Annotated in this window: 95 protein-coding genes and 5 tRNA genes (1 of these 100 only partly in view); 63 read left to right on the forward strand and 37 right to left on the reverse strand. The window is 38.4% G+C overall.

Going from position 1 to position 115,343, the window contains the following annotated elements; genetic code table 11:
- Positions 1-74: 74 nt before the first annotated feature.
- The 3 genes from AC4IFE_RS11585 to AC4IFE_RS11595 are packed head-to-tail and all read right to left on the reverse strand — an operon-like array spanning position 75 to position 1,863.
- Positions 75-362: a putative quinol monooxygenase gene (locus AC4IFE_RS11585; protein WP_490757234.1), complete on the reverse strand. Its 288-nt coding sequence runs from the start codon at positions 360-362 to the stop codon at positions 75-77.
- Positions 363-364: 2 nt separating this feature from the next.
- Complete coding sequence (locus AC4IFE_RS11590; RefSeq protein WP_490757236.1) at positions 365-1,249, reverse strand: NAD-dependent epimerase/dehydratase family protein; 885 nt, start codon at positions 1,247-1,249, stop codon at positions 365-367.
- A complete protein-coding gene (locus AC4IFE_RS11595; protein ID WP_490757238.1) occupies positions 1,246-1,863 on the reverse strand; it encodes an NAD(P)H-dependent oxidoreductase in 618 nt (205 codons plus the stop codon). The genes AC4IFE_RS11590 and AC4IFE_RS11595 overlap by 4 nt, the downstream gene beginning before the upstream one ends.
- A gap of 188 nt (positions 1,864-2,051) precedes the next feature.
- Between AC4IFE_RS11595 and AC4IFE_RS11600 the strand changes: the two genes are divergently transcribed.
- On the forward strand, positions 2,052-2,798 hold the full coding sequence (locus tag AC4IFE_RS11600) for a metallophosphoesterase family protein (protein WP_490757240.1): 747 nt from the start codon (positions 2,052-2,054) through the stop codon (positions 2,796-2,798).
- 129 nt (positions 2,799-2,927) lie between these two features.
- Positions 2,928-3,848, forward strand: coding sequence for a LysR family transcriptional regulator (locus AC4IFE_RS11605; protein ID WP_490757242.1), 921 nt, complete (start codon positions 2,928-2,930; stop codon positions 3,846-3,848).
- On the opposite strand, the gene AC4IFE_RS11610 is transcribed toward AC4IFE_RS11605, so the two are convergent.
- From AC4IFE_RS11610 to AC4IFE_RS11620, 3 genes are read right to left on the reverse strand one after another with little or no spacing between them, the layout of a single operon-like run.
- Positions 3,801-4,268 carry a GNAT family N-acetyltransferase gene (locus tag AC4IFE_RS11610; RefSeq protein ID WP_490757244.1) on the reverse strand — a complete coding sequence of 156 codons (468 nt, stop codon included), beginning with the start codon at positions 4,266-4,268 and terminating at the stop codon, positions 3,801-3,803. The two genes, AC4IFE_RS11605 and AC4IFE_RS11610, sit on opposite strands and share 48 nt — an antisense overlap.
- Positions 4,268-4,552: a GNAT family N-acetyltransferase gene (locus AC4IFE_RS11615; protein ID WP_490757246.1), complete on the reverse strand. Its 285-nt coding sequence runs from the start codon at positions 4,550-4,552 to the stop codon at positions 4,268-4,270. The genes AC4IFE_RS11610 and AC4IFE_RS11615 overlap by 1 nt, the downstream gene beginning before the upstream one ends.
- Positions 4,553-4,561: 9 nt before the next feature.
- On the reverse strand, positions 4,562-4,702 hold the full coding sequence (locus AC4IFE_RS11620) for a hypothetical protein (protein ID WP_490757248.1): 141 nt from the start codon (positions 4,700-4,702) through the stop codon (positions 4,562-4,564).
- Positions 4,703-4,922: 220 nt separating this feature from the next.
- On the opposite strand from AC4IFE_RS11620, the gene AC4IFE_RS11625 reads away from it, so the two are divergent.
- The 4 genes from AC4IFE_RS11625 to AC4IFE_RS11640 all read left to right on the forward strand — a co-directional run bounded on the left by AC4IFE_RS11625 (position 4,923) and on the right by AC4IFE_RS11640 (position 8,523).
- Positions 4,923-5,798: an aldo/keto reductase gene (locus AC4IFE_RS11625; RefSeq protein WP_490757250.1), complete on the forward strand. Its 876-nt coding sequence runs from the start codon at positions 4,923-4,925 to the stop codon at positions 5,796-5,798.
- Between the two features lie 107 nt (positions 5,799-5,905).
- Entirely contained in the window at positions 5,906-6,610 is a 705-nt protein-coding gene (locus tag AC4IFE_RS11630; protein WP_490757252.1) for a DNA alkylation repair protein, read from the forward strand.
- A gap of 115 nt (positions 6,611-6,725) precedes the next feature.
- Complete coding sequence (locus AC4IFE_RS11635; protein WP_490757254.1) at positions 6,726-7,790, forward strand: NAD(P)H-dependent flavin oxidoreductase; 1,065 nt, start codon at positions 6,726-6,728, stop codon at positions 7,788-7,790.
- 124 nt (positions 7,791-7,914) lie between these two features.
- On the forward strand, positions 7,915-8,523 hold the full coding sequence (locus AC4IFE_RS11640; protein WP_490757256.1) for a hypothetical protein: 609 nt from the start codon (positions 7,915-7,917) through the stop codon (positions 8,521-8,523).
- A gap of 52 nt (positions 8,524-8,575) precedes the next feature.
- On the opposite strand, the gene AC4IFE_RS11645 is transcribed toward AC4IFE_RS11640, so the two are convergent.
- Genes AC4IFE_RS11645 through AC4IFE_RS11660 form a run of 4 tightly spaced genes read right to left on the reverse strand, consistent with a single transcriptional unit; the run spans position 8,576 to position 11,838 of the window.
- Complete coding sequence (locus AC4IFE_RS11645; protein WP_490757258.1) at positions 8,576-9,913, reverse strand: UDP-N-acetylmuramate--L-alanine ligase; 1,338 nt, start codon at positions 9,911-9,913, stop codon at positions 8,576-8,578.
- Positions 9,914-9,915: 2 nt separating this feature from the next.
- Entirely contained in the window at positions 9,916-10,362 is a 447-nt protein-coding gene (locus AC4IFE_RS11650) for a hypothetical protein (RefSeq protein ID WP_490757260.1), read from the reverse strand.
- A 12-nt stretch (positions 10,363-10,374) separates the two neighbouring features.
- Positions 10,375-11,181 carry a lysophospholipid acyltransferase family protein gene (locus tag AC4IFE_RS11655; protein ID WP_306844118.1) on the reverse strand — a complete coding sequence of 269 codons (807 nt, stop codon included), beginning with the start codon at positions 11,179-11,181 and terminating at the stop codon, positions 10,375-10,377.
- A gap of 27 nt (positions 11,182-11,208) precedes the next feature.
- Positions 11,209-11,838, reverse strand: a complete 630-nt coding sequence (locus AC4IFE_RS11660; RefSeq protein WP_490757262.1) for an NUDIX hydrolase — start codon at positions 11,836-11,838, stop codon at positions 11,209-11,211.
- A 338-nt stretch (positions 11,839-12,176) separates the two neighbouring features.
- Here AC4IFE_RS11660 and AC4IFE_RS11665 point away from each other — a divergent pair, with 338 nt between their 5' ends.
- From AC4IFE_RS11665 to AC4IFE_RS11690, 6 genes are all read left to right on the forward strand, one after another.
- Positions 12,177-12,995, forward strand: coding sequence for a hypothetical protein (locus tag AC4IFE_RS11665; protein ID WP_490757264.1), 819 nt, complete (start codon positions 12,177-12,179; stop codon positions 12,993-12,995).
- Between the two features lie 159 nt (positions 12,996-13,154).
- Positions 13,155-13,556, forward strand: coding sequence for a hypothetical protein (locus AC4IFE_RS11670; protein WP_490757266.1), 402 nt, complete (start codon positions 13,155-13,157; stop codon positions 13,554-13,556).
- Between the two features lie 10 nt (positions 13,557-13,566).
- Positions 13,567-14,298, forward strand: a complete 732-nt coding sequence (locus tag AC4IFE_RS11675; protein WP_490757268.1) for a CsgE family curli-type amyloid fiber assembly protein — start codon at positions 13,567-13,569, stop codon at positions 14,296-14,298.
- 11 nt (positions 14,299-14,309) lie between these two features.
- Complete coding sequence (locus tag AC4IFE_RS11680; RefSeq protein ID WP_490757270.1) at positions 14,310-14,720, forward strand: curli production assembly/transport component CsgF; 411 nt, start codon at positions 14,310-14,312, stop codon at positions 14,718-14,720.
- A gap of 26 nt (positions 14,721-14,746) precedes the next feature.
- On the forward strand, positions 14,747-16,111 hold the full coding sequence (locus AC4IFE_RS11685; RefSeq protein ID WP_490757272.1) for a CsgG/HfaB family protein: 1,365 nt from the start codon (positions 14,747-14,749) through the stop codon (positions 16,109-16,111).
- A gap of 11 nt (positions 16,112-16,122) precedes the next feature.
- Complete coding sequence (locus AC4IFE_RS11690) at positions 16,123-17,634, forward strand: carboxypeptidase-like regulatory domain-containing protein (protein WP_490757274.1); 1,512 nt, start codon at positions 16,123-16,125, stop codon at positions 17,632-17,634.
- A gap of 272 nt (positions 17,635-17,906) precedes the next feature.
- Here the strand turns inward: AC4IFE_RS11690 and AC4IFE_RS11695 are convergent, their stop codons facing one another.
- The 5 genes from AC4IFE_RS11695 to AC4IFE_RS11715 form a co-directional block, all read right to left on the reverse strand.
- A complete protein-coding gene (locus AC4IFE_RS11695) occupies positions 17,907-18,554 on the reverse strand; it encodes a response regulator transcription factor (protein ID WP_490757276.1) in 648 nt (215 codons plus the stop codon).
- Between the two features lie 228 nt (positions 18,555-18,782).
- A complete protein-coding gene (locus tag AC4IFE_RS11700) occupies positions 18,783-19,253 on the reverse strand; it encodes an OsmC family protein (RefSeq protein WP_490757278.1) in 471 nt (156 codons plus the stop codon).
- 289 nt (positions 19,254-19,542) lie between these two features.
- Entirely contained in the window at positions 19,543-21,102 is a 1,560-nt protein-coding gene (locus AC4IFE_RS11705) for an Rne/Rng family ribonuclease (RefSeq protein ID WP_490757280.1), read from the reverse strand.
- Between the two features lie 364 nt (positions 21,103-21,466).
- A complete protein-coding gene (locus tag AC4IFE_RS11710; protein WP_002984212.1) occupies positions 21,467-21,757 on the reverse strand; it encodes an HU family DNA-binding protein in 291 nt (96 codons plus the stop codon).
- A 138-nt stretch (positions 21,758-21,895) separates the two neighbouring features.
- Positions 21,896-22,483 (reverse strand): response regulator transcription factor, encoded by a 588-nt coding sequence (locus AC4IFE_RS11715; protein ID WP_490757282.1) that lies wholly within the window; start codon positions 22,481-22,483, stop codon positions 21,896-21,898.
- Between the two features lie 264 nt (positions 22,484-22,747).
- Here AC4IFE_RS11715 and tssO point away from each other — a divergent pair, with 264 nt between their 5' ends.
- The 13 genes from tssO to polA all read left to right on the forward strand — a co-directional run bounded on the left by tssO (position 22,748) and on the right by polA (position 41,462).
- Positions 22,748-23,281 (forward strand): type VI secretion system TssO, encoded by a 534-nt coding sequence (tssO, locus tag AC4IFE_RS11720; protein WP_490757284.1) that lies wholly within the window; start codon positions 22,748-22,750, stop codon positions 23,279-23,281.
- 14 nt (positions 23,282-23,295) lie between these two features.
- Positions 23,296-23,823: a type VI secretion system transmembrane protein TssO gene (locus tag AC4IFE_RS11725; RefSeq protein WP_490757286.1), complete on the forward strand. Its 528-nt coding sequence runs from the start codon at positions 23,296-23,298 to the stop codon at positions 23,821-23,823.
- Positions 23,824-23,868: 45 nt separating this feature from the next.
- Entirely contained in the window at positions 23,869-24,777 is a 909-nt protein-coding gene (locus AC4IFE_RS11730) for a PKD domain-containing protein (protein WP_111955796.1), read from the forward strand.
- A gap of 44 nt (positions 24,778-24,821) precedes the next feature.
- A complete protein-coding gene (gene tssR / locus AC4IFE_RS11735) occupies positions 24,822-27,221 on the forward strand; it encodes a type VI secretion system protein TssR domain-containing protein (protein ID WP_490757289.1) in 2,400 nt (799 codons plus the stop codon).
- 822 nt (positions 27,222-28,043) lie between these two features.
- Positions 28,044-30,539: an ATP-dependent Clp protease ATP-binding subunit gene (locus tag AC4IFE_RS11740; protein WP_490757291.1), complete on the forward strand. Its 2,496-nt coding sequence runs from the start codon at positions 28,044-28,046 to the stop codon at positions 30,537-30,539.
- A gap of 72 nt (positions 30,540-30,611) precedes the next feature.
- A complete protein-coding gene (locus tag AC4IFE_RS11745; protein WP_490757293.1) occupies positions 30,612-31,484 on the forward strand; it encodes a lytic transglycosylase domain-containing protein in 873 nt (290 codons plus the stop codon).
- 345 nt (positions 31,485-31,829) lie between these two features.
- Entirely contained in the window at positions 31,830-32,240 is a 411-nt protein-coding gene (gene tssD, locus AC4IFE_RS11750) for a type VI secretion system tube protein TssD (RefSeq protein ID WP_490757295.1), read from the forward strand.
- A gap of 208 nt (positions 32,241-32,448) precedes the next feature.
- Positions 32,449-34,644, forward strand: coding sequence for a type VI secretion system Vgr family protein (locus tag AC4IFE_RS11755; RefSeq protein WP_490757297.1), 2,196 nt, complete (start codon positions 32,449-32,451; stop codon positions 34,642-34,644).
- Between the two features lie 35 nt (positions 34,645-34,679).
- A complete protein-coding gene (locus AC4IFE_RS11760; RefSeq protein WP_490757299.1) occupies positions 34,680-35,531 on the forward strand; it encodes a hypothetical protein in 852 nt (283 codons plus the stop codon).
- Positions 35,532-35,550: 19 nt separating this feature from the next.
- Entirely contained in the window at positions 35,551-36,813 is a 1,263-nt protein-coding gene (locus tag AC4IFE_RS11765; RefSeq protein WP_490757301.1) for a Tle-like phospholipase domain-containing protein, read from the forward strand.
- A 1-nt stretch (position 36,814) separates the two neighbouring features.
- Positions 36,815-37,729 (forward strand): ankyrin repeat domain-containing protein, encoded by a 915-nt coding sequence (locus AC4IFE_RS11770; protein ID WP_490757302.1) that lies wholly within the window; start codon positions 36,815-36,817, stop codon positions 37,727-37,729.
- A 308-nt stretch (positions 37,730-38,037) separates the two neighbouring features.
- Positions 38,038-38,445, forward strand: coding sequence for a type VI secretion system tube protein TssD (gene tssD / locus AC4IFE_RS11775; protein WP_490757304.1), 408 nt, complete (start codon positions 38,038-38,040; stop codon positions 38,443-38,445).
- A 182-nt stretch (positions 38,446-38,627) separates the two neighbouring features.
- Positions 38,628-41,462, forward strand: a complete 2,835-nt coding sequence (polA, locus tag AC4IFE_RS11780; protein WP_490757306.1) for a DNA polymerase I — start codon at positions 38,628-38,630, stop codon at positions 41,460-41,462.
- Positions 41,463-41,946: 484 nt separating this feature from the next.
- Here the strand turns inward: polA and AC4IFE_RS11785 are convergent, their stop codons facing one another.
- Positions 41,947-42,345, reverse strand: a complete 399-nt coding sequence (locus tag AC4IFE_RS11785) for an immunity 22 family protein (protein WP_490757308.1) — start codon at positions 42,343-42,345, stop codon at positions 41,947-41,949.
- A gap of 28 nt (positions 42,346-42,373) precedes the next feature.
- A complete protein-coding gene (locus AC4IFE_RS11790) occupies positions 42,374-42,931 on the reverse strand; it encodes a YdeI/OmpD-associated family protein (protein WP_490757310.1) in 558 nt (185 codons plus the stop codon).
- A gap of 129 nt (positions 42,932-43,060) precedes the next feature.
- On the opposite strand from AC4IFE_RS11790, the gene AC4IFE_RS11795 reads away from it, so the two are divergent.
- Complete coding sequence (locus tag AC4IFE_RS11795; RefSeq protein ID WP_490757312.1) at positions 43,061-43,708, forward strand: MgtC/SapB family protein; 648 nt, start codon at positions 43,061-43,063, stop codon at positions 43,706-43,708.
- Positions 43,709-43,736: 28 nt separating this feature from the next.
- Here the strand turns inward: AC4IFE_RS11795 and AC4IFE_RS11800 are convergent, their stop codons facing one another.
- Positions 43,737-44,225, reverse strand: coding sequence for a copper resistance protein NlpE (locus tag AC4IFE_RS11800; RefSeq protein ID WP_490757314.1), 489 nt, complete (start codon positions 44,223-44,225; stop codon positions 43,737-43,739).
- A gap of 374 nt (positions 44,226-44,599) precedes the next feature.
- Between AC4IFE_RS11800 and AC4IFE_RS11805 the strand changes: the two genes are divergently transcribed.
- From AC4IFE_RS11805 to AC4IFE_RS11815, 3 genes are all read left to right on the forward strand, one after another.
- The gene (locus tag AC4IFE_RS11805; protein ID WP_490757316.1) at positions 44,600-46,738 is read left to right on the forward strand and encodes a S46 family peptidase; all 2,139 of its coding nucleotides are present in this window, start codon (positions 44,600-44,602) and stop codon (positions 46,736-46,738) included.
- A gap of 69 nt (positions 46,739-46,807) precedes the next feature.
- Positions 46,808-47,806 carry a polysaccharide deacetylase family protein gene (locus tag AC4IFE_RS11810; protein WP_490757319.1) on the forward strand — a complete coding sequence of 333 codons (999 nt, stop codon included), beginning with the start codon at positions 46,808-46,810 and terminating at the stop codon, positions 47,804-47,806.
- Positions 47,803-48,885 (forward strand): GNAT family N-acetyltransferase, encoded by a 1,083-nt coding sequence (locus AC4IFE_RS11815; RefSeq protein WP_490757321.1) that lies wholly within the window; start codon positions 47,803-47,805, stop codon positions 48,883-48,885. Before AC4IFE_RS11810 ends, AC4IFE_RS11815 begins: the two co-directional genes overlap by 4 nt.
- Positions 48,886-48,947: 62 nt before the next feature.
- On the opposite strand, the gene AC4IFE_RS11820 is transcribed toward AC4IFE_RS11815, so the two are convergent.
- The gene (locus AC4IFE_RS11820; protein ID WP_490757323.1) at positions 48,948-51,815 is read right to left on the reverse strand and encodes a M16 family metallopeptidase; all 2,868 of its coding nucleotides are present in this window, start codon (positions 51,813-51,815) and stop codon (positions 48,948-48,950) included.
- A gap of 182 nt (positions 51,816-51,997) precedes the next feature.
- On the opposite strand from AC4IFE_RS11820, the gene AC4IFE_RS11825 reads away from it, so the two are divergent.
- The 8 genes from AC4IFE_RS11825 (at position 51,998) to AC4IFE_RS11860 (ending at position 63,592) form a co-directional block, all read left to right on the forward strand.
- Positions 51,998-52,483 carry a GNAT family N-acetyltransferase gene (locus tag AC4IFE_RS11825; protein ID WP_490757325.1) on the forward strand — a complete coding sequence of 162 codons (486 nt, stop codon included), beginning with the start codon at positions 51,998-52,000 and terminating at the stop codon, positions 52,481-52,483.
- A gap of 84 nt (positions 52,484-52,567) precedes the next feature.
- Positions 52,568-53,893, forward strand: coding sequence for a sigma-54-dependent transcriptional regulator (locus AC4IFE_RS11830; protein WP_490757327.1), 1,326 nt, complete (start codon positions 52,568-52,570; stop codon positions 53,891-53,893).
- A gap of 726 nt (positions 53,894-54,619) precedes the next feature.
- Positions 54,620-56,314: a potassium-transporting ATPase subunit KdpA gene (kdpA, locus tag AC4IFE_RS11835; protein ID WP_490757329.1), complete on the forward strand. Its 1,695-nt coding sequence runs from the start codon at positions 54,620-54,622 to the stop codon at positions 56,312-56,314.
- A gap of 320 nt (positions 56,315-56,634) precedes the next feature.
- Positions 56,635-58,674 (forward strand): potassium-transporting ATPase subunit KdpB, encoded by a 2,040-nt coding sequence (gene kdpB, locus AC4IFE_RS11840; RefSeq protein ID WP_490757331.1) that lies wholly within the window; start codon positions 56,635-56,637, stop codon positions 58,672-58,674.
- A 10-nt stretch (positions 58,675-58,684) separates the two neighbouring features.
- Positions 58,685-59,242, forward strand: a complete 558-nt coding sequence (gene kdpC / locus AC4IFE_RS11845; RefSeq protein WP_490757333.1) for a K(+)-transporting ATPase subunit C — start codon at positions 58,685-58,687, stop codon at positions 59,240-59,242.
- Positions 59,243-59,255: 13 nt separating this feature from the next.
- Positions 59,256-60,344: a porin gene (locus AC4IFE_RS11850; protein ID WP_490757335.1), complete on the forward strand. Its 1,089-nt coding sequence runs from the start codon at positions 59,256-59,258 to the stop codon at positions 60,342-60,344.
- A 417-nt stretch (positions 60,345-60,761) separates the two neighbouring features.
- Positions 60,762-61,871 carry a sensor protein KdpD gene (locus AC4IFE_RS11855; protein WP_490757337.1) on the forward strand — a complete coding sequence of 370 codons (1,110 nt, stop codon included), beginning with the start codon at positions 60,762-60,764 and terminating at the stop codon, positions 61,869-61,871.
- 5 nt (positions 61,872-61,876) lie between these two features.
- Positions 61,877-63,592, forward strand: coding sequence for an ATP-binding protein (locus tag AC4IFE_RS11860; RefSeq protein ID WP_490757339.1), 1,716 nt, complete (start codon positions 61,877-61,879; stop codon positions 63,590-63,592).
- A gap of 30 nt (positions 63,593-63,622) precedes the next feature.
- Here the strand turns inward: AC4IFE_RS11860 and AC4IFE_RS11865 are convergent, their stop codons facing one another.
- From AC4IFE_RS11865 to ligA, 4 genes are all read right to left on the reverse strand, one after another.
- Positions 63,623-64,570 carry a terpene synthase family protein gene (locus AC4IFE_RS11865; protein WP_490757341.1) on the reverse strand — a complete coding sequence of 316 codons (948 nt, stop codon included), beginning with the start codon at positions 64,568-64,570 and terminating at the stop codon, positions 63,623-63,625.
- A gap of 189 nt (positions 64,571-64,759) precedes the next feature.
- Positions 64,760-65,710 (reverse strand): T9SS type A sorting domain-containing protein, encoded by a 951-nt coding sequence (locus AC4IFE_RS11870; RefSeq protein ID WP_490757343.1) that lies wholly within the window; start codon positions 65,708-65,710, stop codon positions 64,760-64,762.
- 6 nt (positions 65,711-65,716) lie between these two features.
- Positions 65,717-67,228: a leucine-rich repeat domain-containing protein gene (locus AC4IFE_RS11875; RefSeq protein ID WP_490757345.1), complete on the reverse strand. Its 1,512-nt coding sequence runs from the start codon at positions 67,226-67,228 to the stop codon at positions 65,717-65,719.
- A gap of 525 nt (positions 67,229-67,753) precedes the next feature.
- Entirely contained in the window at positions 67,754-69,760 is a 2,007-nt protein-coding gene (gene ligA, locus AC4IFE_RS11880; RefSeq protein ID WP_490757347.1) for an NAD-dependent DNA ligase LigA, read from the reverse strand.
- Between the two features lie 238 nt (positions 69,761-69,998).
- Between ligA and AC4IFE_RS11885 the strand changes: the two genes are divergently transcribed.
- From AC4IFE_RS11885 to AC4IFE_RS11950, 14 genes are all read left to right on the forward strand, one after another.
- Entirely contained in the window at positions 69,999-73,082 is a 3,084-nt protein-coding gene (locus tag AC4IFE_RS11885) for a TonB-dependent receptor (RefSeq protein ID WP_490757349.1), read from the forward strand.
- Between the two features lie 61 nt (positions 73,083-73,143).
- Positions 73,144-73,890, forward strand: a complete 747-nt coding sequence (locus tag AC4IFE_RS11890) for a glycerophosphodiester phosphodiesterase family protein (protein ID WP_490757351.1) — start codon at positions 73,144-73,146, stop codon at positions 73,888-73,890.
- A 596-nt stretch (positions 73,891-74,486) separates the two neighbouring features.
- The gene (locus tag AC4IFE_RS11895) at positions 74,487-77,459 is read left to right on the forward strand and encodes a SusC/RagA family TonB-linked outer membrane protein (protein ID WP_490757354.1); all 2,973 of its coding nucleotides are present in this window, start codon (positions 74,487-74,489) and stop codon (positions 77,457-77,459) included.
- Positions 77,460-77,470: 11 nt separating this feature from the next.
- On the forward strand, positions 77,471-78,916 hold the full coding sequence (locus AC4IFE_RS11900; RefSeq protein WP_490757356.1) for a SusD/RagB family nutrient-binding outer membrane lipoprotein: 1,446 nt from the start codon (positions 77,471-77,473) through the stop codon (positions 78,914-78,916).
- 96 nt (positions 78,917-79,012) lie between these two features.
- The gene (locus AC4IFE_RS11905; RefSeq protein WP_490757451.1) at positions 79,013-80,578 is read left to right on the forward strand and encodes a calcineurin-like phosphoesterase C-terminal domain-containing protein; all 1,566 of its coding nucleotides are present in this window, start codon (positions 79,013-79,015) and stop codon (positions 80,576-80,578) included.
- A 477-nt stretch (positions 80,579-81,055) separates the two neighbouring features.
- Positions 81,056-81,769, forward strand: coding sequence for a 3-ketoacyl-ACP reductase (locus AC4IFE_RS11910; protein ID WP_490757358.1), 714 nt, complete (start codon positions 81,056-81,058; stop codon positions 81,767-81,769).
- Between the two features lie 254 nt (positions 81,770-82,023).
- Positions 82,024-82,851, forward strand: coding sequence for a 50S ribosomal protein L11 methyltransferase (prmA, locus tag AC4IFE_RS11915; protein WP_490757360.1), 828 nt, complete (start codon positions 82,024-82,026; stop codon positions 82,849-82,851).
- Positions 82,852-82,874: 23 nt separating this feature from the next.
- On the forward strand, positions 82,875-83,717 hold the full coding sequence (locus AC4IFE_RS11920) for an SH3 domain-containing protein (RefSeq protein WP_490757362.1): 843 nt from the start codon (positions 82,875-82,877) through the stop codon (positions 83,715-83,717).
- A 316-nt stretch (positions 83,718-84,033) separates the two neighbouring features.
- Complete coding sequence (locus tag AC4IFE_RS11925) at positions 84,034-85,149, forward strand: fatty acid desaturase family protein (RefSeq protein ID WP_490757364.1); 1,116 nt, start codon at positions 84,034-84,036, stop codon at positions 85,147-85,149.
- A gap of 261 nt (positions 85,150-85,410) precedes the next feature.
- Positions 85,411-86,085 carry a hypothetical protein gene (locus AC4IFE_RS11930; protein WP_490757366.1) on the forward strand — a complete coding sequence of 225 codons (675 nt, stop codon included), beginning with the start codon at positions 85,411-85,413 and terminating at the stop codon, positions 86,083-86,085.
- Between the two features lie 113 nt (positions 86,086-86,198).
- A complete protein-coding gene (locus AC4IFE_RS11935) occupies positions 86,199-86,963 on the forward strand; it encodes a hypothetical protein (RefSeq protein ID WP_490757368.1) in 765 nt (254 codons plus the stop codon).
- 117 nt (positions 86,964-87,080) lie between these two features.
- Complete coding sequence (locus AC4IFE_RS11940) at positions 87,081-87,542, forward strand: hypothetical protein (RefSeq protein WP_490757370.1); 462 nt, start codon at positions 87,081-87,083, stop codon at positions 87,540-87,542.
- 165 nt (positions 87,543-87,707) lie between these two features.
- On the forward strand, positions 87,708-88,295 hold the full coding sequence (locus AC4IFE_RS11945; protein WP_490757372.1) for a Crp/Fnr family transcriptional regulator: 588 nt from the start codon (positions 87,708-87,710) through the stop codon (positions 88,293-88,295).
- Positions 88,296-88,349: 54 nt separating this feature from the next.
- Entirely contained in the window at positions 88,350-89,066 is a 717-nt protein-coding gene (locus tag AC4IFE_RS11950) for an MBL fold metallo-hydrolase (RefSeq protein ID WP_490757374.1), read from the forward strand.
- 222 nt (positions 89,067-89,288) lie between these two features.
- Here AC4IFE_RS11950 and AC4IFE_RS11955 read toward each other — a convergent pair whose 3' ends face one another.
- From AC4IFE_RS11955 to AC4IFE_RS11970, 4 genes are all read right to left on the reverse strand, one after another.
- Positions 89,289-90,026 carry a glucose 1-dehydrogenase gene (locus AC4IFE_RS11955; RefSeq protein WP_490757376.1) on the reverse strand — a complete coding sequence of 246 codons (738 nt, stop codon included), beginning with the start codon at positions 90,024-90,026 and terminating at the stop codon, positions 89,289-89,291.
- Positions 90,027-90,215: 189 nt separating this feature from the next.
- The gene (locus tag AC4IFE_RS11960) at positions 90,216-91,502 is read right to left on the reverse strand and encodes a TolC family protein (RefSeq protein ID WP_490757378.1); all 1,287 of its coding nucleotides are present in this window, start codon (positions 91,500-91,502) and stop codon (positions 90,216-90,218) included.
- A gap of 98 nt (positions 91,503-91,600) precedes the next feature.
- Positions 91,601-94,738, reverse strand: coding sequence for an efflux RND transporter permease subunit (locus tag AC4IFE_RS11965; RefSeq protein ID WP_490757380.1), 3,138 nt, complete (start codon positions 94,736-94,738; stop codon positions 91,601-91,603).
- A gap of 19 nt (positions 94,739-94,757) precedes the next feature.
- Positions 94,758-95,798 carry an efflux RND transporter periplasmic adaptor subunit gene (locus AC4IFE_RS11970; RefSeq protein WP_490757382.1) on the reverse strand — a complete coding sequence of 347 codons (1,041 nt, stop codon included), beginning with the start codon at positions 95,796-95,798 and terminating at the stop codon, positions 94,758-94,760.
- A gap of 754 nt (positions 95,799-96,552) precedes the next feature.
- On the opposite strand from AC4IFE_RS11970, the gene AC4IFE_RS11975 reads away from it, so the two are divergent.
- From AC4IFE_RS11975 to AC4IFE_RS11985, 3 genes are all read left to right on the forward strand, one after another.
- Positions 96,553-96,804 carry a hypothetical protein gene (locus AC4IFE_RS11975; RefSeq protein WP_490757384.1) on the forward strand — a complete coding sequence of 84 codons (252 nt, stop codon included), beginning with the start codon at positions 96,553-96,555 and terminating at the stop codon, positions 96,802-96,804.
- Positions 96,805-96,830: 26 nt separating this feature from the next.
- Positions 96,831-97,385, forward strand: coding sequence for a TetR/AcrR family transcriptional regulator (locus AC4IFE_RS11980; RefSeq protein WP_490757386.1), 555 nt, complete (start codon positions 96,831-96,833; stop codon positions 97,383-97,385).
- An 80-nt stretch (positions 97,386-97,465) separates the two neighbouring features.
- Positions 97,466-98,389 (forward strand): AraC family transcriptional regulator, encoded by a 924-nt coding sequence (locus tag AC4IFE_RS11985; RefSeq protein ID WP_490757388.1) that lies wholly within the window; start codon positions 97,466-97,468, stop codon positions 98,387-98,389.
- A gap of 381 nt (positions 98,390-98,770) precedes the next feature.
- On the opposite strand, the gene AC4IFE_RS11990 is transcribed toward AC4IFE_RS11985, so the two are convergent.
- Both AC4IFE_RS11990 and AC4IFE_RS11995 read right to left on the reverse strand, forming a co-directional pair.
- Positions 98,771-98,844, reverse strand: a tRNA-Arg gene (locus AC4IFE_RS11990).
- A 32-nt stretch (positions 98,845-98,876) separates the two neighbouring features.
- Positions 98,877-98,951, reverse strand: a tRNA-Pro gene (locus AC4IFE_RS11995).
- Positions 98,952-99,521: 570 nt separating this feature from the next.
- On the opposite strand from AC4IFE_RS11995, the gene AC4IFE_RS12000 reads away from it, so the two are divergent.
- From AC4IFE_RS12000 to AC4IFE_RS12020, 5 genes are all read left to right on the forward strand, one after another.
- The gene (locus AC4IFE_RS12000; RefSeq protein WP_490757390.1) at positions 99,522-100,478 is read left to right on the forward strand and encodes a heme-binding domain-containing protein; all 957 of its coding nucleotides are present in this window, start codon (positions 99,522-99,524) and stop codon (positions 100,476-100,478) included.
- A complete protein-coding gene (locus AC4IFE_RS12005) occupies positions 100,475-100,948 on the forward strand; it encodes a hypothetical protein (RefSeq protein ID WP_490757392.1) in 474 nt (157 codons plus the stop codon). Before AC4IFE_RS12000 ends, AC4IFE_RS12005 begins: the two co-directional genes overlap by 4 nt.
- 38 nt (positions 100,949-100,986) lie before the next feature.
- Positions 100,987-101,850, forward strand: coding sequence for a hypothetical protein (locus tag AC4IFE_RS12010; RefSeq protein WP_490757394.1), 864 nt, complete (start codon positions 100,987-100,989; stop codon positions 101,848-101,850).
- A 92-nt stretch (positions 101,851-101,942) separates the two neighbouring features.
- On the forward strand, positions 101,943-102,992 hold the full coding sequence (locus tag AC4IFE_RS12015) for a sensor histidine kinase (protein WP_490757396.1): 1,050 nt from the start codon (positions 101,943-101,945) through the stop codon (positions 102,990-102,992).
- The gene (locus AC4IFE_RS12020; protein ID WP_490757398.1) at positions 102,967-103,731 is read left to right on the forward strand and encodes a LytR/AlgR family response regulator transcription factor; all 765 of its coding nucleotides are present in this window, start codon (positions 102,967-102,969) and stop codon (positions 103,729-103,731) included. The genes AC4IFE_RS12015 and AC4IFE_RS12020 overlap by 26 nt, the downstream gene beginning before the upstream one ends.
- Before the next feature lie 286 nt (positions 103,732-104,017).
- Here AC4IFE_RS12020 and AC4IFE_RS12025 read toward each other — a convergent pair.
- From AC4IFE_RS12025 to AC4IFE_RS12035, 3 genes are all read right to left on the reverse strand, one after another.
- Positions 104,018-104,091 (reverse strand) — tRNA-Arg (locus tag AC4IFE_RS12025).
- 32 nt (positions 104,092-104,123) lie between these two features.
- A tRNA-Pro gene (locus AC4IFE_RS12030) sits at positions 104,124-104,198 on the reverse strand.
- Positions 104,199-104,226: 28 nt separating this feature from the next.
- Positions 104,227-104,311: transfer RNA gene (locus tag AC4IFE_RS12035), tRNA-Ser, on the reverse strand.
- Between the two features lie 135 nt (positions 104,312-104,446).
- On the opposite strand from AC4IFE_RS12035, the gene AC4IFE_RS12040 reads away from it, so the two are divergent.
- From AC4IFE_RS12040 to AC4IFE_RS12055, 4 genes are all read left to right on the forward strand, one after another.
- The gene (locus tag AC4IFE_RS12040; protein WP_490757400.1) at positions 104,447-105,472 is read left to right on the forward strand and encodes an N-acetylmuramoyl-L-alanine amidase; all 1,026 of its coding nucleotides are present in this window, start codon (positions 104,447-104,449) and stop codon (positions 105,470-105,472) included.
- A 69-nt stretch (positions 105,473-105,541) separates the two neighbouring features.
- On the forward strand, positions 105,542-106,942 hold the full coding sequence (gene aspA / locus AC4IFE_RS12045; RefSeq protein WP_490757402.1) for an aspartate ammonia-lyase: 1,401 nt from the start codon (positions 105,542-105,544) through the stop codon (positions 106,940-106,942).
- A gap of 76 nt (positions 106,943-107,018) precedes the next feature.
- Positions 107,019-107,873 (forward strand): glycosyltransferase family 2 protein, encoded by an 855-nt coding sequence (locus tag AC4IFE_RS12050; protein WP_490757404.1) that lies wholly within the window; start codon positions 107,019-107,021, stop codon positions 107,871-107,873.
- A 128-nt stretch (positions 107,874-108,001) separates the two neighbouring features.
- Positions 108,002-109,048, forward strand: a complete 1,047-nt coding sequence (locus tag AC4IFE_RS12055) for a hypothetical protein (RefSeq protein WP_490757406.1) — start codon at positions 108,002-108,004, stop codon at positions 109,046-109,048.
- Here AC4IFE_RS12055 and AC4IFE_RS12060 read toward each other — a convergent pair.
- The 5 genes from AC4IFE_RS12060 to AC4IFE_RS12080 all read right to left on the reverse strand — a co-directional run.
- Positions 109,041-110,519: a lipopolysaccharide biosynthesis protein gene (locus tag AC4IFE_RS12060; protein WP_490757408.1), complete on the reverse strand. Its 1,479-nt coding sequence runs from the start codon at positions 110,517-110,519 to the stop codon at positions 109,041-109,043. The two genes, AC4IFE_RS12055 and AC4IFE_RS12060, sit on opposite strands and share 8 nt — an antisense overlap.
- 9 nt (positions 110,520-110,528) lie before the next feature.
- Positions 110,529-111,323, reverse strand: a complete 795-nt coding sequence (locus AC4IFE_RS12065; protein ID WP_490757410.1) for an FkbM family methyltransferase — start codon at positions 111,321-111,323, stop codon at positions 110,529-110,531.
- Positions 111,324-111,784: 461 nt separating this feature from the next.
- A complete protein-coding gene (locus AC4IFE_RS12070; protein ID WP_490757412.1) occupies positions 111,785-112,612 on the reverse strand; it encodes an N-acetylmuramidase domain-containing protein in 828 nt (275 codons plus the stop codon).
- Positions 112,613-112,791: 179 nt separating this feature from the next.
- Complete coding sequence (locus tag AC4IFE_RS12075) at positions 112,792-114,696, reverse strand: hypothetical protein (protein WP_490757414.1); 1,905 nt, start codon at positions 114,694-114,696, stop codon at positions 112,792-112,794.
- Between the two features lie 230 nt (positions 114,697-114,926).
- Positions 114,927-115,343 carry the final stretch of a hypothetical protein gene (locus AC4IFE_RS12080; protein ID WP_490757416.1) on the reverse strand. Its footprint extends 1,185 nt past the window's final position, so only the last 417 of its 1,602 coding nucleotides appear in the window; its start codon lies beyond the right edge, outside the window — the gene reads right to left on this strand; its stop codon occupies positions 114,927-114,929.

Raw genomic sequence — 115,343 nt, forward strand, 5'->3', positions numbered from 1 at the left:
ATGTTTAGATTTTTGATGTTGTGCCTGAATAAATCCTATTGTAAACAGGGCTAAAAACATAAATGCTAATTTTTTCATAGAATATGTGTAGTATAAATTTGTGGTCTTTCCTGTAATTTTTCGTCAGCGATGGCTCCGAAAGCCTGAATATAAGGCTGCTGGTTATGCTGTGCAAGCCCTTCTTCACTTTTCCAGATCTCGTAGAAGATAAACTGGTTTTTATCTTCAACTCCCTGGTGAAGACTGTAAAGCTCACAGGCTTCTTCTTTTCTGGTTTCTTTTACCATATTCTGAAGAACTTCCAGTACTTCTGCCTGATGCTGATCTTTAGATTTTATAACTGCTGTAAGATAAATTTTCATAATTAAATAAAATTTTCTATGGATTGGTATTGGGGACTCCAGCCAAGCTCTGCTTTTGCTTTGTCAGAATTACATATACTGTTGGATGCAAACCCGAAATATCCGCCTGCAGGACCAAATGTATTGACTGCTTCCTGTACGCTGACAGACTGGGCAGGCTGTAAATGATATTGTCTGCTTATATTTTCTGCCAGATTCTTGATTGTTGAGGATCCGTTTTCTGCATAGTAAAGAGAGCCTGCTTTTGCTTTTTCCAATGCAAGTACATACAGATCTGCTAAATCTTCAATATGAAGGTTGGACCATACATTTTCACCTTTTCCAAAATAAACACCAAATCCTTTTTCCTTAGAGAAGTTGATTAAAGCGGGAAGCTGAATGCTGTCTTTTTTCAGACCCAACCCATCGCCATAAACCATAGTGGGTACAATGACAATGCTTCTTATATTTTTTTTGGCAGACTGAAGTATATAATTATTGATCAGTACTCTGGAAGCCATTTCAAGTCTCGGATTAAGGGGAATATCTTCTGTGTAGACAAAATCACTTTTTTCTCCGTTTTCTTTTCCTCCAAAAATAGCAGAGCCCGAGGTGAAAATAAAAGTTTTGCCGCTTCCCGCCAGTGCATTGATAAAACTGTCTGCAGCATACGCATCATCAGCAGAATCTGCTGTGTGGATAATGGCATCAGCATTGGAAATGGCAACATTCAAAACAGCTTCATCATGTATATTTCCTACAATGGATTCAATGCCTGATTGTTTCAGTTTTTCTGCTGCATCTGCATTGCGAACCAATCCTGTTACCCTGTAGTTCCTTTCTAATAGTTTCCGGGCAACGGTACCACCGATATAACCGGTAATTCCTGTTATCAGTATTTTTTTCATGAGACTAATTGAGATTTAAGTTCTTTTTCGAAAACATGTTCAAGGTGCTCTCTGTAAAGTTTCATATCACGCTCTATATTGGCATTTTTCTCTACATCATGGAAATGAAAACTTTCCATTTTTTCTAAAGAAACAAAGGCATTCATTCTGTGGAATCCAAATAACGGTCCATTATCTACGCTGGTTTCATTGAAGAATTCTCCCGGAAGCGTAAAGGCAGTTTCCGGAGCATTCCAGCTCGTGGTTACCATATATTTTCTTCCGCCCAGCATTCCTCCTGTACCATAATTGATTTCCGGAGTTTCGGCTTTTCTTCCGTCATTCATATAGATTCCTTTGGCATGACCGGCTGTGAAAACTTCGTCGATATATTTTTTGAAACCGTTGGGAAGCTGGAACCACCAGATAGGAGTGTGGTAGATGATAAAATCTGCCCAAACAAATTTCTTTACCTCTTCGTCACTATCAAATCCATCAGAAATCTGTGTGGTTTTTACCTCTACATTTTCAAATTTTTTAAGTACTTCTAGTGTATTTTCTGCAATAGTATTATTATATTTTCCTCCGGAATGCCCGAAATTTTGTCCTCCGTTGATGATCAGTACTTTTTTCATTGTATGATTGTTTAAATTTTATGATGCAAAGTTAGCTTGCTGTGTTGTATAATAAAAATAGCATAAATCATAACTAACTATTAGAATACTGATAGTTTGGATTGGTTCATTTATGTGAAATGTCATATTATCCGTTGATGACATTATCATTGTTCTCTTGTAAATTTGTTCGGCTCAATATAATGGATATGATACAGATTGCGGTTTTTAGTGATGTGCACGGAAATCTTCCTGCATTAAACAGGGTTCTTGAAGATATGGAGGAAAGAGGAATTCAGCAGAAATTCTGTCTAGGAGATCTGGTGGATTTTGCACCCTGGGGAAATGAAGTGATCGAAAAAATAAGAGAACTGAACATTCCATGTCTTATGGGGAACCATGATGAAAGAATAGCTTTTGATATTCCTGTCGTTCCTTTATCCAAGCATTCACCGGAAGAAACCCATGCAAGATCTATAGCGATTAATCATTCTAAGAAATATATCACCCCGGAGAATAAAAAGTTTTTGTCAGAACTTCCGTTTCACTTAAAATTAAATTATAAAATAGGGAAGAAGCATTGGAATGTTCAGCTTGTGCATTCAAGTCTGTCCAGTAATGATACTTATTTGTATGTATCTGAGCATGATGAGGTTTTTATCCGTATGCTGGAAGAATCTCAATCTGATATTGTTGTGATGGGACATACTCATTTGTCATTCAAAAAATATTTTGAAGCGGAAGGATGGGCAGTGAATTGTGGATCTGTAGGCCGTTCGAAGGAAGAAAACCGTCTTGCATCTTATCTCATTCTGACATTGGATGAGGAGCAGATCATTCCCGAGATCGTTCAGATAGCTTATCCGGTTGAAGAAACTGTCCGCGGGATTGAGGAAAGCAGAATTCCGGACTATTATGCTGCTTTTCTGAAAAATGAAAAAATATCAGCATTTTAAATTGAACTTTGCTTTTACAGAAAGGCGTCCTGATTTTAAGCTATTAAAATAGATATAAAAAGAAATTCTTGTGATATCAGTATTATAATTATTTTGTAATTTTGTATCATAATATTTATAACAAAGGTTATGGTCAATTTAGAATGGTACCGCACTTTTAAAGCGATATATAAAACCGGAACGCTTACCGGCGCTGCAGACTCTCTGTTTATTTCGCAGCCGGGTGTGAGCCTGCATTTAAGTTCGCTTGAAGCCTATGTAGGCTATAAGCTATTTGACAGGACCGGCAGAAAAATGATTCCGACCGAAAGAGGAAAAGTTTTATTTAATGCTGTTTCTGAACCGATTTCCAAGCTGGAAGATGTAGAGAAAAACTTTCAGAAATCTACAGAAAAATTAACTCCTACCATCAGCGTGGGAATGTGTTTTGAAACCTTTCAGACTACACTGGAGCAGTATGTTTCTACTTTGCCTTTCAATCTGATCATCAGCTTCGGAGAATATCCTGAAATGCTGGATCAGCTGGATAAAGGGATTCTGGACCTGATTATTACACCCAAAAAAGGAGTCTCACCTAATATCGAACATGAGGCATTTTCTTCTGAACAGATCATTCTTGTAGGCGGAAAAGATATAGATACGGAAAGTTTCCATAAGACTCTTAAAACAAAAGGTATTGAACATGCCGAAGAATGGCTGAAACAGGAAAAATGGTACGGAACGACCGGGGATATGGAGCATCTTTTTCAGTTCTGGATCATGAATTTCGGGCATAAACCTAATTTCCGTCCCAATTATATTGTCCCGAATTTATACTCCATCATCCGTTGTCTGAAAGGGGGAACCGGATTGGCCGTTATCCCTAATTTCCTCTGCAAAAATGAAATAGAGAGCGGGGAAGTCCAGCTGATCTGGGAAGGCGAGAAAAAACTGGAAAACACACTGTATTTCGGCTGCAGAAAGAAAACCAACTATCAGTCTGAAATTGATCATATCAAAGGATTATTCCGAAAGGTCATGGGTAAGAATAACCATGTCGCGCATTTGTAATCCGTTTTCATAAACAGGGAATGGGTAATTGTCTGTAAAGAAATTCTTACGTATTCTCTTTTTTATAAAACCGTTCTTTTCGTAGAATTTGATTTGCTGAAAACCAGTATCTGAAGTTCCTACGATTAAAGTTGTATAGCCATTTTCATGAGCAATTACTTTAGCCTTATCAATAAGAATACTGCCAATTCCCTGACTTCGGCTGCTTTCAATCACGGCCATATTTTTGATTTCCAATTCTGTACTGCTGTTTGGATGCAGCGCCATTACGGCAATGTTCTGCAGTCCGTCTTTTAAAAGGTAGACAGTGCAGTTAAAAATATATTGGTTGATGGCTTCAACGGTTTCGTCAGCCAGCAGCAGTAACTCATACGGAATATCAGTTGCCGGCTCTATCTTATTAAAAACAAAATTTTCCATTACAGACTCATATGGATAAGAGGGTAATCTTTTCCTGAACCATCCTTCTCCGATCTTCCAATTCTTTTGAAGCCCATTTTTTCATAAAACCCGATAGCTTGTGGATTCTGTTCGTTGACATCCACTTTGGTCAGTCCTGTAGTCTGCTTCATAAATTCGTAGAGTTTCTTGCCATATCCTTTTCCCCGCCTATCATGATGAATGAAAAGCATTTCCAGATTACCCTCAACTACAGAAGCAAAACCTGCTGCCTCTCCTTTTTCCAAAATCAAATAGACTTCCATATTCGGGAGTTAGTCTTCTGGAATAGCTTCTTTAAAATAATTAAAATCTTCAACAGAAAGGAAATCATGGGTTACTTTTACAGCAGATTCCCAGATCTCCATAATTCGTGGATAATCTTCAGCTTTAGCCAGCCTGATTTGATGGGACATTGTTGTGAGTTTACTGCAAAAATAGGGAAATTAGGTTAGAATTTAGAGTTTAGAAGTTAGAAGTTAGAAGTTAGAAGTTAGAAGAGGCGGGATGGTTTGAAATATTTTTCAACAGGCTCTAATTAGATTAAAAACAGTAAAAATGGTAAGCAGGATTTCCAAATTTTTATTGCAAATTTGTTAGGCTTTACATTAATATTAAAAATTAAATTAAAGAATTATGCAAAAGAAAACATATGCAGGACAGCCTGTAGTGACTTTAAATAACGGAGTGGATATTCCGGCTTTGGGCTTTGGCGTGTGGCAGATGGAAAATCTGGACGAATGTGAAAAAGCAGTGGTAAAAGCCATCCACACAGGATACAGAATGATTGATACAGCGGCTATTTATCAGAATGAAACAGCAGTGGGGCAGGCTGTGAAGGATAGTGGTGTAGGCAGAGATGAGCTGTTTATCACCTCAAAAGTATGGGTTCAGGATCATGGCTATGAAAAAGCAAAAAAAGCGTTTCAGAGAACACTGGACAGGCTGCAGATGGATTATCTGGACATGTACCTGATTCACTGGCCATATGGAGATTTCCTGGGAACCTGGAAGGCTTTGGAAGAATTGTATGCAGAAGGAAAGATCAAGGCAATCGGGGTATGTAATTTTACTGTAGAGAAATTAGAGGAACTGAAAGCCAATTCAACGGTTCATCCAGTGATCAACCAGATCGAGCTTCATCCGGTTTTCCAGCAAAAGGAGCTTCAGGTATATGACAGGGAAAACAATATCGTAACACAGCCATGGAGTCCTCTTGGAAACGGTAATGCAGATCTTTTAAACAATTCCCGGCTAAAAGCGATTGCTGAGAAATACAATAAAACTGTAGCACAGGTGATCCTGAGATGGCACCTTCAGGAAGGCTTTGTTGTCATTCCGAAATCTGTAACGCCTTCAAGAATTGAAGAAAACTTTAATGTTTTTGATTTCGAAATTACCGAGGAAGAAATGAATATTGTCCGTTCTTTAGATACAGGCAAAAGGCTGTTCTTTGATCCTAAAGATCCTGAGTGGGAAGAAAAGATGCTGAAATCCGTAGCGGATATTTAATATAGTATTACCCCATTTTCTCCCGCAGATCAAACGGAACACAGATTTAATATCAAGTCTGCTGGATCAGTTTGATCTGCGGGATTTTTTTTAATCAGATAACAATCATGAATGCAGCAAAATTTATAGAAAAACTGTCCACTTTCAGAAATGAGAAGGAAATAGACAAGGTTGAAAAATTTTTCAAAGGCAATGATGGCATTACAAAGCATTTTGGGGTCAGGTTCGGGGATGTTTTTAAAACGGCTGAAGAATTTTCTGCTTTGTCGCTGGAAGAAATTAATACGCTTCTGGATGATGATTTCTATGAAGTGAGAATGGGTGCGGTGAGTATCATGAGCCTTCAGGCGGGAAATAAAAAAACACCTGCAGAAAAGAAGAAAGAACTCTTTGATCTGTACTTACAACGTCACGACCGGCTAAATAACTGGGATTTTGTAGACCGCGGAGCAAGAAATATTATCGGAAACTACCTTATGGATAAGCCAAGAGATATTTTGTACCAGCTGGCCGAATCTGAAAATCCATGGGAAAGAAGAACAGCTATTGTCAGTACGCATGCTTTTATCAGGAAAAACGATGTTGAAGATACTTTTAAGATTGCTGAAATCCTTGTTCATGATCCTCATGAGTTGGTAAATAAAGCCGTTGGAAGCTGGATCAGGGAAGCAGGAAAGAAAAATCCCAAAAGACTGTATCATTTTCTTGATCAGTATGCGAGGACAATGCCTGCCGATACCTTTTCTTATGCTATAGAAAAGCTCGATCCTGAAATGAAAAAGCGGTTTAAGGAGCTGCGGAAGGAAAAATAAACGAATCACCTGTAGATGTTTGTGAGCAATATCATGCTTTATAAACTTAGCATATCAACCTTTATAAACTTAGCATATCAACAGATTTTTGTAAATTTTAAATAAAATAATTCCTATGTTCTGGCCGGATACACTCAGTAAAATTTTAGATGTAAAATACCCTGTAATTCAGGCTCCGATGTTTGGAGTAAGCACTCCGCAGATGACTGCAGCAGCTGCAAAAGCCGGATGTATGGGTTCATTGGCATTAGGAGACCTTTCTGCAACTAAATCTATTGAACTCATCAGAGAGACCAAAAAACTCACGGGTCAGCCGTTTGCTGTCAATATTTTTGTCCACGATATTCCTGAGCTAACGGATTCCTTAAGAGAAAAATTTGTTAAGGTCAAAGAGTTTATTACCCGGTTTGCAAAAGAAAATAATATAGAAGTTCAGCTTCCTGATCTTGAAGAGATCAAAGTGAATGGCTACCATGAGCAGATAGATACTGTTATTGAAGAAGGCTGTAAAATTCTGAGTTTTACTTTCGGAAACCTGGATGATAAAAGCATTCAGAAGCTAAAAGAGAACGGTATCACACTTATAGGGACCTGTACTTCCCTGGAAGAAGCATTAATCCTGGAGAAATCCGGAATTGATATCATTTGCGTGCAGGGAATTGAAGCCGGAGGACACAGAGGAACGTTTGATGCCGATAATATTCCTGAGATCGGGGGTATGTCTTTATTTTCTAAGGTTTATGATCATGTTAAAGTTCCGCTGATTTATGCGGGTGGTATTTATAATGGAAAAACATTAAGGGCTGCAAAAGAACTTGGAGCGCAGGGGTTTCAGGTCGGAAGTGTTTTACTGGCATCGCAGGAAAGTGCTTTACAGTTGTTTGAAAAAGAAAGACTGAAAAATGTAACAGAAGAGGATATTGTGGTGACAAAAAGCTTTTCAGGACGCTATGCGAGAGGAATTAAAAATAAATACATCGAAACTCTTGAAAACTCAGCATATATTCTGCCTTATCCCTATCAGAATAAGCTGACGAATGAATTGCGCAGGGTTTCAAAAACACTGAATAATCCTGATTTTGTAGGTATCTGGGCCGGGCAATCAATTCACGATTACAGTGAACTTTCTACAGAGGAGATTCTGAAAAAACTTATCGGAGATAGCGCAATGTCCTTTTAACTTGATCATAATTTTTATATTTTCGTGGATCAGTATCATCTTGTATACCGGAAGTCTGTTATTATAGAAACTTTTAAGGACATCAATTTGATAATTATAAAAATTAAAACCAACGAAAACATACATGAAAGTTTCAGAAGGAATCCAAAGATCACTTCCGTTCGGCTACCTTTTCCTTGTAGTGATGGGAATATTAAAAGAAAGTGTCTTCTACTATCAGATTGGCATTAATATTTTAAAATATTCAACGATAATGGATATTCTGGTAAGCCCGATCGCTACTTTAACATCGCATCCGGTAGTATTGATAGCCGTCATTGCGGTAGTAGTGTTTTCCTATGCTTTTCCGGCCTATTTATCCAAACAGGCTAATAAGAATAAACCATGGGCTATAAAAATGTCTGCTCTCAAGGATCATGAAAATATGAGTAAAGAAAAAATAGAGCAACATTTTACCAATATGTTTATAAGGTTCCTTGCCATGATGTTATTGTCTTTCTTTATAGGAATAGGGTATGGTGAAGGAATGGCATTAACCAAAAAAATAAAGGAAAACAGACTTAAATATAATTATACACTGGACTATAGTGATGGGAGTGCAGAAGAAATCTATCTGATAGGATCAAACAGTATGTATTATTTTTATCTGGCAAAGCGCAGTAAAACGGTCAAAATTACACCAATTGGATCAATAAAAAGCATCGAATTGACTAAGAACAAAAAGATAGAATAAAATCAGTGAGTAAATAAAAAGCTCTGAAGAATTTCTTCAGAGCTTTTGTTTATTATTTTGTCAAGTCCAGGCCACCAAAATTTCCGGAGCTCATCATCAGGAAAACACCATCAGTTTTATCCAGCGTTTCCCAATAGGCATGAAGTTCTTCGGCATTGGTAAATACCCTCAAGGCATCATTTTTGAACTTTTCTTTAATGAATTCCGGGGAAATAGGTTCCATTCTTTTGATCTTTAATGCATCTTCAGAATAGAAAACAATGGCTTCATCCAGACCGTCCATAGCATGATCGTATTGCTCAAGGAATAACGGATTTAAACTGGAATACGTGTGAAGCTCCAGAAAACCGTATTTTTTCTCTTTTTTAAACTGCTCGCAGAAAGCCTTAACTGCAGCTTTTACTTTACTAGGTGCGTGGGCAAAATCTTTGTATAGAATTCCCTGATCTTCTCTTTCTACTTTTTCAAGGCGTTTGGAAGCTCCTTTGAAGCTCATAATGGCTTCGTAGAAATCTTCATCCATAATACCCAGCTGTCGGCAGATATGCCTTGCGCCTTCCATATTCAGGAGATTGTGAGCGCCAAAAACAGAAAGAGGAACATCACCCATTTCCGTTTTTAAATATACTTTTCCATTGCTGATCTCATATTCAGGAGTTTTGTAAGGGATTTTTCTGAAATAATTTTCAGCTGCCTCCACTACCTTTACGACCTCTGCATCTTCTTCATTGTAGACCAGAACACCGCCGGGAGTAATGCTTGCAACGAATTTTCTAAACTGCTCTGTATAATCGTCAAATGTTTTGAATACATTGATGTGATCCCATGCAATACCACTCATTAAAGCAATATTAGGCTGGTACAGAAGAAACTTTGAACGGAGATCAATAGGAGAGGAAAGGTATTCATCACCTTCCAGAACCATAAAATCATTCTCCTGTGTAAGCTTTACCATGCAGTCAAAACCTTCCAGCTGTGCACCCACCATAAAATCCACGTCTTTCCTGTGAAAGTTCAGCACATGAAGAATCATAGAAGTGATCGTTGTTTTACCGTGTGAACCGGCAATAACCACTCTTGTCTTGTTTTTTGACTGTTCGTAAAGGAATTCAGGATATGAATAAATTTTTAAACCCAGCTCTTTTGCTTTTGCGAGCTCAGGATTATCCTGATGCGCATGCATCCCCAGGATAACCGCATCAATATCCGCAGTGATCTTTTCCGGGAACCAGCCCATTTCTTGGGGTAGAATTCCTTTCTTTTCCAGTCTGGATTTTGAAGGCTCAAAAATAGCATCATCCGAACCTGTTACCTGATATCCTTTGTCTTTTAACGCAATAGCAAGATTATGCATGGCGCTTCCGCCGATAGCAATGAAGTGGGTTTTCAACTTTATTTATTGTTTTTTTTTACATTGTTATTAATAACCTCCTGGAAAGCATTCAGAATATTGTTCCAGTTCGTGGTAAAGTTCGGCATCATCATACTGGCGTCAGACTTGCTGCCTTCATTCGGTCCTTTCTTTACATTGATGGAAGTGGTCACATGATCATACAGCTTTTTGTGGTCTTCCTGTATCCTTCTGAAATTGTTCTGGGAAAGGGTCTGGTCCAGTTTCTTTAAATCTTCATCAGAAATTTTAAAGTCCTGTTTGTATTTTTTCCCCGCCTCCTCTAAAGAATAATGTGCATTATTACCTTTGATGAGTAAATTCTCGTACCTGGGAGCATAACCTCCGCTTCTGGAATAGCTTATATCAAAATCTGAATATACTTTCTGACTGTTACACGAAACTAATACCAAGACCGTGAATAAGATCCCTAATATTTTGTTCATCATTTTCAACTTACTTTAATTATTTGAATCCTTTTGTTCTAATTTTTTAGCTTTAAGTTCTTCATCATAATTGTGTAGTACATTGAAATCTTCTGTCTGCTCAATGGCAGTCATGATCTTTAATAAAATTTCCGGCGCTTTTTCATTGTCATAATCTATATCCAGAGGTGCCTTAAACTCCATGGTAGGTTTTACGCCGGTAACCTTTACCCGGAGGCCTTTCTTGTCAAATGCCCTTCTGAAACCGTTGATCTTGATAGGGATCACAATCGGGCGCTGATTTTTGACCAGCTTGGCTGTGCCTCTTCGTCCCTGGGCAAAAGCAGATGTAGTACCCTGAGGGAAAGTAGCTACCCAGCCGTTGTCCAAAGCTTTCATAATATTGTCAACTTCTGTGAGATCTACCATTCTGTTGACTGTTTTACCCTCTGCTCTCCAGGTTCTTTTTACCGTTACAGCGCCCGCAATTTTGAAAATCTTAGGAAGAATCCCTTTATTCATGGTTTCTTCTGCAGCTACATAGTAAAAGTCGATCTTTGGGTTCAGCAGGTAGATAGGGTTTTTAATTGTGTCCAGATAACCGTTGTTCACAGCGCAGAATGCATGATACATTGCTGCGACATCTGCAAAATAGGTCTGATGGTTAGATACAAAAAGCACATTGGAATCGGGAAGATCCACAAGATGTTCTGTACCGGTTATCCTTAATTTATTAAAGCCGTTGAACCTTCTGTAGGACACAACTCCTAAAATAAAAATGATAAACCTTTTTAAAAAATAAGGTGTTCCGAATGCATCGGTGAAAATATTTTTCTTCGCCATCTCTTAATTAAACACGATAGTGCAAAGTTACATTTTTTTCAACAACTGGCTAAACTCGCTCAATATCATTGCTGTAGCGCCCCAGATGATGTATCCGTTGAAATTAATAACCGGCACTTCATGTCCGGAAGCACTTGGCAGCGCCATAATTTCGGGATTATCCGGCAGGCTGAGAAAGGAAGTGATAGGAAATTCTATAGTTTCTACCGCTTCACTTTGCTGAAGAACGAAAAGCGGGTTCTTTTTAGTATACGAAATGTAGGGGTAAACATAAAAATTACTCGGTGGTATATAGATAGGAGACATCTCCCTGATTACCCTTATATAATGTTTGTCTATACCAATCTCTTCCGAAGTTTCACGTACTGCGGTCTCTGCAAAATCCCTGTCCATTTCCTCGCGTTTGCCGCCGGGTAAAGAGATCTGTCCGCTGTGTCTGTCGTGCTCGTTGATGGTTCTTTGGATCAGCGGGAAATACCATTCATTATCCTTTAAATAAAGAACAATGTTAACAGCTGCAAATTTTGGATTTTTTGCCAACACTTCATCATACGTAAATACAGGACGGGAAGGAGGCGAAAATACTCCATGGGCATTTGTTCCCGGGAGCTCTACATTTGTAATTTTCCTCAATAAATCTTTTCCAAAACTTTCCATACCTCAAATTTAGCAATATATACTGAAGAAAAGAATAGGCATTAACATTAATTAACCATTGAAAAAGATTTAAAAATTAAAGCTTAAAAAAATAAACGGCTAACAAAAGGAATTTTTTTATTCTGTGTAATTAGAGTTATTTTGTTTATTTAATTGAAAATCAATGTTTAGTATGCCGTATTTTTACGTAACTGAAACAGGTGATGCAGAAAAAACAGATTATAGTTACATTCAAAACTGTAAACCGTGATTTTGAAAATTTACACCTTAGCAGTGGTTTTTCATTTTGGTTTAGAATATACCTTTGTCATACTATTAACCAATTAATTTTTATCAAAATGAAAAACTTTATTACCGGTGTTTTTACACTAATGACTATGAGTTTCAGCTTCGCACAATCAAACATTGATGTGACTGCCCAGATCGGGAACTTGAATACTGCTACTGTTGATCAGACAGGTCTTTTCAATATCAACTCTCTTACACAGGATGGAAACCGGAATACGGCAGACATAGACCAGGTAGGCGCTCTGAATATAAATACTGCCCAAAGTATCGGAAACAGAAACTCAATTGATGCAGACCAAACTGGTCTCGGCAATACCAATGATGTAAGCCAAATGGGAAACAGAAACTCAGCAGTTACCTGGCAGCTTGGTGCATTTAACTCTACAGAACAAACCCAGATCGGAAGAAGAAATGAAACATCTTCTATACAGCTGGGGCTGGGAAATGCTGTATTACAATATCAGGATGGCAGAAGAAATGATGCTTCAGCAATTCAGTTAGGTATCGGAAATGATGCTTATCAGGTTCAGCTTGGAAGAAGAAATGCTGCCAGCGGTCTTCAGGTAGGAAGCGATAACCTTTTAGTACAGTATCAGGACGGTGATGATAACAGTGCCACACATGATCAGGTAGGTAATAATAATATTGCTGCTTCTGTTCAGATCGGGGATGATAATACGGCTATGGGAGTACAGGTTGGAAACAGCAACCAGCTATACCAAATTCAGTTGGGAGATTCCAATACCGCGATTGATGTTCAGATGGGTAACAACAACTTTAGCTGGGTAGCCCAAAGCGGAGATTCTCACATTCATGTAGGAACTCAGATGGGTAACGGAAATTCAATGGTTATTAATCAATCCAATTAAATATGTATGGTAATCTAAAATAAAAGGAGAGGCTGCGGTTTTCTCCTTTTTTAAGCTTTTCATGATAAACATACCCACAAACCGTGATTTTATATTTCTACCTGCTGGGTATGTTTTTCCGGATACTTTATCCATGTACCTTTATTAAAAATTAATACCATGTTTAAACCGGGGTGGGTTGCCTTTACACTTTTCGCCGTACTATATGTACAGGCACAGCAAGTAGACTGGGACAAACTCAACAGCAATACGGTTCTTGATCTTATGACAAGACAGCAGACAGAGCAGCAGGGACTTTACGGTTCCAGTATTATTCAGGTCGGAGATTATAACAATACGGAACTTTCTCTTAATGCCAGAACAAATATTGCCGTACAGCAGCTGGGAGACTTCAATACACTTTATTTTATCAATTCTTTTACAGATAAGGAAAATAAAACAGCAGTTACTGCACAGGGAAATAACAATATCATTGATATTACCGGAAGCAATACTATTTCAGACGGAATGCAGATCAATGTAAAAGGTGACAACAGAACCATTTTTATGAGAAATTATTAAAACAGAAGTCATGAAATTTTTATACTCCTTAAGACTGTGTACTTTATGTATCTTGCTTTCTACAATGGTTTGCGGGCAGGAAGATAAAAAAGTAAATGCCAGGATCGAAAGCAGTATCCTTGAAAATCAGATCAGGCTTAAAGCAGTTGTTACCAATAATATGGCAGTGTATAAAGAACTGAATTACCTTTTGATTTCCATTAAAAAAGGAAGTGCAGGAAATCTTTCCAACAACCAGCAGAGTGGGAAATTCTCCATCAATCCCAATGAAGTAAAAGTTTTATCCGAGATCAATGTTAATCTTGAAAAGAAAGATGCTCTGAAAGTTTTTCTGTATGTAAAAGATGAGGAAAGCCAGAAACTGATTGCAAAAGACAGTCTGGAACTCAATAATGATCTGTTCAAAAAGAAAACGGCCAGAGTAGAAGAAGACGCTGTCTTTGAACTGAAAGGCCTTACCATCGATGAAACCAAATCGAAGATCGGAAAAGATTTTTATGATCTTTTTTATCTTCAGTACAGCCAGATTCCCGACAAAAGCAGCAGTGCGGTTACCATTTCCGAACTTCCCCTTCGGGGGACCAGCGGCCAGATCAGCATCCAGATCGATGACAGAATTATCTACAGCTTCATGACCAATCCCAGTGATGATTATCTGAAAGAACAACTGGCTGCCAGCTTAAAATATATCAAAGAATTTAATGCAAAGAAAAACCTTATTAAAAATGAATTTATCTACTAAAAACGTCCGCCATGAAAACTTTTATCATTATTTTAATCTTTATTGCGGGTATTTTCTCCGGAAAATCTCAGCAGCTCGTTTATAAGCCAGTCAATCCGGCATTCGGAGGTGATACTTTTAATTATCAGTGGCTTTTAAGTTCAGCAAACGCTCAGAATCAGTTTGATGAAAAAGACGATCACAGCAGTTTCCTTGATAATATTAATTCTCTTGACAGTTTCAGCCAAAGTCTCAACAGGCAGGTGCTGAGTGAGCTGTCCAGGAAATTATTTGAAGATCAGTTCGGGGAAGGCAGTATAAAGCCGGGAAATTATCTTTTCGGATCACTTTATCTGCAGATTACTGCTACAGCCCAGGGACTTTTGATCAATATTTTGGATACCAGTTCAGGCGATCAGTCCGAGATCGTAATTCCAAAATAAAAAAATAACTAAAAACCAAACTTACCATGAGAACTTACACTTACACCAGAATTTTTTTCTGTACGTTCCTGCTGTGCTTAATGCAGGCCTGCAGTTCGTTCCTGGGTCTTCCTTCCGATCCTGAAAGATCCACTATGGGAGAGCTCACGCCCTCTACTGCCGAACTGAGGAACCTTCCTCTTCCCAAAGAAAAAATAGTCATCGGCGTGTACAAATTCAGGGACCAGACCGGTCAGTACAAACCCTCCGAAAACGGGAACAACTGGAGTACGGCTGTTCCACAGGGAACAACCACCATCCTTATCAAAGCACTGGAAGACAGTCGATGGTTTATCCCCATTGAAAGAGAAAATATTGCCAATCTTTTAAACGAGAGGCAGATCATCCGGTCCACAAGACAGGAATACATGAAAGATGCTGATAAAAACAGCCAGTCACTTCCACCTCTTCTCTATGCAGGAATTCTTCTTGAAGGTGGCGTGATTTCTTATGACAGCAATATCATGACCGGTGGCCTGGGTGCAAGATACTTCGGAATAGGAGCCTCTACACAATACCGCCAGGATAGGATTACCATTTATCTGCGTGCTGTTTCTACCCTTAATGGGGAAATCCTCAAAACCGTTTATATTTCCAAAACCATTCTTTCCACCAGCGTAAACGGCAGCTTTTTCAGATATATTGATACAGAGAGGCTGTTGGAAGCAGAAGTTGGCCTTACCCAGAACGAGCCTGTACAGCTTGCAGTAACTGAAGCAATAGAGAAGGCAGTAAGGTCTTTGATTGTTGAAGGTATCAGGGATAAAATATGGGGAAAATCATCTGATGATTTAACCGGTTACCAGGCTCTGATCAATGATTACAATAAAGAACAGGAGGACAATGTAGGCAGAACGGTGGGAAATAAATTTCCGGAAAATTACAGACAGAAAATATCCGTTTTTGCCAATGTGGAAGCTCAGAAAATTAAAGATGATTATGTAAACCCTAAAATGAATGCAGGCGGAAAGCTGGGGATAAAATACTTTATAAGTCCCAATTTCAATATAGAAACCAGCGCCAGCTATTTTACTTTAGAGAATCAAAATATTGTTAAAAGAAATTATATCGTTCCGGAGCTTAATCTTGAATTTCTTCTGTTCCCGAAGTACAGGCTCAGTCCATACGTTTACGGTGGAGCAGGAGCTATGTTTTCAAAATATAAACCTCAATACAAAGGACAGTTTGGCGGCGGGCTGGAATACATGATCGGAAATAATATGGCAATCCGGGCTTCATCACAGTATGATATCGGTTTTAAAGATGACTGGGAGGGAATGGTGAATGGAAAAAGAAAAGACCAGGCACTCCGGTTTGCTCTTGGAATCAATTTTTACCTTGGAAACAAATAAAAACATGAACTATGAAAACTTTAATTAAAATACTCAGCATATTCATCCTTACTTTTTGTCTGTTTTCATGTAATGAAGATCTTATAGAACAGGCTCAGACAGGATCATTGAAAGGAAAAGTTGTAAAACGGGGTACCAATGTACCCATTCCTAATGTGAAAATTTTTACAGCACCTACTACACAGACGGTTTTCAGCGGAACAGACGGCACATTCGAAATTGCCTCGATGCCGATAGGGAATTATTCTGTGAAAGCAGAGCTGTCTGGATATCTTACCAATTTTCAGGGTGTTAACATACAAAGTGAAAGCCAGGTTGTAACCGTGGTTTTTGAAATGGATGATGATGAATCGCTTAATTCTCCTCCTTCTGCGCCGCAGTTGCTAAGTCCGGTAGACAATGCAGTCAATCAACCCTTAAACGTTGAGCTGACGTGGACCGCTACCGATCCTGACACAGCCGATGTTTTAAGATATAGTTTAACAATTAAAAATAACCTCGATACGAATGTGATTCAGGTTAATGATTTGACGGCGAAGCATTATTCGCTTTCAAATTTGAAGTTTGGTGTTAGTTACTTCTGGCAGGTGTCTGTTTCGGACGGCATTCACCCGCCAGTTTTAAGCTCTGTCAGTAAATTTACCACCAACATGGTTCCGGCTAACCGGTATCATTATGTACAGAAGCAGAGCGGAAATTTTGTAATCATGTCAAGTGATGCGCAGGGGAATAAATTTCAGTTTACCAGTTCATCTTACAACAGCTGGAGGCCGAGGAAAAATAATAATGCCGGATTGATCGCATTTCTGAGGACCGAAGGGGGAAGTACCCATATTTATACGGCAAACCCTGACGGATCCAATCTTTTTAAAGTAACCACAGTACCGGCGGCAGGTTTTAATAATTATGAACTCGATTTTGCCTGGAGTACAAACGGCCAGGAAATTCTTTATTCAAATTTTAATAAATTATACAGGATCAATAAGGACGGAAGCGGGCTGACATTGGTTTACACCACTCCTGACGGAAGTATGATCTCTGAATGCGACTGGAGCTATGACGGCAGCAGGATTGCCTTAAAAACGAACGACTACAGCGGTTACAATACAAAAATATACCTGATTGATATGACCGGAAGTGTCTTGAAAACTATTGTTTCAGGAGTATCCGGAGCCTCAGGCGGACTGAATTTCTCTGTGGACGGCCAAATGCTAATATATACCAGAGATATGTCAGGGTACCAGGACGGAAGCGGAAATTACCGCCAGCTGGATTCCCATATCTTTATCTATAGACTGGTAAACGATACTGTTTATGATATTTCTGCAGAAAGCGAAAAACCACTGGGTACCAATGATCTTGACCCGAGGTTTTCTCCGAATAATGCCCAGATCATCTTTATGAATACTTCCAATGATAATATCTCGCAGAAGAATGTAATGGTTATTGATCTCAACAGTTCTATGACCGATCTTTCAAGAACATCTCTTTTCACCGATGGTGAAATGCCGGATTATGAATAGGGAAGGCGTGTGATGAGTATGGGTGTTTGAGAGGTTAGAGTTTAGAGTTTTTGGGGTGGGAAGTCTGAACTGAAATTTTTGAATGCTGAAATATTCAAAAGGAAGGTTGATATCTGGTGACTGAGGCTCCCGAAGCCACCAGTAATAATGTTGGTTTATAATTCACTTTTCACTTGCGAAGCAAAAATTCACCATTGACTTTCTTCACCCCGAAAAAATTCCAAACCTTCAGGTTTGGAATTTTTTCGGGGTGAAGTGAAATTATTTTTTCATCAGTCGATAATGTGGTTTTCTAAGGCATATTTTACAATTCCTACGGAATTTTTGGCATTTAGTTTTAAGAGAATTCTTTTGCGGTGGGTTTCTACAGTATTGATACTTATAAAAAGCTTTTCCGAAATATCTTTGCTGCTGAATCCGTCGCATATCAGTTTAAGGATTTCCATTTCTCTGCGTGTAAGGGGTTCTTTCATGTGCGGGTTGGGTTTTCCTTCCTCGCTGCTCATAAAGTTGATCATTCTTTCCTTGGCATTGTCACAGATGTAGATTTCGTTCAAAAGCAGAACATTGATGGATTTCAGAAATTCGTCGTATGTGCTGTTTTTGTCAAGGTAGCTTTTTATGCCTTTGTTAAAAAGCTTCCGGATGTCTGTCATATCGTAACTATTGCCTATGACAATAATTTTGATTTTTTTGTTTGTGGAGGTAATGTCTTCTACAAGTCTGAAAATCTCTGTAAGCATAAGCATATTGGAGCTTATAACCAGAATTTCCGGAGGATTTTCTTTTAATTGTTCAAATAAAGGTTCAAAAGAATTACAAATGTCAATCGTTTTAAAGATTTTGCTCTGTGAGAGCAGTTTTGATAAACCTTCTGTATACAGTAGCGGCTCATCAAAAATGATTAGTCTCGGTTTCATCATGGTTAGTTTTATTTATATAAAAATATAAAAAAAACTTTACATTTTAAATAAAAATAACAATTAATTGTAATTTTTTATAATAAAAACGATGATAAAATATGAATTTTATTGATTATTTGGCAAATAATTCTCTTATTGTGGAATTTTGAACGCTAATTTTAGAGTTATTGTAGCTGAAACCTAGTATTGGTGGTATTTATGATTAAATTAAAACTATAGTAAGAATTATTTAACTAACACGGTAGGGATATGTTTTACCGGGAAATTGACTGACCTGGCAATAAAACAAAATTCGCCTGCCCTGTGATGAAGTTCTTTTGCTTTTTCTATCATGGATTCTTCCGCCACAATCACTGTAGGATGTAACGTAACTGATGTAAAATGTCCGCTTCCATCCATTGTTTCGGTCATAGTTCCTGTTGCTTCATCCGTATAATGCATCACAATAATACCTTCCTCGGAGCAGAAATGGAGATACCATAACATATGGCAGGAAGAAAGTGAAGAAAGAAAGAGATCTTCGGGATTATGTTTGGTTTTATCTCCACGAAATGCAGGATCAGAAGAACCTTCAATGAGAGCCTTGTCTGCAATTTGAATCGTATGACTTCTTTCGTAATTTCTGTAGCTGCTGGTTCCTGTTCCCTTGTTGCCTGTCCAGGTGATTGTTGCTTTGTAGTGATGTTCTTTGCTCATTTTAGTAGAGAAATAAAAAAGTATCTGCTAAAATTAAGCAAATACTTTTAAAAGAAATTGGTGTTTTTCTTTCAATTCTTCATATCTGTCGTTGATCATGTGGCAGTATGGAGTAAATATTTTAGAATATTATTGCCTCCCGTTTGAAGCGAAAGAAAAATCCTTAGAAAAATAATTTGGCAAAAATAATTTGTACTGCAGGAAGCAGCACTATCATTTTGTTTATGTTTTAAACAGTGTAAAATATAAATAAAAAACCTCCAGTTTTCTGGAGGTTTAGAATTTTGTGTTAATTAGAATATCCAACCAATTCTTCTTTTTTCGAATTGTAAATCTTGTATTCTAAATATTTGAAAGAATCCCGTGGGATAATGGTAACCCATTTTTTATACTTCATAAACCATTTCATCTGGATGCTTTTGATTCCTTTGGTAAGGTAAGCTTCAACGAAAGGGTGTACATGCAGGTAAAGTTTTCCTTTATCCTTCTGTATAATATTCCTTATGGTTTCCTCCATTCTTTCCACGATTACGATCGGAGCTATAATTTCTCCGTCTTTGTTCGGGTTTTCTTCTTTGGTTTCGATCTGTTTTTCCGGACGGTTCCTTTGTCTGGTGATCTGGATCAGACCGAATTTGCTCGGCGGAAGAATTTTGTGACGTGCTTTGTCACGTTTCATTTCTTCTTTCAGATGCTCGTACAGATCCCTTCTGTGTTCAGGATTCTGCATATCGATGAAGTCGATTACAATGATGCCTCCCATATCACGGAGACGAAGCTGTCTGGCAATCTCGGTGGCTGCCATTTTGTTGACTTTCAGGGCGTGCTCTTTGTTTACAGAGGCTCCGGTTGTGATATTATTTCCGGAATTTACATCAATCACGTGAAGTGCTTCTGTATGCTCTATAACAAGGTAGGCACCTTTTGAACTTGGAATATTAACGTGTTTTCCGAAACTCTGCTTGAGCTGTTTCTCAACGTTGTAATATTCGAGAAGAGGAATGTGTGAATTGTAAAACTGGACAATATTCTTTTTTTCAGGAGCTATGACCTCCACGTAGTTGGTCATTTCGTCCGCCATCTGTTCATCGTCGCAGATGATGCTTACGAAATCCTGGTTGAAATTGTCCCGTAAAATAGCTGAAGCTTTGTCTTCTTCGCTTAAAACTCTGGCCGGAACCTTACTTTTCTGAATGTTTTTGAATGTGCTTTCCCATTTCTGGATCAGCTGATTCATGTCATTGTGAAGGTCTGCTACTTTTTTTCCTTCCGCTACGGTTCTTATGATGACACCGAAACCTTCAGGCTTGATGCTGTCAATAAGTGTTCTCAGTCTTTCTTTTTCTTCAGTTGTCCTGATTTTTTTAGAAATGGACACTTTGTTGTCGAAAGGGATCAGGACCAGAAAACGTCCTGTTAAAGAAACCTGGGTAGAGATCCTGGGACCTTTGGTGGAAATAGGTTCTTTAGTAATTTGAAGCAGAACAAGATCATCTTTTGCAATGACTTTGTCTACGGTTCCGTTTTTGTCTATTTCGGGTTGTATCTCGAAATTTTTTAAGCTTGAAGTGCTCTGTTTTTTAGAAATAGTATCTTTTAAAAACTTTCTGTAGGTGAGGTACTGTGGTCCCAGATCCTGATAATGCAGAAAAGCATCCTTATCGTACCCGATATTTACGAATGCGGCATTCAGGTTGGGTGCCAGTTTTTTTACTCTTCCTACAAACAGATCTCCAACTATAAATTCGCTTTTGTCCTCTTGCTCATGAAGTTCACATAGTCTTCCGTCTTCCAGTAGTGCAATCTTTGTAAGATCATCTTCATGCGAAACTATTAGTTCTTTCTTCATTTTGTATAAGATAAAAATTTATTAAGATTATAGGAAACTGGCGTATTTTTTAGCAAATAAATAATTTTAAATATAAGAATTTAGAATGAAACTGCTCTATATTTTTAAAAATATCTGCAATAGCCTTTTTTCCTTGGGAATCTTATAGTTGCAAACAAAAATATAGTCGGTGAACTCTAAATAAATAAAACCACCAACTATATTATTATATTGTAAACCTCGAAAAAAAGAGATTATTTTTTCTTATGTCTGTTTGCTCTTCTTCTTTTCTTTCTTTTGTGAGTTGCAACCTTGTGTCTTTTTCTTTTCTTTCCGCTTGGCATAATTTTAATTTTTTAGTAACTAGTTAATATTCAGTTAATTTTTATTTTACTGCGACTTTTGTTTTTACTTTCTCTACAAAAGATTTTGAAGGTTTGAAAGCAGGAATGTTATGAGCAGGAATCTCAATTGCAGTGTTCTTAGAAATATTTCTTCCTGTTTTAGCAGCTCTTGTTTTAATGATAAAAGATCCAAAACCTCTTAGATAAACGTTATCCCCATTATACATAGAAGTCCTGATCTCCTGCATAAAAGCTTCTACAACTTTCTGTGTTTCATTCTTTTCTGTTCCCAACTTATTTGAGATGGTGTTTACCAATTCTGCCTTTGTCATTTCCTTTTTTAATTTTAAATTTTAGGTGTGCAAATTTAGTTAAAAAAATTGAATACTAGCAAATTAGTGGCAAAATATTTTTGTTCAAAGAGTTGGAGTTTTTATGTTTACCCTATATTAATATTACGTTAAATCTCCCTACATGCTGGAATTGTAGTAGCCATTTTCTACGCAGAAACGGATGAGATGCAGTTTTGTTTTCAATCCCAGCTTTTCCGTAAGTCTGTTAATATAAGTATCAATCGTACGTGTGCTAAGGTTCAGTTTTTCAGCAATTTCCTTATTGCTGTAGCCTTCGTAGCAGAATTTCATAAGCTGTATTTCAGTAGGGCTCAGCTCTTCCTGGCCTTTCTTCTGTCTTTCCATATAGTTCTGTACCGCCAGAGGCTGCTGTTCCCATTCCTTAGAATATTTTTCGTAATCAAAGCTGTCAGAAGCAATGCTTCCTTTGATGAGATCTTTTATAATAGTGCTTTTTTTTTGGCAATAATAGATATTCGGAATTTTTGAAAGAATTTCTGCCATATCCTCCTGATAGGTGCTGGAGTAGGTTACGATAGGCGTTTCCGTGTTGTTTTTCCTGATGTATTTTATAGCCTCTATCCCGCTTAATACCGGCATGAACAGTTCTATGATAAACACATCTTCTTGTCTCCTGTAAATCCTGTTCACAAGTTCATGGCCATTATTACAGTCATTCAGAAGCATATAGAAGGGATTTTCCATAAGCGTTTTAATCATGATCTTCTTAAAGTAGAAGTCACTGTCAGCTATAGAAAACCGGACTGTGTTTGATAATAATTTACTCACTTTTAATATCGATTTGGTATTTTGATATTTAAAATTCAGAGGCCTAATTTATGAAAAACTTATGAAAGGTAAAATTAATCTTAGTTAAATAGGGTTTTCACGAAATTACATTAGGGAAAATACGTATTGTGCATAATTTTTTTTTTTTATATTTTCACAGGCCAAACAAATCACAAACATATGTCTTCTAACAGAGAAAAAAAACTAAACAAATCTGATGTCAGAGCAGGCATTTGGAAGTTTATTCTGTCTTTCGCCGTTTTATCGGTGGTATCTTTTCTGTGTTTATTCTTCTTTTTTAAAAGCTACAGTATACAACGGGAAGGAATCGTACGAGAAGCTGATGCTTATAAGGAACTTATGATGCGCGGTGACGTTCTCAGGGATCATGTAGATAAAATATATGACCAGATGAACCAGCTTAACATCAATAAGGTAGAAAATGATGTTTTCCTCAGAACCAGAATTATGGATGATGTAATGGAAGCGAAAAACATTATGGGCAAAGACAGTGCAGATAATTTTAAGCATTATGCGGTTCTGATGAAACAGATAGGGCCTATGCTGAAATTGAAGAATGATATCATAGGGGTAGAATCCCAGAAAAAGATTGTCCTCAGAGATCTTGAGGAATGTATAGCAAAAGTAGGAAGAGCCAACGGCCAGCTTAAGAAAGATCCTACAAGGAATTTTACAGGAGGAAGAAGAAGATAATAAAAAATAAGTATATGCAGGGATCTATTACATTATCTAAAAAAGAAAGGCATTATCAGTTTTTTTATTTAATACTGATGCTTTTAGCAGCGATGATATTCTTCGGAATCATCTTTTTAAAAGGTTACGATTCCCCATTTTCGGAAGAAGATGTAAGGGGAATACAAAGCCTGGATCAGAAGGCAGCATTCGAAAGCCAGCAAAAGATCTTACAGCCCGAAATGGACAGTACGTATGTTCTCATCAGCAGAATTGCAGACAAATCTCCGGAACCTTTCGCTGAAAACAATATTTTTAATGGAATTAACGGCCTTGCGAGTCATTTTCAAGGCAATAGCAATATCATGGATATCCGTAAAGATGCATATCCGCAGATCGCTAAATTCTACAAAATGTATTTTGAAGACAAAAAAGTTATTTCTACCACTACAGAAGATGTAAAAAGATTCGAAAAAGAAGTGGAAGACTGCAGAATCGGTTTTAAAGATAAGCAAAACCGCCTTTATGAAAGAGAAAATGCACTAAGGGCAAGAACCCAGTAAAAGAAATAAACATTAAAGGAATAAACACATCACAATCACTTAACTATGAATTATTTTCAAAAAAACAAAAAGAACATTATTATTGGTGTTATCGCAACGCTGCTTATTGCGGCACTCATTGCGTTATGGCTGCAGAAAAAGGTAATCCATTCTTCCGATGATATTGTAGGAGTAGTCTATCCTTCCTCACTCTCCGTAGGAGATACCCTTTTATTTGAGGATAAGACCCAGTTTGCAAAAACCAAGAGATGGAATTTTGGGGACGGAACAACTTCCGACAAAAGTACCGGAATACACTTTTACAACAAGCCGGGCTATTATTCGGTAAGCTTGATTATTGATAACAAATATAGCAAGACTTTCCCTGTAATGGTTTCGGCCAGATATCAGAAGCCACAAGACAGTGCGAAGATCAGTACCGTTATTGAAGCTCCTGCACAGGCAATGCAGAACGAAAATGTGCAGTTCCGTGCCGTTTCGGAAGCGACCCAGTTTGCATGGAAGTTTGGCGAAACAGGCAATATAGATGCTAAAGAGAAGATGGCCATTTATTCTTATAAAAAACCGGGAGATTACCGTGTGGCATTATTCACAGAAGAAAGTCAGGAACCTATTTATCACCTGATCAAGATTCTTCCGGCTTACAATTCTTTGCAGGAAGATGAAATACCTGTAGAAGATTCCTATAAAAAGGTTGATGATGACTTCAAATACCATTTGCAGCAGATTGCCAACGGGAACAGTTTTAATATGCATTACAACTACCTGTTGAGAACTTATCTGTGCAACAATGAGAACACGGTCGTAAAAGTAAGTGACAGTAAAGCGAATAATTTCTATATGTACTGTGCAGGACTTCAGTTTGACAAAAACGTTGTGATCCAGAGCGTAAAAGTGAACTTGGACGATAAACAGAACTGTGTAACGAAGGTAGATATAAACCAAAGCAAATAATAAAGTCCGGGATCCGGATACACCAATCATTAAAATAAAATAGGATGAAAAATAAATTTCCTCTAGCAGCATATTATATAGGACTATCAGTATTGTTAGCAAGTTGTCAGGTCAAGCTGCCGTCTAAAAGAACTCCTGAGCCATCCCAGTACGGTCAGGTAGACAATTCGCCGGTAGTGAACGGGTACCCCAAAAAAGCCGTCCCGTGGATCGTTATTTCAGACAGATCCAGAAATACGGCTTATCTTGATAAGAGTGACGAAAAATCTTACAAAGAAGTTAAGTTTCTCGAGCCTTTAATGGTTCTGAAACATAGAGATGGAATGGTAAAAGTAGCGGAATACGTTCCGGATGCCCTGATGAAAAAGGTTTCGTCAAAATCTATCAAAACTTATGGCTGGATCCCGGAATCCGATCTTCTTTTGTGGAACAATTCTTTAAAAAGCGAAAAAACAGGTTTCCCTGTAAGAGTCGCTGTAGTTCCGAATCACAGCGAAGTGATCAAAAGTGCAGAAAGATACTATAAGAACGACTCTATCATGGTGTTCAATTCACCAAGCCTTATAGAAGAAGCCAAGGTCAAAATTCCAAACGGACAGATGGTATATGTTTACAAGCAGGCAGAAAACAATAAACGCTTTCTGGTAGGTAAAAAACCTTCTATTGATATAGACAGCATCAGCACCAGCCTTTACGGATGGGTAAACGCCAACGTGATCTCTGCATGGGGTGAGCGTTCTGCCGTAAAACTGAAAAATGATACACAAGTTACAGAGTCTGCGTTAGGAATACATGAAGGATACCCTGGTGCAGCAGACGCAGAAAGCAGAACCGCAATTCTTCTTACAGATACCAACAAGAGAACACCCCTTGAGAATATTTATCCGGTAAATTTAGCATTGAATGAGGCTCCAACACCGGATTCCAAAACGAAGTACTTCACCAATATTTTAGATTACAGTAAAAATTATGTGTTCAATGTTTTGGGAGAAGAAATTTATTTTGACCGTTACAGGGAAATTACGGAAAGAGATAAAAATATCAACATCGTTTTTGCTCTGGATGTAAGTGCTCCGAATGCTCCTTATGCCCCGATTGTGAAATCTCTTCTTCAGGATCTGCAGCTTAGATTTGAAAAACCATCTTATTTCAATGGCGTAAAATACGGTGTTGTTTTATATAAGAACAATCCGTGTGGAGAAAATGTCATGACTTCCAATTTAAGCACAGATTACAGTAAGATCACAAAGTTCATTGATGAAAAAACCAATGAAATGAACTGTGCAAGCAACAGCGGATATCAGCCGGTAGGGGAAGCGCTTTCTGCTGCGGGAAACCTGCTTTCCAATGTTCCGGATGAAACCAATATTGTCGTAACTGTAGGTACTTCAGCCAATCAGAGTGGAAATATGTACAGCGTGATCAGTTCTCTTACACAGGCACAGGCCAGGGTGATTATGTTCCAGACCAGTGCAAGATCATCCGATACCTACAATGATTTTGTATTAATGTCTGAAAATGTAGTGACCAATACTGCCAAAAATATTGCTGAACTGAAAAAACAGAAGATCATCAACCAAAGTGATGTTCTCACCAAAAATAACTTTAACCTTGTAGAGGGTGATGCCGGATTCTTCTCGCTGGATTATCCAAAGCAGAGTATGTCGCAAGGATTTGTTATTTTCCCTAAAAAAGGGGATGTTGCAACTCCCGGATACCTGAAAAAATCTGTAGACAGTCTTATTGCACAGGTAACTTTAGACAACGAAACAATTGATAAGTCACTGAATGAGTATTTCCATTCCTCAGTGGGAGCCGGAAGGACAGATGTAGATCTGAAATATAAATACCTCTTCCCGGGCCTTACCAATCCGGTCTCTGCAGGAATTGCAGCACAGCTGATCAACTACGGAAATCCGTTCCTTGTAAAAGGATATATCCCGAAAAATCTGAAAGATTACAAGCCGGGCATAGAAAAAGGAATCCTTATTTCTGAAACGGAATATGATAACCTGAAGAACTTCTATACCGAAGTTTACCATAAGACCGAAGCTGAAAGAGCAGATTTTAACCAGTCCAGAGCGATTAAGGAGTATATCAAGCTTCTGAAAAAATATAATCCTACCTTACAATTCCTGGATAAGTCTGAACTGTATGAGAAGCCAATGGCCTATGCAGTAGGATTGAGTACCGGTTTTGATAATTCTGAAGATGAACTGATGTCTAAATACAAGCTGAAAGGCTGGAAAAAGCCTAAAATTGTTTTAAAAGAAACAGTAAGAGCATATTTCAAGAACTATAAGAATCTGGCAGAACATATGCTTTCCCACAGAAACAATCCGGCAGTGAAGATCCAGCAGAACGGACAAACTTTCTACTGGCTGAATGAGTACTTTATGCCGACCACTCAGACCGTTGATGAGCCGGAATACACAAAACATTAATTATTATAATATCATATCAAAAGCAGGAGTATAACTTCTGCTTTTTTTGTGTTTAAAAATCACATCTTATCCTTAAATTTTTAAACAGCAGCTTCCCAAGCTCACATTACAGGACTCAAAACAGAGCTCCAAAACTGTCCTATTTCTCATTTAAGTGTAAAATCTCTCTTTTTTCTCCGGATCCCAACAAATAAAAAACCTTGTTGTGGTGAATTCTGACAGGGATTCTTAAATCCAGAGTCGTAGAATTACTACAAAATGTGAAATTTTTATCGAAATACTTTTAGAATAGAAATAAGCTCTCTATATTTGTTAAACAAACACCACATCACAAAATATTAATAGTGAAAAAATTTACGGTTATGGCAAAAATTCAGGGATCATAATGTTCAATGACAGGAAATACAGGAGTTATTGAAGTCAGAATATAGATGATAACCGGCTTGAAGCCATATAACTAAGATGCACTATTACACATCAACATTCATAAGAAAAGATCGTCCGTTAAAGACGGTCTTTTTGCTTAAAATAAAAAAAAACAGATGCATTTCTTTAACAGTACACAGAAATATGAAAATAAGAACACAGAATGCCACGAAAGTTTTCATTTCAGCATTCAAAAATGACATGGGAATTTCAGAGATGTTTGATTTATTACCCGAAAACTTATTACTTCTCTGATTAAAGAATTAACTATCTTTATCCTACACACATTTTGCATAAAAAAGATATATTTGTAAAAAGGTAATACTTTGACAGATTGCACCAAATAATCTGATAAAACTAAGATAAACACAAACATATTAATATTAGAAAATTATAATGGGAGTACTAGTAACCAACGAAACAGTAAAACAGCTATTTCATATTGCTCAGTCGATAGCGAAAGAAAACTATAATGCCACATACGGCGGTCCGCATATTCTGCAGGCCTTAATGCATAAAGATATCGGCCTTAATGAATTTCTCAAAAGTATTGATAAGGATCCCGGCTACTTCTATGAATGGGCAGACGTCCGCATTGAAGATTATCCAAAAACAGCACATCTTCCCGATGAGGTACGTCAGGATGAAGCTGTAGACACACTTACAGAAGAAGCGGACGATATCCGCTTAAAATTGGGACTGGATGAGATCACCCCTATCTGTATCCTTACCGCTATCGTAAAGCCTCAGGTGGTTTTTTCACTTCAGCAGCTGAAATCGCTTCCCCTGAGAGAACATGAAATTTTCAACTTATATAGAAAAGACATGCCTTTCGCTGTATCTGAGGAGAGTGATTTTTCATCCCTTTTTTCAAACGGCTCAGATTTTACAGATTCATCATTTCCGTCAATCAAAAGCTATTGTGTAGACAGAACCGCACAGGCCAGAAAAGGCGATCTTGAAAATATTATAGGAAGGGATAAAGAACTCAGAATGCTCGTTGAGATTCTTTGCCGGAGAAGCAAGCCGAACGTCATCATCATCGGTGAGCCCGGGGTAGGAAAAACAGCTTTGGTAGAAGGTTTTGCCATAGAAATTACCAAAGGGAATGTTCCTGAAATGCTGAAAAACGCAACTCTTCTCGAACTGGACACCGGAGCATTGTTAGCCGGAACTTCCTATAAGGGCGAGATTGAAGACCGTCTGAAAAAAGTCATCAATGAATGTAAAAAAATTGAAAAGGCAGTTCTTTTCATCGACGAGATACATACCCTTCTTGATCCGAAAGGAAGCATAGGAAATGTAGCTAACCTCCTTAAACCCGAGCTGGCAAGAGGTGAAATTACCGTGATCGGAGCTACAACGCAGGAAGAATACAGAAAAATCATTGAACCGGAACAGGCTTTCAACCGCCGTTTTGAAGTTTTGACAGTCAATGAGCCGGATGAACAGACCTGTGTGAAAATGATCGATGTGCTTCTTGACGGCTACAAAAAACACCATGGTATTGAAGTAGAGAAAACATCTATCCCCGAATGCGTACGCCTGGCAAAAAGATATGCAAAAGGCAAAAAACTGCCCGATGCAGCAATTGATCTGCTAGACCGAACCATGGCTGCCATCAAAATGCTGGATGAGCTTTCAGAAAAAGAATTGGCAGGCTGGAAAGAAACTTACGAGGCCATTTTAAAAGAAGAATTTACCGACAGTAAAGACCAGGCTAATGAACTTATCTGGAACTATAATCTTCTGAGAGACAAAATAAGTCCTATTCTTTGGGGATCATTAAACGAGCAGCCGGTTATCGACAATTCCATGCCTGTTGACCAGATCCACAAGATCATTGATGATACCTATGCAGAGCTTTTACAGCATGCAGCTAAAAAGAGAGAAAAAGTCGACCGTCTGGAACTGGCAGCAGTAATGGCGGCAAAAACAAATATTCCTATCGGGAAGATCCAGGCACAGGAGAAAGAAAAGCTTCTGAATATGGAATCCCTTTTACTGAACAGGGTGGTAGGGCAGGATCATGCCTTAAAAATCCTGTCAGATGCCATTGTTGAAAACCGGAGCGGATTGAACAAGCCGGGACAGCCTATTGGGTCATTCTTCCTTCTGGGGCCTACCGGAACAGGGAAAACCGAGCTGGCGAAATCTATGGCAGAGCTTCTCTTCAATGATGAGAAAGCAATGGTACGTTTTGATATGTCCGAATTTAAAGAAGAACATTCCGCAGCATTACTCTATGGAGCGCCTCCGGGCTATGTAGGGTATGAAGAAGGAGGAATGCTGGTTAATAAAATCAGGCAGCAGCCGTATACTGTTGTTTTATTTGATGAAATTGAAAAAGCCCACCATTCCGTTTTTGATGTATTCCTACAGATTATGGATGAGGGGAAAGTTCACGACAAACTGGGAAAAGAGGGTGATTTTAGTAACGCTCTTATATTGTTTACTTCAAATATCGGAAGTGAAGAAATTGTAAAACAGTTTGAAGAAGGGAAAGTTCCGGAATCATCCACGCTGATGCAGATTATGTCCAATTCAGGGAGGTTCAGACCAGAGTTTTTAGCCAGGATCACAGAGATCATTCCGTTTGCCCCGATCACGGAATCTATTGCAGAACGAATTTTCAATATACAGTTGAAATCACTTCATACTTCACTGACAAGATTGGGAATGACCCTGAAGATCAGCGACGAAGCTGTGAAAAACCTTGCATTGGGAGGATTCAGCAGCAAATACGGAGCAAGACAGATTTCCGGCGTAATCCGTGCACAGCTGGCAAGACCGATTTCTAAAATGATCGTAAGGGAAGAAGTAAAATCCGGGCAGACAATCCATGTAGACTGGAATAATGAAGAAGAAAAGCTGAGCTGGAAAGTAGATTAAAATTATAAAGGAAGTCTGTCCGGGCAAACAATTGTCTGACAGCTTCTTTGCCAATAACCATAAGGAATTAAAATGAAAACTGTATTCAAAAACATTTTTACAGGACTGTTGTTTGCAGGAACTTTTGTAACAGTGAACGGACAGTTTCTTGCGGCTTCCGATACTTCGGAAAGCAGCGTGAAAAGGTACAATAACATTATAAATGCCAATAAGGAAATCGTGGAATTTATCGAATACTCATTGGTACAGAAAGGATTGCCCAGACATTTGAGAAACCTGGCCCTTATTGAATCGCATTTCAACAGAAATATAACCTCGGGAGCCGGAGCAGTGGGCATATGGCAGTTTATGACCTCGCATGCCAATCAGTACGGTCTTACAGAACAAAACCGGACGGATGTGTATAAAAGTACCAAGACAGCCGTAATTTCCCTGGCCAATCTCTACAGAAAGTATGGCGACTGGATTACCGTTGTAGCAGCTTATAACTGTGGAGAAGGAAATATTGCCAAAGCCATGCAGAATGCAGGCTCAACACAATATCACATATTTTCTAAATATCTTCCCGCTGAAACGATTAATCATGTTAAAAAATACCTTAATGCCTGCTATGCAACCGGAGAGCTGGAAAGTGTTTTGAACAATTACAATTCTTCAAGGCTTAATAAAATTTTCTTTACCGATGGCGGAAGCGGTAAAAATAATGCGGCACCACTTCAGGAAACAGAAATTAATGCAGGATTTAATCTGGACGTCATTGCTGATGAGCTGGATGTAGAAATGAATGAAATTCTTGCCTGGAACCCCGGAATCGTTGAGGAACTGCAAAAAAAAGGAGAGAGCCCTCTTTATCTTCCTACTGATCTTATGCCGGACTTTCTTTTGAAAAAAAATAAAATTCTTTCCCGTTCTATAAAAGAAGGAAGCCGTATGCAGCAGCAGTAAACCTGAACAGAATATAATAATTAAACCGTAATTTTCAATACGGTTTTTTTTTGTCAAAAAATTAATTTTTAGTCCTTGTTGAGAACCTGATCATTATTCTTAATGAACTTTTATTTCTCTTTTAAGTGTAAATTTTTTGTTGTAGTTTGTTTTTAAGGTGTTTTTAATCAGTTGATTATGGACTTATTTAAATCTATTGTCGTAGAATTACGACATCAAATCGTAGAATTACTACAAAATTTCAAATTTATATTTAAAAGCTTTTTTATCAAAATAGGACGTTTTATATTTGTTATACAATCAATCACCAAATCACAAAATATTAACGATTAAAATTTACAAATCATGGCAGCAAATTCAAGAGGAATCTTAAAATTCAACGGAGGAGAAGGTCAAAAGCTATTAAAGCTTAACTACAGCGTATCGAGATCTACAGACGTTTCAGGACGTGTAGCATCAGACCCTTCCAATGCACTGATCAAAATTACAGTAGAAGCTACTGAAAAATCGGACATCCTTGAAAGCTTACTGAACGGAAAGTATAAGCCTACTACAGGTGAAGTTACTTTCAACAAATCTCACGAAGAAGGTACACTTACTACTTTGAAGTGGGAAAACGGATATGTGATCCAGCATCAGGTGGACTTCGACGCTGTAGACGAAAACAGTATGCTGATCAGCTTCGTTGTTAGTGCAGAAGTTATCACATTAGGTAACTCCGAGTACCGCGGAATGTGGCCTTCATCAGTTCATTAATCCTGAATAATCATCTTAGTAAAAATAAATTGGTACAGAATAGTGTATTCGGAAGAATATACTATTCTGTTTTTGCCATATTTGGACCAATCATGTCCAAAATGGTCCTTCGGAACCTTATTATGAGCGTTACCTAAGGATTGGAAGCTGCCTCCGTATTGCTGGAAGCTATTCAGAATTTATTATAATTTAAACAAAAACACCTATTATGTTTAAAGATGATCAATCGATAAAAGTGCAGGGTCCTAAAGGAATTATACAGGATACAGCAGCAGAACAGCTTAACAATGCTGAAAATATTGCTGTACAAAAAGCAGATGATAAGCTTCAGAAGGCGGATGAAGCCATTAAGAAGTCTGCAAAAAATGCACAGGACATTTATTCAGGAGCTTCCCTGAGCACCAAAATGTTTATGAACCAGACCATGGTTCCCAATAATCCATCCGTTATAGAAAACAAGGTATGGTCCACACAGCCTACTTCCAAAATACATAACGCACGGGCTATTCCGGAAAGCATTATTGCCGGAATTAACCGTGTTGTCATGCTTGATATTGTAGTAGAAGGGCAGGTAATCAGGCATTTTAAGCATTTTAAACTGGTGCAGAGTGCTTCAAAGCACCACGAATTCAGTCTTATTCTCGCCCATGACACCTTAGGAGTTGCAGAAAATCATAATTTACAGGAAGCACAGAGCTTTTTAGGAAAAAGAATCACAGTAGTATTTAAATATAAAGACATTGAGCAGGGGCCTGAACGTAACTTTGTAGGCGTTATTACAGAAGTGGGATTCAGCCAGGAAAAAGGAAGCCTGGGAAATATTGTCCTTAAAGGATTCAGCCCGACTGTGCTGTTGGATGCTGCACCCCATATTCAGAGTTTCGGGGGTGGGCAGGAAGTGAGCCTTAACAGTATTGCTGATCATGTCATCAAAGAGGGATTAGGACAGAATAAGTTCGATTTCAGGGTAGATGCCCAGCACGGAAACGTTCCTTACAGCTCTCAATATGAAGAAACCCATTATAATTACCTGGCAAGAATCGCAGAAGCCTATGGTGAACAGTTTTATTACGACGGTGAAGTTCTGCATTTTGGGAAGCTTCCGCCACAGGAAAAACCTGTAAAGCTTACCTACGGAAGCAGCGTAAGCGATATTGCGATCAGGATGAAAGCTCAGCATGTAAGCCCAAGTTTTTATGGTTACAACAGCAGTAAAAATGAGAAGCTCGTTACAGGAAGCTCGAAGATCAATCATACTTCAGATATTGCCAAACGTGCTTACGAAATTTCAGAAAAAACCTTTAAAACACCATCATTGAGAGTAGCTCCTATCAAAGCCACATCATTTATGGATATTGATGCTTCCCAGAAAGGGACAGCAGGAAGCAAAGCATCAGAGGTTTTCATTACTTCAGGATCTACAACGGTTCCGTTCTTATATCCCGGATGTACGGCAGATATTGAAATGCGTAAAACAGATACCAACGATACTTCTTATTTTACCAAATTAATGATCGTGGAAGTTACCCATGAAGTTAACGCAAGAGGGTATTATGACGGAAATTTTGAAGCTATTGCGGCTGATACAGGATTTATTCCCCGCCCGGAATTTGAAACCCCGAAGGCAGAACCGCAATTTGCCAAAGTTATTTCCAATACCGATCCTTTAAACCAGGGAAGAGTAAAAGTTCAGTTTGACTGGCAGGGAGGACCGGACACTACCGAATTTGTACGTGTGATGACTCCGGATGCAGGAAGCAGTGACAAGGTAAGCAAGAACAGAGGATTTATGGCAGTTCCGGAAGTTGGAGACCAGGTCATTGTTAACTTTGTGCATCAGCACCCGGACCGTCCGTTTGTTATGGGAGGAATGTTCCATGGCGGAATCGGAGGCGGAGGCGGAACAGGGAATAACATAAAAAGTTTAAGCAGCAGAAGCGGAAATAAATTAGAATTAAATGATGGTGAAGGTTCTGTTTATCTGACCGATCAAGGGGGTGCCAATATGAAATTTGACGGTGCAGGAAATGCACAGACCAATGCCAATAATAATAAAACAGTCAACGTAGGAAACAATAATACGGTCAACGCCGGAAGTACAAGTTCTATTAATGTAGGAGGAAAAGATGGAGGGGCGGCTAATTCGGTTTTAAAAATGGATGCCAGTGGAAACATATCTGTGGAAGGAAAGACAAAAATTGAATTAAAAGTAGGCGAAAACAGTATTACAATTACCAAAGAAGGAATCACTATTTCTGCCAAAGAAGGCATGTTGGACTTGAATTCGTTACAGAATGCTTTATTGGTAACACAGGATAATCTGAGCATTCACAGTAAATCTATAACTTCAATCAATGCAACTGGAGATCTGTTTATTACCGGAAGTAAAGTTGATATTAACTAGTGTTGGGGCAATTTATTCTAAAAATTTAACAAGGCATGACATTGGAATCAAATAATGAAGAAAATGACTTATCAGGGTTTAAATATGCCTGGTATAAAAAAGCAGAATATCATATCAATATTAAATCCTATCTTACATTAGGAACAGGAAAAGCTAACCAGACAGAAATAGAACGGGACTGGACCATAATGCCGGGAGAATATAACCATATTGCCATACAGTCTTCTGCCCAGCGATATATTCAGTCAGACGGGCAGATGCAGCCTTTTTATGAAATTCTTGAGAAAATAAATAAGGCAACAGAGGTAATAGAATTATCTTTAAGTACAGATAAAAGTATTAATGAAGTCACCAACAAGAATGAAATTTTAAATAGGTGGGACGGGATAAAAAAAGACTTACATTTCTTTGAGCTGATAAAAGAAAGTTATAGAACTTTTATTCAGATCTATGATAAAGAGTTCAATAATATAGACCGTAATATTGGGCGTAATTTATTGTACCAGATCATGTTTTATCCTTTACCGGCATTCAGGGGAGGAAGTTTTACCGATGAAATTCCTGTAAGAACCACTTTATCAACGCTTTTTCCCGGAGAAGAGCTGAATTACAGCTCGGTCTACAGAATTTCCGGAAACGAAAAAGGAGGATATACGGTAAAGCTGGAAGGAAAAAGTAAGGAAAACCAATCCCGGTTTGAAAATGTATACAAGGAAAAGTACCAGAAAACCTTGGTAAATGCTTTGGAATACAAGTATGCAATAGAAGGAGAATACATCTATAATCAGGATTCGGTACTATCAGAAGTCATATTTCACGTGAAGGAAGAGCTTAATGAAAAAATGATATATGTCTGCAGATATCATATAAAATTAAATAAAAAGTAACCATTAATTCAAGATCACTATGAGTCAATTATATATCGCACAGGGTACGCCGCTTATTTGCAGTAAAGGCAGAAGGCTTATAGGCATTGGAGTCAGTTCCCAGTCTTCGGTAAACTTGAAAAAAGGGGCTAAGCTGATGGCAACGGAAGAAGACCGTTTTAAAGACAATTTTATTTGTCCTGAAATGATGATGGCCGGAGCTTTAGCCGGAGTCGCTGTAGCAGCAGCTTTTTCCGGTGGACTTTTGGTTTTAGCCGCCGCAGCCTGGGCAGGAAGCGCCCTTATTGATGACTGCCTGAATATCTGCTCATTTTTATGCAAAGGAAGCGATTGGAAAAATACCCATCCAAAAGTTAGAATTGAAAATAAAAAACCTTTACTGCAAAACTCCAGCTTACATTGTTTCATAGGAGGAGAAGTTACTTTTCATCTGCCCATTGCTCAGCTTCAGGAAGCAAGTACAGCCAGCCAAATGGCACAGAATTCTTATGAAGATGGCTACAAGGATGAGAAGGGAAACGATGTATCAATAGATGGATATACCCGCATTAATACAGATGATCAGGGTAAACTAGATGAATTGTTTGGACCCGGAGTATTGAAGAAAGAAGATTTTAATACAAATAATGATAATGGCTTTTATGCGTCCTTATATCACAACAAAGAAACAGGAGATTTTTTTGTAGCGTTTAGAGGTTCCGAGCCGAAAGGGATGCAATTCTATCATGACTGGTTTATTGAAGACGGAGGGCAGGCCTTTGGCTTCGCTACGCCCCAAATAGAAAAGACCAGAAGCCTTGCTGAGAAAATGGATTACGCAACCAATGGAAATGTGAAATTTACAGGACATTCTTTAGGAGGAGGGAACAGCGCAATGGCTTCCTATTATACAGGACTTCCGGGATATACCTTCAATACAAGAGGCGTCCATCAGAATACCTTAAATTATCTTGATGAAAAAGGAGCTGTAAAGTCAACTTCAAATATTATTAATTATAGCACAAGTAATGACATTCTTAATGGATTGCAAAACAATAGAGAAGGGCTGCTTTCTACTCTGGCATTTTCAGGAATCCCGGGACTTAATTTACTTGCAGGGGCTGGAGGACTTACCGGAGGGGTTCCCCGTGCTTTAAATGAACAGCATGAAATTTACGGATATATTGAAGACAATGAGGGCCTTGGTATAAAGACCATCGGAAGCGGCCACAGTGCTTATAACGATGCATTTCAGGCTATGATGAGCACCATCAATACAGACGTTGTAGCAAATAATATATAATATGAAAGCAATTATTTTAATACTTCTATCCATTATGACACTTACCAATTGTTCAGATTCTGTTCTTAGATCCCGTAAAAATGTAAATAGAAGAAATCTTCCGCCTGGAAAACTATTTGAGGGTCCGCAGCTTAAAGCTGCACAAAGTATTTTTGATGAAAACAATGCTGAACTTATAAATTCTATTAAGGCTCACCCGGAAATAATTAACCAGTTGAGTGATAGAGAAGAAGAGAACGGATACACCTTATTGCACTATGCTGCATTACTTGAAAATATGAAAGCAATGGAAACCTTATTGCAGAATGGTGCTGATCCTAATATTATTATGCCTCAAGGTTTACCGGTTAAGCATGCCGTTGCCCTTAATGATTATAATATGCTGGATTTATTATTAAAATACCATGCAACACTTAATCCTGCAGTTGGAGTGAATCCGCTTAGTGATGCAATGGTGCTGGGAGATGAAAATGTTGAAAGAAAAATGATAAATTATTTGCTTGAACATGGGGCAGATATTAATCATGTATCTTACAATGGAGGCAATATTATGGAAGATGCTACAAGAGACAATTTGGATTTAGCCGGCTATTTTCTGGAAAAAGGAGGGCAGCCCGTGATTGCCGGAACACATCTTTCTCCAATGGCAAATTATATTCAATACAAGGAAAATCAAAAAAATGAACGTAGTTTACCGGATTCTCCATACTATCAAAAGTTATCAGCGCTTAAAAAACAGCTGATAGAAAAATACAATGTTCATTTTCCCTACCAAAAAGATACAGTAGAAGAGGCGAAACTTAGGATCAGGCTTTATGAAAACCTGAGTCCTAAAGATAAAATATCAGTCAACTTCAAAAAGAATTACGGTGAAAACCGCTATCAGGAAGATTTGGCTATTGTAAAGGGAAAATAAAGACAACCGGAAACAATACTTTAAAAATAAAATCAGATCGGCAAAGGTCTGATTTTATATTTATATTTCCCATAGTAGTGTGAAATATAAAGAAATTAAACCTTCTTAAAAGCATCATTTCTACTTTAAACAGACATTTTCAGCATTATGCTAAGTCAAAAGTCGTAGAATTACTACACCAAATCGTAGAATTACTACAATATTTCAGATTGACATTCAAAAACTTTTTCTTTACCTGTATCGATTTTATCTTTGCTCTGTAATCAATCACTATTCACATTATATATAACAATTAAAATTCACCAATCATGGCAGCAAATTCAAGAGGAATCTTAAAATTCAACGGAGGAGAAGGTCAGAAACTATTAAAGCTTAACTACAGTGTATCAAGATCTACAGACGTTTCAGGACGTGTAGCTTCAGATCCGTCAAATGCATTGATCAAAGTGACAGTAGAAGCTACTGAAAAATCTGATATCCTGGAAAGTTTACTGAATGGAAAATATAAGCCTACCACAGGAGAAGTTACTTTCAACAAATCTCATGAAGAAGGTACACTGACTACTTTGAAATGGGAAAACGGGTACGTGATCCAGCACGAAGTAGATTTCGATGCGGTTGACAGCAACAGCATGCTGATCAGTTTCGTAGTCAGCGCAGAAGTGATCACTTTAGGTAACTCCGAGTACCGCGGAATGTGGCCTTTAGGTAATTAACAAGACCCAAGTCTTTTAGTAAAAAATAACATCAGAACAGAACGGCAGAAATGCTGTTCTGTTTTTTTATGACCATCCTACAATGCTTTCAGAAACATATTTTAAAACTTACAACTCACAATTCGTAAACTTATAACTCGAAAAATATTCCTATTTTCTTATATTTGTTCATTATAGACATTATGGACGCAACACAAGATAAAAGGCTCTTTCTCATCGATGCTTATGCGATGATATTCAGAGGATATTACGCATTGATCAGGAATCCCAGGCTCACGAGTAAAGGTTTGGATACCTCTGCTATTTTCGGGTTTACCAATTCCCTGATCGAACTGATCAGAAGAGAAAAGCCAACCCATCTCGCAGTCGTTTTTGACGTAGGACAGGCAAGCGTAAGAACTGATGATTATTCAGATTACAAAGCGAACCGAAGCGAGACTCCTGAAGCAATCAAAATAGCCATTCCATATATTCACAGAATTTTAGAGGCAATGCATATCCCTATCTTGGGAGTGGAAGGTTATGAAGCGGATGATGTGATAGGTACCATTGCCTGCAAAGCAGAAAAAGAAGGATATACCACTTTCATGGTGACGCCGGATAAAGATTTTGCCCAGCTGGTTACTGATAAAATTAAAATCTATAAACCAGGTCTAAAGGGAGGGGATATAGAAATTCTTGGCGTAGAAGAAGTAAAAGCAAAATATGAGATAGATGATCCGAAACAGGTCATCGATTTTCTTGCCATGATGGGAGATGCTGTAGACAATATTCCCGGACTGGAGGGAGTGGGAGAAAAAACGGCCATGAAATTCCTCAAAGAATTCGGGAATATAGAAACCCTGCTGGCCAATACCGATAAGCTGAAAGGAAAGCTGAAAGAGAAAGTGGAAGCTTCAGCAGAACGCGGAATTTTATCCAAAAAGCTGGCAACCATCATCTGTGATGCACCTATAGAATTTCATCAGGAACAGTACGATCTTGATACGCCGGATTTCGAAAAAGTAAAAGAAGTTTTTGACGAAATAGAATTCAGGAGATTATACGAAAATCTTTACCGGGCGTTTGCTTCTGCACCTGCAGAAACTGTAATCGTAAGTGAAGTTGAAGTGACCCAGACTTCTGCCGGTACCGAAATAAAAGGACAGGTGATGCAGCTTGACCTGTTTGCCAATTTTGAAGAATTGGATCAGGCGACTTCTACCAAAACATCTATCGATAAGAATGACCATCTATACCAGTTTGTGAACAATCCAAAAGCACAGAAAGTTTTGGTCAATAACCTACTGCTACAGAAGGCAGTCTGCTTTGATACCGAAACCACCTCATTGAACGAACTGGAGGCTGAACTTGTAGGAATGAGTTTTTCCTACAAAAAAGGGCTGGCTTACTATGTTCCTTTATCTGAGGACAAAGGGGAAGTACTTCAGACACTGGAAATCTTCAGGCCGTTTTTTGAGAAAGAAGACCTGCTGAAAATTGCTCATAATTTAAAATTCGATTACAAAATATTAAAGCAGTACAATATTACGGTAAAAGGTGCCATGTTTGATACCATGATCGCCCATTATCTGCTGAACCCGGACGGAAGACATGGCATGGACTACCTTTCCGAAGTGTATCTAAATTACAAACCCGTTTCCATTGAAACCATTATCGGGAAAAAAGGCAAAAATCAGGGAACTTTCAGAGATGCAGACCTGAGAACACAAACCGATTATGCAGCGGAAGATGCCGATGTAACTTTCCAGCTGTATGAGCTGTTTGCCCCACAATTGAAAAAAGAAAACCTGGAAGATCTTTTCTTTAAAATAGAGATGCCTTTGATGGAAGTCCTGGCTAAAATGGAACTGGCCGGAATTTCACTCGATGAAAAATGGCTGGCACAGGAAAGTATCGATCTTGAAAATGACTTGAGACAACTGGAAACCAAAATTTTTGAACTTTCAGGTGAAGAATTCAACATGAATTCACCCAAGCAGCTTGGAGAAATCCTCTTCGAAAAAATGCAGCTGGATCCCAAAGCAAAGAAAACAAAAACAGGACAGTACGCAACTTCAGAAGACGTTTTACAGAAGCTGAGCTCAAAACATGAGATCATCAAGCATATCCTGGAATACAGAACTTATCAGAAATTGAAATCTACCTATGTAGATGCTTTGCCTTCCCAGATTGATAAGCAGGACAGCAGGGTACATACCAATTTCTCCCAGACTACGGCTGCTACAGGACGTCTGGCAAGTGTAAATCCCAATCTTCAGAATATTCCGATCCGAACACTGCGCGGACAGCAGATCAGGGGAGCTTTTGTTTCAGGAGAAGGGAAAAAAATCATCTCTGCCGATTATTCCCAGATCGAACTTCGTCTGATTGCCGAGATTTCGGGAGAAGAAAATATGATCAAAGCTTTCCAGGACGGAGAAGATATTCACGCTTCAACAGCCGCAAAACTGTTTAAAATTCCTTTGGAAGAGGTTTCCAAAACCCAGAGAAGCCAGGCCAAGACCGTGAATTTCGGAATTATCTATGGGCAGGGAGCTTTTGCACTGGCAGAACAGACCGGTCTTTCAAGAACTGAGGCCAAACAGATGATCGAAGCCTACTTTGAAACTTATCCGAAACTAAAGGAATATATGGCGGAACAGGTAAGCAAAGCCCGCCAGATAGGATATGTGGAAACAATTTTAGGGAGAAAACGCCATTTAAAAGATATCAATTCCAATAATTTCGTGGTGAGAGGCCATGCAGAAAGGAATGCCGTAAATGCACCGGTTCAGGGAAGCGCAGCAGATGTTGTAAAGCTGGCCATGATCAAAATTGATCACGAACTTAAGGCACAGCAGCTGCAGACCAAAATGCTTCTTCAGGTACATGACGAACTCATATTTGAAGCTCCGGTAGATGAGGTTGAAGCAGCTTCAAAACTGATCAGAACCGAGATGGAAAGTGCATTAGAAACCCAGGTGCCATTATTGGTAGAAGTGGGAGTCGGGAATAACTGGCTGGAAGCGCATTGATAAAATAGGGTAAAATTAAAATAAGGTGAGTTGTAGGCTCACCTTATTTTTTACGTTTTTATTTTAATTATAGGAAGTGATAAACAGCAGTATTACGGATTTCCGTACTGCTATTAATTTGATCAAAAGAGTACCCGGATTACAAGATGCTTAAATAAAAAAGAAGACTAAACTTTAGTCTTCTCAACTTTCTGTATGGTACAGAAAATTTGTAATCATTTTTCACCTCATTGATTTTACCTTCGTCTCAGTTTTTTTTAGATCTGTATTTTAAAAGAATGACAGTTCATTCAAATCAATACATGATAAAGATAAGAAGTTTAAATTTCCTGTGAAATACTACTTTTGTATTATTTTAAGAAAGTATTATAAATTCAGCCTATATGGTAATATTCTCTTTTCCGATCACACCATAATTCAGAAGGATCACAAAAACCTTCAGCAGATTCTTGTGATCCTTTATTGAAGCTCTTTTCATACAAAGCTAGATGGTATATTCAATCTCGCCGATGTAGTATAATGCATATTCTTCTTCATTCACCGAAACCGGATTGGGAATTGTATGTTTGTTAGCAAAAATAATAGCATTTACCGGAGTTTCAAGGCCGAGTTCATTGATCTTTTGTTCCACAACAGGAAGCCACTGGTCGGCATAAGAATAATCGCTAAATTTTTCGTAGATGCCTAAACTTTCATCTTCAAAGCCATATTCCAGAAAGTCATAATCAAACCATTGGATATGCTGTGATTCTGCAAATTTTGAAACGTAAAGATCTTCAGTTTCCTCTTCTATGTAATAGCTCTCATCCTCTTCCGCAAAATCATTAAAAGCGTCCTCATTTTTAAAATATCCCAACCAAAAGTGTGAAATTTCTTTCTCCATAAATTATTTTTTTAAGTATACTGTATGTTTATTTTAATCTCTTTAACTGTTCACTTTCACCAATGATCTTTTCCAGTCTCGAAAGCCTTGTCTTTTCCTGTTTTGCACTCATCAGCCAGTGAATGACCGTCCTTTTATAAGAAGGAGCCTGTTTTTCAAAAAAAGCCCATGCATTTTCGTGGGTTTTAAACTGTTTTTCGTACACAGGATCAAGAATGATATCTTCTTTTTCATGCGAATAGACGCCTGTTTTATCTTCTTTTCTGGCTTCAAATGCCTTTTGTCCTTCCAAAGTCATAAGCCCGGCTTTCGTGAGCTCTTCCACTTTTTTGATGTTGATGATGCTCCAGATGCTATTTGGTTTTCTTGGTGTAAAACGGTTAGAATAGCTCTCTGGATCTAAAGATCTTCTTACACTGTCTATCCATCCGAAGCACAAAGCCTGGTCTACAGCTTCAGACCAGTTCATAGAAGGTTTTCCGCTGTCTTTTTTATAGAAGCCCACCAGAATCTCTTTTTCTTTTGTGTGATTTTCTTCCAGCCACTTTCTGAATTCTTCCTTTGTTGCAAAAAAAGTAGGCGTCATCCCGAATCTTTTATTGAATTAAAGTGTAATATTACAAAACTTTTCTTTTAACGGTACAATACTGACCGGCCAAAAGACATTAAAATACACTTTTTTATTGTAATTTTATTCAGGTAAAAACTCAGTACAATGGAATTCCTTCAGGATCATTATGTCATACAGAATGAGCTGCTGCTGATACTGATCTCTGTCCTTTTAGGGCTTTTGATCGGCGCAGAACGAGAATACCGTAACAAATCGGCGGGTCTCCGGACTTTTATTCTGGTATGTTTCGGCTCGTGCCTTTTTACCATTCTTTCCATAAAAATAGGAGTGGAAAATCCGGACCGTCTGGCAGCGAATATTATTACCGGAATCGGTTTTCTGGGAGCAGGCGTTATTTTTAAAGGCGACAATAAGATCGATGGAATTACCACCGCAACAACGATCTGGGCTACCGCTTCAATAGGAATGGCTGTAGGTTCAGGGTATGTTTACCTATCGTTATTGGGAACAGCTTTGGTGCTTTTGATCCTTAGTGCGCTGATCTTCCTTCAGAATTATATAGACAGCAGTCACAAAATAAGAGAATATAGAATAACGGTGTCCACATCAGAAGATATTAAGCACTGCGAAAAGATATTCGAAGAACATCATCTGAAGCACTTTATGCTGAAACTGCAGTATGCACAGGGAAATCTTTCCATCACATGGAGACTCACCGGGAAACATACCAAACATGATGAAGTGGTAAAAAGTCTAATTAATGATCCTAAAATTACAGCCTATCAGTTTTAGATCAATAAAAAAATAAAGGCCTAAGCCTTTATTTTTTCTTGAAAACATAAAGATCCTTGTTAGGACCGGTTATTTCTTTTCCGTCCATATCCAGCTGGATAAGAACGTTTTCACCTACCTTGTATTTATAATGGGTATCTTTTCCTTTTAGAGTAATAACATTACCTGCAGCATTCCACTCAAAAGTTCCTTTATCCTGATTTTTCGAATTTCTTTCGATATATTCCTCGTTGATGCTGAATGTTTTATCATTATTAATGGTAAGAGACGTCTTAATTCCCGGACAGTCTGCACAAGGAACTACAGCTTCATACGTTCCCGGCCAGTCGAGAGCGTTTTCAGAAGTATCACCCGGAGCCGTAGGAGTTGCTTTTGTAATGCTGTCAGAAGGTGCAGTCTGTACAGCTGCAGAATCCGTTGTGGCATCAGTAGTTTCTGTGGTTTTTTCTTTAGGGTTACATGAGGCTAAAAACGCAGCTGATGCAATTCCCAGAATGAACATTTTGCTATTTACCATGATGAAATAATTTTGATATTAATAATTTAAGTGTGCCCTATGAGCAACAAAAACTGAGCCATAGGCAGGAATGAGAGTGTCGGAGAGTTTAAGAGTTAATGAGTGTTTTTAGGAGAGAATATGAAGAGGGAAGAGGGAAGTTCCGGAGATCTGTAAAGAAAAAATATAAATCAGGCGTGTGAAATCTTGATTCTTGGTTCTTGTTTCTTGGCTCTTGGCTCTTGTTTCTGAATCTGTAAAATTCACCATTCACTTGCTCAGCAAAATTCACCATTCACCATCAACCCCCTCACATCCATCAAAACCCAACTTTCGCTTTCATTTCATAAGGCATATGTATAATATTCTTTGTAAATTGGGACAAAATTTTGATTATGACAAAAAAGATACTTTTATCCGTATTTCTTTTGCCGGCTGCAATGGCATTTGCGCAACAATATGGAGGAATGTGGATTCCTACAGAACTGAATGAAAAGGAAATGAAGGATTTGGGAATGAAAATCTCTGCCAAAGACATTTTCAATACCCAGAAGCCGAGCATAAAAGATGCGGTAGTACAGTTTAACGGCGGATGTACGGCAGAAATCATTTCACCTAAAGGATTATTGCTTACCAACCATCACTGTGGATACGGGCAGATTCAGGCACATTCTACAGTTCAGAATGATCTTCTTTCCAATGGTTTCTGGGCTAAAAATCCGGACGGAGAACTTCCGAACCCGGGTGTAAAAGTAGACTTCATTGTAGACATCAAAGAAGTAACAGATAAGATTTTAGAAGGAACAGACAACCTTGTGGAACCTGAACTGACTAAAAAAGTTAATAAAAATATTGAGGTTTATAAAAATTCTCAGAAAATAGAATCTTACCAGTCGATCATTGTAAAATCAATGTATTACGGTAACAAATATTATGCTTTCACCACGGAAACATACAAAGATATCCGTCTGGTTGGGGCCCCGCCTCAAAGCATAGGGAAATTCGGGAGCGATACGGACAACTGGGTTTGGCCGAGACATACCGGAGATTTCTCCATGTTCAGAATTTACGCAGGGAAAGATAACAAGCCGGCAGAATATTCAAAAGACAATGTTCCTTATGTTCCGAAACACTATCTTCCGGTTTCCATAAAAGATAAGGCTGAAAATGATTTTACATTCGTATTCGGTTTTCCTGGAAAAACAACAGAATATCTTCCTGCAGTGGCTGTGGAAAAGATCATGACCGATATAGATCCTGCAAGGATTGCCGTACGTGAGGTAGCCCTGAAAACGCTGGACGAGAAAATGCGTACAGACAGCGAAACGCGTATTAAATATGCATCAAAATATGCATCGGTAGCCAATTACTGGAAAAAATGGATTGGTGAAGTAGAAGGTTTGAAAAAATCCAATGCAGTAGAGAAAAAAGTCATGTACGAAGGTTCCCTAGTCGCTAAAAATCATGAGATCAAAGCTACTCTGGATCAGCTGAACAAACTGTACAACGATCAGGCTCCTTATGCATTAAACAATGCTTACTATACAGAAGTGGTAAGAAATGCTGAAACACTGAAGCTTGCAGGCGATTATTACGACTATATAGCTTCTGTAGAGGCAGGAAAAATGGATGAAAAAGAACTTACCAAATTAAAAACAAAGGTAACTTCTTTCTACAAAGATTACAGCGCAGAGCTTGATGCTAAAGTGACGGCAAAACTGCTGGCTTTGTATGCCAATAAAACCGCTCCTCAGTTTCTGCCTGTCGGATTCAATAAATATAAAGACGAAAATCAGAACATTCCCGTCATAGAAGAGATGTCTAAAAACTCAATCATCACAGGAAGAGAGCAGGTAAACGGAGCGACTCTTACCGGAGATATTGAGAAAGCATTTTCCAACCAGGACAAGCTGATCAAGACCTTGAAGAAAGACCCGATTTACCAGCTGTATGTTTCCATGAAAGAAATATATATGAAAAATGCTGATCCTCAGTTCACTTCTCTTCAGGGGAAAATTGATGACCTTCAGAAGAAATTCATGGCCCAGCAGATGGCCGCTGATAAGGATAGAAAATTCTTCCCGGATGCGAACTCTACGCTTCGTGTAACCTACGGAAAAGTAAAGGGCTCTACGCCTAGGGATGCTGTTTCTTACGGTTATCAGACGCATTTGGCAGGCGTGATGGAAAAATATATTCCGGGAGATTATGAATTTGACGTTCCTAAAAAACTGATCGATCTTTACAACAAAAAAGACTACAGTATCTATAAGGACAAAACAGGCGATGTTCCTGTAGGATTCACGGCTACCAACCATACAACGGGAGGGAATTCAGGAAGTCCGGCGCTTGATGCCAACGGAAACCTTGTAGGACTTAACTTTGACAGACAGTGGGAGGGAACGATGAGCGATATCAATTATGATCCGCGTTTCAGCCGGAACATCATGGTAGATACTAAATATATCCTGTTCATTATCGATAAATTTGCCGATTCCAAATGGCTTATCGATGAAATGAAGGTGATAAAATAATACACAAAAGTGATACCTTTAAGAATCTATTTGAATCCAATTTAAATAGATTCTTTTTATTTAATGGAGATGAAAGATAAGATCATCAATATACTTGCCGCCTTCGAAACAGGAAATATCGGAAATTCTTTTCCGATGGATTATTGTCTGCCTGTTTATCACTGTGTTTCTGATGAAAGCCTGCCGCATATCCGAAACATTATTCAGTATAAGAATACAAAGCAGTTCGAAGAAGATCTGGACTGCCTTTCAAAACACTTTCAGTTTGTCAGCTGGTCAGAATTCAGGGACTTTGTCAATGGTAGCTTTAAACCTAAAAAGAAGATTGCTTTCCTGACTTTTGATGACGGTTTCAGAGAATTTTACGATACTGTGCTTCCTGTTCTGGAACGCAAGGGAATATATGCCTGTAATTTTATAAATCCGGCTTTTATCGATAACCAGGAGCTGATGTTCAGATGTAAGGCGAGTTTAATTATTGATGCCGTGGAAAAAGCAAAAACAGCAGATCCGGAGATTTTTCAAATGCTTTCTCTGGAAAATCCGTCAAAAGAAGCCTTAAAGCAGCAGGTTTTAAAAATTAATTATCATAAAAGAGAGCTGCTGGACAGGCTTACTGAAAAATTGGGAATCGATTGTAATGCCTACTTAAAAGAGCACACTCCATATCTTACAACAGACCAGTTAAAAGTACTGACACAAAAAGGCTATGGAATTTCCTCCCACAGCTGGGACCATCCAAAATATGGTGAACTGTCCTTAAAAGAACAGATGGAAAGTACCGACCGGACTTTTAATTATTTGAAGGAAAACGATTTTATGTATGAAAGCTTTGCATTTCCGTTCACGGATTTTGGAGTAAAAAAAGATTTCTTTGATGAACTGTTTAAAAATGAAGACCTGTTCTGCTGCTTTGGAAGCGCAGGGGCAAAATTAGACAGTGTTGAAAAGCTTTTTCACAGAATCCCGATGGAAACAGGTGAGAGCGGAGAACATATATTAAAAAAAGAAACTGCTTATTTCAGATTGAAAAAAATCATCAATAAAAATAAAATACTGAGAAGATGACCGAGCTGAAGACATTTAACAAAAAAGAACTTGAAGATTTTGTTTTGTCAGGAGATTTCAAAAGCTTTGATTTTCTTCCTATTTCAGAGCACCGGGCAAAATCCCAGATCAGAAATCTGAAAGCTTTAGATGATCAGACGCTTTTGGTACTGGCTTTTTATGATGGAAAGCTGGCGGGTTATGTAGGATGTTTTCCTGATAATTATCTAATTGACGGGAAAATATTCCATTATGCATGGCTGAGTACCCTGTTCGTAAGTGAAGCATTCCGTGGAAAAAGGATTGCCAAAACGTTGCTGAATAAAATGTTTGAGGAATACGACGGCAATATCATTGCAACAGAATTTACCAAAGAAGCAGAAACTCTTTACAATATGCTGGGCGTTTTCGAGTATGCTTACCCGAAGACTGGAAAAAGATATTATTTCAGATCAGATGCAGCTTACATTATTCCTGGGAAAAAGTCCGGAACCAAGGCTGTAAAACCGCTTTTTCAAATAGCCGATGCTGTTGCCAATTCTTTAATTGTTTTAAAGAACTCCAGCATAAGAAAACCCGGATTCAGATTCGAAATCCTTGATCACATTGATGCTGAAAGTTCTGAATTCATGTCAAAATTCCGGAGCAGACGAAATGCCGATGAAATCAATATATGGATAAAGAATCCCTGGGTACTGGAAAGTAACAGGAAAGAAGATAAATACCTGTTTTCGAGCTATGCGGAGGTTTTTAAATATGTCTGGGTGAAAATATATGATGACAGTCATAATTTAGCAGCCTGTTCGCTGCTTCAGCTCAGAGACGGGAATCTTAAAATTCCTTATCTGTTTTCAGAAGCTTCGGATCTGGATCGGGTTATTGATTTCTTAAGCTATTATATTGCCGGCAATAAAGTAAAAACCTTAACCAGCTATCAGAAAGAGCTCAATTTACGAATAGAAAAGTCGAAAATATTTCCAAAGATCTACGAGCGCAACTTTGAAAGAAGATACTTGTTTCACAAAGAACTCATCCAGCACCTCCCGGAAGGATTTGATCCTGAATATCAGGATGGGGATGGCGATTGTATGATGACTTAGATGAGTGTTGATGGATTTTAGATATAAAAACCGCCTCAAATAAATGAAGCGGTTTGAATTTTTTAATGTCCGAAGATCTCTTCCAACGTTAACTCTTTAAAGGTTCCCATCTGGTTCACGGCATCCATATCCAGATTTTCTTTCTTACCAATAATTGCTGTATTAAAATGTATTGGCTTAATCTTCGTCTGGTAGAAATCCTTCAGATCATCGAACTTCAGATTTTCGATCTGTCCATAGATATCTTTTCTGAAATCATGGTAAATTCCAAGTTTTTTCAGTCGTAACGTATTGAAAAATATATTGTTTCGGGTAATTCGGGTTGAAGCAATCTGTTTCAGGGCAGCATTTTTGGCATTTTCAAACTGTATTGGCACTTCAGGAAGCTCATTCATCAGCTCACCCATTGTACTTACGGCCGTCTGGAGTTTATCCGGCTGTGTTCCGATATAGGTGGTGATATAATCCGGATGGCCCAGTTCAGAATTGGCCGCATAAGAAACATATGCCGAATACGCCAAACTTTTACTTTCACGGATCTCCTGGAAAACAATAGACGAAAGTCCTCTTCCGAAATATTCATTGAAAACATTAATCTTTCCAAAGTTTGAAGTATCCACCTGATGGCCTCTTCCTACTTTGCTCATTTCCATCTGAACCATATCATAATCGGTGAAATAGACATTTCCGTTCGTTTCAGGCTCAGGATACTGTTTAGGCTCAGGAATCCGGAAGCTTTCATTTTCTACATACTTTCCAATATACTGTTTGAAATTTTCTATATCCTTTCCATAGAAAAATATTTCGTAAGGATATCTGAAAATATTTTTCATTCTGTCCGTGAATACCTCTGCATTGCTGCTTTCAAGCTCCTTCTTGGAAATAATATCCGTGTAACGTGAGAAATTTCCCAGTTTTGTATAATTGGTCAGGGCAGTCATGATACGGGTTTTATCTTTTTTTGTAGCCTGGCGGTTTTCAAGAACCGTTCCTACAAATTGTCTGTAGATCTCCTGATCCGGTTGTACATCATACATCCAGTGCTGCAGAAGGGCAATTCCCTTTTCAATATTTTCTTCCAGACCGCTCAGAGAGATCAGAAGCTGGTCACTCGTTGTCTTAAAATCGTTGCTGACCCCGATCTTAAAGAATTCCTTCTTCAAATCCTCAGGCGAAAGATCTTCAGTTCCAAGATATTGCAGTAATTGCGTGGAAATTCCAAGGTCCCTGTCATGATCGCTGCCGAAAGGGAAGATAAAGTGTGCCTGCGCAATATCATTGTACTTATTGCGAACGAAGCTCAGCTTTTTATCCTTTATCTTATCCGTGAGAATTTCTTTCTCATAATCAATGAACTCCGGCAGTATATCTTCTGTTTTTTCTGCGGTGATTTCCTTTAAAAATTCAGACTGTGCGTCGCGGTTTATTTTGATCGGCGTAATTCCTGGATTTTCAACTCTTACCAATTGGTCATTAACACCCTTTTCCTTATAAACAATAATATAATTGTCTTTAAAAAAAGTATTGGCGAAATCTATCACCTCTTCTTTGGTGAATTTTTCATACTCATCCATTTCATTCAGTTCCTGTTCCCAGGTTCTGCCTTTAATGTATGTATCGTAAAGATTGGTAGCCAGTCCGTCTGCTGTTTCAAGGCCTTTCATCCTTTGAATTTTGAAATCATTAATGATTGCAGGCAGCATCCAGTCCGGAAATTCTCCTTTTTTGATCAGCTCAACTTGTTCCAGAACCATATCTTTTGCTTCATCCAAAGTTTGTGTTTCCTTAGGAACCGCGACGATAGAAAAATATCCATACTGCTTTAAGCCGACAGAAAAAGCCTGTGCCCAAAGCATTTTTTGCGTCTGGTTGATATTAAGGTCAAGCAATCCTGCTTCCCCTCTGTTGCTGAGGATATTAGCCGCAATATCTGCCAGCATTGCCTCTCGCGTGCCGTAGCTGTCTGTTCTCCATGCCAGCTGAACCCTTGGTGTTGTAGGACTTTTAACCGTTCTTTTTACAATTTGCGTTAATGGCTGTTCAATAACAGGCGTTTTTTTCGGAAGTTCTCTGTAAGGAATCGTTCCAAAATATTGATCGACCAGCTGAATCGTTTCCTCAAAATCCAGATCTCCCACCAAAACCACGGCATAATTATTTGGAACGTAATACTCATCAAAATACTTATGAATGGCCTTCATCGAAGGATTCTTCAGGTGCTCAGGCTTTCCGAGCGTTGTTTGCTGGCCGTTCGGATGCGTTGGAAAAAGAGCGGCCATCAGTTCATAATTCACAAGCCTTGAATCATTATCCTGGGCCCTGTTAAATTCCTCATATACCGATTCCAGCTCCGTATGGAAAAGCCGCAATACGATTTCTGAAAACCTTTCCTTTTCTATTTTAAGCCATTTTTCGAGTTCGTTATTTGGAATATTATTTTTGTAAACCGTTTCATCAAACCAGGTATGTGCATTTGTCCCGCTGGCTCCCAATGAAGAAATAGCCTTATCATATTCATTGGCGATCGCATACTGGCTGGCTTCCTGGGATATCTCGTCTATTTTTTTATAGATCTCTTTTTTCTTTTCAGAATCCTGTTCCGCTTTATGATCCTCATAAAGGGAAGAAATCCGGTCAAGAAGCTCCTTTTCTTTTTCCCAGTTCTGGGTGCCAATTTTTGAGGTTCCTTTGAACATCATGTGTTCAAGATAATGTGCCAGGCCGGTATTGTCAGCCGGATCATTGTTACTTCCCGTTCTTACCGGGATATAAGTCTGTATCCTGGGAGCATCAAAATTTTGTGCCAGAAAAACTTTCAGGCCATTCTTTAAAGTGTAAATTCTTACTTTGTTTTCATCATTGGGAATTGTGATATATTCGTAGTTGTTTTTATCTGTATGAACCGTTTCTTTGTATCTTTTGTCAATCATAAGCTAACTCATTTCATTCCTATAAATCAGAATGCCTTACAAATGTAAGGAATCAGGAAAGAACAAACCGGAATTTCCTTATTATTGCATCTATGGTTTTGATTTATATCAGATAAAAACATTATTACATGATCAGATACTAAAACTATCCCGTAATTACTATTTTACAAATTGAGATGACAATGAATATTCAATACCGAAAACTTTTACCCGAAGAAAGTATCATCTATAGAACGATCAGGCTCGAAAGCTTAAAAAAATTCCCGGAATCTTTTTGTGCGGATTATGAGGAAGCGTTAAAAACTGAAAAATTCAGAATGGAATATGATATTGAAAATCAGTTGGCAGAAAGATTTGTAGTGGGTGCTTTCAATGAAGATCAGCTTATTGGAATCTGCACTTTTGTTAAAGATGAAAATGACAGAGGAAATATTTACCAGATGTATGTTAAAGAAGAATATCAGGGTAAAAATATAGGTCGGCATCTGATTCAGAAGGTTATAGAAGAAGCGAATAAAGAGTTTAAAGATATTGAAATCTATCTTGAAGTCAAAAATACGAATATCAAAGCACATAGACTTTACCAAAAGATTGGCTTCACAGAAATTCCTGATGTGGAGCTAAATGAAGACGATGCAAGTGTTCTGATGAAATACTCTCCAGTATAAAATGTATTTATTAATTCAATATTCATCAGCTTCTTTCCAAAATAAATTCAATAAGTTTGCAGTAGTTTTCCAAAAACTCACACCATGCACGGAAACATTCTGATCATCGATGACGAGATCAAGCTCCTGAAACTATTAGGAATGATTCTTTCCCAAGAAGATTTTAACGTAAAAGAAGCTTCAACAGCACGTTCTGCAATGACTATGCTTGAACAGCATGAATTTGATGTCGTTCTCTGCGATGTCCGCCTTCCCGATGCTTTTGGGGTGGATCTGGTACGATCCATCAAAACCAAATATCCACATCTCGAAATTATTCTGATGACCGCTTTTGGGAATATTACCGATGCCGTTCAGGCGATGAAAAACGGGGCGTATGACTATCTGGTGAAAGGGGACGACAATGAGAAGATCATTCCGCTGGTCTATAAAGCACTGGAAAAAGTAAAGGATAACCGTGCTAAAATGGGACAAAAACCCACCATGTCAAAAGGATTCGGACAGATCATAGGAATTTCTCCTCTGATTATTCAGTCTAAAAAACTGGCTGAAAAGGTAGCTTTAACAGATGCCGCCGTTCTTCTGACCGGAGAAACCGGAACCGGAAAGGAGGTTTTTGCCAATGCCATCCATGAAGGAAGCGACAGAAAGAAAAATAATTTTGTAGCCATCAACTGCTCAGCATTCAGCAAAGAAATACTGGAAAGTGAACTTTTCGGACATAAACAGGGGGCTTTCACCGGTGCTGTAAAAGATAAAAAAGGTCTCATAGAAGAAGCCAACGGCGGAACCTTATTTTTAGATGAAATAGGAGAGATGCCCATTGAACTGCAGGCCAAACTTCTTCGTGTCCTCGAAACCGGAGAATTTATCAAAATGGGTGAAACCAAAGTTTCCCGTTCCGACTTCAGGCTGATTGCTGCAACCAACAGAAATCTGGAAGACGAAATTAAGCAGGGGCATTTCCGTGAAGATCTGTATTTCCGGTTAAATGTTTTCGAGATCCATCTTCCGCCATTGCGTGAAAGAAAAGAGGACCTTAAAATGCTGGCCAAAAACTTTATCGATATTTTCTCACGAAAACTTCATCTTTCGGCACTGCAAGTGGATCCGGATTATTATAAAATGCTGGAAAAGAACGACTGGAAAGGAAACATCCGCGAGCTTAGAAATGCTGTGGAGAGAAGCCTTATTTTAATGGAAGATAATATCCTGGATGCCGGAAGTCTTCCGCATTACTCAGATAAAGCAGTTCCTGAAAGTGACTCTTTAAGCATAAGGACTCTGGAAAAAATACACATCCAAAAAGTCCTGCAATACACGAAAGGTAATAAAGCCGAAGCCGCCAGACTGCTGGAAATAGGTATTGCAACGTTGTACCGCAAGCTGGAGGAATACGGGTTGAGGTAATTCATCTCCTGAGTTTGAGAGTTTCGGGATGCGGGTTTCAGAGTCGGAGTGTTTGAGAGTATATGAGTGTAAAAGGTTGCTAGTTGACGGTTGCTGGTTGTAGTAATTAAGACATATAGTCTGAAATCTAATGTCTTACATCTAAAGTCTTGTTTCTTGGCTCTTGTTTCTTGAACCTCCCATTCATATTTCACTTGCAACGCAAAATTCACCATTAATGTTTTCCAATCTTCGCCTTAATCTAAAAGTCTCATGTCTCGTGTCTAACATCTAACATCTAATTTCTAACCCTTATCATTTCAATAAACGGGCCTATCAAAATGATAGGCTTTTGTGTTTTGGTACGGTTGAGTTATTTTATATAAGTGATTGTTATTTAATTGTTTAATTGTTTTGTTTTCAGAATGGGCCATCTTTTGGCCTATAGGATGTGAATAAAATATTTTAAAAATGACAATTTCAAGAAAAACGTTCAAAAAACGTGAGCACGCAGGCTTCAGTCTGCTGATGGTATCGTACGTACTGCTGACTCTTTTAACCTTAATAATAACGATATGATGCTGATAAGTTTGATCCTGCTTTTCGCAGTGATGTTCTGGCTTCTTTACAAATCCGTTGAATTTTTTGATAAAATATAAAACTATGTGGAGTTTATTTTTCCTTTCCATTCTGGCCTTTGGGTACATCTGCTACGTTTTGCTGAAACCTGAAAAATTTTAACCGGTCATGAATACAGAAATTTTAGGCGTTATTGCCATGTTTGTGATCACATTAGTTATTGGAATACTTCTTGGAAAATACATTGCTAATGTGTATGGGTACAAAAAGACCTTCTTAGATCCTGTTTTTGAACCTGTTGAAAAATTAATTTATAAAATATCAGGTATTAATCCTGTTCGTCAGATGACATGGAAACAGAATATGTATGCCATGCTGACGATTAATCTGGTTTGGTTTATTATAGGATTCCTGATCCTGCTGAATCAGTCCTGGCTTCCCTTAAATCCTGACGGAAACCCGGATATGTCGCCTGACCTTGCTTTTAATACAGCTATTTCCTTCCTGGTGAACTGTAACCTTCAGCATTATTCAGGAGAAACGGGCGTAAGTTATTTAAGTCAGCTTTATCTGATGTTTCTGCAGTTTGTGACCGCAGCTACCGGAATGGCGGCTATGGTTGTTCTTTTCAAAGCTTTTAAAGATAAAACCACTACAGAATTAGGGAATTTCTACGATTTCTTTACTAAATCTGTGGTCAGAATACTCGTTCCGGTCAGTATCCTTGTTGCCCTGATCCTTTCTGCCAACGGAAGTCCGATGACTTTCGAAGGAAAAGATCATATTACAACGCTGGAAGGGCAAAAAGTTGATGTTTCCAGAGGACCTGTAGCTGCTTTTGTGGCGATCAAGCACTTGGGAACCAATGGGGGAGGTTTCTTCGGGGCCAACTCAGCACATCCGCTTGAAAATCCAAACTATGTGACGAATATGACTGAAATGGTCACTCAGATGATCATTCCGTTCGCATTGGTTTTTGCCTTAGGGTTTTACCTGAAAAAGAGAAAACTGTCATGGGTAATCTTTACCGTAATGACGGTTGGCTTTCTGGCACTTGCTGTTCCGAACGTTGTGAATGAAACAAACGGAAACCCGCTCATCACGCAGATGGGCGCTGACAGTAATCTTGGTGCGATGGAAGGGAAAGAGATCCGTTTCGGAAGTGCATCTTCAGGATATTGGAGCATTGCCACAACAGTGATCTCAACAGGTTCTGTGAATTCGATGCATGACAGTACCATGCCGCTTTCAGGAATGAACGAGCTGCTAGCCATGATGATCAACTGTTTCTACGGCGGCTGTGGAGTCGGAATTCTGAATTATTTCATTTTTATCATTCTCGCTGTATTCATCAGTGGTCTGATGGTAGGAAGGACACCGGAATTCATGGGCAAGAAGATCGAAGCTAAAGAAATGAAGATCGCAATGATCGTCGCTCTTTTTCACCCGTTCTTAATACTTGTAGGAACAGCATTAACTGCCTATCTACCTGAATTTGGTGCCAAAACATTGAATAATCCCGGTTTCCACGGATTCAGTGAAATGTTATACGAGTTCACTTCTTCTTCTGCGAACAACGGCTCCGGATTTGAAGGCCTTGGCGACAATACCCCATGGTGGAATATCTCAACAGGAATCGTATTGCTGTTATCCAGATTTATTCCGATCATTGGACCGATAGCGATTGCAGGATTATTGGCACAAAAGAAATTCATCCCGGAAAGTTCAGGAACCCTGAAAACGGATACAGCCACTTTCGGCTTTATGACACTGGCGGTGATCCTTCTTATTGCGGCCCTGTCTTTCTTCCCGGCATTGACCTTAGGACCTATTGCAGAACAGATTCAGTATTTCTCTAAATAAAAGAAAATTAATTTTTTGACCATTAAGAAGATAAAAAGAGTTTAAGAATATTAAGCTGTACACCAATTTGCAGCAAGCTTGAAAATATTCTTTTGAATATAATCTTAATTCTTCTTCACTTCTAAATAGCTCTTAATGGTTTAAGTATCAATAATTAAAATTAAAATCAACAGTCAGCCATTAGGAAGATTGAAATATCAGGAAACTAGTCTAAATCTCATCGATCATTCACCTGAATATATTATCCATTTCCACTCCTTTTGTTTTAATCTGTCTTAATGGTTGCCGTTGATTTACAATGATATAACTCTTTCAAAAAAATGAAAAATCAATCACAGACATTGTTTCAAAAAGATTTGGTGAACGAAGCGATCAAACAGTCCTTCGTCAAGCTGAATCCGAAAATCATGTTTAAAAATCCCGTAATGTTCCTGGTGGAGGTCGGAACAGTGGTGATGTTCATCGTAAGCCTTTTTAGTCTTACAGGAGACCAATCACAGGGAAGCTTTGCTTATAACTTTACGGTATTCATCATCTTATTTTTCACCGTTCTTTTTGCCAATTTTGCGGAAGCCATTGCAGAAGCCAGAGGAAAAGCCCAGGCGGATACCCTCAGAAAAACGCGTGAAGAAACTCCTGCCAAAGTGGTGACGGACAACAAACCCGGCTTTCAGGTAGAAACCGTTCTGAAAAGGTCTGCCGAAATGAAGCTGGGTGATATCTTCCTTTGCGAAACCGGAGATCAGATCCCGATGGACGGAGAAATTATCGAAGGATTGGCCACCATTGATGAATCTGCGATCACCGGAGAAAGTGCACCCGTTATCCGTGAATCAGGAGGCGATAAAAGTTCTGTAACCGGAGGTACAAAAGTGCTTTCCAACAGAATAAAAGTAAAGGTGACCACCAAACCGGGGGAATCTTTCTTAGATAAAATGATTGCTCTTGTAGAGGGGGCATCAAGACAGAAAACACCTAATGAAATTGCATTAACCATACTTTTGGCAGGATTTACCCTGACCTTTATTATCGTAACACTCACTTTAAAACCTTTTGCAGACTACGCGCAGACTCCCATTACCATTGCGGCATTTATATCACTTTTCGTTTGTTTGATTCCCACAACCATTGGAGGTCTGCTTTCTGCAATCGGAATTGCCGGAATGGACAGAGCTTTGAGAGCGAATGTAATTACTAAAAGTGGGAAGGCAGTAGAAACTGCCGGAGACATCGATGTACTGCTTCTTGATAAAACAGGAACCATTACCATCGGAAACCGTAAAGCAACAGAATTTCACCCTGCAGACGGAATCAGACTGCCGGATTTCATTAAAGCTTCAGCATTAAGTTCAGTAGCGGATGAAACACCGGAAGGAAAATCCATTATAGAACTAAGCCAGCTGAAATCAGAAGATCTTCTGGTTCCGAATCCGGTCTATATTGATTTCTCAGCGGAAACAAGAACTTCAGGAATTGATTTTGAAGAAACAAGAATCCGGAAAGGAGCTTATGATACGATAAAAAAACTGACTGAAAAAGCCGGGAACATCTTCCCTAAAGAAACCCAGGATGCTGTTACCAAAATCTCTGAAAACGGGGGAACTCCTCTTGTTGTAAGTGTTAATGAAAAAGTCTGGGGCGTTATTGAACTTCAGGATATCATTAAAACAGGAATTCAGGAACGTTTCCAGAGATTGAGAAAAATGGGGGTAAAAACGGTGATGGTAACCGGAGATAATCCACTGACTGCGAAATTCATCGCTGAAAAAGCAGGCGTAGATGATTTCATTGCCGAAGCCAAGCCTGAGGACAAAATGAACTACATCAAAAAAGAACAGCAGGAAGGAAAGCTGGTTGCCATGATGGGAGACGGAACGAATGACGCACCGGCCCTGGCTCAGGCCGATGTGGGGGTAGCCATGAACAGCGGAACACAGGCTGCAAAAGAAGCCGGGAATATGGTGGATCTTGACAATGACCCTACGAAACTGATTGAGATTGTAGAGATCGGGAAGCAGCTGCTGATGACCCGTGGAACCCTGACAACTTTCAGTATTGCCAATGACGTTGCTAAATATTTTGCCATCATTCCGGCCTTGTTTATCACCTTCATCCCATCCCTTCAGAAACTGAATATCATGAATCTTCACAGCCCGGAAACAGCGATATTATCAGCGGTTATTTTCAATGCCGTGATCATTCCTTTCCTTATTCCACTGGCGTTAAAAGGAGTTGCCTATAAGCCGATCGGTGCCAGTGCATTATTGAGAAGAAACCTTTTGATCTATGGTTTGGGAGGTGTTATTGTTCCGTTCATCGGGATCAAAATCATCGATTTAGTGATCAGTTTATTCTATTAAAATTTAAAAAATGAAAAATCATATTGTTACAGCATTCAGGCTGACTTTTGTAATGCTGGCTGTCGTAGGAATTTATCTGTTTATCGTATACGGGGGCTCAAAAATATTGCCTACAAAAGGAAATGCAGAGATCATTACCCAAAACGGACAGAAATTCTACGCCAATATCGGACAGGAATTTAAATCTGAAAAATACTTCCACGGGCGTCCTTCATCCGTTAATTATAATGCAGCTGGAAGCGGCGGAAGCAATAAAGGACCCAGCAACGAAGAATATCTGGAAACCGTACAGAAAAGAATAGATACTTTAAAAATGGAACATCCGGGAATGGAAAATACAAAAGTTCCGGTAGAGCTGGTGACAGCCAGTGGAAGCGGTCTGGATCCGGACATTTCTGAAGAGGGAGCTTTGTATCAGGCAAAGAAAATTGCAGAAGTAAGAAACCTTTCTGAGGAAAAAGTAAGAAATTTGATTAAAAATCAAGCCGAGAAACCGTTTTTAGGACTTTTAGGACCGTCAAAAGTAAATGTACTGAAGCTTAATATCGCTTTGGACCAATTAAAATAATGTAGACATCACCGTGAAAAAATATATCATTACCAGTGCCGTAGTATTCGGAATATTTTTCCCGAAAGCACAATCATCAGATTCATTAAAAACAGAAAATAAAGTGACTTTTTCTGCCTATGCAGAACTTTTCTACACTTATGATTTTAATGAACCTGCTAATCATCTCCGTCAGAATTTTTTATACTCTTACAACAGGCATAACGAGCTCAATCTGAATTTAGGATTGGTAAAAGCAAATTATCAGACTGAAAATCTCCGCGCTAATGTAGCTTTAATGGCCGGAACCTACGCGCAGGACAATATGGCTGCAGAACAGGAAGCATTACGCTATGTTAATGAAGCAAACGTGGGAATTAAAATTTCAAAGACCAGAAACCTGTGGATTGATGCAGGGATTATGCCTTCCCATATTGGGTGGGAGAGTGCTATAGGAAAAGATAATATTAACCTGACGAGAAGTTTTGCTGCTGAAAATTCTCCTTACTTTGAAACCGGAGCTAAGATTTCTTATACTTCAGACAGCGGAAAATGGTTTTTGAGCGGATTAGTGCTTAATGGCTGGCAGCGTATTGCAAAGCCGGAAGGAAATCAAAGCATTTCTTTTGGGCACCAGGTGACCTACAAACCGACAGAAAAAATCACGCTGAACAGCAGCTCATTTATTGGAAACGACAAATCAAAAGCTGAAAAAAGAATGCGTTATTTTCATGATTTTTACGGAAGTTTTCAGCTGACAGACCGATTTTCGGCTTTGCTTGGATTCGATATCGGGGCAGAACAGAAAGAGAAAGGCAGCAAAAGTTATAATATCTGGTACACTCCCAATGTATTAATGAAATATCAGCTTGACAATAAATGGGCTCTGGCAGGAAGACTAGAGTATTACAATGATAAAAACGGGGTGATCATCAGTACCAAAACTCCCAATGGCTTCCAAACCTTCGCATATTCTCTGAATGTTGATTATGCGATTCTGAAGAATGTAATATTCCGTACAGAAGCAAGAGGATTTACTTCCAAAGATGCCATTTTTGTGAAAAATGATGAGATGAAGCAGGGAAATTTCTTTATCACGACAAGTCTGGCTGCATGGTTTTAGAAAGTGAAAAGTGAATAATGAAGAGTGAAAAATAATAACCACAAAAGTCACAAAAGTTTTTTTGACACTTAAGTTATTTTAAAGTTTAATACTTAAAGAATAAAAAGCTCACTTAAGTTTTAAAAGCCAAAAGATTTTATTCTGTCAGTTTATAAAATATCTGCGTAATCTGTGTGATCAGCGAGAGATAAAAAGCAGGCTTAAAATAACAAAGGTGGTGGTAATGGTTATCATTGAATGACCGACAAAGAATTCCCCTCCTGTGGAGGGGTGGCGAAAATTCAAAGAATTTTTGACGGGGTGGTTCAGGATAGTTCAATAAAAAATGTCCAAATAATCGTAACTTACTTATATATTCTAAAGTATTGGAAATAAACCTTTTGTGCCTTTTGTATTAAAAATAAAGCAAAAAAATCAATGTCATCAGCAAAACATTTTTTAGAACTGATCCAGAAATCCCGGAAAGGTAAATTCAAGATCTATATCGGGATGAGTGCAGGCGTGGGAAAAACTTTCCGGATGCTTCAGGAAGCGCAGTCTCTGCTGCGTAATGGCATTGATGTAAAGATCGGTTATATAGAAACCCACGGAAGAGAAGAAACAGTAGCGCTTACCGATGGAATTCCTGAAATCCCGAGAAGATCGGTTTTCTATAAAGGTAAAAGCCTCGAAGAGATGGATCTTCAGACCATTATCAATGAGCATCCGGAAGTGGTTCTAGTGGATGAGCTGGCCCATACGAATGTAGAAGGTTCAAAAAATAAAAAAAGATGGCAGGATGTGCTGGAAATCCTAGACAGCGGAATCAATGTTATCAGTGCCATGAACATCCAGCACATCGAAAGTCTGAATGAGGAGGTAAAAAACATCACCGGAATAGAAGTGGCTGAACGTGTTCCTGATAAAATTTTGAGTCTTGCCGATGAGGTAGTGAATATAGACCTTACCGCCGATGAGCTGCTTACCCGTCTAAAGGAAGGCAAAATTTATAAAAAAGAAAAGATCCAGACAGCGCTTACCAATTTCTTTCAGAGCGGACATATTTTGCAGCTGAGGGAGCTGGCTTTAAAAGAAGTGGCTGCCCATGTTGAAAGAAAAGTAGAAACGGAGATCAAGACAGAGAATTTTAAACCGATAAAATTTCTTGCATGCATCAGCAGTAATGAAAAAATCGCCAAAAATATCATCCGGAAAACGGCCCGTCTGGCAAGTTATTACAACAGTCAGTGGACCGTCCTGTATGTTCAGAAATCTTCGGAAAATCCTGAAAAAATTGCCCTTGACAAGCAGCGGTATCTGATTAATAATTTTAATTTAGCACAGGAATTGGGAGCGAAAGTGGTCCGCGTAAAAGAAAGCAGTGTCCACAATGGAATTCTGGAATATGTAATTGCCCATAATATCACGACGGTATGCATCGGGAAACCTCATGCACAGCTCTGGCAGCGTCTTTCCGGTTACAGCTGGATTTATACGCTGATGAATAGGCTGAACGAAAGACAGATAGATATTATTATTTTATCTTAGAAGTAATGAAACTTAAAACAAAACTCACCTTAGGCGTAGGTCTTTTATTTTTACTGATCGTTCTCATGTCAGTGATCGGGTCCGTCTATATCAATAAACTTAAATCCGATACTGAGAAGATCCTTACCGCCAACTACAACAGCCTGGAATTTTCCAAAAATATGCTCCTTGCCTTAGATAAAATAAGCACGGATAGTGCCGTTGCCGTTACGGATTTTCAGAAAAACAATAAGCTGCAGGAGAAAAACCTCACTGAATTTGGAGAAAAAGAAGCTACCCAAAGCCTGAATCTTCATTTCAACAGCTACCTGAAACAGCCTTCTCCGGAAAAGGAAAAACTGATCCGTGAAGATCTGGCTAAAATCATGTCCCTGAATATGAAAGGAATCGAGAGAAAAAGTGACATTGCTATTATCACTGCAGAAAATGCCACTTTCTGGATCGTCAGTCTGGGAACTGTATGTTTTCTCATTGCTTTTATCCTGCTTTTTAATTTACCGCAGACCATTGCGGAACCGATCAATCAGCTTACATTCAGTATCAGGCAGATCGCTGCTAAAAATTATAATGAAAGAGTCCATTTCAAAGGCAGTGAAGAATTTAACAGTCTTGCGGATTCCTTTAATACCATGGCAGAAAAGCTTCAGGAATACGAAAGCAGCAGCCTTTCCAAGCAGCTGATGGATAAAAAAAGGATTGAAACGCTGGTGAATAATATGCATGATGCAGTAATCGGGCTGGATGAAAACCACTTTATTTACATGATCAATGATGAAGCCCTGAAGATCACTAATCTCCGTAAGGAAGAAATCATCGGAAAAACAGCTCATGAAGTAGCGGTTAATAATGACCTGATGCGTGAATTGCTTAAAAATATTGATCATCCCGTGAAAGAACCGATCAAGATTGTCCGCGATCACAAAGAAAATTATTTTGAACAGGATATTATCCCTATTAATATTGTAAAAACAGGCGAAAAGGAAACAAAATATATTGGTAAGGTGATTCTTTTGAGAAATATTACACCTTTCAAAGAGCTTGATTTTGCTAAAACCAATTTCATTGCCACCATCTCCCATGAACTTAAAACACCGATTTCTGCTATAAAAATGGGTGTGCAGCTGCTTGGAAACCAAAAATTCGGAGCACTGAATGACCAGCAGAAAGAATTACTCAAAAGCATCAATGATGACGGGCAAAGACTGCTGAACATCACCGGAGAACTGCTGAATCTTTCGCAGGTAGAAACCGGAAACATTAGCCTGACCGTTGAAAAATGTTCCCCAAAAGAAATGGTACAGATGGCTATGAAGAATGTTGAAAAGCTGGCGGAGCAGAAGAACGTTTTGATCAATGCCGAATATCTGGTAAGTGATCATGATTTTGTTACTGCCGATTTTGACAAAACAGTCTGGGTGATCAATAACTTTCTGACTAATGCAGTAAAGCATTCTTTCCAGGACGAAAATATCCAGATCAGCGTAGAAAAAACCGATTCGATGATCCAGTTTAGTATTACCGATACCGGAAGTGGAATTGATGAAAAGTATCACCGCCAGATTTTCGACCGCTATTTTCAGGTTCCGGGAGAACAGCAGAACGGGACAGGGCTGGGGCTCGCTATCTCTAAAAATTTTATAGAAAAGCAGAACGGTGAAATAGGCGTAAAAAGTGCCCCGAACCAGGGAAGCACTTTTTATTTCAGGCTGCCGGAAGCATAAAGAAATTCTTTATCGTTTTCTTTGAGATATTTATAGTACAGTCCGGCCTTTAATTAAATTTTCATCAATATCATCAACCTGCTTATACCGGATTTCCCTGCTTTCATTGCAGTATCTGACCGAACCAGATTGGATATACCTGAAATATTGTATTGCAGCTGGATATTTTGCCTCTAAACGGCTGAACTCTTCCTTAAGCTTATCATTGTATTCATAGAATAAACGAATCCCTTTATGAATTGCTTCTTCCTCTTTGCAATTTTCAACCCTTTGGATAATTCGAATAGCATGTGCATAGTTTCTGATCTCTTTCTTTTTGGCCTTTAATGTATACAAATCGAGCAAAAGCCCTATACTAATGCCTCCATACTCAAAGATTTTTTCAAATTCACCACTATAATACAAAGATGGTGGCATATCATCCTGAGTATACCATGTCAGGGAAAATATGACGTTCATCGCAACATCGAAAGCTCTGTATGAGAGATATTCTTCAAGGGAAACTGTTTTCATCTGTACTTCTATGGTACGTAGTTTCAGTACGCTTTGCAGGTACCTGCTCATTTCCTTTCTGAATATATCTTTTACTTCCGTAGTCCAGTCGGTTCTTGAACAGAATTCACGGATAGGAAGAAATGTTTTTTCAATTTCGGGAGCTTCATTCAGTGCGGCCTGAAACCCTTCAAATGTTTGAATAATATGACCAAGGTCAACGGAATTGTCAAAAAACTGATCATCAATCAAGGCCCAATAACAGTAATACCGGCTAACAGCCTTCACTTTCTCAATATCACCCAAAGGGTGTATGTATGATGAATACAGGGCGCCGGTTGACATATGGTCACCATAAAGCCTTGTATTTTCACTTGATATATTGAAAATTTCGGTTTTATAATATTCTTTGATATCATCTACGATCACATCCATTTGTGGATGAATCATCATAGGTAATTGAGATTCTAAAAAAGGGACATTCATGTTTGGTTTATTTATAAATGAGGGAATGAGGAGAAATACTTTCAATACATTTAATCTGTCTGGAAAACCTTTTTGCTTTCACAGATGAGGATATAAATATTGTTATTGAATTTCCTTTAAATTCATAAAACAGAGCTGCGAAAAAATTCACAGCCCTGCAGATATAGATAAGATTATTAGTTTATTAGTTTAAATTTTGATGAATTTCTGAACCATCGTTTTGTCTTTGGTAAACAGTTTAATAATATAATTTCCTTTTGCCAGTTCAGAAACATTTACAGTATTACCTTTTACACCTGTCGTCATCAAAATCCTTCCTGAGGCATCATAAATTTCAGCTTTGATGATCTCGTCAGTGGAGTTGATGTAAAGAGCATCATGGGCCGGATTCGGGTAAATGCTTACATTCTTGTTGCCCGTTTTAGTTTCAGCAGTTGCCAGTACACCTCTTACCGTTGTAGTATATGTATTGGTCACAATCGGCGCATTATAATCAAAATAAATGTTCGCGGTATTACTGAACGCATCACCTATTGTCAAAGAGGACTTCGTCTTGATTTTGAAGGAAATATATCCGTCGTTGTTGGCATCGTCAAACGGAAGCTGTATATTTTCGAAAATAAATTCGGCCTTATTTGTTCCGGTCATTCTCGTTACAAAACTGTGGCTTGCATTCAATGGGGTCAAGGTAGAAATGTCAAATTTCGCAGCGTCGATCTCATCTTTCACCACAATATTTCTGGCATTGGCAGTTCCTTGATTTTCAAACCGGATCAGGTAATGAACGTAATCTCCCACCTGGGTCTGTGCGATCATCGTTCCCTCTAAACAGGTTTTATCATTCGGGTCCAGAGAATTTACAACCGTTTGGTTCAGGGTAAAGATATTGTCCGCAGGTGTATCGTCCGGAGCTCCGTTGATCTGTGCTGTATAATGCAGGATATCACCATCATTTACTGGTGGGGTATCGGTAGGGGTATTCAATTCAAATTTGACTTTGATTTCCCTGCTTTCAAAAGGAAGCAGACCGGTAAAATTCCAGGTAAGGTTTCCGGTAGATTGTAAATCAGGCGTTACAGTAGAGCTTACAAAATCCATAATGCTGTCATTATAGCTGAATCCAACAGTTCCGGATTGCATGGTGGTTCATTTATTTTTGTAAACAATTTTATAATCTGAATTAAACCCTGGTACTGCAGAATCCAATGGAATAATCACAATTTCAAGATCCGGATGGGAACCATTAGCAGTCAGACAGAAATTCTGGGTTAAAGGACTTGTCTGCATTGGAAAATTAGCAGTAAATGAAGCCGGGGAAATATTGAAATAAACCGGGTTTTCAAGAACCGGAGCTATTATATGCGTTCCTGCCAGTACCGGAATAGAGTAGTCCCCGGATTGATTACTTATAATGCTTCCTGTAGTTCCGCTTCCTGAAATATTAAATTTCTGGAATGCCTTATTCAAATCTGCCGGATCGCAGCCGTTTCCGTTGAGATCATATTTAGTATTGCCTTTGATGGTATAAAAAGTGCCTCCGGGAGTGAATGAGCAGTAAGAGTTTACCGTTACATTATTATATCCGTATGTGGCATTTTGGCTGATGATAGTATTCATTTCGGAATCATCACAGCAGATATAGCTTAAATTGGGATTGTTTTGATACATTACGCTGGTAAGCCTCCCGTTTTTTATAAACAGGCTCTGTAAATTGTTGTTGGGAATACTGAAGGAGTTCAGGATGGTATTATGGCTGATATCAAGAGAAGTAAGCTGGTTGTTATTCAGGAAAAGCGTCTGCAGTAAAGGAACAGCTGAAAGATCAAGACTTGTAAGCTGATTATTGAACATTCTCAGATAATTTAAGATAGGGCTCTGGCTTAAATTAAGAGTTGACAGATTGTTATAACTGGCTTCAAGTGATTTTAATTTAGGTGTATTCTGAAGATTGATAGAAGTCAGCAGATTGGATGAGCATACCAGGTCTTCAAGTTTTGTTAAGTTACTTACATCAAGGCTCGTCAATAAATTTCCGGAAATATGAAATCTGTACAAATCAACCAGCGAACTTACATTGAGGCTGGCTATGTCATTGTCGCTGCAGAGCAAATATTTCATTGTTGTGCTGCCTGTGAAATCAATGGTTTGTACCTTTCCTCCTGTACATGTCAGGATATTCATTTTTGGAAGGTTGGAAATGTCGAGGTTGACAATATTGGCATTCGATACATTAATGTTTTCCAGTAATGGACATCCCGTAAAATTGGCAGAAGACATGTTGATATTATTCTCAAAACTTACCAGCTTTACTTTTTGCATACCGCTGATGTCTGCAGAAAGTAGGGTAGGGCAGTCAGATACATCCAGATATTCCAGGTTGGTAAAAGATTTTACGCCTTCTATGGAGGAAATCTGGAACGGGTTGCCATTTGAACTGTAGATCGTGATATCTCTGATATTGGCAGCTTCGGAAGCCTGTATTTCCCCATCGTTATTAAGGTCCATAGATATCCAGTTGCCAGCCAGATCCTGAGTGATATGGTTGGTGGCTGTTCCGGAAAGAAGCTTGGCCTTGAATTGTGGATCCGGAATGTTCACAATCTGTGCGGCGATGGATAAGTGTGCTAAAAACAGCACGAAAAGATAGAGTTTTTTCATGGTTCGGTGATTATTTGTTTTTATAAATATATAAAAAATTATATTACGAAAAATAATTACTTTTTACTTTTTATTATTTTATATAATGTTTATTTTGTTTGTTTTTATTTAAATAATTTATTTAAATATTGTTTTTATGTTAATTTTTTTTTATTTAAAATATGATAGAATTATTGAAATATACCCGAAAAATAGGGACGTTTAATAAACCATTATACTTTCTGAATAATTTAAATTTGATTAAAACTGTTGAACGGAACTTTAAGATAGAGTGGCTTTAGCCTGTTCCTGTTGAATAAATTTCTTCATCTATAAAAATCTGCGTAATCTGTATAATCTGCGGGATAAAAATATTTTAAATCCTCATTGGATAAAGAATGACAATTAAAGCGTTCGTCCATTATTTATAGACTTTATAAAATTTGCTCATCGGTATAATTGGTGAGCGCAATTTTTGAACAGTACGAGAAAAAAATAAACCATTGAAATTAAATCTCAATGGTTTATTTATTATTTGTTAGGATATTATTGTTTCTCTATCAGATCCAGAAATTCCTGTTCATCAAGAATGGTAATAGTTCCAATGTCCTGGGCTTTTTTCAGCTTGCTTCCGGCCTTTTCGCCTACTACAAGGAAATTGAGGTTTTTAGAGACTGCAGAAATATTCTTTCCACCGTGTTTTTCCACCATTTCCTCTGCCTGTTCTCTTGTGAACAATGATAGTTTCCCGGTGAAAAGGAATGCTTTTCCTTCCAGAATATTAGAAAGAACCTCATTCGTGCTTTCCCCCTTTTCAAGCTGTACTCCGTAAGATTTCAGACGTTCAATCATCACAATGTTTTCCGGATTGCTGAAGAATTCCACGATGCTTACTGCAATCTTGGCACCAATGTCTTCCACCTGGCAGAGCTCTTCTACAGTGGCAGCTTTCAGCTCATCAATGGTTGCAAAGTTTTTTACCAGCTTTTTGGCAACTGTTTCACCCACATGTTTGATCCCGATTCCGTACAGAACCTTTTCAAAAGGAATCTCTTTCGATTTTTCAATTCCTGAAATAATATTCTGCGCTGATTTTTCTGCCATTCTTTCCAGCGGAAGAAGCTGTTCCTTTGTCAAAGCATAGAAATCAGCCGGATTTTCTATCAAACGTTCTTTGTAAAGCTGTTCTATCGTTTCGCTTCCCAGGTTTTCAATATTCAAGGCCTTTCTGGACACATAATGGATCATTCTTCCCACGACCTGAGGCGGACAGTGCAGGTCATTCGGGCAGAAGTGGATTGCCTGATCCACAATTTTCACCAGTTCGGTTCCGCACTCAGGACAGTTTTTAATATATTCGATTTCCTTACTTTCAGAAGTTCTTTTTTCCGTATGTACGCCGACAATTTTCGGAATAATTTCACCACCTTTTTCCACATATACAAAATCATGTTCATGAAGATCAAGCTTTTTAATGATATCCTCGTTGTGAAGCGATGCCCTTTTAACAATGGTTCCTGCCAGCAATACAGGCTTCAGGTTGGCAACCGGAGTAATGGCGCCAGTTCTTCCCACCTGATATGATACGCTCTGAAGTTCAGTTTCCACCTTTTCAGCTTTGAATTTGTAAGCCATGGCCCATCTCGGTGATTTTGCTGTATAACCCAGCTGTCTCTGCTGCTGTAAAGAATTTACCTTTAAAACAATTCCGTCGATTTCAAAAGGAAGATTATGCCTTTCTGTATCCCAGAAACTGATGAATTCTTTCACCTCAGCCATTGTTTTACAGAGTTTGGCCTGCTGTGAAGTTTTAAAGCCCCAGCTTTGTGCTTTCTGAAGCAGTTCCCAGTGGCTCTGTGCAGGAACATCCTCGGAAATAAACTGGTAAAGTACGGATGACAGTCCGCGTTTTCTTACCTCTCCGCTGTCCTGCATTTTTAGGCTTCCGCTGGCCGTATTCCTTGGATTCATAAAAGGATCTAAGCCTTCCTCTTCACGAAGTTTATTGATCTTGTCGAAGTTTTTTCGGGTCAGATAAATTTCTCCTCTCATGAAAAAATGAGGCGGGAAATCACCTTTCAGTGTCAGGGGAATATCAGAGATCGTGCGGACGTTTGATGTAATTTCATCGCCCTGGAAACCGTCACCACGCGTTACGGCCTGTACCAGTTTTCCGTTTTCATACAAGATAGAAATAGAAGCACCGTCATATTTCAGCTCTGCAACAAATTCCACCGGATCATTGATGGTTTTGATAATTCTTTTCTCCCAGTCTTCAAGATCATCGAAATCATAGGAATTATCCAGAGAATACATTCTGAATTTATGCTGAATTGTCGGGAATACCTTAGTAATCCCTCCGCCAACACGTACCGTAGGTGAATTTTCGTCATAAAATTCAGGGTGTTTTGCCTCCAGTTCCCGAAGCTCTTCCAGGAGCATATCAAACTCATAATCAGAGATGGTAGCTGCGTCCAGAAGATAGTAATTTTCATTATGCTGGTGAAGTTCCTTCCGGAGCTGTTCTATTTTTTGCTGTATGTTTTCAGACATTGCTTTCTATCTTTTGAGCAAAAATAGCTAAACTAATTCCATTAAAAAATACCATAATTAAATATTATACAAATATTAAAAAGCTGTAATATAATTTAACGTCTTGATTATCTTCATCTTAAAACACTTGTTTAAATTAATTTAACATAATGTTATGATTTAGTTGAAAATTTGTTAAAGCTCCCTTAAACAGACGGTCCGGAAAGTCAAAATACCTTTGCACATCTAATTTGAAAAGATGAGAAAAGTAAAGATTGTACTAGGATTATTGTTTTTGGGATTTGGAACACTTGCTTATGCGCAGACTACGCAGGCTTCTATTGTGGGAAGAGTAACCGGACTGGGCAGTACTGCTCAGGAAAAAGTGAAAGTAACGATCGTGAACGAGTCAACAGGGTTCAGGACGGAAACGGAGACCAATTCGAAAGGGGAATATATTTTCAAAGAAATTCCTTTGGGCGGGCCTTATACGGTTATTGTGAATGAGGAAAAGAAAGAAGGCTATAACGTCAATTTTGGCGATCAGGTAACTGTCAATATGAGCGTGGGTGGCAGCGAAAAGCAGATAGAAGAGGTGATTGTTACAGGAAATCTGAAAAACAAGATCGGAAATCTTGGAGCGGCTACTGCTATTTCAGCGAAGAACATCAGTATGCTCCCGGTAAACGGAAGAAATTTCACCAACCTTACTGAATTATCTCCATTAAGCGGTAAAGGCGGAAACCTTTCCGGCCAGCTGGGATCTTCAACCAACTTTACGATTGATGGGATGACAGCTAAAAACCCAACTTCAGCAGGATCTACAACCAGCCGAAGCGGTGCGCCTTTCTCTATTTCGATAGAGGCTGTTCGTGAATTTAAAATCACAACCAACCAATATGATGTCACATTAGGAAGAAGCGGTGGTGGTACGGTAAGTGCCGTTACCAAATCCGGGACGAACAAGTTTTCTGGAAGTGCCTGGGAGTATTTAAGAACCAATTGGCTTTCCAGTCCGTATGACATCAGAGGAAACAAAAGGGAGAATGATTTCTCTACTTCCCAGTTCGGGTTTTCATTAGGCGGACCGATCATTAAAAATAAATTACACTTCTTCGTGGCTTGGGATCATCAGCTGGATTCAAGACCGTTGATTATTGCAGATATCAAATCTAAAGACGACGAGAAGAGATTTAATACAACAACCGAGACATTGAACCAATTCCTTGATATTGCAAGGAAAAAATACGGAGTTGGAAATACTCCGCAGTTCGGAAGTTTCGATAAAGTAAGAAATTCAGATGCAGGATTCCTTCGTTTGGATTGGCAGATCAATGAAAAAAACCTATTGACGTTAAGGAATAATTTCACCTACGATCTGAATAAAAACGGATTGGGAGATAATACCGCGATCAATTTCTTTGAATCTTACGGAAATGATAAAAACCTGGATAACAGTTTGCTCCTGACTTTAAGAACAAACGTTAAACCGAATATCACGAATGAATTAAAAGCACAATATTTATATACTTTCCAGGACAGCTACCAAAACAATGAGCTGGGACATCCGGTTCCGAGAGCTGTTGTAGAAGGCGTTGCCTCCAGTGTTGGATCTACCAATATCCAGATTGGAGGGCATCGTTTCGCTCAGGAAGGCTTCCGGAATAATGTATTCCAGATTGTAGATAACCTATACTACAACACGGATAAAATTAAGTATACTTTTGGAGCAGATCTGATGTATACCAGATCGAAATCGATCTATGGAAGTGAAGTGAACGGAAGATTCCAGTTCCAGGGAATGACAAATTTCGATAATCTTACTCCTGACAAATTCTACAGGGAAGTCCCTCTGATGGAGGACCCGTCTGTAAAATCCAGTATCTGGAATGCAGGAATATACGGACAGATTCAAACTAAAATAGCAACAGGCTTTGATTTTATGGCCGGATTAAGATTCGATTATGGAGGATATCCGAAAGCTCAATTCAATCAAAAGCTTTTTGACGAAATGGGAATCAGGACAGATAATCAGATCAAATCTTTTGTCATTCAGCCGAGATTTCAGTTCGATTGGAATATCAATGAAGGAAATAAAGATTTCGTAAAATTCGGGGCAGGAATTTTCTCTTCGGATATCAACAACTATATGATCATTAACAACCTTGTATTCGATGGAAAGCATCTGGCTACAGTGGATGTAAGGGGTAAAGATGTTCCGTTCCCGGATTTCAACAGTTATAGAAATGACTACGGAACGGTTCCTTCACTTTCGCAGTATCAGATTCCTACCATCAATTACACAGGAAAAGACGCAAAAATTCCAATTGTGTATAAAGCGAATATCTCCTACACCCACTTCTTTAACGAAAGATTCAGAGCGGGAATTGCAGGATATATGGCGCTGGGAAGAAACAATTACTTCTACTACGACAGAAACATGATGGCCAACCCGTTTTTCACTTTGGCTAATGAAGGGGGAAGAGGAGTATATGTGCCTGCCGGTACCATTATCAATAACGACAATAAAAGTGTGAGTATCGACTGGAAAGAGGGAAGAATCAATAAAAAATTCGGAAGAGTACTTGAGCTGGTAAGTGAGGGTAAAGTCAATCAGTACTCATTCGTGGTGGATACCAGCTACCGTTACTGGAAAGACGGGGAGATCACGGCAAGTTATACCTGGTCAGACATCAAAGACAATACTTCATACAACGGAAATGTAGCCAATTCTGCAACATTATCTACTCCGGTTCAGGGTGATCCTAGAGATTTAAGAATGGGCTATTCTGATAATCAGTTCAGAAACAAGATCGTGGTTTACGGTAACTCGCCTACCATTGCAGGGTTTACTCTGGGAGTAAGATACTCAGGAATCGGTGGAACGCGTTTCTCGGTTACTGCAGGAGGAAATATCAACGGTGATTTTGTAGATTCCAACGATCTTGCCTACATTTTCCCGGAGATCATTACGCAGCCACTTCTTAATGATCCGGAAGTAGGGAAGGCTCTGAAAGATTATGTTGAAAAATACAACAACGCTATTGCAGAACGTAACGGGGGTAAAAACGGTTTCTACGGGGTATGGGATGTTCGTGTTGCCAAGAAATTTAAATTTGAAAAGATCGGTGCATTTGAGCTTTCTGTAGATATTTTCAACCTGGCCAACCTTCTTAACAAAGAATGGGGTGTGAATAAATCTTATGGTAATATGTCGTTGTACAGGGTAACTAAATTCAATCAGGCAACCAGGCAGTTTGAATACGTTAAAAATAACAGCGGTTTGGCACCACTTTCCGGAAATCCTTATCAGATCCAGATCGGAGCCAAATACAGCTTTTAACAATTAAACATTACCTTTATCAAACATTTTAAGTTTTTTATTTTAATTATCTAATTGTATTATGAAAAAATTTATCTTAGGGTTAGCAGTTTTAAGCACAGTCATCATGAAGGCACAAACCCAGATTATCGCGCACAGAGGTTATTTTCAGGCACAGCCGCCTACTACGGAAAATTCTATTAAATCTCTGGAAAATGCCCAGAAACTAAAGATATACGGATCAGAATTTGACGTAAGAATGACTAAAGACGGCGTTCTTGTGATTAATCATGACGAGCATCATGGTCAAATGGAGATTTCTGAAACCACATTCAAAGAGCTGGAAGCATTGAAGCTTTCGAATGGAGAAAAGTTTCCTACGTTAAAAGATTATCTAAAACAGGGGAAAAAAGATCCTTCTTTAAAACTTATTGTTGAGATCAAGCCTGCCAAAACCCCGGAAATAGAAAATGAGATCACTCAGAAGACCCTTAAAATGATCAGAGATATGAAGCTGGAAGGACAAAGTGAATATATTTCCTTCAGTCTGAACATCTGCAAACAGATCAAAAAGCTGGAGCCGAAATTCAAAGTACAGTATCTGAACGGTGAACTTTCTCCTGATCAGATCAAAAGCGAAGGCCTTGATGGAATGGATTACCATTACAGTGTTTTTCAGAAAAATCCTACATGGATTGCCGAAGCAAAGACTTTAGGCCTTATTACTAACTCATGGACAGTTAATGATCCTGCAGTTTATGAAGAGTTGAAAAAACAGGGGATAGGTTTTGTAACCACTAATATTCCCGATCAGTTAAAGAATAAATAACAGATTGGACTTAAAGTAATATAGACTAATATGGAAAATTATAGCCTGTCTCTTTTAGGGACAGGTTTTTTTATGCTTGATTAAAAATGGAACGTTTTTTTTAATGAGAGAACTAATCAATACAGGAATTATCTGTTAAACTGATTATGAATTTTTTTGACGCAAAGATTTTATAGTAATACCGTAAACATAAGAATGCAAAGAAGAAAATCAATCTTTGATTGATTCGACTAAGCGTGCGTAATATCCGGCAGCTTAATCAATGGCGGAGCCATCACCTTTACTCATCTCAAAATAATAAGTAATTAAATTAAACTTTGCGTAAAAGAAAGCTGATTTACTATATGAATATTTCTGATATCCAGTATTTTAGCAGTTTTGTATTTATTTTCTCAGAGAAAGACAATAAAGATACAGGAATGACCTTTTAAAACGATATTAAAAATCATTAATTATATAAATAGTTGTTTATCAGTTGTTTGTATAGAGCGTTAAACTTATGTTAATAATTTGTTTAATAATATTTTAATAAATGTTAAAATGATGTTAAAGCCATAGCCATATTGTCGTTTTAATTTTGCGCAAACAAAAAGGATATGCGTAAAGAGACACAAAAACTGCTGGTTTTGTCGCTGCTGGGATTAGTCAGCATCAACCTGGCAGCTCAGCAGAAAGCGAAAAAAGATACTGTTAAAGGCATTGACGAGGTGGTGGTAACCGCTTTGGGGATCAAAAGACAGGATAAGTCTTTAGGATACTCTACCCAGAGCATTAAATCAGAAGAAATCCTCAAAACCCAGAATAACAACTGGGCACAGGCATTAGAAGGAAAAGTGGCCGGACTGAAAGTTCAGACAGCTGGTGCGGGACCGCTGGGAACCAGCCGTATTACGCTCAGGGGAGACGTTTCGATGAACATGGGAAATAACGGAGCCCTGATCGTTGTAGATGGCGTTCCTTTAAGCGACAGGAGAAACGGAACAGGAACTTCAGCTTATGGCGCAGGTTCAGGTGGCGACCTTCCCATCGATTATGGAGACAGTTACAACAGCATCAATCCGGATGATATTGAATCTGTTACCGTTCTGAAAGGACCAAGTGCATCCGCATTGTACGGTTCCAGAGGTTCCAGGGGAGCCATTATGATCACCACGAAATCCGGAAAAACAAAAAAAGGAAAGGTTCAGATCACACTGAACTCCTATACCAGCTTTGACAGTGTTCTTAAATGGCCGGATTACCAGTATGAATACGGGCAGGGAACCATGCAGAAAGACAAAGGCGGAAACTATTACTACTCTTACGGAGCTTCCGCAGATGGAGTGAATACCGGATCTACCAGCAGCGCATTCGGCCCAAAATTTGACGGACAGTATTACTTCCAGTATGATCCGTCTGTAGAAGGTCAAAGTAAAGAAAGACAGCTTTGGAGACCTTATAAAAATAACATTAAGGATTTCTGGCAGACAGGAACCACCTATTCAAACAGTTTATCATTAGAACATTCCAATGAAAACACTGCCTTCAGATCATCACTTTCTTACCTTAAAAATGAATGGATGATGCCGAATACAGGCTTTGACAGACTGAACGCAGCTGTTTCCGTTGATCATAAAATGAACAGTAAATTAAAGGTAGGGACCAAACTGAATTTCAGTCAGACCAAAAGTGATAACCTTCCGGCTACCGGATATAACAATCAGTCAATTTCATATTTTATGATCTTCCAGAATCCAAACGTAGATCTGGCGTGGTACAGACCTATCTGGAAGAGCGGGCAGGAGCAGGTAGACCAGATCCATCCGTTTAGCTCATATATTGATAACCCCTATGTTATTGCTTACGAAAATTTAAATTCTACAGATAAAAAAATCATTACCGGAAATATTAACGTAAACTATCAGTTTGCGAAAAATTTTGACGTAGCTTTCAAATCCGGGCTGGAATGGAGCAATGAATTTCGTACACAGAGAAGACCGTGGAGCTCTGCCAATTACCTGAAAGGTTATTACAGGGAGCAGTATATCAGGTATTTAGATCTGAATAATGATATTTTATTTACCTATAAGAATAAATTCGGAGATTTTGGTGTAACCGCATCAGCCGGAGGAAATATCAGGTATTACGAGCAGAGTATGAATGATTACAGGGCGATAGGTCTCAATAAAGCCGGCGTATATCAGCTGACCAATGCCATCGCACTGGATAATAAGCTTCCGAAGCCTAATGACAATCAGGTAAACAGTACCTATGCACTGGCGAACTTTAGCTATAAAGATCTTGTTTTTGTAGATGTGACGGCCAGAAATGACTGGAGCAGTACGCTTCCTAAACACAACAGATCTTATTTCTATCCGTCGGTATCCTCATCATTTATCCTGTCTGATCTATTTAAAATGAAGTCGGACCAGTTCAACTTCTGGAAACTGAGACTGTCATGGTCGAAAGTAGGGAACGACACCTACAACTATATGCTGGATAAATACTACGAAAACAGTTCGTTTACTGGTTCCGTGGAATCTCCCTTGCTGTACCCCAACCCGGATCTGAGACCGGAAATGATCACCAATATTGAAGGAGGAATGGATTTCACGATCCTTAAAAACAGATTGAGCTATAATATCACAGCCTATCAGAATAATTCCAAAGACCAGACCATTGTGATCCCGGTATTATATGAAGTGGGCTATAATAAAAGGATCATTAATGCCGGCGAGATCAGAAACAGAGGAATTGAAATGACCTTAAATGCTTATCCGGTAAAAAATAAAAACTTCTCCTGGAATGTCAGTGCCAACTGGTCCATGAACAGAAATAAAATTCTTTCCCTTCCTGAAGAATTCCACGGGGAACCTTATACCATTGGAAGTGTAGGCGGTGTGGTGTATTACAATGCTGTGGTGGGTGGTTCACTGGGAGATATGTACGGTTATGGCCTGATGTATTCTCCGGATGGACAGGTAATTTACGGCAGTGATGGACTGACAGCGAAGCCTACCGAAATGAAAAAGATAGGAAATGCCTATCCGAAATGGAGAGCCGGTCTTCAGAATGAATTTAAATATAAAAATATTACGTTAAGCTTCTCATTTGACGGGCAGTATAAAGGAATAGCCTATTCTCAGTCCCATCACAAAATGTCCGAGCAGGGAAAACTTGAGCATACGCTTTGGGGAAGAGATAATCCGAATGGCCTGATCGTAGGCCAGGGTGTGGTTCAGAATTCTGACGGAAGTTTTTCACCGAATACCAAAGGAGTTCCCGTTCCTACCTATTACGGCGATTATTACAGAAGAGCCAATGTAGAAACGAATTCATTCGATACCTCATTTATCAAGCTTAGAGATGCCAGGATTTCCTATTCATTCCCTAAATCAATTGTTGACCCTTTGAAGGTTACCGATATTACCCTTGCCTTATTCGGAAGAAATCTTTGGATGTGGACAAAATTCCCACTGTTTGATCCCGAAGCAGCGACCCTTGATGATTCTACCATTACTCCGGGAATAGAAATGGGGCAGCTGCCTTCTTCAAGAACAGTCGGGATACAGTTAAACGTTAAATTTTAAAAATCAGAACAATGAAAAAACTTATCTACATATCTTCATTTCTCATGCTTTTGGGAACTGCTGTGTCGTGTGACAGAAGCCTTGATGAGATCAATAAAGACCAGAGCCGGATCAATAAGCCGGTGGCAAGCTCATTATTAGTTCCTATCCAGTATAATATGGCTACGGTAGGCTATAACAGGGCCAATGATTTTACATTCGACCTTATGCAGGTGTCTTTGGACTTCCCGAATGAAGGAAACTCGCTGAGCCGTTACTACATCACTGAAAATACGGGTGCCGGATTCTGGAATAATTCCTACCGGTGGTTGAAGCAGGTTGATGACCTGAAAAGAGCCGCTGTCGAAGAAGGGGATAAAAATTATGAGGCTATCGCATTGGTATTGAATGCATGGATCTATTCCAACCTTACCGACACCTATGGCGATATTCCTTTTTCTGAAGCTTCCAAATTGGATGAAGGTATTTTACAGCCCAAATTTGACAGACAGAAAGATATTTATGTAAAACTGCTGGATGATCTGAAAACAGCCAATTCCCTTTTTATCACCAATAAAGTGCTTACAGGAAACGATCTGTTTTATAAAGCTGAATCCGATGCAAACGGAATCACCAACTGGAAAAAATTCTGTAATTCGCTTTCTTTAAGGTTGCTGACAAGAATTTTAAGTAAAAATGGTGAAGTGAATGTTCATGCAAGAATTCAGGAGATCATCAGTAATCCGACTGTATATCCTGTTTTTCAAAGTAATGCTGATGGTGCGAAACTGGATATCACAGGAGTTTCCCCTCTGATGCCGCCTATTGCCAGACCTCAGGATTTCACCACCGGAAGAGCCGCCTCAGAATTTTTTGTAACAACATTGAAAGCCAACAACGATCCGCGCTTAGCCATGTTCTTCTCACAGGCAAAAGATTTGAACAATGTCAATATCGGATACAAAGGAGCTCCTTCCGGGTATGCTTTTGGAACTACCTTCGACTATCAGCCTTCCAACCTTAATCAGAACCTTGCCAAAGCCCCTCTTAAAATCCTTATGTATCCCTATGCTGAACTCCAGTTTATATTGTCCGAGCTTGCCTTTAAAGGAATTATCCAGGGAAGCGCACAGACTTATTATGAAAATGGGGTAAAAGCAGCGATAGAACAGTGGGGAGCAGTAGTACCTGCCAATTACTTCAGCAATCCTAACGTAATGTATAAACCTGAAATGGAAAGGATCATGCTTCAGAAATATGTAGCGCTTTTCTTTGTAGATCAGCAGCAGTGGTTTGAAAAAAGAAGAACGGGATATCCTGTACTTCCAAATAATGGTGGTCTTCTAAATGGCGGTGCTATGCCACTCAGATTAATGTACCCGCCCAATCCTAAAGTTCTGAATACAGCTAATTACCAGACTGCAGTTCAGCAGATGGGCGGAGATGATATTAATGTAAAAATGTGGTGGAATAAATAAGTTAAAGAATAAAGAATAAAGAATAAAGAATAAAGAATAAAGAATAAAGAATAAAGAATAAAGAATAAAGAAATGAGTATTAATATAAAATTTTTAATGCCTTGTGTGCTGATTTCAGCAATGGCGTTCTCTCAGGATTCTGTTTCAGGATATGTGTTTGAAGACAGCAGCAGGAACCAAAAGAAAGAAAACCGTGAAAAAGGAATTGAAGGCGTTGCGGTTTCCAACGGAGTTCAGGTTGTTCTTACCGATAAAAACGGAAGATACAGTCTGCCTGTTCAGGAAAACCAGACCATCTTTGTGATTAAACCTTCAGGATACCAGACGGCTCTGAACAGCAATAATCTGCCTCAGTTTTATTACCATCACAAGCCAAAAGGCTCACCAGATGATTTTAAATACAAGGGAACAGCACCAACAGGTGAACTTCCGAAGGAACTGAATTTTCCGCTTTATAAAAAAGATGAAAATAAAAATTTTGACATTCTTGTTTTTGGAGATCCACAGCCTTACACAGAAAAAGAGCTGGATTATTTTAAAAGAGCAATCGTAAACGAAGTGAAAGGCACCAAGAAAAATGCAGTACTGGGAATCAGTCTTGGAGATCTTGTGGGCGACAATCTGAGTCTTCAGAAACCTTATGCGGATGTAATGAAGGAGATTGGCCTACCATGGTACAATGTGATGGGAAATCATGATATGAATTACGATGCCAAAGAAGATCAATTTTCAGATGAAACCTTTGAAAATAATTTTGGTCCGGCCAATTATTCCTTCAATTACGGAAATGTACACTTTATTATTTTAGATGATATTCTGTATCCGGATCCGAGAGACGGGAAAGGCTATTGGGGCGGATTCCGTGAAGACCAGCTGAAATTTGTTGAAAACGATTTGAAACTGGTTGATAAGAACAAACTGATCGTTGTTTCTTTCCATATTCCCTTAGAGCATAAGAACGAAGATAATTTCAGAAACTCTGACCGTCAGAAATTATTCGATTACCTGACTCCTTTTCAGAATGCTCTGATTTTATCGGCTCACACGCACATTCAGCAACAGATTTTCTATGGAAAACAAGCGGGATGGAACGGTTCAAAAGATCTTCATGAATACAATGTGGGAACTACCTGCGGAGACTGGTGGTCAGGAACATCCGATGATATAGGATTGCCTACTTCCACCATGAGAGACGGAACGGCGAAAGGATATTCATTCATCAGCTTTAATGATAATCAATACAAAGTTAAATACAAAACAGCCGGAAAGCCGGATGATTATCAGATCAATTTATATGTTCCGAAAGTAATCCCTTATCCTTCAAAAACTTCAGCAAAGATCCTTGCCAACTTCTTTATGGGAAGCAAAAAGGATAAAGTGGAATACAGGATAGACAACGGAGCCTGGGAAGAAATGGATTATGATGAAACAGTGGATCCGAATTTTGCCCTTTCCGTTTTCAAATGGGATTCTACACAGAATTTATTCCCGGGAAGAAGACCTTCCAATCCTGAAATGTCAAAACATATCTGGACAGCAGGTTTTCCTAAGAAGCTTGCGTTAGGAAAACATAAACTTGAAGTGAGAGCTGCAGATATGTACGGGAATCAGTTCACCGCTTCCGAAGAATTCGAGGTTCAAAACCCGGTTCTTATTCCATAGTTTTTTCATTTTTACTATACTTTCAAGCAGAAACCGGTTTATTATTAGGCCGGTTTTGTTTTTGTTTTGTGTTTGATTTTATTTCCCACAGATTACACAGATTTTCACAGATGTTTATGTATATTATTGATCATAAAAATCAAAGATTTTTTAGAACTTATGTGAACTTCTTTTTTTACAAAGCATTTCACTTCAAATAACTTAAGTGTCAAAAAACTTTTGTGACTTTTGTGGTTGATATTTTAACCACAGATTACACAGACCTTCACAGATCTTTATGTGAAAATCAAAATTTTTTAGAACTTATGTGAACTTCTTCTTTACAAAGCATTTCACTTCAAAAATAACTTAAGTGTCAAAAACTTTTGTGACTTAAAAACATGCAAGCTTATTCCGTCTTAAATTCCGTTAAATCTATATTCAATCGGGTCTTGTAAAATGTTCTTTCGTAAATTTGTCTGACGAAACCATAATATTATGAATATAAGCGGAAAAAATGCCATCGTAACAGGTGGTGGAAGAGGATTGGGAAAAGCGGTTGCCTTAGCTTTAGCCAATGAAGGCGTAAATGTTGCTATTACCGGTAGAAATGCGGAAAATCTTAAAAGTACAGCGGAAGAGATAAAAGCGCTTGGTGTAAACTCAGCCTATGCTGTTTTCAGTATTGATAATGAATCCGAAGTGAAAACCGGAATCGAGTCCCTTGCAAAGCAACTGGGAAGCGTGGATATTCTGATTAATAATGCCGGGATCGGAGATTTTGGAAGCATTGAAGATATGCCCTCCGAAACATGGGAACAGGTAATCAGGACCAACTTATTCGGAGTATATTATGCAGCTAAAGCAGTTTATCCTTTTCTAAAGGCTAACGGTGAGGGAGATATCGTGAATGTTGCTTCTACGGCAGGCTTGAAAGGCGGTCCGAATATGTCAGCCTATGCAGCGTCCAAAGCTGCGGTAGTGTCTCTGTCGCAGTCGATGATGGCAGAATGGAGAAAACAGAACATCCGTGTGATTACTTTGACGCCAAGCACTATTGCTTCCGATATGAGTATCCAGGGAGGACTTACAGATGGAAATCCGGATAAAGTACTGCAGCCGGAAGACTTTGCAGAATGGGTAAGGGATATTTTGAAGATGAACAGAAGAGCATTGATTGCCAATGGTTCTATTTTTTCTACAAATCCTTAGACTGGCTATGAGTTCCTTTATTAGATTTTACAATTTTGTGGAATTAACTTTATGTAATAAAATATTCAATAGGAGCGGGCTTTAGCCCGCTTTTTCCATTTGCAAACCTATCCGGCTTTAGCCAAAATATAAAAATTCACTAGTTCTTATCATTAAAACAAACGCCATTATTCTGAAAATATACGCTACTCATGGCACTTCAATTTTTTTAACAATAATAACATCCCTATTTTTGCACTAAATTATTGACTCACATGCAAAATTATTTAGAATTCAATTTCAAAATTTCTCCATTGCAGCCATGGAATGAGATATTAATGGCAGAGCTTATTGAAATAGGTTTTGACAGCTTCACGGAAGAAATCGACGGAATTTTAGGATATATTCAGAAAGAACAGTTTAAAGAAGAAGATCTTAAAACACTTCCGCTTTTTGAAAATGAAAATGTACAGATCACCTATTCTTTCGAAGAAATGCCCAATATTAACTGGAATGAAGAATGGGAAAAGAATTTTTCACCGATCAATATTGATGATAAAGTGCTCATCAGGGCAGAATTCCATGAATCCGTACCGGGAATGCATGAAATTATTATTCAGCCCAAAATGTCTTTCGGAACAGGGCATCACCCTACAACGCACCTGATGATCCAGCAGATGATGGACATTGATTTCAATGGTAAAAAAGTGCTTGATATGGGATGCGGAACCTCTGTATTGGCTATTTATGCAAAACAGCAGGGTGCCGGAGATGTAAAAGCAATCGATATTGATGAATGGTCTGTAGAAAATTCAAAAGAAAATGCAGCCAGGAACGGTGTTGAACTGGATATTGAACTGGGAACTGCGGATAATCTAGGAAAAGAGAATTTTGATATCATTCTGGCTAATATTAACAGGAATATTCTGATTTCTGATATTCCAACCTATGTTTCTGTCATGAATGAAGGCGGACAGCTGCTGTTGTCCGGATTGTGCTTCTTTGATGTGGATGATATCCTTGAAGTTTGTAAAGAAAGCGGATTGGAGCTTAAAAAGAAGCTGCAGCGTGAAGAGTGGGTAAGCCTGCTGCTGGAAAAATAATGAATAAAGAATATAAATAAAATATGAGATCATTATTGAGCCTTTTATTTTTGGTAATGCTGCAGCTTTTTTCAGCACAGGATAATGATCCGGTTTATCCTGACGGCGTTTTTGGCTTTGAAGAAAACAAACCCCAGAAAATTTTTACAGACTGGACCAGAGTAAGAAAAGAGCCAAATGTTACATCTGAAGTGACAGATTCGCTGCAAACCAACCATCAGGTGATGATTCTTAAAAAGGAAGAAACAGTGCTCAGGTTGGGTGAAAGAGGGGCTAACTGGTACAAAGTTTCTTATCAGAAAGGAGATGCGGCTTCAGAAGGATATATCTGGGGAGGCAATCTCTCTGTGGGTTACCGTAACAAGAACGGCTATGATTTTCTTTTTGGACTTTCAAAAACGGTGGACCGGAAAAATAAAGAATATAATGAAACTGTAAAGCAGAATATTGCCGGAATAAAAGTGATGGCAAAAAATACTCTAATTGATGAGGTGTATTTTGATACCGGAAGAGTAGAGGAGCTGAGTTATGCTACATTTACCATTGAAAGTGGACATCAACTGCAGAATGTGGAACTTACCCTTAAAGCTATGGTTTCCGGCGAAGCCTGTGGAATTGCCAGCTATAACCAGTATGTTCTTTTCAAAGATAAAAAACTGGTTACCCTGCCGCAGCTGATGAATGTAGGTGATGCTGATATATTCTATCATTCCGAGGAATTTGTATTTCCAAACGATAAAGGCGGAATCCCTAATGCTTTTATTTTTAAAATGGAGGAAATGGAAAAAGATGAGAAGGACAGAGAAAAGAAAAAGCGTTCCTCCAAAACATATCTATGGAACGGAATTTCTTATAAACTTAAATAAAGTCCAGACTAAAATAAACCAGCTGCCGTACACAATTACGGTGGCTTTTTTGTAGCGAATAATAGACTCTGTCTTGTTAATACACAAAGACTCAACAGGTCTGTAAAATTTTTCGCTGAACCTGAATCTCTAAATCATTCGGATGAACGATGCAGTAACAAGTGCGCATTTAATAACAGTATAATAAATTAAAAATTAATACGTTATATAAGTATACAATCTGGTAATGTGCCGGAAAATTCAATATACTCCTTATTCCAACACCCGATTTAGCACATCTGTTTGTTCGCGTTAGGTAGATCAAACAAGATATCTTATGTCACAAAAAGTAAAATTCTCACCACCTTCTGGTTCTCGTTTTTATGCAACCCTCAGGAGCAGAGTAGATCAGTTTTTCAGTCAGCATCAATTAAGTCAGCATGCCAATGCCCACATGTGGGGAAAGACTGTATTTTTCCTTGCAGGGTTCATCGGAGTTTACCTGGTCATCATTTCGGGCCTGTTTCCTGTCTGGATGCTCTTGCCGCTTGCAGTGGTTCTGGGTATGTTTAGTGCCTTTGTAGGCTTCAATGTATGCCATGATGCTATACATGGAGCACTTTCCGGTAATAAAAAAGTAAATAAACTGTTCGGGTTTATTTTTAATCTGATCGGTGCCAATCCATACGTTTGGAGCATCACCCATAATGTGGTTCACCACACCTATACCAATATCCCCGGACACGATGAGGACATTGAGGTAGCGCCGGGATTGATCAGGATTGCTGAAGAAGACGAAGTGAATCGTATTCAGCGATACCAGCATTGGTACGCTTTTCCGCTTTACAGTCTGGCTTCCCTGTCATGGGTGTTCCGTAAGGATTATGTGAAGTTTTTTCAGAAAAAAATTGGTGCACATCAGAACAAGCACCCTAAGCTGGAGTATTTCAATTTATTTTTCTATAAAGCGCTTTATTACTTCCTGTTTATTGTATTGCCACTATTGGTGCTGGATGTAAGCTGGTGGCAGTTTCTGATCGGATTTCTGCTTTTACATATTGCCGAAGGCCTGACGATGGGTTTGGTGTTTCAGCTGGCCCATGTTGTTGAGGGTACCAATTTCCCTGTGCCTAACGAAGCCGGGCAGATAGAAGAAGCCTGGGCGGAACACCAGATGCGTACAACAGCGAATTTTGCAACGCACAATAAGCTAGCGGCATTTTTCCTTGGCGGGCTGAACAGGCAGATAGAGCATCACCTGTTTCCTAAAGTCTGCCATATACATTATGGGGAGATCGCTGTTATTGTGAAGAAGACAGCGATGGAATTCAATTTGCCTTACATTGAAAATAAGAGCTTTTTATCGGCACTGCGTTCGCATTTTCTAACACTGAAAAAATTTGGTAAAGAGGCGACCGTTATTGACCAAAGTATGGTGCCCAGCCTTAAGTGACAAGAAGAGATTATCTTCAAACTCTTTTATAGATAATTGGTTCTTTTGAGCCAGATTAAACAAGAATTACAAGCCTGTTGGTATTTGGTGTTTTAACTGTAGATCCACTCAATTTGCTACTTTGTTGTCATTTATTGGTGAATGCAAAGTTTTTTTCTTACATTTTATTAAAAATAAATCACAAATATAAGACAAAGATAAATTTTATATATTAGAGGCGACTTCATTCAAGATAGCAATAAACTTTATCCAACACTAACCATGGGAAAAATCATATTTGTTTTCATCTGTTTACTTTTTCTGACAAGTTGTAAAAAGGAAAAGGCCATAGAATTGCAGGATTTCAACTTTAATAATAAAAAATCAACATATTTTTCAGATAAGGATAAGTACAAAACGTATGACAACTACTACCAAATAAAGTCTGAGGTAATAGGTGTTGATACTATTTTTGACGGAGAGTTTATTGGAAGCGAAAAGCCAATACGGATTGAATACAGGCAGGAAATTTTTTCTAATGAAGATGTTCTGGCGAGATTTGACGATTTTGATTTTAATGCCATTAATTTCGCAACCACTGTTGATGACAAGATGATGGTTTTTAACGCGGTTGCAGGGGAAATCTCTTTAAAAGAAACTAAAAAATTTATAGAGTTATTAGATGAAAAATATGGGAAGTCAAAAGTTAGCAAAGAAACTTTTATTAAGCCTTATGATATCTATACCTGGCGTTTAGGAGACCGGATAATTAAATATTGTGTAGTTGCTGACAATGAAAGCAATACATTAAACATTGAAACCGATCAAGCAATTAAGAAGATTGATAATAGGAAAAAGAAATTCCACGTAAGAGCTTTCCTTTATATTATAAAAAATGAGTATGCCAGCCAGGTCATAGGTAAGATGAATTCCGGTGACCTTTTGTATTGCAAATGATCCTAGGTAAGTTTATCAATAACAAGTCCCAAATGACCACTTTACAAGCTACAATATGATTGATGAAAAATTTATTCAATTATAAGCATTAAAAAAATCAGAAAAAATCATCTATGCAAAATAAAATTTACCTGCTTTTCGCATTATTGCTTCTATCATCTTGTCATTCACAAGACAACAAAATTGTTGATCTGGCAAAAATATCCAATGATTTTGATGCCTCAGAATTTTACAGGAACAAGATCAAAAAGACCAATGAGATCATTTCGAAAGACCCCAAAAGTTTGGATAAAAAAGAAGCCCTGAATCTTTTAGATAATGCTTTTTTTGTGAAAGATACTTTAGGTTACTATAAAACGGATGGAAGGTTCCCTACGGAGCTGTCTTTAGAATCCACCAATGACTGGATGGTCAGAAATAAGAAACCAACCGAAATATTTGGCTATGGATATAAAACGGTCGCCTATGATCCGGAAAAAGACAGGATAGCTGTTTTGAATACAGTAACATTCCCAAAAATGGATATGGTTGAAGACCGTAAAGGAAACCTGATGTATCTTGAAGTGAGCAAGACCTCAAAAACTTCTGCTGACTATAATAAGATCAAAGATTACATCAGTAAAAACTGCAAGAAAGTTACTGTTGATGACAACGATCCAAAGGCCTCATATTGGGAAGGTGGATCTTTCTACTATTATCTTTTTAAAGATGATCATAAAGAAGAGGAGATTTCTTTCGATTCACAGGGAAATAAAAAATCCGGATCAGTAGACGTAACAGAAATCAGACTGACGATGTTTGAGAAGTCTTATATTAAGAAGATGGAAGAGCTGGGTATCTATTCGGCGGGATATAAATTTTGGAAAAAATCTTTTTGATGCAAATGATCTAATAATTATACTGACTAGGAAGAAATAAGACTCAGCAAAAGTAGTATACACAGCAAAACACCATTAACAAAAAACAAAATTATTATGAAATCTAAAAAATTATTCATGACAGCAGTAATTGCAGGAACGCTATCGGTGATCACCTCATGCTCATATTTTGAAGGAGGTAAAAACCGTGAAAAAGGGACTCCAATGGAATCGTCAAAGACAGCAGTACAAAAAATTATAGACAACAAAGAAGCAAACGAAGGGAAACGTTTTTCTATTACAGGCTATTTGAATTACTCAGCAGGAATGACAGTGTATGTCGACAGACCCCAAACAGTATATGTCAATACGGCGCCGGGTGATGATGGAGAAACGATCACTCCTGTAGAGATGAAGTGGGCGGAAAACGGACATAACAGCGTTTTTGTTCCGGAGAATGCAGGACGGGGGTCTGATAAGACTATATTTTATGATAACGAAGGCAAACCGATCTCAACAAATGACAAGGTTGAAGTGTCATTTGAGGTCGGGAAAGCATCCATTTATCCTATTGAAGTACGAATAGACAAAGTAAAATAGGACAGATGGCAGGTCACAACATTTAATAAATTTTCATTGATCCAAAAAAGAAAACTATATCTGCAACCTTTTTTTGAATGTACAATTATTCTTAGATTTGGATGCCGGATTTGATATGTAATTTATGGATGTTAAAGAAAAATAGAATGACGAAAAGACTGCGAAATGACGGAAGTATTTGAAAATTACCTATCCTCAACAGGAGAACTATCAGCCGAGGAAATTAATTTTTCTGCTCAGTTCTTCAAACTGACCCGCTTAAAAAAAGGTGATTTTTTTATTCGCGAGGATGAACCCTGCAGATATATTGGATTTATCGGTAGTGGTGCTGTAAAAGCATACGCTATCAACAAAGAAGGAAATGAAAATATAACCTGCTTCAAGTTTGAAAATGAATTTGTCACCTCGTTTCCGGAGTTTGTGGCGCAGGAAAAATCCAGAAGAAGTATCAGGACTATAGAAGATAGCGTAATCTATAGGATAGCCTACCCGGACTATCAGCATCTGCTTGGCCAGGTGACCGCCTGGAACGGAGTTATAAAATCAGTGATGGAGCAGGAGTATAACCAAAAGGAACGTTATCTGCTGAATTACAATAATAGGTCTGCTGTGGATAAATACCGTCATGTTCTGTCTTGCGAACCGATGCTTGTCCAGCGTATAGCGACGCAGGATCTGGCATCGTACCTGGGCATTACGCAGCGATCGCTTACTCGTGTGAAGGGACAAATACATAGACCCAGCATATTATAGGACAAATGTCCTCATGCAGTTCTGAGCAGCGATGTAGATTTGCACAAAAAAACTATGTTACGTCAAGTTGCTCCCGAAGTTTTCCAGATTTCACTGATGCTACGAAACAGTATCAACTGCTATATTATTGAAGGTGTATTAGTAGACTCCGGAATACGGAGTTCATATACCTCTGTAAAGAAATCTCTCCAGGAAATCCCCGTTCATCAACATATTCTGACGCATGCGCATGCAGATCACCAGGGCTGTAGCGATCAGATATGTGCTGAGTTTGAGATACCCTTACTCTGTCATCCCAACGAAGTTTTTAGGACCGAAACAGGTATGGTCACCCACGGATATCCAACCCCGCAACATTGGATAGCAAAGTTTCAGCAGAAGTACTGGGCAGGTCAAGGACATAAAGTCGAACGGACAATCGTTGAAAATGATAGGATCGGAAACTTTCAGGTAATAGAGACGCCCGGACATTCAGAAGGCCATATTTCTTTATTCCGTGAGCGAGATGGTGTACTGATAATCGGAGATGTGGCAACAAATATGAACCTGCTCACGACAGCAACCGGTCTGCGGCTTCCGCCAAACCTATTCACTTCGGATCAGCAGCTCAACATCAAATCGCTTCAGAAGTTAGCAAAACTGAATCCGGCTATTATCTGCTTCGGTCACGGACCGGTCATGCGAAATACAAACCGAAAGTTTGAGCAATTTGTGGCTAAATGCAGCGCGGCATTTAAAGACATACAGTGCTGTAATTACAATTTTATATAAGTAGTAGAATTCTAGCTTCAAAAATCGAACTCTGTCACATTAGTTTGAGGCGAAGATTTTTATAAAAAAAGGAGACAACTATTAAATAGTTGTCTCCTTTAGTGAACTTGACAGGATTATCTTCGAACTCTTTGGTTGCTGATCTTAATTGGATTTTAAAGTTATTTTATTGATTATCAATTGTAACTCTTTATCTTGCAAATTTTTCTGTGTGTATTTAGTTTACAATTGTGCGGTAATACCCCCATCAATTATAAACTCTGATCCTGTAGAATAACTTGACTCATCAGAAGCAAGATAAACTACTAAAGAGGATACTTCCTTCGCATCGGCAGCTCTTCCTAAAGGGATGTTGATTTTTGACAATTCCTCCTTCGGCACTGCGCTGGTCATTGGCGTATCAATCAATCCCGGATGTACAGAGTTAACCCGGATATTATACTTCGCCAATTCCACCGCTGCTGATTTGGTCATTCCTCTAATTGCAAATTTAGATGCAGAATAGGCAAGCCTGTATGGTGCTGCAACAAAGCCTGCGATCGACGAGATATTGACTATCGAGCCCGTCGATCCTTTTTTCATTGAAGGAATTACTGCTTTCATGCCTAAAAAAACAGATACCTGGTTGATCTCTATCACCTGTCGGTATAAAGCTTCTGGCATCTCTTCCAATAAGGCGGGCTTATCAATACCTGCGTTATTAACCAGTATATCGACCGGGCCAAAAGTTTTCTCAGCGGCTTCAATTACTTTATCCCAGTCCTCTTTGCTCGAAACATCATGTTTGACAAATAGTGCACTGTGATCTCCCAGAGATTTGGCGACTTCCAGGCCTTTCTCTTCGTTAATATCTGTGAGTACAACTTTTGCACCTTCTGCAACAAATGCAACTGCGTGGGCTGCACCCATTCCTGATGCTGCACCCGTAATAATCGCTACTTTACCTTTTAATCTGTTCATGTTTTATAAATTTTAGTGTTAAATTTTCTTATTAATATTACTCTGTCATAAATTCTGCATCTGCAACGACTCCTACATTACAATAGATTGATTTATCGCTTGCAAAATCAAACAGAACAGTTAGCTCTTCTATATTTGTGAGTCTTTTTTAGTATTAAGGAAAAGATTATTCTTCCTTTCTAAAAACACTTAATGCTCACCATCCATCCCTGAAGCTTTCTTATACTTAGCTTCATTGATCTTATATTCTGCCTTGGCATCAAGAATCTCCGATTTGGCTTCCTGCCAGAGAACCTGAGCTTTCAGTACTTCTTCTGCTACCACAGTTCCTGCGTCGTATCTGTCCTGGTTCAGCCTGAGATTTTCCGTGGCCTGAACAAGAGATTTTTCAGCAAGCTCGATACGTTTAACAGATTGGTTGAGCTGCATCACGGCATTCTGGACTTCCAGCATCAGAAGCTCCTTCGTTTCTTCCAGTTCAAGCTTTTGAGCATTGGTTTTATACTGCTGCTCTTTTACTTTCTGCTCTCTTACTCCCCAGTCATAAATCGGAATGTTTACAGACAGCATTCCCACAAATCCCTGCATATTATTTTTCATATTGATAGGATTAACATTTTTACCAAAACTGGAAAAGCCGATTCCTGAAAGAGCTACAGTCGGCTTGCGGTCACCGTCAAGCAGTTTTTCCTGAAGCTCATTTATTTCCACTGCTTTGGCAAGAATGGATAGCTCAGGCCGGTTCGTCGGCTGTAGCTGATTGTCTGCCAAAATACCGGCAAAGCTGCCGCTTACAGCATCCTCCACATCAAAATCGGAATTGGGAAGTCCTGCGATCTGAGCAAGGTTTAACTTGGCTATGCTAAGACCATCTTCTGCACGTTTCAGATTGAGTTGTGCCTCATTCTGCTGAACTTCTATTTTCAGGAGGTCATTTTTATATGTCAGCCCTGCGTCAAAGGAATTCTTTACATTGGTATGCAGCTGATCCAAAAGTTTTATATACTCTTTTGCCAGTGCAATTTTCTCCTTGGCATTTACAATTTGCCAGTACATGGTTTCCGCAGAGAGTTTTACTTCCTCTTTGGTAAGGTCTTTCTGTGCCATCTGCAGATCTACTGCCGTTGAAGAAAGCTTTTTCCCGGTTTCTACTTTTCCACCGGCATACAAAACCTGGGTAACATTCACATTGGCACTTCCCAATACTTCCGGTATCAGGTTGGAAAGTGGTTTCGAGAAATAATATCCTCCCACACTTCCGTCCACTGTAGGTTTTCCCCCTGCTTCTGCAGCCGTTCTTGCTGCCTTGGCAGCTTCTATATTCTGTTGCGCTTTTTTGATCTTTTTATTGTTCTCTAATGCCAGATTTCTGACTTCATCCACAGAAACTACACGTTCCTGGGCCTGAGCTCCTATTGCCGCTGTAAACAACAGCACCAGAACTATCTTTGATATCGTATCGTATATTATTTTCATTTTTTTTACATAATGGTTGCCCTGCAGCAGTAAACAAAGGAGTTTATTAACAAGGAATCAACGCAGAGCAACCGGTTAAAAAATTGATATTATAAATATTAGTGATGAGGTTTGGGCTTATATAAAATAACCTCGTCGTCCAATTGATCTTCAGGTGTTTCATCTTTAGGCACAGGATCTTTCAGAAGCTTGTAATACATCACCGGAACAATGAAAAGCGTAAAGATCATTGAGAAGATCAGCCCAAAGGCCAATACACTTCCTAAAGGTGCCCACATCGGGGATTTACCCAGGATCATTGGAACTACTCCTACGGCAGCAGCAGCAGATGTAAGGAATATAGGACGCATTCTTCGTTTAGCAGCCGCCATAGCCGCCGCCTTGTGTGAGTACCCATGTTCCCGAATTAGCTCATCTGCATAATCTACCAGGATGATTCCGTTTCTTACCACGATACCAATCAAACTGATGATTCCCATAAAGCCTGTCATTCCTAATGGATTTCCGGTAATGAAAAGCCCGAAGAAGGCTCCGAAAAGACTCAGTAGGAATGTGCACAGGATAATGAGCGCTTTTCCCAGACTCTTGAACTGGAACAGCAATGTCAGGAAGATCAGGATAAGGCTCACAGAAAGTGAAAGCATCATTCCCGGAGTATTTTCAGCCGTTGATTCCGCATCTCCTCCATATTGGATTGTCGTGCCTGCCGGGAGCGCAAGCGCCTCAATTTTTGGCAGGGCTTCTTTCAGTATTCTTGACGGCTTAGGGCCAAGCTGTGCTTCTGCCAATACACTGGTGTACTTGATGCCATTCCTTCTTGAAATTACTCCTGTATGCCATTCCGGCTGCAATGTCGCCACTTCCTTCAACGGGATCTTTCCGCCAAAATACGATTGTATGTGAAGATTTTCTAGGGCATTCATATCTTTCCTGCTTATGGAATCATATCTCAGGAAAATATCGACAGGTTTGTCTCCTTCCCATAATGTCGAAACGGAATATCCTTTTAGCCCGGCTCCAAGTGTTTGGGTAATGGCCTGATTCGTTACACCTAGCCGATTGGCCTTAACATCATCCACATTCAGCTTTACGCCCATATAATCATATTCGCTGCTCAGACGTACATTATTGGTTCCCGGTGTATTTTCAAGGATATTTTTAATCTTCAGTGCTACGCTTCTCTGGTTGGATTCATTATCACTTACCACACGGATATCAATTGGTGAACCTTCCTGAAAGCTGAGCTGCTTCAACTTAATGGAGCCATCAGGTATAAAGTTTTTCAGTTTTTCAAGATATTCTTTGACCATTTCATTAGATGCATCATTACTGATTGTTGTAATGAAAACCTGTGCAAAATATTTTTTGGGAGATTCCGGCGCATAGGAAGTATGGAACCGTGGCGAACTCATTCCTACGAAGCTTGTGATATCCACTACGCGATTGTCTTTTTTAAGGATCTTTTCAAGCTCTTTTACTTTAACTTCCGTTTTCTCCAGTGAAGTCCCGTTAGGCATCCAGACTTCCATATTGAATTGATTACGCTCAGTGAGCGGGAAAAACTCCGGATCTACTTTGGTAGCAATAAAGAGGGCACTAATGATAGATAGCACGCCAATAAACATTGTTGTTTTTGGCCATTTGAAAGCCAGGCCAATCCCATTATCAAATGCTGTCTGAAGATGATCCAGCATATTCTTCTTCAGGGGCCTGTCACTTACTTTATGCTTTAATCCTTTCTTAATGAATACGTAGCAGGTATATGGTGTAAGGAACAGAGCGACTAGCATTGAGGTGATCAGTGCAATAGCTACAGTAATCGGGAGTGAAAACATAAAATCTTTTGCAATGCCATCCATAAATAAAGCTAATGGAGCAAATGCAAATATAATGGCCATCGTTGCCGTAAAAATCGGAAGTGACAGCTGTTGGGCTGCCTGCCAGGCTGCCGTCCATGGTGTTATCCCTTCATCAAGCTTTTCAATATAATTATCAACTACCACAATGGCATTGTCCACCACCATTCCAAGGACGATGATCAAAGCGGCAAGGGTTACCTGGTGCAGTTCCAGACCCACAATCTGCATGAGCCCAAACGTAATAACGATAGAAATAGGCGCTGCTGCTGAAGCTACACCGGCTACCCGTATAGGAAGCAGTAACATTACAACGAGTACCACAGAACCTATCGCCATGGCGAACTCCACCATGAAATGACTGATACTTTCTCCAACCGCTTCTGGCTGATTCACAATCGTTTTCATATGAATATCCGGTGGGAAATTTTTCTGAATATCCTCAATCTTTTTCTCCACTTCTTTCCCGAAGGCTACGATATTGTTTCCGGGCTGCATGTCAACGGTCAGTACCATTGCCTTTTCATCTCCTACTCTTACCAATGAAGAAGGTTCTTCAAAACGTCTTTCAAGGTCGGCGACATCTTTCAGGCGCACCACATTGCCTGCCGGTGTGGTATAGACGATCTGCTCGGCAATATCAGATATATTCTTGTAACGGCTATTGGTAAAGACTGGAATGATTGCATTGGAACCGGAGGATATTTCTCCATTATATCCGGTCACATTCTGCTGCTGTATGGCACTGACCAATGTGTTGATTCCAAAACCGTACTGCTGTAGTTTCTGGTCATTGATCTTAATGTAAATCTGCTGTTTCTGGCCTCCGGATCGGTTAATCTTGGAAACCGTAGGTATTACCTTCAGACCATCTTCCAGCTTATCAACATATCTTTCGATCTCAGCGTATGTTCTTTCTTTAGAAGATACGGAGATGATCATTGCCGTTACATTGGCAAAATTACTGTTGATAAATGGTCCGACAACTCCGGCAGGAAGCTTTGGACGGAGATTCGCATCCATATCAAGCTGAAGCGTATGCCAGAATTTCTTACGGTCTTTGACATCAGTATTCATTTCCACGGTGAAAAATACCTGTCCTTCTTTCACTTCGGCTTTTACTTTTTTCTTTTTGATCTCTTCAAAGGAGAAGAGATACTGTTCTATCTTTTTTGCCACTTCTTCCTCAACCTGATGCTCATCGGCTCCCGGATAAAATGCATATACAGCAGCAGTCGGAATCTCGATTCGTGGATTTTCGCTTCGGGGCATATTGATAAGAGAATTAATCCCCATTACCATCAACAGGACTACCAGCACGATCACTACCTGCTTGTACTTCATCACAGCTTCCAGAAAATGCACTTTTTTATTCGTCATTTCTTTTATTTCTTTTGAATTAAAATTTAACAGGCTGACCATCTTCCAGACGCGTCTGCCCAGAAATAATTACCTGATCATCCGGAACCAGCCCACTTTTGATAACTACATCGCTGGCGCCTGCCATATTCTGCATTTCTATTCTCTTTTTAAATGCTATAGTCTTATTTTTAGCAGATTTTACGGTATATACATAGCTCGAACCATCAGGGTCTTTGAGGACTGCCTGAGCAGGAAGAATAATGACATCCTTATTTTTACCGGTATTGATGTTGATATCCGTAATCATCCCCGGCAGTATCTGACCTCCTGGATTGTCTAGACGTATCTTTACCGTATACGTTCTGGAATTGTCATCCGCCTGAGGATTGATGATGGTTATATTTCCATCAATCTTACGATTAAGACTTGGGATAGAAATCTCAGCAGGAGTTCCTATTTTCAGTGAACTGATCTCATTCTCCGTGATAGATGCAACTGCATACACCTTATCTGTTTTCACAATAGTAAATGCCGGAACTCCGGGAGCTGCTGTAGCACCGGCTTCGGTAAGCTTTTGGGAAACGATCCCTGAAAAAGAAGCATAAAGCTTGGTATCTTTCAAATTTTTCATGGCAATATCTCTATTGGCTTTAGATTGTGCCAGCGCTACCTTTGCAGCGATATAATCTCTTTCCGGTAAACTTTTTTTAATATACAGCTGGTTGAGACGGTTGAAATTGTCCTGAGCCTGATCCATTCCTGCGCCGGCAACAGCCAGGGCATTCTGATAAGTACTGGTTTCTATGTTTGCTAAAAGCTGGCCTTTAGATACGCGCTGACCCTCCTGAACATATACTGCGGTAACACGGCCGGAAACTCCAAAACCAATGTTCACACTGTTGTCTGCCAGAATATTTCCACTGTAAGAAAATGTTTCAGGCTGGGAAACCATTTCTATTTTTTGCACGGCAACCTTTATAGGCTCAACTTTGACTGTAGGTTGCTCTTTTCCGCCACATGCTGAAAGCAGTAACAGACTTCCTAATAAAAAAAGACTTTTCTTTTTTTTGATTATCATAAAATAAATTTTTACCGTTAAAAGGAATCCAATCAGAAATTGGTTCACCATGCAAATTTGAGGTAAGGAAATACATGATAAAAGGTCTGTTTTTGGCTGATATTGGTCTAAAACGAAACCATTATTCTCCAGAAGATAATAGCTTAATATGAAATAGCTATTCCGAGCCTGTTAAAACAAACCATCTTATGCTGTGTAAGACCTTTGCAATGCAATGATTTTGAATGATACTGAGATCATTTATTTTCTTTTAAAGAATTTTCTTACCGACTATTTGAAAACATATTGCACTAAAGATGCTCCTTTGAAAATAATGAGCATTCCAAAAAACAGCTTTTATATAAGGGTAATTTAAAATATTCAGAGATGATTATTTGTTCAGATTTTGACCAGTTTACACCGAATTCAGACCTTTTTTATTACCATTTTACTGCGGAAATTTGCATTATAAACCAATATAAAAGAAAATTAATGAAGCACCGGACCATATCTGTAACCAGTGAGCTGATTGGTAAAAAACAAGCCTGGTACTGATTACAAATATTGATTGATGGCGTGAATGGGATTTCAACATTGAAACTCAAAATGTATTGAAACTAAGGTCGGGAAACTAAGCTTATTTATAGTTAACACCGTAATTTTCTTACAGCGAGAGGTGTTATCACTTCCGTTTCGGGCTGAGCTATGGAATTTGTTGGTGGTAAAAAGAATTGAGGAAGATCTTACCATAATCGTGAACACATAAAAAATAGAAATGAAAAACAATGTGCTTTTTAAAACAAAATTCAAAAAAATTATAGATGCTTTCTGGCTTAGGGAAGATATCCTGGAAACAATTCCCAACTGCCAGTGCGAATATCTGGACAACAATTTCAGACTATTGAGTGTATCTTCTGAAACTTTATTTTCAGAAAATGAACTTAAACCTGTTTTTGAATTGTATAAAACGGAATTCTCTATTGTGGAAAGAAATATCTCAAGAGGCAGGGTGCATATCATATCCTGATAATGACTAATCCACCGACAAAAATCTTGAATACTGAAGAAAAAATAAAGGAAATTGCTAAATATGTGCTTTTCGTGGAAGGCAGGTTCTATGCCACAACACAGCAGATCGCACAAAGCGCAGGTATGGACAGAACGGCAATACATTATTATTTCCGCACAAAAGTCAACCTTGTTAACATCATCATTGGTGAAGTGATCAATGAATTTCCAGCTCCCGCTTGGAATGATATTAAGGCGCTCTCACTGAAGGAGAAACTGAAAAGATATATTGATTTCAATACTGAAAAAAGCAAAAAATATCCTTACCTGGATGTTTATATTATCACCCAGAATGAGTGTTCAGGATGCGGGGAAAAATTATTTTTCCCGTTGACGGAAATGATACCTGAGATCTCAGTTTGTATCCGTGAAGAAAGAACAAGCTACAACAATCCCTTATTGTTTCTTACGGATCTTGTTTCCATGGTTTCAGGTTTTCATATCTCTGCCGACTTCTTTAGGAAAAGATCGGATATTATATTATCATCATCCTTCTACCATCAAAGAGCTGAAAGTATTATAAATTTATTTTTAAAATAAATATCAAATTTGAAAATCAGCCGTATGATGAATTTTCGAATATATAGCATGATCCAACGGCTTATTTATTAACTTTACTAATGTTCATATTAAAAGCTATGACCCATAAAGATATTGTTTTTCATAATCTCCACGATCTGTTTAAAATGATCGACAAAAACGGTGATAATCAAAAAAACAACAATGATTTTTTCATCATCCGGGAATCTCATGACCTGGACGAAAATTCTTACAAATATCCTTTCAGAACAGACAACGGCGTAATTATGCTGGTTACAGAAGGGGAAGGTAAAATACAGATTAATCTTGAAGAAATAAGCGTTAAAAAAGATGATATTGTTATTTTTACCCCAAATTCAATTATTTATCCAGCCCACAAAGATTCTTACATCAGGGCAAGGGGGATTGTCTTCAACGATTCTTTTGTTCAAAAAAATATCCGCCACATGCATTACATCAATGAGATCATCTTCTTTTCCGAAAGAAATACTCCGATTTTACATCCCGGCTTTAATGAAAGGGAAACCATAAGGTTCCTGCTTGATAAGATCAGTCTGGCGGATGAGGAGGAAAATTATTATTCGAAAGACATCATTAACCATTATTTTAATGCGCTGCTCCTTGAGCTGATGGTATTATACCGCTATAATGACACCAGGACGATTGATTCTAAAACATCAAGAAAGAAGGATCTTATCAATCAGTTTCTTATTCTGCTTTCCGAGCATTCCAAAAAAGAAAGAGCAGTTGAGTTTTACGCTGAGAAGCTATTTGTGAGCCCAAGCTATCTGACACGAATCGTAAAAGAAGCCTCTGGTGAATCTACCCGTACCGTTATTACCAATTCTGTCATTATTGAGGCTCGTGATCTGCTTTTGAATTCTAATCTTTCCATTACACAGATTGCAGAAGAACTTAATTTCAGTGATCAGTCTTTTTTTGGTAAATTCTTTAAAAAGAAAATGAAAATGTCTCCTAAAATGTTCAGATCAAAAATGAAGTGAGAACTATTACCGAAATAATCTAAACTCCTAAAGCTGTTTTATAATATTTACTACCAACAAGAGCCCAGAATGCAGCAAATGGGATTCGTCGGGCGAAACTAAAGGGTAGGTAAGTATACTAATAAGGCATCATCATTAGGATTTATTAATCTGACATTGTTAGATGGTAATCTTGAAGCTTGACGAAAGACACTATAACCCTAAGGAGATTTCGAATTTGCGAAAAAGTCCTATAGGAAATATATTGAGGCTCTTCTAGATAATTTCAAACAAGTAATAGAGGAATTCTAGCTTCAAAAATTATCCCAGGTGTAAAAGTTTGGTTATAGATTTTTATGGGTATAAAAAAAGAGACAACTATTTGATAGTTGTCTCTTTAAGTGAGCGCGAAAGGATTCGAACCTTTGACCGTCTGCTTAGAAGGCAGATGCTCTATCCAGCTGAGCTACGCACCCATTAAATAATTTTGAGAAAATTACTAAAACAGTCGGGGCGGCAGGATTCGAACCTGCGACCTCCTGGTCCCAAACCAGGCGCGATGACCGGACTACGCTACGCCCCGATTGATGGTCATCTAAGCGAATTTTACTTCGTTTTTGCGAGTGCAAAGATAGAAATTTATTTTTAATAAAAAAGAGAAAATTGGAAAAATATTAAATTATTATTAGGTCTTACTAGGAGATGATGAGATTAGAAGATGTGAAATTTTAGGATTCAAATGATGCTATTTGTTTAATATCAGTGTTTTATAAAAAACACATTTCGTCAGCAGAGTCCCGGTACTATTGATATTATTTTTTAAATTAATTTCCTTTTTCTCATAGGCAGTTAAGCTCAATACAGCAAAAATAAATACAGCCGCTTTATTGCAGTAATCAAGCCTCTAAAAAAGCAATGCTTCCAAGCTTGTGGCTGAGTCTGATATTTTCTTTGTTTGATAAATATGTAAAATCATACTTCTGATCAAATTGTGTTGATTTGTACACTTCAATACCCAATTTGAACGCTTCGGTATTTTTTTTCTTTTACAGGGTATCCATGATCAATATTTTTGCTGAAAAGATCCAAACCTGATGATATATTCAGCTGTACAAAATATAATTCAATAACAAATAAACCCAGCAGCTATTTAATGAAACTTAAAAAGAACATAAAAATTACTCTTGCTGTTTTACTTATTGTTTTTATTTGTATACAATTCTATAATCCGGTACTCGACAGAGGCAAACCCGGTCCAAAGCTTATCGTTTTTTCCAAAGAAGTAAACGGTATTTTAGAAAAATCTTGTTTCGATTGCCACTCAGATAATTCAAAACTGAGGTGGTTTGATAAAATGGCGCCTGCAAGCTGGTTGGTAGCAGATCATATAAAAAAAGCAAAACAAGGACTAAATTTTTCTGATTGGAAAAATATGACAGAGACAGAGCAGAATGCTAAATTATGGGAGTCTGTAAATCATATTATTGCAGGTGAAATGCCCCTTAAAAGCTACATATTGCTACATCCGGAGGCTAAAATATCTGCATCCGATTTAAAAATTTTGAAAGAGTATGTAAGCAGGCTGGCACCAAAACAAAAAGCCGATTCTGCAAAAACAAATGCACTGGAAGAACAGTTCAAAAGCTGGATAGCGGAGAAAACAAAGGGCCAATCTCAAAAATTACCTGTGGATATCAATGGTATGGTATTCATCCCCGATTATAAAAACTGGCAGCCTATAAGCTCTACCCAAAGGCTTGATAATGGTACAATACGTATCATTTTCGGGAATGAGATTGCAGTGAAGGCAATACGTGAAAGCAAAACCAACCCATGGCCAAACGGATCTATTCTGGCAAAAGTAGCCTGGGATCAGTTGGCAGATGAAGAAGGTAACATCAGAACCGGTGCCTTCAGACAGATAGAATATATGGTTAAAGATCAGTTGGAATATAAATCTACCGCAGGATGGGGCTGGGCACGTTTTAAGACACCAAAGCTCGTGCCTTATGGAGAAACGAAAAGCTTCACCAATGAATGCATAAGCTGTCACCATCCGATGAAAGATAATGACTTTGTTTTTACTGAACCGTTTAAAACATCAAAATGAAGATAATTTACAATATTTTAATAGTCATGTTGGTTGTTTTTTCATGCAGGGAGGCTCCGGAAAAAGTCAACAAAAATGCTTTATTGTCTGAAATTTTTCCATTTGAAGAAACTGGCCTGAAAGCAATAGGTTCTGTTATCAATCCACAAAGGAAAACAACCAGTATTTTATATGGGAACGATTGTGCTTTGGAATCATTAAAAACTCCCGGATTATCCTTAAAAGGACAAAAAACTCTGGTATTGGTAACCTGGAAACAGCGTGATGATCCCAATTGGTTTGGTGCTAAATCTCCGTCAGATTTTTTGATGCTGGAAATATTGAAAACTAATGAGGATTTCAGCCAGATAGAAAAAGTTTCTTATAAAATGGTTAAAAGTAAAAATACCGGAAGTAAGGCGAAAACTGGAAATAAACAGAAGAAAAGAATTCAATTGATCACATCCATCGTTCCGGCAGTAATGCCATAAATATGTACAGATTAACAATAAACATAAATTTAAATCAAATGAAAACAAAAATTATGGCATTAGCCTTAGGGTTAGGTGTTTTGTTTACAAGTTGCTCCAAAAATGATGGTGAAAATTCAATGCCACAGTATGAAGTACAGTTAAAATCCAATGCTGATTTAGGTAACATCCTTACGGATAAAGATGGGAGAACGCTTTATTATTTTGCAAATGATTTTGATGGTAAAAATTCCTGCACAGGAGCATGCGAAGCAATATGGCCGGTATTTAATGTTGATAGCTTGACACAAGGCAAAATTTCTGAAGGATTGGAGATCACTGATTTTTCCACCATCACCACAGCTTCCGGAAGAAAACAAACGACTTACAAAGGCCATCCGCTTTATTATTATGCTCCGAAAGTAAATGAGGTAAATACACCCGAACCTGCAGGAGAAGTTAAAGGGAATGGAGTGGGTAACGTCTGGTATGTTGCAAAGCCAGATTATACAATTATGCTGACCAATGCACAGCTGACCGGTAATGATGGTAAAAACTATACCTCTGAATATACCGAAGGGATAGGCAAAACATTATATTTTACAGACAGCAGAGGTGTGACACTGTATACCTTTAAAAATGATAAAAAGAATAAAAATATTTTTACCAAAGCAGATTTTTCCAATAATAATGTATGGGCGGTGTACGAAGAAGATAAAATCGTAGTGCCTTCTTCTTTGGATAGAACATTGTTCGGAAGTATTAATGTATATGGCAAAAAACAATTAACCTACAAAGGATGGCCGCTATATTATTTCGGACAGGATAATAAAGTGATGGGAAGCAACAAAGGCGTTTCATTTCCGGTACCTGGCGGTGTTTGGCCTGTAGCAGTAAAAGATATGAATGCTGCTGTAGATTAATATCGGCGGATTCTAAAAACACAACTCATTATAAGTTCATTTTCGTCTAAGTTTGTTTACATTTACTTGTTTCAAGCTTAGACATTTTTGCTATGCATTTCATTAAATATATTAATCCTAAAAGCAATGGTATTTTTCGGGTATCCGGGAAAATAATCTGGTTTAGCTCCTTGTTTATAGGTGTGTTGGCATCTATCCCAAAAATTGTACAGCTGAATATTACATGGGTCGAGCTGAGTGTAGACGCTTCCATTGCTTTTTTGTATGCCCTTTCAGTTTGGTATTATAACCTGTTTTTTTTGCCAAAATATTCCGTTCATGGAATCCAGAATAATTTTTTTACAAAAAGATTATTGATAAGCAATTTGCTGGGAATTGTTCTTATGTTTACTTTGGTTACTATTCACCAGTTTATTTTTCCTAAATATAATTTTGGATCGATGATAATGATGTACCAATTCAGGGGAGTTTTAATTAATCTCACTATTTTTATGTTCATTCATTTTTTGTATCAAAGCTATAATGCGCAACAGATTCTGTTGCAGTATGAACGTACGAAAGCTGAAAATTTGAATGCACAATACGAATTGCTGAAGCAGCAGGTAAATCCGCATTTTCTTTTTAACAGCCTCAATACTCTGCAGGCAATGATTGATATGAATGATCCTGAAGCTTCAGGTTTTGTAAGAAGCCTTTCACATTTTTATAGGTTTTCCTTAGAAAATAAAAAAGACGATTTGATTATATTACAAAATGAGCTCGACATTCTGGAGTCTTTTACTTTTTTGCTGAAATCCAGATTTGAAGAAGGGATAAGTATTAGTATTAGTCTGGAAGAAGATTTAAAGAAGACTTTTATTCCTCCTTTTACCCTGCAGTTGCTGGTTGAAAATTGCATTAAGCATAATATTGTTTCACTGGAACATCCGCTATACATTGAAATTTATGAAGAAAAGGATTATCTTGTTGTAAAAAACAACAAACAGTTAAAAAATAATCAGGAATCTTTCGGAATTGGTTTGTCAAATATTAAGGGAAGGTATAGCTATATCAATTTAAAAGAAATAGAAATCACCGATACAGATGAAGAGTTTATTATAAAATTACCTATTATTCATGAAGATCCTAATTATAGAAGATGAAATAAAAACAGCTAAATCTCTTGCAAAATCAATACAGGCAATGGATGCAGAGGCAGAGATTTTGGATATATTGCAAAGTATCAAAAGTGCTGTTATCTGGTTTCAGAAAAATGAAAGTCCGGATCTTATTTTTATGGACATACAGCTTGCCGACGGACTAAGCTTCGAAATATTTGAAGAAGTTAAAGTTTTTTCGCCGGTTATTTTTTGTACAGCTTTCAATGAATATGCTGTTCAGGCTTTTAAAAATAATGGTATAGATTATATCCTTAAGCCATTCAATAAAAATGATATAAAATCGGCACTCAGCAAGGTAGAAAATCTAAAAAAGTATTTTCATGAAAGTATATCAGCACAATCTATTTCTAAAATACTTAAGTCACTTACTAACAATGATGGCAAGCAGAATTTTTTAATCTACAGCCGCAATGCCTATGTTAATATTCCTACTTCATCTATTGCTTATTTTTATAAAAGTATAACAGGGATTAATCTTGTAACTGATGATAAAGTAGTATACTGTGTAAATGAATCTCTTGATGAAATACATAAAAAGGTAAGCAGAAAAAATTTTTTTCGCATCAATCGGCAATATCTTATTACTTTTAAAAGCATTTCAGAAGTACAGCATTATTTTGATCGAAAGTTAATTATAAAACTTAAACAGCCTGTAGAAGAGAAATTAATAGTGGGCAGAGAAAAAGCCAGTGAATTTTTAGAATGGCTGGAAAACCGGTGAATAGAGTTTCAGGATTTTATAATACCTGAAAAGTGTTTTGTCGGTAATAAGTTTAAATGTCCTCCATTTATTGAAAATTTTGTTGAATTTTAATAGTTTGTTTGAACAGAAAAGACAAGATAATTATAACTTAAAGGAATTTTTGAATTGTGAAATAAAGAATTCACGTTTCAAAAACCGAACTTTAAATGATCCTAAAAGATTGAGAGTAAAGTTAAAGCCTGTAGCAAAAACACATGAAATTTATATAAATAAAAAACTCACAATAGAAATTGTGAGTTTTAAGTGAGCGCGTCAGGATTCGAACCTGAGACCGTCTGCTTAGAAGGCAGATGCTCTATCCAGCTGAGCTACGCACCCATTAAATAATTTTGAGAAAATTACTAAAACAGTCGGGGCGGCAGGATTCGAACCTGCGACCTCCTGGTCCCAAACCAGGCGCGATGACCGGACTACGCTACGCCCCGAAGTGTATATTGATGTAAGAAAAAAATGCGGAGGGTAAGGGATTCGAACCCTTGCGACGCTTGCACGTCGACAGTTTAGCAAACTGCTCCATTAACCACTCTGGCAACCCTCCTTTTTTCTTATTTTTTAATGATCGTTGTTCCGTTATTGCGAGTGCAAATATAGAATAGATTTCTTTATTTACCAAATAATATTCAAGAAAAATTTGCGTATTTTTGAGCAGATAAATGATTAAAAAATTAAACTGATGCGTAAGACATTATATATCATCGGATTAAGTACTTTTGTTTTTTCATGTACTTCCCAGCAAAATGTTAAAAAAAGTACCTATAAGCCGAAAGCCCCGGTATCACAGGCAAAACCGACAGTTAAAACTCCGGTGGCCGAGACTGCAAAACCTAAAATTACCAATGAACACGGAGTTGAATTTTTTACAACCAATCTTGCTGATCCTGCAAAAAATGACAACACGGCAAGTTACGGTTCTATCGTGTCAGCAAAGCCGGCAGGATACAAAGTCGTAAAGACCTATTTCCCTGCCATAGGGCAGAATTTTAGACAGCGCTATCTTATATTGCATTATACAGCATTACCTGATGATAAATCCATTACGGTTCTTACCCAGCAGGGTGTAAGTGCCCATTATCTGGTGAATAATACCGGAGACAATGAGATCTATCAGCTGGTGGACGAGAACAAACGTTCTTATCATGCCGGAGTAAGTAACTGGAGAAATGATAAAAACCTTAATGATACTTCTATAGGTATTGAGATCGTTAATGCCGGATATACATCAGATGCTGAAGGGAAAAAAATATTTGCAGCATTCAGTGATGATCAGATAAAAAAAGTGGCTGCTCTGGCTAAGGATATTGTCAACAGATATCAGATCCCTGCGACTAACGTACTGGCTCATTCAGATATTGCGCCAACCAGAAAACAGGATCCGGGACCTATGTTTCCGTGGAAAAAGCTGTATGATGAATACCAGCTCGGAATGTGGTACGATGAAACTGTAAAGCAGAATTTCCTAGCTCTGGCACAGGAAGAAGTACCTCTTAAATATAACGACCCTTCCTTTATCTTTGCTATCCAGACGGCATTGCAGAAATTCGGATATTATGTGGATCTGAGCGGAAAATGGGATGATGCAACAAAAAGAACTATTGAAGCTTTGCAGTACCATTTCCGTCCCCAGAACTATGACGGAATTATGGATGCCGAAACATGGGCAATTCTTCAGGCTTTAAATCAAAAATATCCAGCGAAATAACAATGAGAACGCATCGGTTAAGATGCGTTTTTACTATATCTAAAAATAAAAACAGCTAAAATATCTGTAATGGAAAATTTCAGAAAAGAAAGTGATCTGTTAGGCGAACTCAATGTGCCTGCAAACGCATATTATGGGGTACAGACGCAAAGAGCGATCGATAACTTCAAAATCTCAGGACAGCTTCTGTCTTCCTATCCGGATTTTATCAAAGGTCTGGCTTTTGTAAAAAAAGCAGCGGCAAAAACCAATTATGAATTGGGTCTGCTGGATGAAAACCTGTATTTCAAAATAGCGGAAGCATGCGATGAAATTGTAGCCGGAAAATACCATGAGCAATTCCCTGTGGATATGATCCAGGGAGGAGCCGGGACTTCAATCAATATGAATGCGAATGAAGTGATTGCCAACATCGTTTTAGAAAAATTAGGCAAAAACAAAGGAGAATACGAATTTTGTTCGCCGAATGACCATATTAATCTTTCCCAGTCCACCAACGATGCCTATCCTACGGCCATCAAGATGGGACTGCTGCATATGAATATCGGACTTGTTGAAAGGCTTGAAAAAATCGTTGAAGCTTTCCGTGCCAAAGGAAAAGAATTTCATGATGTAATCAAAATGGGCCGTACCCAGCTTCAGGATGCTGTTCCAATGACTTTAGGACAGGAGTTTGAAGCCTATGCAGCTACTCTGGAAGAAGATATTTCTAAATTAAACAACAATGCCAGCCTTTTCGTAGAAGTGAATATGGGAGCAACCGCCATTGGTACAGGACTGAACGCTCCGGTAGGCTATGCAACCCTTTGTGCAAAAAACCTCGCTCAGATTACCGGCTTTCCGGTTATTTCTGCACCGGATCTGGTTGAAGCGACACCGGATACAGGATCTTATGTGATCTATTCTTCCGCTACAAAACGTCTTGCCGTAAAGCTTTCAAAGATCTGTAATGATCTGAGACTGCTTTCTTCAGGCCCTAGAGCCGGATTATTTGAGATCAATCTTCCTCCTATGCAGCCTGGATCATCCATTATGCCTGGAAAAGTGAACCCTGTTATCCCGGAAGTGGTAAACCAGGTGTGCTTTAAAGTATTTGGAAATGATCTTACCGTAACCTTTGCTGCAGAAGCAGGGCAGTTACAGCTTAACGTAATGGAACCTGTACTTTCCCATGCGATAATGGAAAACATCAATTTTCTCTGCAATGCCTTAGATACGCTTCGTGAAAAATGTGTTGTAGGAATTACCGCTAACAAGGAAATCTGCCTGAATATGGTAAAGCACAGCATCGGGATTGTAACAGCGCTTAATCCATATATCGGGTATAAAAAGTCTACGGAAATTGCGAAAGAAGCTCTTGAAACCGGAAACAGTGTTTATAATCTTGTTTTGGAAAAAGGAATTCTTTCCCAGGAAAAGCTGGATGAGATCCTGGATCCGAAAAACATGCTGAAACCGCACAACAAATAAAATAATATAAGCGATAACAGGTGGTGAATGAATCATCAGTTATCGCTTATTATCCATCATCTATAAATTTAAAGGCTTGAGGTTTTTAATCATAATTCCTGCACATAACGAAGAAGGAAATCTTTCATTCACACTGGATTCTTTACAGCAGCAGAGCTTTAAGGATTTCAAAACTGTTGTGGTTAATGACGGTTCTACAGACGGAACAGCCGAAATAATCAGAAAATATACAGAAAATGATTCCCGTTTTGAAACGGTGAATCTTCAGAAATCTGCCCATCAGCCGGGTTCTAAAGTGGTAAGTGCATTCAAAAACGGATTAAAGACTCAGGATATAGATGAATTTGATATGATCTGTAAATTTGATGCTGATATTATCCTTCCCGAAAATTATCTGGAAACATTAGAACATGCATTTAAAAATAATCCCAAATATGGGCTTGTCGGAGGTTTGCTGTATGTGGAGAAAGATGGCGGCTGGGTATACGAGGGAAATTCAAATAAGCATCACGTAAGAGGCCCTATGAAAGCGTATCGCAAAGAATGTTTCATTCAGATCGGAGGCTTGAGAGAAACGCTGGGCTGGGACAATATTGATGCCATTCTTTTGGAAAACCTGGGCTGGAAAGAAGTTGTTATTCCTGAGTTGCAGGTAAAACTGATCAAGGTAAAAGGGGCAGATTATACAATCAGACCGGCAGACTATTACGGCAGATATTTTTACTTTTTAGGTCTGAACAGATTTCTTGCCTATATTGCTTCTTCAAAGGAAGCTGCGAAGAGCAGATCTGTTTCTTTTTTCTTTAAGATCATCAAAGCTTACGAAGCCTGCAAAACAGCCAGGCTGGAACTGAAGATCTCCAAAGACGAACAGAAAGTCATTAACGATAAACGATGGACAATGCTGAAGAAAAAATGGCTGAAAATATAAAAAGATAAATCCCATATTTAAATTCATATTTCTACCTTCCCTAAACCCTAAACCCTAAACCCTAAACCCTAAACCCTAAACCCTAAACCCTAAACCCTAAACCCTAAACCCTAAACCCTAAACCCTAATTGAAAAAAATCGCCTACATAGAAATAGATACCCACGCAGAAATTGCGCAGGCTTTCATGGATATTATGAAAGATTCTTCAGAATTTAGTGTAGATTATTATTTTTCAAAAAAGATCAAGGATTTGGTTGAGGAGGACGGTGAATCTGTGTTTTTATCCGACAGTTCGATGATCATGGAGCAGTTGAAATTAAAAAAATATGATCTGATTATCTTGGGAACGGTTCACCGGTATTTCAATACTTTTCATGCATTGGTTCAGAAATATAATGTATCCGTTATTGTTCATAATATGAATTTTTCGGTGGCTTCAAAAAGTGCTTTGATGAAAAGTGTTTTCAGGGGAGATGTTATCTACCGGCTGAAGCTTTGGTGGAAAGAAGGTCTTTTTTATGCCTCAAAAGCGTACAGAAATGCCAAAAATCTATTGGTATTGGATGAAGAACTTTCATCAGGTATATATAAGTTCTTACCTCTTTTTTACAGCAAGGATTTGGAAAAGCAGGAAAACCACAGCCTTACGGTTGTCATCCCGGGAGGTGTTTCACAAAAGAGAAGAGATTACCATCACGTTTTTAAAACCATTCAGAATTTAAAAGCTGAAGAGAAATGTGAATTTATATTTCTTGGAAAAGCTAAAGACAATGAGCTGAAGCAGTTGGAAAAACTGTCCCAGAAACTTCCGGAAAATATCTCTGTACAGTATTTTTCAGACCGGGTTTCCCATCATGATTTTGAAAATCTGATGCAGAGTGCAGACGTCCTATGGTGCCCGATTCAGCAGAAAACAGAATTTTTCAGCCGGGAAGAAATCTATGGCCTGACCAAAATGACCGGGAACTTAGGTGATGCCATCAAATATGGTAAAACAGCTGTTTTTCCTGAAAATTATCCTTCGAAATTAGAATTTATTGTTCCTGAGAAGGAAAATATTCTGGAGCAGTTGAAAGCATTGAAAGATGCCCGTTTTGATTTTCAGAAAAACTACAGCAAAAAGTTAGTTCTGCAAAAACTGGAAGATGTTCTTTCCGGCCTGATCTCTATTTAAATTTAAAAATACTTTTAATGAACTTTGCATTCAGGTAATCGTCAAGTGGAAATACTTTGGTGAAATAATTTCCGATGTAGATTAGTATCAAAACAACAGCTGGTTTGTAAATTAAATTGATGAAATTATTATGGAAAGTTGGTAAAACAATCGCTACTGTAATCGCTAAAGTACAGATGATGGAAACGAAGATCATTTCAATCGTCAGGGGAGATACTTTAAAAACAAAATAATTGAAAGCGATCTTAATGACATTGTAAGTCGTCAGTGAAATAGCTGTAGATAAAGCAATTCCGATCAGTTTCAGATCCGTATTTTTAATGAAATAATAGTTCAGTCCAACCGTAAGGCCGGCCAGAAGAAGCATAATCAGGATATTGAATCTGTAGTATTTGGAAAGCGAGATAATATTCCCATTAAAACCTGTTGCCAGATCAATTAAAACTGCAGAGCCCCAGATCCATACCACGGGCTCATATTCTCTCAGCATCGTTCCGTTTTTAGGCATGAATTCCGTCAGATAAGGAAAACCTACCATGATGCATGAAAACAAAACTGCCCCTAAAAAATATAAAGATAATGATGTCTTTTTATGAAACCTGTCAAGCTCCTCCATATCACCCTCAACCAGCGTTTTATTGATGATCGGAGCAGAGATGTTGAACAGTCCCAGCTGCGGAATTGAAATCAGAGAAATCAAGGCATACAGAACAGAATAAATTCCTACTTCCTCCATTCCCAGAAACTCGCCGATCATGAAACTGTTAATCGCCAGATAATTTCCGAACGTTCCCAGAAATCCAAAAAAACTATAATTGAAAAATTCTTTCCAGAAGTTATCTTTCTTAAAATAATCCGTATTAAAGTCCAGTCTTATCTTTTCAAGCTTGTTCGTATAATAAACGTATCCGAAAAGCATCAGGGCAAACATTCCGAAAAAGAAGGCAAACGCTACTTTCTGCGAGAGTAAAAAATAGGCAAACAGGCAGAAAGCTCCCAGGTTGGCTATTTTGGGGAAAAGATTGTCAAAAATATTGGATACTACAATTCTCTTATAATTGGAGGTATATTTATTAAAGATTGCACAGAAAGAAAGGATGAGAATCAGGGGAAGAATCATCTCCTTTAATTTCCATGCTTCTGAATGTCTGAATTTTGGAAAAAAATAGGGCAGTACAAAAAATACACCTGTAAAAATGATAAAATTAACAAATACCGTAAGCAGTGACAGCGACAGCATATTCTGTTTCTTGCCGTCTTTTTCCACCCTGTGGAAAAACTTCACGTTGGAGTAAGAGATTCCCAATACTACAGCAGGAACCAGCATCTCGGCAGTAGGCAGGATATAACGGAGCTTCCCATAAAATTCAAAATTGTACGGAAAAATAAAAATCGCGGATATGGTACCCAGCAGAAAACCAATATAACCTATGATGGAATATTTGAAGCCCTGTCTCGCTACTACACTCATAATGTTTTTTTAATGGTTTTTTGGCGTAAAAATAATGTTGTTTATATAGCTGGTCTTGTTTTTTTCATCGTTGGTGTTATGTATTAAAATCTCTTCCGTCAGGAGCTCCAGCCTAAAACTTTCACGGTTAAGATATTGTGCTTCGTATCCCCAGCTTTTTACTTCGGAAATATCATTCCAGATCGGGGTTTTGTGATGTCTCTGTTCCATTTCGACCATTAATGTCGGAAGGAACCGGATGATGGTTTTTTTGGCACCAGCTAGGGTTTTCATTTCATTTCCTTCCACATCTATCTTAATGAAATCCAGTCTGTCAAAATGCTCTATTGCGGCCCACTCGTCCAGCTTGATCACTTTTACTTTTTCCGTATAGCTTTTTTCCTCACCTTTTTCTTTGTAAGAGGTGTTTAAAGTTCCCCGGGAGGCAATCAGTTTGCCATTAATAATAGGGACTTTAAATTCGGCAGTTGTATTTTCGTCAGAAAGAGCCAAAGGAAATATTCTCATTCTTGGGAAAAGTCTTTTCAGGCGGCGGTAAAGTTTCTTGTTGGGTTCAAAACCATAAATTTGTTCATGGTTCAGCTTATGTTCCAACTGATAAAGAAAAGTTCCGACATTGGCCCCAATGTCCAGTATTACAGCATTTTTTGGCAGGTATTCCTTAATCCATACCAGTTCCGGTTCTACATTGCGCGCCGAAAAATTATTCTTAGTAAGATTGTTTAAATTCTTAAAATATCTTTTTTTATAAAAACTCGGACTTATATATTGTAGTTTTTCTGCAATTTTTTGGTATAAAGACATCCTTGGTTATTTGACGAAAAGCAAAGATAAGCAAAAATGTTAAACTAATGTTAAAAAAAGATAAATATAACCATTTGATTATCAGTTTGTAGCTTTTGGATGTGTTTTATAGAAAATTGAGATGTTTCGTTATAAAGACGATTTCTGAAAATATATTCTGAGATAAGATTTCACCTTCAATTAATGATAAAAAAGAAAGATATGGTTTAACTGTGGAAAGAATTTTAAACCATTAAGGATCATTCAGCTTTTAAGAATATGAAGTTTTAGCTTCACTTTAAGGTGTACATCTTAAAAACAATCAAATGATTTTTTTCTTAACTAAACTTATCATCTTCATTTATCTTAATGGTTTAAAGTATAAAATAAGAATCTGTGCCATCTGAAAAATCTGTGAAAGTTTTAAAACACAATTCCCGCATCCATCTAGTCTGCGGGAACTTTAAAATCAAACTTCTTATTTAATTTTGTGAATATTTTGCATAGGCCTTAGCAAGTTTCTCATCGTACTTATTTTCCCTGTATCCCGCTCCGTTATAAAGCTTTGCAAAGCCTGCCCAGTTTTTATTTCTGAGATGAACGAGGCAGTTATTCTTCTCCAGAAACTTTCCGAATGCTCTCAAATGTTCCCCTTCATTAAGTTCCATTTTCGAAACAAAAGCAACAACGTCGGGATATCCTAAACTTTTGGCATGATAACCCATGATCTGGAAACTTCCCCACGAAGCAGAAGACAATGCGGCCTCTTTAAAGTTAGGGTTGCCATCCAGGCTGATAGCCTCATTTAATCTGTCATATTCTTTCACGCCGCCCTGGTAATAGGCTCTTGTCCATTTCGGATAAAGAACATTCTGGCTTTCTGAATTGTAATAAGAATTGGGATCGATGCCTCTTTTCTTAAGTTCACTCCAGAAAACATGACCTTCAAACAGTATTTTTGGTTTATTGTTGATCAAAAATCCTTTTCCGCTGCTTTCAATTTCGTTCACGGCTTTTACGGCAGCTAGCTCCAGATCGTATTCATCTGCGAAATGGATAAGATCTTCTTCTTTCAAAAATTTATCGGTCTGGCTCAGGGGTTTTTCTTCTTTTTCAAGGAGAACAGCCCAGGTTTTTACTCCTACGATTCCGTCTACAACCAAAGAGTTTTTCCTTTGAAAATCTTTCACGGCTGCATCCACTTCCAGAGTGAATGAATCTGAGATCTTAATGCTGTATCCAAGTTGATAAAGGATCTCGCATAATGTAAGCACTTCCGGTGCTTTTGTGTAATATTTTAAAAGTTTCATGATGTTTTTTTTAAATGATGAATGATGAATGATGAATGATGAATATTTTAGATAAAGTACAATGACAGATATTCAATCCGGCATCTCAAGTATAAGTATAAAGCATACGTCTAAAGTCTCAAGTCTCAAAATCTCAAGTCTAATATCTTGATTCTTAGCTCTTTCCTCTTTCCCCTCAATTACTGATTAACCGGTATCTGCGGCATTCTCTCACAGATCATTCCAATCAGGAAAAAGGATTTGAATTTTACTTCCTCCCGTTGAAGCTTATATTCAAGGTTAAGAGGCATCGCGCTGGTAACACTGAAATTCTGATTCAAAACTGCATAATCATCAATTCTTAGCTCGATGCTGTATTCTCCAAGAGGAATCAGCTGATTGATCATGCCCGCTTCATTGCTTTCGATCTCAAAAATTCTGTTGTTATTGGTTCCTTTAATGGAAATAGCACATTTATAGACAGGTTCATTATTGACCTTGTCACAGACCCGGAACTGTACAACAGCATCTGTAGGCGGTGGCGGAACAGGGATAGGAATCGGTGTTGGGACCGGAGTGGGTACCGGGGTTGGAGTAGGAGTGGGAATAGTAGGGAACTTCGGACCCCATGATCCCCAGGGAGTTTTAATTGGGTTGGTAGGCTGAGGAGTGTTTTGTACCGGGCTGGCTCCGTGCGGAGCCGGGTTGAGTGGGCTTAAATTCTTAATATTATTCAGGATATTTCCCATATTGGTTTTCCCTGCGAATGCCGGATTGGCCATAATTTTTATGTTGTCTACAGGTTCGGGATCTAAGGCTGTTCTGGCAGAAAAATTATTAATGACGTTTACTTTTTGTGCTTCGGCAATGGCTGTTTTCTTAGCCAGATAATTAAGCTGATCAGATTTAATGGTTTTCACGTTGGTGATCGCTTTCAGGAACTTCTGATTATTGTTTTTATTGATGAAAACCTGCTGTTTCATTACCATAGGACCGAAATAGACCAGCTGCTCCGCGTTGCTTACACTTGTGCTGACAATAGACGGATCAAGGATCACTTTCAGGTTTTTAATCAGGATCATGGTTTTTGGAAATGCCGGAAGCTTGAAATCGTTAGAGATCGTCTGCCCGTCTGATATTTTTTTAGGTTCCTTCCATTCAAAATAATTGGAAAGCATAAAGTTTTTATTGAACCAGTTTCTTTTTAAATGCACAAAAGAATATTCCACTTCCACGGCCTGGATCATGCTTTCGTCATAATCTATAGATAAAATCTCAGAAGGAATATTTTCATTGCCGTTTTTAGCTTCAGAATGAAGTCCTTCCAGTTCAGATCTTTCAATGCGTATGCTGTTCCATCCCGATTCATTTTCCATGAAATCATACGGAATAAAATTAATGTCGTGGATTGAAGAATTGCTGATCACATCAGTTTTTTCTGCGGCCTCAAAAGTGTGTTTTGCATTTTGCGCCATAGCAAGATACAGATCAGCATCAGAAGATCTGTTGATCCTTGCCAGCTCTTTTTCAATATTATCTTTGCTGCCTTTTACTTTCCATTCAGAAAAAGCCAGTTCTTTCAGGTTGTTTAGGTTAATAAGCCGGTCATTCCAGTTTCTTTTTTCCTCATCAGTTTCCAGCCCGTCAAACAGCAACAGGTGGTCAGTTACTTTATTGACGGCGTCTTCATACAGTATTCTGTATTTTTTATAAGTTTTAAACTCCTTGGTGTCGCTGTTTTTAGCATCAAAAAGAAGGGTACTTTTGTTTTCAAGGACCTTATCGAGATTTTCTTCCAGGTTTTTCAGATTGTTTTTATCCAGGATGTCCCTGTAAATATCAAATAAAGAATTATTGGGGTTGAGATCCCAAAAGTTGGATGAGATAGGCACAGAGTTCAGTTCGTAAGCTACATTTTGCTTTTTAATGATCGAAAGCGCTTTTTTCTGTTCGTCATTCAGAAGGCTCTGAGGTTTTAGAAGTTCCAGTTCCTCATTGTCATAAATGCGCAGGGAAGGACAGATCATGGGCAGATCATTTTCCATAGAACTTTGTGACATATAAATATTCTTAAGTTTCTGGTAGACGGCTACAAAATATTTCATGGTTATTATTTTTGGTTTTAGGTGAATAACCGGCAGAAAATGCTTCCGCCGGTTATTCTATTGAGAAGGATATATTATAGTATAAGATGGGAAGAGAGAAGAAGGGAGGCTGGAAGTTAGTATGGTACATTCATCTTTTAATAATTCTCAAAAAATTAATTAAAACGATACCGTGACTGCATCTTGGTACTCAATAACTTCCTTCTTCCGGCTTCAGACTTCCTTTCTGCTTATGATTTTCCGTCCGCCCATTTTTTGATCTCAGGATTCGGATTTGGAGATTTCGGTACGATATGGCATTTGTAACCGATGATGTAAATTCCTTTTGAGGTCAGTTTCTTACCATCCCACTCATAGCTGGATTTTACATTCTGATTGTCATAACTGTAGTTCCCTCCGATTACGAAAGGTCCTATTCCTACTGCACCGCCTGCTGATATCGAATTTTTAGCATCAGTATAAGCAGAGCTGCTGCTTTTGAAGTCCAGAGAAACATCTTTGGCAATAATCAGTTCCGTGATGATAGAAGGCATAAGTCCCTTGCCATTTCCGTCACTGATCATATCCCCGTTTAATGTCTGTGGAGACTGTTCGTGAAGCTTCCAGTATTTTGACTCTATGAACTGCTGATTGAACCAGCCTCTTTC

The sequence above is a fragment of the Chryseobacterium sp. UF-81 genome, assembly GCF_058245105.1.

Coding starts and splice junctions, on each gene's coding strand:
- AC4IFE_RS11585 (WP_490757234.1), bottom strand. CDS start 362: ATGAAAATTTATCTTACAGCAGTTATAAAATCTAAAGATCAGCATCAG.
- AC4IFE_RS11590 (WP_490757236.1), bottom strand. CDS start 1,249: ATGAAAAAAATACTGATAACAGGAATTACCGGTTATATCGGTGGTACC.
- AC4IFE_RS11595 (WP_490757238.1), bottom strand. CDS start 1,863: ATGAAAAAAGTACTGATCATCAACGGAGGACAAAATTTCGGGCATTCC.
- AC4IFE_RS11600 (WP_490757240.1), top strand. CDS start 2,052: ATGATACAGATTGCGGTTTTTAGTGATGTGCACGGAAATCTTCCTGCA.
- AC4IFE_RS11605 (WP_490757242.1), top strand. CDS start 2,928: ATGGTCAATTTAGAATGGTACCGCACTTTTAAAGCGATATATAAAACC.
- AC4IFE_RS11610 (WP_490757244.1), bottom strand. CDS start 4,268: ATGGAAAATTTTGTTTTTAATAAGATAGAGCCGGCAACTGATATTCCG.
- AC4IFE_RS11615 (WP_490757246.1), bottom strand. CDS start 4,552: ATGGAAGTCTATTTGATTTTGGAAAAAGGAGAGGCAGCAGGTTTTGCT.
- AC4IFE_RS11620 (WP_490757248.1), bottom strand. CDS start 4,702: ATGTCCCATCAAATCAGGCTGGCTAAAGCTGAAGATTATCCACGAATT.
- AC4IFE_RS11625 (WP_490757250.1), top strand. CDS start 4,923: ATGCAAAAGAAAACATATGCAGGACAGCCTGTAGTGACTTTAAATAAC.
- AC4IFE_RS11630 (WP_490757252.1), top strand. CDS start 5,906: ATGAATGCAGCAAAATTTATAGAAAAACTGTCCACTTTCAGAAATGAG.
- AC4IFE_RS11635 (WP_490757254.1), top strand. CDS start 6,726: ATGTTCTGGCCGGATACACTCAGTAAAATTTTAGATGTAAAATACCCT.
- AC4IFE_RS11640 (WP_490757256.1), top strand. CDS start 7,915: ATGAAAGTTTCAGAAGGAATCCAAAGATCACTTCCGTTCGGCTACCTT.
- AC4IFE_RS11650 (WP_490757260.1), bottom strand. CDS start 10,362: ATGATGAACAAAATATTAGGGATCTTATTCACGGTCTTGGTATTAGTT.
- AC4IFE_RS11655 (WP_306844118.1), bottom strand. CDS start 11,181: ATGGCGAAGAAAAATATTTTCACCGATGCATTCGGAACACCTTATTTT.
- AC4IFE_RS11660 (WP_490757262.1), bottom strand. CDS start 11,838: ATGGAAAGTTTTGGAAAAGATTTATTGAGGAAAATTACAAATGTAGAG.
- AC4IFE_RS11665 (WP_490757264.1), top strand. CDS start 12,177: ATGAAAAACTTTATTACCGGTGTTTTTACACTAATGACTATGAGTTTC.
- AC4IFE_RS11670 (WP_490757266.1), top strand. CDS start 13,155: ATGTTTAAACCGGGGTGGGTTGCCTTTACACTTTTCGCCGTACTATAT.
- AC4IFE_RS11675 (WP_490757268.1), top strand. CDS start 13,567: ATGAAATTTTTATACTCCTTAAGACTGTGTACTTTATGTATCTTGCTT.
- AC4IFE_RS11680 (WP_490757270.1), top strand. CDS start 14,310: ATGAAAACTTTTATCATTATTTTAATCTTTATTGCGGGTATTTTCTCC.
- AC4IFE_RS11685 (WP_490757272.1), top strand. CDS start 14,747: ATGAGAACTTACACTTACACCAGAATTTTTTTCTGTACGTTCCTGCTG.
- AC4IFE_RS11690 (WP_490757274.1), top strand. CDS start 16,123: ATGAAAACTTTAATTAAAATACTCAGCATATTCATCCTTACTTTTTGT.
- AC4IFE_RS11695 (WP_490757276.1), bottom strand. CDS start 18,554: ATGAAACCGAGACTAATCATTTTTGATGAGCCGCTACTGTATACAGAA.
- AC4IFE_RS11700 (WP_490757278.1), bottom strand. CDS start 19,253: ATGAGCAAAGAACATCACTACAAAGCAACAATCACCTGGACAGGCAAC.
- AC4IFE_RS11705 (WP_490757280.1), bottom strand. CDS start 21,102: ATGAAGAAAGAACTAATAGTTTCGCATGAAGATGATCTTACAAAGATT.
- AC4IFE_RS11710 (WP_002984212.1), bottom strand. CDS start 21,757: ATGACAAAGGCAGAATTGGTAAACACCATCTCAAATAAGTTGGGAACA.
- AC4IFE_RS11715 (WP_490757282.1), bottom strand. CDS start 22,483: ATGGAAAATCCCTTCTATATGCTTCTGAATGACTGTAATAATGGCCAT.
- tssO (WP_490757284.1), top strand. CDS start 22,748: ATGTCTTCTAACAGAGAAAAAAAACTAAACAAATCTGATGTCAGAGCA.
- AC4IFE_RS11725 (WP_490757286.1), top strand. CDS start 23,296: ATGCAGGGATCTATTACATTATCTAAAAAAGAAAGGCATTATCAGTTT.
- AC4IFE_RS11730 (WP_111955796.1), top strand. CDS start 23,869: ATGAATTATTTTCAAAAAAACAAAAAGAACATTATTATTGGTGTTATC.
- tssR (WP_490757289.1), top strand. CDS start 24,822: ATGAAAAATAAATTTCCTCTAGCAGCATATTATATAGGACTATCAGTA.
- AC4IFE_RS11740 (WP_490757291.1), top strand. CDS start 28,044: ATGGGAGTACTAGTAACCAACGAAACAGTAAAACAGCTATTTCATATT.
- AC4IFE_RS11745 (WP_490757293.1), top strand. CDS start 30,612: ATGAAAACTGTATTCAAAAACATTTTTACAGGACTGTTGTTTGCAGGA.
- tssD (WP_490757295.1), top strand. CDS start 31,830: ATGGCAGCAAATTCAAGAGGAATCTTAAAATTCAACGGAGGAGAAGGT.
- AC4IFE_RS11755 (WP_490757297.1), top strand. CDS start 32,449: ATGTTTAAAGATGATCAATCGATAAAAGTGCAGGGTCCTAAAGGAATT.
- AC4IFE_RS11760 (WP_490757299.1), top strand. CDS start 34,680: ATGACATTGGAATCAAATAATGAAGAAAATGACTTATCAGGGTTTAAA.
- AC4IFE_RS11765 (WP_490757301.1), top strand. CDS start 35,551: ATGAGTCAATTATATATCGCACAGGGTACGCCGCTTATTTGCAGTAAA.
- AC4IFE_RS11770 (WP_490757302.1), top strand. CDS start 36,815: ATGAAAGCAATTATTTTAATACTTCTATCCATTATGACACTTACCAAT.
- tssD (WP_490757304.1), top strand. CDS start 38,038: ATGGCAGCAAATTCAAGAGGAATCTTAAAATTCAACGGAGGAGAAGGT.
- polA (WP_490757306.1), top strand. CDS start 38,628: ATGGACGCAACACAAGATAAAAGGCTCTTTCTCATCGATGCTTATGCG.
- AC4IFE_RS11785 (WP_490757308.1), bottom strand. CDS start 42,345: ATGGAGAAAGAAATTTCACACTTTTGGTTGGGATATTTTAAAAATGAG.
- AC4IFE_RS11790 (WP_490757310.1), bottom strand. CDS start 42,931: ATGACGCCTACTTTTTTTGCAACAAAGGAAGAATTCAGAAAGTGGCTG.
- AC4IFE_RS11795 (WP_490757312.1), top strand. CDS start 43,061: ATGGAATTCCTTCAGGATCATTATGTCATACAGAATGAGCTGCTGCTG.
- AC4IFE_RS11800 (WP_490757314.1), bottom strand. CDS start 44,225: ATGGTAAATAGCAAAATGTTCATTCTGGGAATTGCATCAGCTGCGTTT.
- AC4IFE_RS11805 (WP_490757316.1), top strand. CDS start 44,600: ATGACAAAAAAGATACTTTTATCCGTATTTCTTTTGCCGGCTGCAATG.
- AC4IFE_RS11810 (WP_490757319.1), top strand. CDS start 46,808: ATGAAAGATAAGATCATCAATATACTTGCCGCCTTCGAAACAGGAAAT.
- AC4IFE_RS11815 (WP_490757321.1), top strand. CDS start 47,803: ATGACCGAGCTGAAGACATTTAACAAAAAAGAACTTGAAGATTTTGTT.
- AC4IFE_RS11820 (WP_490757323.1), bottom strand. CDS start 51,815: ATGATTGACAAAAGATACAAAGAAACGGTTCATACAGATAAAAACAAC.
- AC4IFE_RS11825 (WP_490757325.1), top strand. CDS start 51,998: ATGAATATTCAATACCGAAAACTTTTACCCGAAGAAAGTATCATCTAT.
- AC4IFE_RS11830 (WP_490757327.1), top strand. CDS start 52,568: ATGCACGGAAACATTCTGATCATCGATGACGAGATCAAGCTCCTGAAA.
- kdpA (WP_490757329.1), top strand. CDS start 54,620: ATGAATACAGAAATTTTAGGCGTTATTGCCATGTTTGTGATCACATTA.
- kdpB (WP_490757331.1), top strand. CDS start 56,635: ATGAAAAATCAATCACAGACATTGTTTCAAAAAGATTTGGTGAACGAA.
- kdpC (WP_490757333.1), top strand. CDS start 58,685: ATGAAAAATCATATTGTTACAGCATTCAGGCTGACTTTTGTAATGCTG.
- AC4IFE_RS11855 (WP_490757337.1), top strand. CDS start 60,762: ATGTCATCAGCAAAACATTTTTTAGAACTGATCCAGAAATCCCGGAAA.
- AC4IFE_RS11860 (WP_490757339.1), top strand. CDS start 61,877: ATGAAACTTAAAACAAAACTCACCTTAGGCGTAGGTCTTTTATTTTTA.
- AC4IFE_RS11865 (WP_490757341.1), bottom strand. CDS start 64,570: ATGAATGTCCCTTTTTTAGAATCTCAATTACCTATGATGATTCATCCA.
- AC4IFE_RS11870 (WP_490757343.1), bottom strand. CDS start 65,710: ATGCAATCCGGAACTGTTGGATTCAGCTATAATGACAGCATTATGGAT.
- AC4IFE_RS11875 (WP_490757345.1), bottom strand. CDS start 67,228: ATGAAAAAACTCTATCTTTTCGTGCTGTTTTTAGCACACTTATCCATC.
- ligA (WP_490757347.1), bottom strand. CDS start 69,760: ATGTCTGAAAACATACAGCAAAAAATAGAACAGCTCCGGAAGGAACTT.
- AC4IFE_RS11885 (WP_490757349.1), top strand. CDS start 69,999: ATGAGAAAAGTAAAGATTGTACTAGGATTATTGTTTTTGGGATTTGGA.
- AC4IFE_RS11890 (WP_490757351.1), top strand. CDS start 73,144: ATGAAAAAATTTATCTTAGGGTTAGCAGTTTTAAGCACAGTCATCATG.
- AC4IFE_RS11895 (WP_490757354.1), top strand. CDS start 74,487: ATGCGTAAAGAGACACAAAAACTGCTGGTTTTGTCGCTGCTGGGATTA.
- AC4IFE_RS11900 (WP_490757356.1), top strand. CDS start 77,471: ATGAAAAAACTTATCTACATATCTTCATTTCTCATGCTTTTGGGAACT.
- AC4IFE_RS11905 (WP_490757451.1), top strand. CDS start 79,013: ATGCCTTGTGTGCTGATTTCAGCAATGGCGTTCTCTCAGGATTCTGTT.
- AC4IFE_RS11910 (WP_490757358.1), top strand. CDS start 81,056: ATGAATATAAGCGGAAAAAATGCCATCGTAACAGGTGGTGGAAGAGGA.
- prmA (WP_490757360.1), top strand. CDS start 82,024: ATGCAAAATTATTTAGAATTCAATTTCAAAATTTCTCCATTGCAGCCA.
- AC4IFE_RS11920 (WP_490757362.1), top strand. CDS start 82,875: ATGAGATCATTATTGAGCCTTTTATTTTTGGTAATGCTGCAGCTTTTT.
- AC4IFE_RS11925 (WP_490757364.1), top strand. CDS start 84,034: ATGTCACAAAAAGTAAAATTCTCACCACCTTCTGGTTCTCGTTTTTAT.
- AC4IFE_RS11930 (WP_490757366.1), top strand. CDS start 85,411: ATGGGAAAAATCATATTTGTTTTCATCTGTTTACTTTTTCTGACAAGT.
- AC4IFE_RS11935 (WP_490757368.1), top strand. CDS start 86,199: ATGCAAAATAAAATTTACCTGCTTTTCGCATTATTGCTTCTATCATCT.
- AC4IFE_RS11940 (WP_490757370.1), top strand. CDS start 87,081: ATGACAGCAGTAATTGCAGGAACGCTATCGGTGATCACCTCATGCTCA.
- AC4IFE_RS11945 (WP_490757372.1), top strand. CDS start 87,708: ATGACGGAAGTATTTGAAAATTACCTATCCTCAACAGGAGAACTATCA.
- AC4IFE_RS11950 (WP_490757374.1), top strand. CDS start 88,350: ATGTTACGTCAAGTTGCTCCCGAAGTTTTCCAGATTTCACTGATGCTA.
- AC4IFE_RS11955 (WP_490757376.1), bottom strand. CDS start 90,026: ATGAACAGATTAAAAGGTAAAGTAGCGATTATTACGGGTGCAGCATCA.
- AC4IFE_RS11960 (WP_490757378.1), bottom strand. CDS start 91,502: ATGAAAATAATATACGATACGATATCAAAGATAGTTCTGGTGCTGTTG.
- AC4IFE_RS11965 (WP_490757380.1), bottom strand. CDS start 94,738: ATGACGAATAAAAAAGTGCATTTTCTGGAAGCTGTGATGAAGTACAAG.
- AC4IFE_RS11970 (WP_490757382.1), bottom strand. CDS start 95,798: ATGATAATCAAAAAAAAGAAAAGTCTTTTTTTATTAGGAAGTCTGTTA.
- AC4IFE_RS11975 (WP_490757384.1), top strand. CDS start 96,553: ATGAAAAACAATGTGCTTTTTAAAACAAAATTCAAAAAAATTATAGAT.
- AC4IFE_RS11985 (WP_490757388.1), top strand. CDS start 97,466: ATGTTCATATTAAAAGCTATGACCCATAAAGATATTGTTTTTCATAAT.
- AC4IFE_RS12000 (WP_490757390.1), top strand. CDS start 99,522: ATGAAACTTAAAAAGAACATAAAAATTACTCTTGCTGTTTTACTTATT.
- AC4IFE_RS12005 (WP_490757392.1), top strand. CDS start 100,475: ATGAAGATAATTTACAATATTTTAATAGTCATGTTGGTTGTTTTTTCA.
- AC4IFE_RS12010 (WP_490757394.1), top strand. CDS start 100,987: ATGAAAACAAAAATTATGGCATTAGCCTTAGGGTTAGGTGTTTTGTTT.
- AC4IFE_RS12015 (WP_490757396.1), top strand. CDS start 101,943: ATGCATTTCATTAAATATATTAATCCTAAAAGCAATGGTATTTTTCGG.
- AC4IFE_RS12020 (WP_490757398.1), top strand. CDS start 102,967: ATGAAGATCCTAATTATAGAAGATGAAATAAAAACAGCTAAATCTCTT.
- AC4IFE_RS12040 (WP_490757400.1), top strand. CDS start 104,447: ATGCGTAAGACATTATATATCATCGGATTAAGTACTTTTGTTTTTTCA.
- aspA (WP_490757402.1), top strand. CDS start 105,542: ATGGAAAATTTCAGAAAAGAAAGTGATCTGTTAGGCGAACTCAATGTG.
- AC4IFE_RS12060 (WP_490757408.1), bottom strand. CDS start 110,519: ATGAGTGTAGTAGCGAGACAGGGCTTCAAATATTCCATCATAGGTTAT.
- AC4IFE_RS12065 (WP_490757410.1), bottom strand. CDS start 111,323: ATGTCTTTATACCAAAAAATTGCAGAAAAACTACAATATATAAGTCCG.
- AC4IFE_RS12070 (WP_490757412.1), bottom strand. CDS start 112,612: ATGAAACTTTTAAAATATTACACAAAAGCACCGGAAGTGCTTACATTA.
- AC4IFE_RS12075 (WP_490757414.1), bottom strand. CDS start 114,696: ATGAAATATTTTGTAGCCGTCTACCAGAAACTTAAGAATATTTATATG.